Raw genomic sequence first — 97510 nt, 5'->3', positions numbered from 1 at the left:
TCATTTACTTGTCGCCTAGCTACACCTCGAACTATTTAGAGTAAGAATCTCGTCATATTTCAAGTTGTAGTGTTGTTGACTGCTTTCACTCGCACTAGTCACATACTTTTGCATGCGCCTAGCGACTCGTTCACTTGTCGCCTAGCTACACCTCGAACTATTTAGAATAAATTCAGAGTGCATACTCTGCTTTTAAATGATGCTTATAGCATAAATAATCAATCGCTATCGATAAAGTCAAACAGAACAATCTATTTGATAGATTATAGCTATTAACTTAATACAACAAAGTAGGATTATTTATGACTCCTTGTATAACCATTCATTCTAATCAACTTTGAAAATGAATACTATGCTTGTTAACAAATCGTTACGAATAATATGATAAATTGACTTAGCATCTCTTTGATATATCAAATGTAATCCTACAATGTGACAAAAAGATGAAATTCAATATAGCGGTTAAATGTATCAGTTATCCAGTTGATGATGCTGTGCTCTTTCTAGCAATTGTGGATAAAATTGCCAGAAAATCTCACTTAATTCATCATAATGGGTTTCAAGTGCAATATAAGAACCGGCTAGTGCACTTAACCGTGGTCTTCTTCTTGCCATTCCTTTCAATGTTTGAGCAATGTACGTTTTATCAGCGTAACGAATTAACCAAGATTGTGACCACAAATATTCGTTGAGTTCTTGAAATTTTTCAGGTGTTTGCCATAAATCTGGCTCAATAATGTTTCGTGTTTTAGTGACAAAATCAGTTAAAGACATGTCTGGTTCGAATTGAGACCAATTTAAGGAGAGAAAATGATCCCAAAAGACATCTAAGGTTATAGGAGCGACTCGACGATATTCAGCAGGAAATAACAGACGTGCTTGTTTAACTAACGGGTGAGTGTCAGTGAGCATATCGATGCGTCTATGCATACGAATGCCCTCAATAACAGCTTGGCTGTAATCAGAGCTAGGCGTGCCTTTGACGTAATCTGCCATCATATTACCTAATAGAGAGCTTTTTGCTCTAAAGGCCAGATGTAGGTGAGCGAGATAATTCATTGCATCATCATAGCGCTTTTTGAATAAAAAAGGGCTTCTTTGTTGCACTGATAAGCAGGCAGCACTAGACTAGTCCGCCTGTTTTTTATGAAAGTAGTCGTTTAATTATGCGTGTATCAGACTTTACATTTGAATTGCCAGAAGCCTTGATTGCTCACTACCCACAACCTCAACGCAGTGGTTGTCGTTTGCTCTCTTTAGACGGTGAGACTGGTGCTTTATCACACGGTATTTTTACCGATGTGTTAGATAAAATAAATGCCGGTGATCTGCTGGTTTTTAACAATACTCGCGTGATCCCTGCGCGTATTTATGGACGTAAAGCGTCTGGCGGTAAAATCGAAGTGCTAGTTGAGCGTATGCTCGATGAGCATCGTGTACTTGCCCATGTTAGAGCCTCTAAATCGCCGAAAGAAGGCGCTGCTCTTGTGTTAGGCGAGGATGAAAGTGTACAAGCAACTATGGTTGCGCGTCATGATACGCTTTTTGAAATTCGCTTTGATGATGAAAGAGATATTCTCACCATCCTAAATAGCATTGGGCATATGCCTTTACCTCCTTATATTGATCGTCCTGATGAAGAATCAGATAAAGAGCTTTATCAAACAGTTTATAACGAGCGTCCGGGTGCCGTTGCGGCTCCTACTGCGGGGTTACACTTTGATGAACCATTACTTCAAGCCTTAAAAGAAAAAGGGGTTGAGATGGCATTTGTGACACTGCATGTTGGCGCGGGAACTTTCCAACCTGTACGTGTTGATAATATTGAAGAACACACAATGCATTCTGAATACGCAGAAGTGCCACAAGACGTGGTTGATGCTGTATTAGCGTGTAAAGCACGCGGTAATCGCGTAATTGCTGTAGGTACAACTTCTGTTCGCTCATTAGAAAGTGCAGCAAAAGCAACAAACGATGCGTTAATTGCTCCTTTCTTTGATGATACTCAAATCTTTATTTATCCAGGTTACCAATACCAAGTTATTGATGCGTTGATAACTAATTTCCATTTACCAGAATCAACATTAATCATGCTGGTTTCTGCTTTTGCTGGGTATAAAAATACCATGAATGCTTATAAAGAAGCTGTTGAGCAAGAGTATCGTTTTTTCAGCTATGGTGATGCGATGTTTATTACGCATAATCCTTTAGCTATCAATGAAAAAGTCGGACAAGAATAAAGATTTATTATTCTTTTTAACGATTTTCTTCATTTTATGAAGTGTTATTTCAATTTTATGGCTTAATCCCTTCGACTAAGCATGGGTTTTTGTTGAAGTAACATATACAGCCGTCTAACAAATGATTAGAATGTGCTGTTTTTTATTACGCATTGGACTGTTTTTCTGATGCTTGGAGGATGAGTGAAATACGAACTAGATAAAACCGACGGTAATGCTCGTCGTGGTCGCCTTATTTTTGAACGTGGTATTGTTGAAACACCTGCATTTATGCCCGTGGGTACTTACGGTACTGTAAAAGGAATGACGCCTGAAGAAGTAAAAGCGACAGGCGCACAAATTCTTTTAGGTAATACCTTCCACTTATGGTTACGCCCAGGCCAAGAAATCATGAAATTACATGGTGATTTACATGATTTTATGCAATGGCAAGGCCCTATCTTAACGGATTCAGGTGGTTTCCAAGTCTTTAGTTTAGGCGCAATGCGTAAAATTAAAGAAGAAGGTGTTCACTTTCGTAACCCAATTAACGGCGAAAAGATTTTCTTAAGCCCAGAAAAATCAATGGAAATCCAATACGATTTGGGTTCTGACATTGTGATGATTTTTGATGAATGTACGCCTTACCCTTCAGATTGGGATTATGCAAAAAATTCAATGGAAATGTCATTACGTTGGGCCAAACGTAGTCGTGAACGCTTTGATGAACTCAATAACAAAAATTCATTATTCGGTATTATTCAAGGCGGTATTTACGAAGATTTACGTGATATCTCCGTAAAAGGGCTAGTCGAGATTGGATTTGACGGTTACGCTGTCGGCGGCCTTGCAGTCGGTGAACCTAAAGAAGATATGCATCGTATTTTAGAGCATGTTTGCCCTCAAATTCCTGCGAATAAACCGCGTTATTTAATGGGTGTTGGTAAACCAGAAGATTTAGTTGAAGGTGTGCGTCGCGGTATTGATATGTTTGACTGCGTTATGCCTACACGAAATGCACGAAATGGTCATCTGTTTGTCACTGATGGTGTGATTAAAATTCGTAATGCAAAACATCGTTCAGATACATCAACATTAGATGAACATTGTGACTGCTATACCTGTAAAAATTATAGTCGTGCCTATTTGCATCATCTTGATCGTTGTAACGAAATTTTAGGTGCAAGGCTGAACACTATCCACAATTTGCGTTATTATCAGCGTTTGATGGCTGAAATTCGTCAGTCTATTGAAGACTCGCGTTTTGAAGAGTTTGTACACGAATTCTACGAACGTATTGGAAAACCCGTACCACCGCTAAACGGCAGTGCGAGTAAATGTGATTAATGTATACGAGAAAGCCCAATTCTGTGTATGATATTGGGCTTATAACTTGAATATCGTCGATATCGACAACAATGAGGAAAAGTGAATGAGTTTTTTCATTTCTGATGCTGTTGCTTCTGCTGGACAAGCAGCACCTGAAGCTAGCTTTATGTCTATTTTACCGATGTTAGTGATCTTTATTCTGATTTTCTATTTTATGATCCTACGTCCACAGCAAAAACGTACTAAAGAACATCGTAAACTGATGGATTCTATCGGTAAAGGTGATGAAGTTTTAACAACGGGTGGTTTAATCGGTCGTGTTGTTAAGGTTTCAGATAACGGCTATATCGTTGTTGCTCTGAATGAAACAACTGAAGTAACTATCAAACGTGACTTTGTTGCCGCTGTATTACCTAAAGGCACAATGAAAGCTATTTAATTACATTTCCCCAAAGGGAAAAGGGAACTGCCGTGCTAAACCGTTATCCTTTGTGGAAGTACCTGATGTTGATAGCCGCTATCCTCATCGGTCTGCTTTACGCACTTCCTAACCTATATGGTGAGGATCCGGCTGTTCAAATCACTGGCGCGCGGGGAACCGCCGCCAATGAGCAAACACTGGATCAAGTTCGATCTTTATTAGATAAAGAAAACATTGAAGCGAAATCTATTGCACTTGAAAATGGTGCAATCTTGGCTCGTTTCGGTAACCCTGACATTCAATTACGCGCTCGTGAAGTGTTGTTGCCTGCATTAGGCGACCAGTTCATTGTTGCGCTTAACCTTGCACCGGCAACACCAAAGTGGCTAGAAGCCATTGGCGGTGAACCGATGAAACTAGGGTTAGACTTACGTGGTGGTGTTCACTTCCTAATGGAAGTTGATATGGAAACTGCGCTAGGTAAACTTCAAGAACAAAATGTTGAAAGTCTGCGTACATTATTACGTGACGAAGGCATTCCGTATTCTTCTATCCGTAAAACGGATAACTATGGTGTTGAAATCCGTTTTCGTAACTCGGATGATCGCTCAAAAGCTTCAGATTACCTGACTCGCCGTAACCAAGATCTCATTTTTAGAGACGGTGCTAATAACTCATTAAGAGCTATTTTTACTGATGAACGTTTACGTGATGCGCGTACTTATGCGGTACAGCAAAACATTACAATCTTACGTAATCGTGTTAACCAGTTAGGGGTTGCTGAGCCATTAGTTCAACGCCAAGGCGCTGACCGAATTGTTGTTGAATTACCGGGTATCCAAGATACCGCACGTGCTAAAGAAATTTTAGGTGCAACAGCAACATTAGAATTCCGTTTAGTGAATACCAGCGTTGATCCTTCTGCTTTAGAAACTGGCCGTATTCCAGGTGATTCAGAAGTGAAATACACCCGTGATGGCATGCCAACCATTCTTTATAAACGCGTTATTCTAACGGGTGACCACATTACTGACTCAACCTCTCAGGCTGATGAATATGGTCAACCTCAAGTGAATATTTCACTTGATAGCGCCGGTGGTTCTATCATGTCTAACTTTACGAAAGATAATGTCGGTAAGCCGATGGCTACTCTTTTCGTAGAGTATAAAGACAGCGGTAAACGTGATGAGAACGATCGCGCAGTATTGGTGAAAAGCGAAGAAGTTATCAACGTTGCGAACATTCAAAGTCGTTTAGGGAATAGCTTCCGTATTACAGGTATTTCGAATGCGAATGAAGCACGTCAGTTATCACTGTTATTACGTGCTGGTGCGTTGATTGCACCTATTCAAATCGTTGAAGAAAGAACAATTGGGCCAACTTTGGGTCTGCAAAATATTACCCAAGGTTTAGAGGCGTGTTTATGGGGTCTAATTGCATCTGTTGCCTTTATGATAATTTATTATCGTAAATTTGGTGTGATTGCGAGTACGGCATTAATGGCAAACTTGGTGTTAATCGTTGGGGTAATGTCACTATTACCGGGCGCAACACTCACCATGCCAGGTATTGCGGGTATCGTATTAACACTTGCTGTCGCCGTCGATGCCAACGTACTGATAAACGAACGTATCAAAGAAGAGTTACGTAATGGTCGATCAGTACAACAAGCAATCCATGAAGGTTATAAAGGCGCCTTCTCCAGTATTATTGATGCGAACTTAACCACACTGATCACAGCGGTGATCCTTTATGCAGTCGGTACCGGCTCAATTAAAGGCTTTGCTATCACCACCGCTATCGGGGTTGCAACCTCCATGTTTACCGCTATCGTCGGTACTCGTGCGATTGTAAACCTGCTGTATGGTGGTAAACGCGTTAAGAAACTGTCTATTTAAGGAGCACGTTGTGGCACAGGATTATACTGTTGAACAATTAAACCATGGTCGTAGAGTCATTGACTTTATGCGTTGGGACAACGTCGCCTTTAGTATTTCGTTTCTGCTTTTGGTAGCGTCAATTGCTATCATTTCCGTGAAAGGATTTAACTGGGGATTGGATTTTACAGGGGGAACGGTAATTGAGATCAATCTCAGTCAACCAGCTGACCTTGATAAAATGCGTGATAGCCTAGATGCAGCAGGCTTCAAAGATCCTCTGTTACAAAACTTTGGTAGCAGTCGCGATATTATGGTGCGTATGCCTCCTGTTGAAGGACAGGCAGGCCAAGAATTAGGTAAGAAAGTTATTGATGTTATCAATGCTAAAGTTGATAACGACGCAGAGGTAAAACGTATTGAATTTGTTGGGCCAAGTGTGGGTAGTGAATTGGCTCAAACAGGTGCAATGGCGTTATTATCAGCACTTATCTGTATTCTTATCTATGTTGGATTCCGTTTTGAATGGCGTTTGGCGTTAGGTGCGGTTATTGCACTTGCGCATGACGTGGTTATTACGCTGGGTGTGCTTTCACTGTTCCACATAGAGGTTGATTTAACCATTGTGGCATCATTGATGTCTGTTATCGGTTACTCACTGAACGATAGTATCGTTGTATCAGACCGTATTCGTGAGAATTTCCGTAAAATTCGTCGAGGGACTTCATATGAAATTATGAACGTTTCTCTGACACAGACATTAAGCCGTACCATTATGACATCAGCAACGACATTATTGGTTGTATTAATGCTGTATATCTTTGGTGGTTCAATGCTTCAAGGCTTCTCTTTAGTTATGTTAATCGGTGTTTCTATCGGTACTATTTCTTCTATTTATGTGGCTTCTGCATTAGCACTGAAAATGGGAATGAAACGTGAACACTTGATTGTACAAAAAGTGGAAAAAGAGGGTGCAGATCAGACAACACTCTTACCATAGTAGAGCGTTTTTCTGATAAAACATCGCAAACACCCTGCCAGTGTATACTGACAGGGTGTTTTTTGTTCACTGAACAGGTACACTGTTTATGAGTATTATCAAAAGTAGGAATAACTATGCATTGCCCATTTTGTGGAGCCGTAGATACCAAGGTAATTGATTCCAGACTTGTTGGTGATGGTTCACAAGTGCGCCGTCGTCGCCAATGTCTTGTTTGTCATGAACGTTTTACTACCTTTGAAGTAGCAGAGTTAGTGATGCCTCGTGTTGTGAAAAGTGACGAAATACGAGAGCCTTTTGATGAAGAAAAACTTCGTCGAGGCATGCTTAAAGCATTAGAAAAGCGTCCTGTTAGTTCGGATGATGTCGAAGCTGCGATTAGCCATATCAAATCACAATTAAGAGCAACTGGTGAAAGAGAAATACCTTCAAAAGAAATTGGCAATTTTGTAATGGAACAACTAAAGAAACTCGATAAAGTGGCTTATATTCGCTTTGCTTCTGTTTATCGTAGTTTTGAGGATATCCGTGATTTTGGTGAAGAAATCGCAAAATTACAGGATTAATACATTAATACCGTATTTTATTTAATGATTTGAAAAATAACGATAAATAATAAAATTAAACGTAATAATTATGACAAATAACAACAGCGACAACCAATACGAAAATGAAAGCCTGAACGATGAAGACTACATGCGTCGAGCTATTGAGCTTGCCGCACTAGGTCGCTTTACAACATCTCCTAATCCGAATGTAGGCTGTGTGATTGTTAAAGAAGGCGACATTGTTGGTGAAGGTTATCATCATCATGCTGGTGGCCCACATGCAGAAGTTAATGCGTTGAAAATGGCAGGTGATAAAGCAAAAGGGGCGACAGCTTATGTTACGCTTGAGCCTTGTAGCCATTTCGGTAAAACACCACCTTGCGCTGATGCTTTGATTAATGCAGGGGTAAAACGTGTTGTTGCTGCTATGCAAGATCCTAATCCTCAAGTCGCCGGACGAGGATTACACAAATTATTATCTGCGGGCATCGATGTTTCACATGGTGTATTAATGCAAGAAGCCGAGAAACTCAACGTTGGCTTTTTTAAACGTATGAGAACTGGCTTTCCATACATCCAACTAAAATTAGCAGCTTCTTTAGATGGTAAAACAGCATTAGCATCAGGCGAAAGCCAATGGATAACCTCTAAAGCATCCCGTCGAGACGTACAAAATTTCAGAGCCCAAGCAAGTGCTATTTTAACTACTAGTGAGACAGTATTAGCAGATGATCCCTCCATGAATGTGCGTTGGGATGAGCTTTCAGAAGAAATTAAAGCTATTTATCCTAAAGAAACACTACGCCAACCTATTCGTATTATCACTGATAGCCAAAATCGGGTTACTGAAAATCATAAAATCACACAAATTGAAGGCGAATGCTGGTTAGCACGCACGAAATCACAGTCAAGTGATTGGCAAGGTAATATTTCAGAAATCCTATTACCAACGAATGGTAAAAACAGTGGCGTAGATTTAGTGTTGCTAATGATGCAATTAGGGCGACGTAATATTAACAGTGTATGGGTTGAAAGTGGGGCACGTTTTGCAGGAGCCTTATTGGAAGCCGGACTTGTTGATGAACTTATTATTTATATCGCACCTAAAATTTTAGGGAATGATGCTCGAGGTTTATTTGCACTGTCTCCCCTTTCATCATTATCCGAAGCACCTGAATTTACAGTAGATTCTCTTCAACAGATTGGTTCTGATATCAGAGTTTGTTTAAAACCTCGTTATTAATAGACGCAAATAAGTGTGTCTACGGCGCTATTTGTAGTAAAATAGCGCCGTGTGTGTTATTTCCTGTCGTTACGACATCGTTATCAGCCAACTAAATGCCTTGATTTATCAAGGGTTTTTGGCTCCTTTGCTGTGTGATAATAAAACAGAGCGCAGTAAGGGAAAGAATATGATAAAATCCGCGCCCCGCGGATAGGAGAAAAAGGTAACCTATGAACGTAATCAAAGGTGTTGTCGCGGCGCCAAACGCACGCGTAGCAATTGCAATTGCCCGTTTTAATAATTTCATCAACGACAGCTTATTAGAAGGTGCTGTTGATGCATTAGAACGTATTGGACAAGTTTCCTCTGAAAATATTACCGTCGTTTGGGTTCCTGGTGCTTACGAGCTACCGTTAACAGTTAAAGCTTTAGCTGAAAGCGACAAATATGATGCAGTTATCGCGTTAGGTACTGTTATCCGTGGTGGAACCGCACATTTTGAATACGTTGCTGGCGAATGTAGCTCTGGTTTATCTCAAGTTGCAATGCAAAGTGAGATCCCTGTGACCTTTGGTGTTTTAACCACTGAAAATATTGAGCAGGCTATTGAACGCGCTGGAACCAAAGCGGGCAACAAAGGTGCTGAAGCTGCAATGACAGCACTTGAAATGATCAATGTACTTAAAGCCATAAAAGGCTAATCATCTGTTTTAACTAAAGGGGAATTTTGTGAAACCTGCTGCTCGTCGTCGTGCTCGTGAGTGTGCTGTTCAGGCTATCTACTCATGGCAATTATCCGGAAATGACATCGCGGATGTGGAATTGGAGTTTTTATCCGAGCAGGATACCCAAGGTGTAGATATTGCTTATTTTCGTGAGCTTTTAGTGGGTGTTGCCATTAATGCAGCACGTTTAGATAAGGCAATGGAGCCTTATTTATCCCGCCAACTTGAAGAGCTTGGTCAAGTTGAAAAAGCAATTTTACGTTTAGCAATGTTTGAACTAAGCTTCCGCGAAGATGTTCCTTACAAAGTTGCGATTAACGAAGCGATTGAACTTGCTAAGGTATTTGGTGCTGACGATAGCCATAAATTTGTTAATGGCGTGCTTGATAAAGCGGCACCAACAGTACGACGTAAAAAATAACGTTTTTCACGTTTCCTCTATGGTAAATAATTCAAGGCCGGTATTTCCGGCCTTTTGTTTAATAAAACGAGTTTAGTCGGCACAGCTAAATAGGAAATTGATAATGCCTTGTGGTGAATTCTCCCTTATCAAACAATATTTCACTTCACAGCCTGTAAAACGCAAAGATGTTAGTACAGGAATTGGGGATGACTGCGCAATATTGACAGTACCTGAAAAGCAGCAAGTTGCGATTAGTACCGATACTTTAGTTAGTGGCATTCATTTCCTTCCTTCTATCTCACCTGAAGATTTAGCCTATAAAGCGCTGGCTGTAAATATTAGTGATTTAGCTGCCGTGGGGGCTGATCCTTCATGGGCATCACTTGCTTTAACACTTCCTGAGACAAATTGTGATTGGCTTGAAGCTTTTAGCCGTTCTTTCTTTGCTTTAGCCGATTATTACGCCATTCAGTTAATTGGTGGTGATACAACGCGTGGCCCTTTAAGTTTAACAATCACAATCCAAGGACTGGTTCCTCAAGGAACGGCATTATTGCGTTCTGGTGCTAAAATTGGTGACTGGATTTATGTTACTGGCTTTTTAGGCGATAGTGCAGCGGGACTTGCTGTACTACAAAATAGATTACAGCCAACGAGAAAAGAGCACAGTGATTATTTTGTCGCTAGACATTTGCGCCCTCAACCACGTTTATTACAAGGTCAGGCATTACGTCATTTAGCAACTTCAGCAATTGATATTTCTGATGGACTTATTTCAGACTTGAATCATATTCTCACCGCAAGTGGTTGTGGTGCGCGCTTAAATTTAGATGCTCTACCGTACTCTGATGCAATGAAAGAAGCCGTCAGTCCAGAGCAGGCCGAAATTTGGGCGTTAAGTGGTGGTGAAGATTATGAATTATGTTTTACTGTACCTGAAATTAATCGAGGCGCACTTGAAATCGCGTTAGCACATACTGGTGCTGATTTTCATTGCATAGGGCAAATTATGCCGATTGCTGAAGGTATTCGTTATTTACGTGATGGTAAAGATGTCCACCCTAATCTGAAAGGGTTTGATCATTTTAGTGAGAGTAATGAATAATCTTACCTAAACAAAAAGGCGCTAATTAAGCGCCTTTTAAAATATCTGAATAACAATATTATCAATAATTTTAGTTTTTCTTCACAAATTCAGACTTCAATTTCATTGGCCCAAAACCATCAATTTTACAATCAATATTATGGTCGCCTTCTACTAAACGGATACCTTTTACTTTAGTACCGATTTTTAGCATGGTTGAGCTACCTTTGACTTTCAGATCTTTAATCACGGTCACTGAATCGCCATCAGCTAATAAATTTCCGTTAGCATCTTTAACTACTAACTCATCGTTATCAACGACAGGTTCAGCATCGTTCCATTCGTGTGCACATTCAGGGCAAACATACATTGCACCATCTTCATAGGTGTATTCTGAATTGCACTTAGGACAAGAAGGTAATGACATAATAATACTCTCAAATTTTATCAAAATGGGAAGTGATTAATCGTCAAAATGAGGATAACACTTGCCCCATAAATTAAAGGACACATTATCGTTTAAGCATGAAAATTTTAAAGTAATGCCCTAAATGATCCGGCATCAGATAATGCGAAAGGGCGATAGTATAATAGATTTGATGAAAATTTGCATCTTTCACAGGTTATGGCTTGAAAGTCAGAAAAAGTAGAACAAATATAGAGAGTTAAATGGAAAATAAAGATAAATAAAGGTGGTTTTAAATATCTCCTAATTTAATGATATTAAAGTTATAATTTTATAAATATAACTAAAAATAAATGCCCCCATCTTAAAAGAGAGCATCATCAATAATAGTGTTAATCTTCTTATTATTGTTTTACAAAATGACTCACTGAGCTACGCTCTATAAGTTTGGGTGTAAGCACCAGAACATTGTCATCAGCATCGATATTTTCCATACGATGTAATAATTGGCTGACAGCAAGTTTACCCAATTCATCTTTAGGTTGGTGAATGGTAGAAAGAGGAGGGATCATATAAGAGGCCAGGTCGATATCGTCATAACCCATGACTGAAATATCATCAGGTACACGCAAACCTTTTTGATAAATAGCTTGATAAGCACCAACAGCCATTGCGTCATTACAGGTGAAAACTGCTTGTGGTAAGACAGAATGTGAGAGTAATTCTTGCATTGCGCTAAACCCACCCGCAAATTCAAAATCACTGGTTAACACAAACTCCTCTCGAATAGTGAGTCCTGCTTTTTGCATCGCATTGTAATAGCCTTGCAAACGATGTTTAGCTGGGAGTTTATCTTGTGGGCCTGCAATACAGGCAATTTCAGTAAAGCCTTTTTCAATCAGATAATTGGTGGCGATTTCTCCCCCAAGCAGGGAGTTATCTTGAATAATATCTCCACCGTATTCGAATGGAGACCAATCCATCATGACCATAGGTAAACGAGGATAACGATTGAGTACTTCATGAGAGGGCGCTCTGGCTTCTGTTGACATCAATAATAAACCATCAACACGTTTTTGTAGCAACGTTTCAAGGCTACTATCCATGCGCTCGTAATCCCCTTCGGTATTACATAAAATTAGGCTATAGCCTTTTTCGTAGCAACTGCGTTCAACACCACGCACAACTTCTGCATAGAAAGGGTTGCTACTAGCTGTCACTAACATACCAATAGTGTGAGTACAGTTCATTTTTAAACTGCGTGCTAAAGCTGAAGGCGCGTAATTTAAGGTTTCGATAGCATCGTTAACCTTTTTACGAATGCCTTCACTGACATAACGATTGTTATTGATAACGTGAGAGACTGTTGATGTTGAAACGCCCGCTAAACGGGCGACATCTTTCATTGTTGCCAAAGTACTATGCTCGCTCTGCTAAAAATGATTCGATTTCATGACGCCAAGGAACTGAAGATTGCGCACCATGACGTGTAACTGCAATGGCAGCTGCTGCGTGGGCAAAACGAATAGCCTCAACAGAAGGTTTGCCTTCTAATATTGCTGTGACAAATGCACCGTTAAATGTATCACCTGCGGCAATGGTATCAACAGCTTCGACACGAAATCCAGGAATTATCATGCCTTTTCCTTGTTCACTAAACCAGACGCCACGGCTACCCAATGTAATCAGTACTTGTTTGATACCTTTGTGATGTAAAATATCGGCGGCTTTAGCCGCACCTGCTTCATCATGCACAGAAATACCTGTTAATATTTCGGCTTCTGTCTCATTTGGGGTGATAACATCAATAAAACTCAGAAATTCATCAGATAAAGGTTGAGCTGGAGCAGGGTTTAAAATAACTTTTGTATGATGTGATTTTGCCAGTTTAGCTGCTTCAAATACGGTATCTAACGGTGATTCTAACTGCATTAATAAGGCATCGGCGTGTTCAATAACATGATGATATTGCTCAAGATGTCTAGGGGTTAGTGCGCCATTAGCACCTGCAATGATGCTAATTACATTTTCGCCTTGCTCATTAACAAGGATCATTGCAACACCAGTTGGTGTTTGCGGAATAATACTAATTGCATCGATATGGATATTATCTGTTTTAAGTTGTGAAATTATCTCACTACCAATCGCATCATCACCAACACAAGCAATAAAGGTAATATCAGCACCACTACGACCACAAGCAACCGCTTGATTTGCACCTTTACCACCAAAGGCTATTTTGTATTGATGACCAATAATGGTTTCACCGGGTTTTGGAAATTGTGAAATATTCATAATGTGGTCAACATTAATGCTACCTAGAACAGCAAGGCGAGGTGTTGTCATAGCCTTTTATCCTTGTGAAAACATGTTTTAATGATCAAAGCCACCACGGAGCAATATCACTCCGTGGCATTTGTTGTTATTTTTTAATAACTAACTCAAGTTCGACTGGAATTGTTGCATCCACTTTTTCGCCTTTGAGAATTTTATCAGCGGTTTGAATGCCGATGATACCAATTTGATCCGGGCGTTGAGCGATGGTTGCACCTAACATGCCACGGTTTACCGCTTTGATACCATCGTCAGTGCCATCGAAACCAATCACTAATACATCGGTACGACCCGCAGTTTGCAATGCACGTAATGCACCTAATGCCATTTCATCATTTTGTGCGAAAACAGCTTGCACCGCAGGGTAAGCAGTTAATAGGTTTTGCATCACGTTAAGACCTTTAGTACGGTCGAAATCAGCGGGTTGGCTTGCAAGTACATTTAATTTATGGGCATCAACAGCTTGTTTAAATCCTTCACCACGTTCACGAGATGCAGAAGTTCCGGTGATCCCTTCTAGTTGAATGACTTTGGCATCATTAGCTACTTTTTCGGCAATATAATCACCCGCCATTTTGCCACCAAGGCGATTATCAGAAGCAACATGGCTGACAACATCACCTTTGTTTGCAACACGGTCTAACGTGATAACTGGGATCTTAGCTTTATTCGCTAAAATAACTGCATTACCTACAGCATCTGAGTCTGTTGGGTTAATGAGCATTAAGCGTGTGCCTTTTACGGTTAAATCTTGCACGTTAGCAAGCTCTTTAGCTGGGTTATCCATCGAGTCAAGTACAACTAAATCGTAACCTAAACGATTTGCTTCTTTCTGTGCACTGTCTTTCATGGTAACAAAGAATGGATTATTGAGTGTAGAGATAACAAGGGCGATAGATTCTTTTGCAAACGCGTTAGCACTGAGCGTGGCACTTAACGCAACAACAGAAAGAAGTGTCGCCATTTTTTTGAGTTTCATAATATAAGTTCCTGTCGGGGTTCGGATTAAGAGAATAGAGAATTATTTTTTGTTATCTACCAAAACAGCAAGTAAGATGACCACCGCTTTTACTATCATTTGATAGTTTGATGATATTCCTAATAAATTTAGTGCGTTATTTAAGAAGCCTAGAATAAGTGCACCAATTAATGTACCGATAATTCGTCCTTTACCACCTGCAAGGCTGGTACCACCCAGAACAACCGCAGCAATGGCATCTAACTCATAACCATTACCTGCCATCGGTTGTGCTGATGAAAGGCGAGCAACTTCAATTACGCTAGCAAGGGCAGCTAATAAACCACAAAGTGCATAAACAATAATTTTTATTTTATCGACGCTAATACCGGATAGACGTGTTGCCGACTCATTTCCCCCAAGCGCATAAATATAACGACCTAAACGGGTATGATGTAATAAATACCATGCACTCAAAAAGACAATCATCATGAGCCAGATTGGAGTTGGAATACCAAATGGACGACCAATACCAAACCAGCTAAAGAGATCAGCATTATCGCTAAATCCAGTATTAATTGGACTGCCGTCGGTATAAACACGGGTAACACCGCGCAGTAATAACATCATGACTAACGTAGCAATAAAGGCTTGAACTTTACCTTTTGCTACGATAATGCCTGTTACACCACCAATAGCTGCACCAAGTGCTAATGCACCGACAACCGCAACAAGGGCATTAACATCAGCGCCAACCATAGATGCTGCGACAGCGCCAGTTAACGCAAGTAATGAACCCACGGATAAGTCGATACCAGAGGTTAAAATAACAAGGGTCATGCCAACCGCCATTATGGCGTTAACGGATGTTTGTTGGAGAATGTTGAAGATATTATTTAAGGTAAAGAAATTAGGGCTGAGTGTGGAAACGACAACAATCAGAAGTAGTAATGCTATCAGTGATTTTTGCTCTAATAGCCATGCTTTTGAGAACCAACGTTTTGACGCTGGAATTGAATTTGTGCTCATATCAAACTCCTACCTTAGCGTCATATTGTTTACCAACAGCGGCCGCCATTAGCATTTCTTGTGTGACATTGTGAGCTGAAAACTCACCGCTAATACGCCCTTCATGCATCACCAAAATACGGTCACTCATTCCCATTACCTCAGGCATTTCAGAAGAAATTAAGATGATGCTTAATCCTTCTTGTTTAAATTTATTAATTAGTTGATAAATTTCTTTTTTAGCACCAACGTCTACACCACGAGTGGGTTCATCAAGAATAAGCACTTTGGGGCGAGTCATCAGGCCTCTTGCGATAGCCACTTTTTGTTGATTTCCCCCGGATAAAAAACCAATTGTTTGATCCATTGAGGGGGTTTTTATATTGAACAATTTAATAAAATCACCGACAGTAAGTTGCTCTTCTTTATGATTGAGCACTCCCATGCCACGACTAAAATAACGAAGTGCGGTCAGTGACATATTTTCTTTTACTGACATACCTAGCACTAAGCCATCTCGTTTTCTGTCTTCAGAGATATAAACAATGCCTTGTTCCAATCCTTCAACCGGCTTTTTGATTTGGCAGAGTTTCCCATCGAGCTCTACGGTGCCATTGGTTTTGGGTAATGCGCCGTAGATAATTTTCATTAATTCTGTACGACCAGCCCCCATTAAACCTGAGATACCGAGAATTTCACTTTCATGTAATGAGAAACTGACATCGTGAACATCTTCACCACTAAGGTTAATGACATTGAGTTTGGTTTTGCCTTGGGGAATGTTGATACGAGGATATTGGTCTTCTAACTTACGGCCAACCATCATTTCAATAAGCGTATCTTCTTGTAATGCGCTAACGGGTTTTTCACCAATAAACTGACCATCTCGCAGTACAGTGACATCATCACAAATCTCAAAGATCTCTTTTAAACGATGTGAGATATAAACAATGCCACAACCTTGGTCTCTTAGTTCACGAATAACACTAAACAGGGATTCAGTTTCTGTATCGGTTAATGCATCTGTAGGTTCGTCCATAATAATGACTTTAGAACCAAAACTGAGAACTTTGGCGATTTCTACCATTTGCTGATCACCAATCGATAATTCAGCTACTAAACGGTGACTGCTATAAGCGAGGTTTAATCGAGCTAATAACTTATCAGCCTCAGCATACATTTTCTTCCAGTCGATAGCCCCAAAAGCACGTGTGAACTCACGGCCTAAGAAGATATTTTCTGCAATGGTTAATTCTGGGATAAGGTTAAGCTCTTGGTGAATAATGCCTATTCCTGCTTCTTGTGATGATTTAGGACCATTGAAGGAGCAATGCTCACCTTGATAAATAACTTCGCCTGCATCTTTTTTATAAATACCAGTAAGCACTTTCATCAGTGTTGATTTACCCGCACCATTTTCACCCACCAAGGCCATCACTCGACCGGGATAAATTCGCAAAGTAGCACCTGATAGTGCTTTTACACCAGGGAATGACTTATCAATATCTTTAAGCTCAAGTAAAGGTTTCATATTGTCCTCAGAAAGTCACACCAGAAAACAACACAATATTGGCATAAGGTGTACATTCACCTGTTCTAATAACAGCTTTATTTTCAGTAAGTTGTCTTTTGAATGTTTCATGTGAAACATACGTTATTTGAATGGGTTTCTTCTGTTCTTGCTCTAATAAATTAAGATAAGAGACTATCTCTTTAAAAAGGATGGGGTTAATGGTCTTAATTTCTTCCGCCAGCATGACTGCTTCAACTTGCATCTCATGAGTGATTGTTTGCAATACTGACATAAAGTCAGGAATACCCTGTGTTAGAGCAAGATCAATACGTTCAACAGAAGAGGGAATGGGTAATCCGGCATCTGCAATGGTGATTTTGTCAGTGTGTCCTAAACGTGAAATTACGCTAGAAATAGGACTATTTAGTAATACGCCTTTTTTCATATTTCCTCCTCAGCGAAACGTTTCGCTGTTTATATAGTAGAAAAGAAAAAGGGGAAAACAAGTCTGATTTATTCAGATTGTGAGCGCGATCGAAACGTTTCGTTGGGAAACAAAAAGAAAGAAAAATCTAACTAACTGAATAAATTAGCGCTGAATGGATTCAATAGGAAAATGCTTTATTTGCAATGATTTTCATAAAATATGAGTTATAGGTTACATCTTATATAGAGGAGTTTGAGTAATAATAGTACTAGATTTAATTTTTTATTAAGCTTTTCTTATGTAAATAGGCTGTATGGGATAGATAGAGCAAATTGTAATTCAAAAATGAACAGAAGAATTAGTAATCAAAGAGTTAATAGTCGTTTTGGTAAGTTATGGGCATAGAAAAATGCCCGTTTAATACGGGCATTTTAGACGTTATTTAGCTTGATAATCCGTAATAGATTTTTCAATACCAACAGCATCAAGTCCTAAGTCCGCTCGGATCTCTTCTTGTCCACCTTGTGGTACAAACAAATCAGGAATACCGAGGTTTAAGACAGGCACTAAGCAACGCTCTTGCATGAGTAATTCATTAACTCCACTGCCAGCACCACCCATAATGGCATTCTCTTCTAGTGTCACCAACATATCATGTTGCTCAGCAAGAGAAAGGATAAGTGATTTATCAAGAGGTTTGATAAATCGCATATCAGCCACAGTGGCATCCAACTTTTCAGCGACTTCTAATGCTTCAGGTAGTAATGTACCAAAGTTTAGGATCGCAATACCTTTGCCTTGGCGACGAATAATACCTTTACCCATAGGGAGTGGGTTAAGTGGTTGCAATTGCGCACCAATACTGGAGCCTCTTGGATAACGTACGGCAACAGGACCATCTTGATAGTGATAACCGGTATGAAGCATTTGACGACATTCGTTTTCGTCGCTTGGTGCCATAATAACCATATTAGGAATACAACGTAAGAATGAGAGATCAAAAGCACCTTGGTGAGTTTGACCATCTGCTCCTACAATACCACCACGATCAATGGCAAATAAAACAGGCAGTTTCTGAATCGCAATATCGTGGATCACTTGGTCGTAAGCACGTTGTAAGAACGTCGAGTAAATAGCAACAATCGGCTTATAACCACCAATTGCTAAACCTGCTGCAAAAGTAACGGCATGTTGTTCCGCGATCGCCACATCAAAGTATTGTGATGGGTACTCTTTTGAGAAACGCACCATACCAGAACCTTCACGCATTGCAGGGGTAATTGCCATCAGTTTTGGATCGGTTGAGGCTTCTTCACATAACCAGTCACCAAAAATTTTGGAAAACGTAGGTCGTGCATTAGGGCTTTTAGGTAATGTCCCTGTTTGTGGATCAAATTTTGGTACAGCGTGCCAGCTAATAGGATCTCGCTCAGCAGGAGCATAGCCACGACCTTTTTTGGTCATAATATGCAGAAGTTGAGGGCCTTTTAGATCACGCATATTAGCGAGGGTTTGTACTAATGCAATAACATCATGACCATCAACAGGACCAATATAGTTAAATCCTAACTCTTCAAACATGGTGCCAGGAACGACCATGCCTTTGATATGTTCTTCTGTCTTTTTCAGTAATTCTTTAATTGGTGGAATACCAGAAAAGACCTTTTTCCCACCTTCACGCAAGGTGGTGTACAGTTTGCCAGATAACAATTGTGCAAGGTGATTATTCAGCGCACCAACGTTTTCTGAAATCGACATCTCGTTATCATTAAGAACAACGAGCATATCAGGTTCAATATCACCCGCGTGGTTCATCGCTTCAAAAGCCATGCCCGCAGTAATTGCTCCATCACCAATGACACAAACTGTTTTTCTATTCAGTTTTTCTTGTTCGGCGGCAACAGCCATACCTAAACCTGCACTGATAGAGGTTGAAGAGTGACCGACACAAAGTTTGTCGTATTCGCTCTCTTCTCGCCAAGGGAAGGGATGTAGTCCATTTTTTTGGCGAATTGTATCAATACGGTCACGGCGACCAGTTAAGATTTTATGGGGATATGCCTGATGACCTACATCCCAAATGAGGTTATCAAAAGGGGTTTTATAGACATAATGAAGAGCAACCGTTAACTCAATAGCACCTAAACCTGAGGCGAAGTGACCACTTGAGCGGCTGACACTGTTAAGAAGAAATAGCCTTAGCTCATCACAGAGTTTAGGTAAACTCTCTTTTGGTAATAGGCGTAAATCTTCTGGTGTTTCAACCAACGCCAATGTGGGATATTTTTCGATATCAATGCTCATGTGATGCCTATTAATTAATCACTTGTAATAGGGAAAGAACAGGTAAGCTGCTCTCTTTATTTTTTATTAGTTTTTCCGTTCGACGATAAAACTCGCTAATTGTTTAAGCGTGGTTGTATCGTACTCGTATTGCTCAAGAAACGCTAAGGCATCCAGTGCTTCGTTATACAATTCCTGTGCTTTCTTTTGAGCTCGTTCTAAACCAAGGAGGGCTGGGTACGTACTTTTTCCTGACTCTTGGTCGCTACCTTGTCGTTTTCCAGTTTCTTCTGTACTTCCGATGACATCTAAAATGTCATCTTGCACTTGGAATGCAAGGCCGATGGAGTGAGCATATTTATCTAATGCAGGTAATACATCATGGCCTTTAGAACCTGCACTATATGCACCTAAACGTACAGCCGCACGAATTAATGCACCTGTTTTGTGTAAATGGATTTTTTCAAGAGATGCAAGATCAATTGATTTATCTTCGGCCTCAAGATCAAGTGCTTGACCACCACACATACCTGCAAGACCACTCGCTGTGGCTAATTCAGCAATCATTGCAACGCGATCAGCCATTGAGACATCGGGCATTGGGTTTTTTGCTAAGATCTCAAAAGCCAGAGTTTGTAGTGCATCACCCGCTAAAATAGCGTTAGCTTCACCGAATTCGATATGACATGTTGGTTTACCTCGACGCAGATCATCATCATCCATCGCAGGTAAATCGTCATGAATAAGGGAATAAGCGTGAATACATTCCACAGCAGCTGCCGGAGCATCAAGGTTTAGCGCAGGAACTTTAAACATCTCGCCAACAGCATAAACAAGGAAAGGACGTAAGCGCTTCCCACCTAAAAGAGCGCCATAATGCATGGCTTTACCTAGAGGCATGTCAGTAAATGGTAAAGCTAAGAGCGCTTGATTTAGCGCATCATCGACACGCTGGTGGGCGGAATCTAATTTATGACGGAACGCATCCGTACTTGAAGTTGCGTTACTCAATTATTCTGCCTCTTGGATAAAATCATCAGGAGTTGCATTGTCGTCTTCTTTTAGAAGAATACGAACACGCTGTTCAGCGTCTTGTAATGTTTTTTGTCCAACACGGGCTAGTCGAACGCCATGTTCAAACTCATTAAGCGCTTCTTCTAAAGGGAGTTCACCGGATTCTAAGCGGTTTACGATTTGCTCAAGTTCTTGCATGGATGCTTCAAAACTTGGTGCTTTTGCGATGTCTTCGTTAATTGATGTCGTTTTCTTAGCCATAATATTTTTGATAATAAAGCATGTTAGCGCTGAATAATAGCGATCATCTTACTACAAGTAAGATGAAAATTTCTTATTCAGTCGATGATTTTTGCGGGTGAGCCCTAAATATTGGTGATATACTTTGTGACTTTTATAAACTCCAGTCAATTTACATCACTGTAGTTTATGTTTCTACTTAATAACCTATGACCATTGACTATGAAGTTTATTATTAAATTATTCCCCGAAATTACGATCAAAAGCCAATCTGTTCGTATACGTTTTATCAAAATCCTCACTAGCAATATCCGTAATGTATTAAATACAATCGGCGATGAAATCACAGTTGTCCGTAATTGGGATAACATTGTGGTTGTGAGTAAAGATGAAAGTAAAAGTGAAGCAGTATGTGATGCATTAACACGTATTCCTGGTATTCATCACTTTTTACAAGTCGAAGAACATCCTTATACCGATTTACATAATATTTTTGAGCAAACTTTTGCAGCATTTAAGCATTTAGTTGAAAACAAAACATTCTGTGTTCGTGCAAAACGTCGTGGTAAACACAGTTTTACTTCTAATGAAGTTGAGCGTTATGTGGGTGGTGGTTTTAACCAACACGTTGAAAGCGCAAAAGTGAAGTTAACTCGTCCTGATGTCACCATTAATTTAGAAATTGAAGACGATAAACTTATTTTAGTTAATGCACGCTATGAAGGTATTGGTGGTTTTCCAATTGGTACGCAAGAAGATGTCTTATCGCTGATTTCTGGTGGCTATGACTCAGGTGTATCAAGCTATATGCTAATGCGTCGTGGTAGCCGAGTTCACTATTGTTTCTTTAACTTAGGTGGCTCTGCACACGAAATTGGCGTTAAACAAGTTGCGCATTATTTATGGAATCGCTTTGGTCGTTCTCATAAAGTGCATTTCGTTGCGGTTGACTTTGAGCCTGTTGTCGCAGAAATCTTAGAAAAGGTCGATGATGGGCAAATGGGCGTTGTGCTAAAACGTATGATGGTGCGAGCAGCATCAAGAGTGGCAGAGCGTTATGGTGTTCAAGCAATTGTAACGGGTGAAGCCTTAGGCCAAGTTTCTAGTCAAACTTTAACTAATTTGCGTTTAATTGATAATGCGACAGATACGTTAATCTTACGTCCTCTTATCACTCATGATAAAGAAAACATTATCAATATTGCACGTCAAATTGGCACAGAAGATTTTGCTCGCACAATGCCAGAATTCTGTGGGGTAATTTCAAAAAGCCCAACAGTGAAAGCTGTTAAAGCGAAAATTGAAGCAGAAGAAGAGAAGTTTGATTTTTCTATTCTTGATAGCGTTGTTGAAAATGCTAAGAATATGGATATTCGTCGTATTGCCGAAGAAACTGTACAACAAGTCATAGAAGTTGAAATGGTCTCCGAATTCGCTGCAAATGACGTTATTCTTGATATTCGCTCCCCCGAAGAGCAAGAAACATCACCATTAAAAATGGATGGCATTGATGTTAAAGAGTTACCATTCTATAAACTCAGTACGCAGTTTGGTGATTTAGATAAAGCAAAAACCTATTTATTGTATTGTGATCGCGGAATGATGAGTCGCTTACAAGCACTTTATTTACGTGAGCAAGGTTTTGAAAACGTTAAAGTGTATCGTAAAAAATAATACGCTAACGATTTGATCTTGCGAATAAAAAAAGCCACTGAAAAGTGGCTTTTTTTTAATTATACAACTTTTATGTTGGGGAATGTCGCTGCCATTCTCCAGATGATTACTTCGCTCTTATTGCTTGGCCATCATCATGGTGATTGTGCGAGCCCATATTTTTTACAAAATGCTTATCCCCAAAGCCTGTAAATTCATCTTGGTAATTATAAATACCAGGTGGCAATACGAGTTGCTTGGCGACATCAGCTGCAGCTTCTTTACCTTTTAAGCGTTCGATAATTTTTAGTGCAAAATCGATAGAGGTTGCAGGCGCTTGGCTAGTAATTAAATTAACTCTTTCATCATAATAGACACGATAATCCACCCACTTTTTGGGTGATATTTTATCTTTTAATGCAGGGAAGCCCGTCATATTCCCAATAGGGAAAATATTATGAGTTTCAAGAATTATTGCAGGGGCAGCACAAATCGCGGCCACAAGTTTATTTTCACTGTGCATGCGACGTACTTTTTCGACCACTAGAGGACTATCTCTTAATGTTTCAGTACCTTGTAATCCACCGGGGAGAATAATAACGTCATAGTGATGATCAACAACACGAACTAGAGGCGCATCAGCGACCAGTTTAATACCTCGAGAACAAGTGATAACAAGATCATCAACATCATCTTCTGCGCTAGCAAGTACAACATGAATACCGGCTCTGACTAATAAGTCTGCCGTGGTCACGATTTCGGTTTCTTCACTTCCATTAGCTAGGCAGATGATCGCTGATATGGTCATAATTGCCTTCCTGTTGTTTAATAAATTGAAAAAGATGGTTATTTTCCGGTAAGACAAGGCCTTGCGCTGACGCCCGACGTAATAAATAACCGGTAATATAGTCAATCTCTGTATGGCGTTGATATTTCACATCTTGATACATAGATGAATAATTATTTGCTGTTTGTTCTATGGTATCAATAATGTAGCCATGCAGATGTGTTTTAGAAGTAGGGATAACACCTTCGCGCTCCATCACTTGATAAACTTCATCACAAATTTTGTGAATATGCTCAGGGTAGCGCAATAAATCTCCATTACGGCACTGATAATAAACAGTTAATGGATTAATCACGCAATTAACCGCAAGTTTGAGCCAACTGATGGTGTGGATATCATTGTGCCAAGCGACATCAGGTAATGCATGATGCAGTATTTCTGCTAAATGACTGTATTGTTGGGCTGCACTATTTAATGGGCCAATGTGTGTTATACCTGTAGCTGTGTGGATAACATGCTGGCCTTGTTGATAAGCTCCATGAGTAATAATGCCTTGCAAAATTGGTCTAGTGGTAGAGTGTTGTGTTGCTGTTAATTCATCAGCAGTTCCCATGCCATTATGAATTAATAAGATAGGACATTGTGCAGATAAATAAGGTAGAAGCGCATTTACAGCATCTGAGACTTGCCACGATTTTAAGCAAACAATAAGTAATTCACTTTGTTTTAACCATTCAAGCTGATTCGCGATAATGCGCTGATAAAAAGGCTCACCATTAATATTATCGACGCTCACATCTAAAAAAGGTTGTGGCACTCTTAGCCAGCCTTGTACTTCGTGAGTTTGAAGTGTTAATGCGGCGATCCAAAGTTTACCTATTGAACCACATCCTAAAACGGTAATTTTCATTGTGCCTCTTCTTTTGAAAATCGTAATAGAGTAAGGCGGTGGCCTGCTGTCACTAGACTATCTTTCTGAAATTATAACATTGATTGTGCTTCTCTGTTTAAAGTATGTTTGCTCTTTACTATCAGTATGAAATTGAGTGATAAAGTCGTTATTGAATGTGCAATACTTTTTTGCAATCTTAAAAGAAGCTATTATTTGGGTTGTATTTATTTATTGAGGAAGAAAGAATGCCATCTTTTGATATCGTATCTGAAGTTGACTTACATGAAGTGCGTAATGCGGTAGAAAACGCACAACGTGAACTGACTACTCGTTGGGATTTTCGTAATGTCGAAGCCAGTTTTGAATTAAACGAAAAAGCAGAGTCAGTGAAAACAACCAGCGTATCTGAATTTCAGGTTCAGCAATTATTAGATATTCTGCGTGAGAAAATGGCAAAAAGAGGGATCGATGGTGCAGTATTAAATATCCCTGAAGAAATGACTCACAGCGGAAAAATGTACAGTGTAGAAGCAACCTTAAAACAAGGTATTGATACTGCATTAGCGAAGAAAATTGTTAAGCTGATCAAAGACAGTAAATTAAAAGTACAAGCTCAAATCCAAGGCGAACAAGTTCGAGTAACCGGTAAATCTCGTGATGATTTACAAGCTGTAATGAAATTAGTTCGAGAAGGTGAGCTAGGACAGCCATTCCAATTTAATAATTTCCGTGACTAATAATTTATTCATTAAGTTATAAAAAATGCGCTGAATAAACAGCGCATTTTTGTTTTCATTCGACAAACTGATTGTGGGTTAAACCGAAGGGATTAAAGACTCTAATGTTGCTCTCGGTGTTTGTTTAGTGTCCACTTTTATATAGGCGCTTTGCTCATCAGCAATAATCACAACTTCATTAACACCTGGTTGTTGTTTAAATATTTGTTGTAGTTTTTGTTGCTGACCTAAAGATAGATTAGACGGTAATTCAACCCGTAAACTACTAACATAAGCGGGTTGACGTAAGGTTAAACTAATCAAAAACCAAATAATGCCAATCACTAAACAACCTAGAAATACGATTTGTGCATCATAATGCTGATAAAGCCATCCACCTAAAATACCGCCCAATGCCACTCCTAAAAATTGGCTGGTGGAATAAATTCCCATAGCTGTACCTTTATAACCTGCTGGCGCTTCTTTACTGATTAATGAAGGAAGAAGGGCTTCCATAATATTAAAGCCAATAAAGAAGACCTGAATACCCGCAATAATTAACCACAAGCTAGAGCCTGAAATAATAAGAATTGCCTGAGCCATAATCAGTAAGAAAATACAGAATAAGAACACTTGTTTCATTTTTCGTTTCTTTTCTGCATAGATAATAAAAGGTAATACTGTAATAAAGGCGATAAGCATAGTGACAAGATAAACAATCCAATGTTTCTCTTTTGCTAAGCCAGCTTCACTCATGACAAGAGGAAGCGCAACAAAGGCTGCCATTAATAAAGTATGTAGAGAAAAAATACCGGTATTAAGCTTAAGAAGTTGTGCATCAAATAAGACTTTTTTGACACTGCCACGGACAAAACCAGATTCTCGATTAAGAATATGATGTTCACTGTTCGGTACAGTAAAAAGCGTAATAATAATGCCACTAAAGGCGAGTAGGGCAATGCCCCAAAAAAGACCTTGTAAGCCGAAAATATGCGCTAAAATAGGGCCTAAAACTAAGGCTAAAGCGAACGTTATCCCAAAGCTAATACCAATAAAGGCCATTGCTTTTGTTCTATTTTGTTCCCGCGTTAAATCAGACAATAAAGCCATTACCGCTGCTGAGATAGCTCCAGCCCCTTGCAATGCTCGCCCAATAATAATGCCGTAAATATTGTCACTAAGTGCGGCAATCAAACTACCAATAATAAAAATAATTAAGCCGAAAACAATTATCGGTTTTCGGCCGAATTTATCAGAGAAAATACCAAAAGGGATTTGGAATACCGCTTGTGTTAATCCATAAATACCGATGGCTAATCCGATGAGTGATTCTGTTGCGTGTTGTAGTTGAAGCCCATAGGTGGTTAAAACTGGGAGTACCATAAACATGCCAAGCATGCGAAGAGAAAAAACAGTGCCTAGTCCCCATGTTGCTTTGCGCTCTAATGGGGTCATTTTATTATCATTCATGGATTACCTCGTATTACTGATACCCCATTGTAATGACATTTTATAACGAGGTTAATCAATAAATGGGATGCAAAAAAGTCAAAACTGTACTGATATCTTCTTTAGTCGCAAAACAGGATAAAAAAAGACCAGTCAGAAGGCTGACTGGTCTTTTGGTTACTTTAGTAAATACATTATCTTAAATAAGCAAAGACAGTTTCTGTTGAGCTTGTTGGATCAACCGACATCATTACACTTAATGAAGTGATTGCCACAATAGAAAAAATAAATAATTTTCGTGCCCACACTTTATCATTGGTTGCTTTATAACCGGATAAAGCCATGCCCAACCACCAAATACTGACGGCAGAAGCAACTATTAGATATTTATAGCCCGCATATCCAACTAATGTCAGCATTAAGGTTGCAATCATAAATGCCAGAATATAAAGAATGATATGGCGTTTAGCGACTGAGATCCCTTTAATAACGGGTAATACCGGAATATTAGCTGCTTGGTAGTCTTTAAAACGGAAAATAGCAATGGCATAAGAGTGAGGCATCTGCCACAAACTAAAGATAAGTAATAGGATTGCCGCGCCCGCATCAAATTCACCGCTAACGGCACAATAACCGATAACAGGGGGAGCAGAGCCAGATAAACTTCCAATCAGTGTGCCATAAACAGATTTACGCTTCATATAGAGGCTATAAACCCCAACATAAATAATAAAACCAAATACAGCGATAAACATTGCAAGCGGGTTGGCTGCTACATAGAGCAGCACAACACCTGCAATACCTAATACTGAGGCATAAATTAGGCTAATTCGAGGGTCAATTAATCCTTTAACTAATGGGCGGTTCTTCGTTCTTTCCATGATACGGTCAATATCACGGTCAATATAGTTGTTAAAAACACAACCAGAAGCAACGACCAGAGACACCCCAAGTAGAGTCGCGACAAATAGGGGATAGTCAATCTCACCTTTGGAGGCGAGAAGAAAACCACCTATTACAGAAATTAAATTTCCGAAAATAATTCCTGGTTTGGTGACTTGTAGGTATTGCTTAATCATAGCGACAACTCTTAATCCATCATCATATTGATGTTCAGGTTGTACATAATCCACAACGAGCCTACGACAACAATGCCGATAATAAGCAGTGTGAACAGGAATGCAACGACGTTCCAGCGCTCTTCTGATGACGTATTCATATGTAAGAAGAAGACTAAATGAACAACAATCTGCACAACAGCCATACCGACAACGGTCCATAGAATAGTTGCTGGTGTCGCGGTTCCTTCCATCACCATCCAAAATGGAATAACGGTGAGGATAACAGACAGAATAAAGCCAATCAGGTAAGACTTCATACTGCCGTGGCTTGCGCCTGAAGGAGAAGTATTTGGATGACTCATTACATCGCTCCCATCAGATAAACTACGGTGAACACACAAATCCAGACAACGTCAAGGAAGTGCCAGAACAGACTTAAACAGCTTAAGCGAGTACGGTTAACTTCTGTTAAGCCACGGCGTGATACTTGGATCATTAGGATCACAATCCAAATTAAACCCGCTGTTACGTGAAGACCATGCGTTGAAACTAATGCAAAGAATGCAGATAAGAATGCACTGCGATCTGGGCCGTAACCTTCTGCGATTAGCTCATGGAATTCGTAAACTTCCATGATGACGAAACCTAAGCCGAATAAGAAAGTAACAAATAACCACAGATTAACTTGGCTAACGCTACCTTTATTCATGCTCAGCATAGCGAAACCAAAAGTGATACTACTAAATAGCAGTAAGAAGGTTTCAACTAAAACAAAAGGTAAGCTAAAAATTTCTTTACCTGAAGGACCATCAGCAATCCCGTTAACAAGCACCGCATAAGTGGCGAATAAGCTGGCAAACAGGATAAGGTCGCTCATTAGGTAGATCCAGAAGCCGAAAACTTTCGTCGCTCCTGCATCGTGATGCCCATGATGCTCATGGGCGTTTGTGTTATTTACAGTTTGAGTAGACATTATTTCACACCTGCTTTTTTCAGTTCTTCATAATGCTTATTCTCGATAGCTTCAATTTCAGGCACTTGGACATAGTAATCCACATCTGTATCAAAGCTTTTTACGATCCAAGTGACAATCATGCCAGCGAAACCAACGATAGCTAACCACCAGATATGCCAGATCATGGCAAAACCAAGGACTAAACTGAATGCTGAAATAATTACACCTGCACCAGTATTTTTAGGCATGTGGATTGGTTCGTATTTGGTTGGGCGTTGATAAGCGGTACCTTTTTCTTTCTGATCCCACCACTCATCACGAGTTTGAACATTAGGCTCAACAGCGAAGTTGTAGAAAGGTGCAGGTGAAGAAATTGACCACTCGAGAGTACGTCCACCCCATGGATCGCCCGTTAAATCACGGTTTTGATCACGGTCACGAATACTCACGTAAATTTGGATGACTTGGCAAGCAATACCGATAGCAATTAGTGCAGCACCCCCTGCGGCAACTAACAGCATTGGGTTAAACTCTGGATTGATATTTTGGCTTAAACGACGAGTCATACCCATAAAGCCAAGAATATACAGTGGCATAAAGGCCATAAAGAAGCCGATAAACCAGAACCAGAATGCACGAATACCCCATTTTTCATTCAGTGTGAAACCGAATGCTTTAGGGAACCAGTAAGTCATACCTGCGAAACAGCCAAATACCACACCACCGATAATAACGTTATGGAAGTGAGCAATTAAGAATAAGCTGTTATGTAAAACAAAGTTAGCACCCGGAACCGCTAGCAGAACTCCGGTCATTCCTCCTACAGAGAAGGTAATTAGAAAACCGATAGTCCATAGCATTGGGCTTTTGTACTCGATACGGCCTTGATACATCGTAAACAGCCAGTTAAAGATCTTAACCCCTGTTGGTATGGCGATGATCATGGTGGCGATACCAAAGAAGGCGTTTACGTTAGCCCCTGAACCCATAGTAAAGAAGTGGTGTAACCAAACGATAAATGACAATACGGTAATAACAACTGTTGCACCGACTAATGAGGTGTAACCAAATAACCGTTTTTTAGAGAATGTTGCCGTGACTTCAGAAAACACACCAAATACAGGCAGAACAAGAATATAAACTTCTGGATGACCCCAAGCCCATACGAGGTTGATGTACATCATCATGTTACCGCCCATATCATTGGTAAAGAAATGCGTACCAAGATAGCGGTCTAATGTTAACAATGTAATCGTAACGGTTAAAATTGGGAATGCAGCGATAATCAGGACGTTAGTACATAAAGCCGCCCAAGAGAATACTGGCATTTTCATCATGCTCATGCCTGGCGCACGCATACGCAGGATAGTCGCGAAGAAGTTAACCCCTGTTAGAAGTGTACCAATACCAGATATCTGTAAACTCCATATCCAGTAATCGACCCCGACTCCAGGGTTATACTCTAAGCCTGAAAGTGGCGGATATGCTAACCAACCTGTTTGTGCGAATTCACCAATACCTAAAGAAAGGTTGATAAGTACCACACCAACGACAAAGAACCAGAAGCTCAGTGAGTTTAGGAAAGGGAAGGCCACATCACGAGCGCCAATTTGTAAAGGCACAACGAGGTTCATCAGACCCACAACGAAAGGGGTTGCCATGAAGAAAATCATGATAACGCCGTGTGCGGTAAAAATCTGATCATAGTGATGAGGAGGTAAAAAGCCCGCTTCACCAGCTGAAGCTAGTGCTTGTTGGCTTCTCATCATAATGGCATCGGCAAAGCCACGGAACATCATGACCATTGCAACGATGATATACATAATACCAATTTTTTTATGGTCAACACTGGTTAACCATTCGCTCCATAACCACTTCCATTTACGAAAATAAGTTAGTGCGCCAACAACAGCAAGTCCGCCCAGAACGATACCGAGTAAAGTTACTACGATAATAGGTTCATGCAACGGGACTGCATCAAGAGTTAATTTTCCGAACATGCCTTTATTCCTCTGCTCCTGCATGCGCCGCATGGCTCATGTTCATATTCATTGTTGCATCAGCATGTGCTGTCTGATTGCTACTTGTGTGAGCGCCATGACCTGTATGACCAAATTTAGAAATAGTCTCTTGGAATAACATTGGCTTCACGCTTGAATAATAGGTCACTGGATTTTTCTGGCTTGGTTTAGCAAGTTCATTAAATGCAGCAGTAGTATTTAACGTATCTGATGATTGTTTTACTTTCTCAACCCATGCATCAAAACCAGCACGATCAGGCGTTGCTATTGCGGTAAATTTCATATCTGAGAAACCATGCCCACTATAACTTGCTGACATACCTGGATATTCACCTGGTTCATTAGCGATTAGGTGAAGTTTGGTCTGCATTCCTGCCATCGCATAGATTTGACCACCCAAGCGAGGAATAAAGAATGAGTTCATGACTGAGTCAGAAGTGATTTTGAAATTAACAGGTACATTAGCAGGGAAAGCCAATTCATTGACTGTCGCAATACCTTGTTCTGGATAGATAAATAACCATTTCCAATCCATTGAAACAACTTCAATGGTGACCGGTTTTTCTGAGGACTCTAGGGGTTTGTAAGGATCAAGCTCATGGGTTGTTTTCCATGTGATGCTTGCCAAAATCACAATAATGATAATTGGCACGGTCCAAACAACGAGTTCAATTTTATTTGAGTGAGCCCAGTTTGGGCGGTAGGTGGCTTTTGTATTGGATTCGCGGTAGCGATAAGCGAAAACAATCACCATCAGTATCACCGGTATCACAACAATTAACATTAAACCAAGTGCAATAAGGATTAATGTTTTTTGCTCAGCGCCGATAGCGCCTTTGGGATCCATTAACGCCATGTCACAGCCACTTAATAAGAATGCGGCTGCTAATAGCGAGAGTGTCCCAATACTTTTTATGTATTTCATAAGTCTCATCCAACGACCTAAATGACAAAGGTTCTATTGTTGTTTCATCAGTATCAGTAAGGACATTTTACGGTAAGGTTGCCACAGTGTAAACAATTGTAATGGTAAGTGGGTGATTGGTTGTTCTTTTGTGTTAATGTGATCACAAGTAATTAAACTATTAAATAATTGTTAATTTAATTATTTGATATTAACGATAATTTCATAAAGTATCATATTTCTAAAATAAATACATATTTTTACAAATAAAAATGCAATAAAAAATGTAAGAAAACGTATTTTGATTAAAAAAGTGACAGCAAGCAGGTCTGAGGAGAGTTTATGAGCTAAATCCTTTTTATTATGATGTTTAATGTCTTAATTTGCCGGTTATGTGATTTTTAATATTGATAATAGATCATTTGTTGAATATTTATATTCAATGAGGATTTTATTCATTAAATAAGAAAAAAGGATTACAGCGGATAAAAATAGATCCGCTGTAATAAAAATTAACAATTTGCTATCAGAAGTTATATTTCAAGCTATATACAATGCCGTCTTGAAGAAAACTCTCTCCTAGCTTTTTATAAGCATAGCGATATTGAATTCCTGTAGTAATAGATGTTGTCGGATGCCACCAAATGGCTAAAGCGCCATTAATGCCATTTTTACCTCCATTGCCATAACGTTTATGTCGTTGAAATTCCATCTCATGCCAGTTTGTTAGGCTAAATTTTTGATTTTTTATATTAAAATCATATCCAGCAACCCAACCAGCCACATAACCGTTGTTACCTGAATATTTAGATTGATCGACATAATGAAGGGCAATAAAAGGTTTAAACCATAAATTAGCAATTTGAGTGTTATAGCCAAACCCGTAAAGTGTATTTACTTCATGAAAGTTACCACCATATTTTTTACCGGGGAGTGACCATGTACCATAAACATGTCCATATAAATTAAAGTTACTTTTGCCTAAATAAATACGAGCAGTACTTTTAATGGTATAGCGCTGATTATCTCCCGGATGAGTTTCTCTTTTATTAAAGGGATTCTCTAAATCGAAAAAGCCATAAAACTCCCCCCATGAAAAATTAGCAGCACCTTCAAGTTCTAAATAGGCAAAATCATCTTTATGGGAAGTTTTGCCTGTTTTGTGTGTTGTATGTGTTGTCCAATCTAAGTAGTTAATACTTGTGCTTGCAAATCCTCCTAAATAACTTGCCTGAGAAGATAAAGAGAATGTTGTTGCGATGACAAACAAAAATGGTTTTTTGATCATAAATTATCTCGATGTTTCATGGTCGATTATGGTTGCGGTGAATGTTCAGTTTTTCTTTTTTATTGGAATAATAAACTATAAAAATCCATTTTGTAGGAATTTGAGCTCCAAATAAGATCTATTTCTAGAATTTTGATATTAGTTTAAAAAATAGGAAGTTTTGTATTTTTTTATTTATTTTTTCGAGTTATTAGTAAAAATAAAAAAGGAATCTTTGATAAGAAGAGGAAATTTAAGGAGATAATGATAAAAAATAACACTTAGATGAAAAAGTAATATGAACAGTGCAAAAATACCTCACGACACAAGAATGAAGGGATAGTATCATTAGCTTATATTTGTTTTTACTTTACTTGGAATTTTCATTGTGACCTCATTTGCTGAACTTAACGCCCTTCCTGCAGAACAACTCGCTAACCTTAATGAAATGGGTTATTTAACTATGACTCCAGTTCAAAAAGCCGCTTTACCTGCTATTCTTGCAGGAAAAGACGTCCGTGCTCAGGCAAAAACAGGTAGTGGTAAAACGGCTGCTTTTGGTTTAGGTGTATTACAACATATTGATGCAAAACAATTTAATACCCAGTCATTAATATTATGCCCAACGAGAGAGCTTGCCGATCAAGTTGCAAATGAATTACGTCGCCTTGCTCGTTATTTACCTAATATTAAAGTATTAACGCTATGTGGCGGAGTCCCCTTTAGTATTCAACGTGATTCATTAATTCACGCTGCACATATTATTGTGGCGACACCGGGCAGATTACTTGATCACCTGAAAAAAGAGACTGTCAATTTAGATGATGTAAAAACGTTAGTGCTCGATGAAGCTGATAGAATGCTGGATATGGGATTTTTTGATGATATCAATGATATTATTTCTCGTATGCCAACGGCTCGCCAAACCCTGCTTTTTTCTGCAACATGGCCAAATGAAATCGCTACAATCAGCCGTAAAATACAGCAAAATCCTATCACTATCGAAATAAATTCAGTTGATGAGCTCCCTGCTGTTGAACAGCAATTTTATGAAATATCTCGTCATGGCAAAATAGGATTGCTGCAAAAACTGTTAAGCCGTGAACAACCAGCTTCTTGCGTGGTTTTCTGCAACACAAAAAGAGATTGCCAAGATGTGTATGAGACACTGACAGAAAGTAATCAAAGTGTGCTTGCTTTACATGGCGATATGGAACAAAGGGAACGTGACCAAACTTTAATTCGTTTTTCTAATGGGAGTTGTCGTGTGTTAGTTGCAACGGATGTTGCAGCTCGCGGGCTTGATATTAAAGCGTTAGAAATGGTGATCAATTACGAATTATCATGGGATCCTGAAGTGCATGTTCACCGTATTGGGCGTACAGCAAGGGCGGGTGAGAGTGGATTAGCTATCAGTTTTTGTGCACCTGAAGAAATTCAACGTGCTAATGCCCTAGAAGAAATGCTTCATATGAAGATAAATTGGTTACCTGTTCCTACAGGTCTACAAATTACGCCGCTTGAAGCAACGATGGCAACATTATGTATTGATGGTGGTAAAAAAGCCAAGATGCGTCCAGGTGATATTTTAGGCGCATTAACGGGAGATATGGGTTTTAATGGTGCTGATATTGGTAAAATTATGATTAATCAGACTCATGCTTACGTTGCGGTAAAACAATCAATTGCTAAGCAAGCTTGGAAACAGCTACAACAAGGTAAAATTAAAGGTAAATCGGTCAAAGTCAGATTGTTTAGATAATTTAAATAATCAGTAACTGTTTTTACTAATACCAAAATTAATATAAATATGAAAAAGGGCAGCTTAAGCTGCCCTTTTTCATTAATGGCCCCAAATATAACAAAACTAATGTGTTGTTATTCTGAGTGCTAAATAATCTAATATTGTGCCTACAACGAGGCTTATTGCACCAATAACAACACCATATAAAAACAGTGATGAAGCCCAATGGCCTAATAATTCATTATTTATTGATTGAATAAAATCAATAGATTGGGATATTTCCAAACCTGATAATGAATTTGTAATAACCAGAATTAAGCTACAAATAAAGAAGAAAACGGCTAGTATTAAACCATAGAGAGCAAAACGGTATTGTTTTATAAATTGTGTTCTTCTAAGAAATTCGCCTGTTTTTTGTGTGTAAATAAGCGTATTTTTTGAAATCATCAGCAAAATAAGGCCAGGAACTGAAGCCACGATAGAGAAAAGATAAAACGCCTCCCAGCCATGGCTTTCGACATACCAACCCGCAACAGGGCCTACATAAACACGACCAATGGCGGATAGGGCTGAAAGAAGTGCGAATTGTGTTGCTGAAAAAGAAAGATGACAAAGAGTCATTAAAAGTGCAACGAATGCTGCTGTACCCATTCCTCCACAGATATTCTCAAAAGCAACTACGGCACCCATGCTATAAATGTTTTGTTCTGAGATAGCGAGATACCAATAGCCAATATTTGAGCCACCTTGCATTATTCCAAAAATCATCAGTGCTTTAAATAAGCTCCAACGACGCATTAATAAGCCACCTAATAAGGCACCGATAATCGTGGCAGCAAGCCCTAATGTTTTGTTGACTAAACCAACTTCCCCAGCATCAAAGCCAGCGCCACGAATAAGAAATGTGGTACTTAAACTCAGAGCAAAAGCATCGCCCATTTTATATAGGACAATGAGGAGTAAAATAAGCCAAGCATTATTACGAGAGAAGAATTCAGCTAAGGGTTCAATTACGGCTTCATAGAGTGTCCGAGGGGGTTTTACCGCGGTTTCTGGCTCTTGGGCGAGTAGTGTGGCAATTATACCAATTCCCATTAAAGCAGCCATTAACCAATACATATTCTGCCAGCCAATATATTTATCAGCAAGCCAAAGTGCCATCCCACCAGAAACAAGCATTGCAATGCGATAGCCTAATACAGAAACTGCCGCCCCAGTACCACGTTCATCAGCCTTTAAAATATCTGTTTTATAAGCATCGAAGACAATATCTTGTGAAGCTGAACAAAAAGCGACAATAACGGCTAAAGAAGCAAGCCACCATAGATGATCATTAGGGTTTAAAAACCCCATACCTGCAATACCTATTACCAACCCTATTTGGGTAAGTAACATCCACCCTCGACGACGCCCAAGAAAAGAAGGCGTATAGCGATCCATAAAGGGTGACCAGAGGAATTTAAATACATAAGCTTGCCCCACCAATGAGAAGAAACCAATGGTTTTTAAATCAATGTTTTCTACTGTCATCCATGCTTGTAATGTACCAGCGGTTAATGCAAGTGGTAATCCAGAAGTAAAGCCAAGTAACAGTAAAATAAATGATTTGTACCAAGTGGTTTGTTTGAAGGCAGGCTGAACCATGCAAGAATTCCTTTCGACGACCTGTTTAAGATAACAGGTCGTTTATTCTAATAAATTAACGGGCGTTAGATTTGATAAATTGACTGACTGAAGCGTCTTTTGCCATATCGCTAACGAGCTCACTTAAGACATTATTAATTGCAGCCGCAATTTTCTCATTAGTGGCACCAAATGGTCCCTGAACATTGTAGCTAGTGCGGAATGTTTTGGTATTTGAACTGCCATTTGGCAAGGTGACAATAACTGAGATATCTGCTTTCGCACTGATATTATGGCGAACACTTCCTTCACCTACATCTGCGTTGAGTTTATTGATAACAATGATCACATCAGCGCTAGCAGGAGAACCTACCATAAAACCACGGGCTGTCATTTGTTTTTGCAATACTTCTTGCATTAAAAATGCAATATCACGAGTTGGAACAAGTACTTCTAGTTTTCCATTACGGTTAATTTCCGCTAGGTTTTTAGATGTACGTTTGTCTTGGCTTGAAATATTCAGTGAAATTGGGCGCATGGTTGGATCGGCCGCAGGAACTGACATTACAGGCTCAATAGAGAGTTTGTTACTAGGAGTTGCACAACCTGAAAGTAGTGTTAATGCAAAAACAGCACAGAGTAAATTTTTAATCATGAGGTAATCTCGGTTAAATATGTCTGTTGTGTTAACAAGTAGAATAGGTTTCAAACTTTAGCCTATCATACCACTGCTAATAGGTTGCTAATATCCTTTTAACGAACGAAATTATCTGATTTTATCAATTGATTTTATTTCAAATTAACCTCATTTTTGCTCATAAATTTAACAATATTCGGTCAATGGTTTTACTCAAGATGAAAAATAAGCGATTATCATCAGCAAAATAAAAAAGAATGAGTTCATCATTTTGTATTGATAAAGGCTTAATCAATATAATCTGGTCGACTTATTTTTTGTTCGCCATGATATAAAGGCAGAGTATTAGGGGCAGAAATGATCCGTGATGATATTGAGAATAAGCTGATTTCACGCTTTTCACCGCATTTTTTACAAGTAATAAACGAAAGCCACCGCCATAATGTGCCTGAAGGCTCTGAAAGTCACTTTAAAGTCATTATTGTTAGTGATGAATTTAATGACAAGCGCAGTGTTTCACGCCATCGTGATGTGTATCAAACCTTAGCTCATGAAATGGAAAATGGTGTTCATGCTCTCGCATTGCATACTTTTACGTTGAGTGAATGGAATGAACAACAGGATAAAGCATTACGCTCTCCTGGATGTCGTGGTGGTAGCCAAGAAGATTAACAATGTTATCGTTAATCGTGAATAAATAGATCTAAGATGCGTATTTTTTGTTCTTTATAGAGGGAAAAAGGGGCGACTTACTCGATTTTATGAAAAAATTGAGGAATAAAACGGCTCTTTCTCGACTCAACCCCTCTAGATCGTTATAATGTCGCGTCTAATTTTCAGTAAGGTTTCGGGATGCTTCTGATATCAGGGATCCTCGTTTTTTTAAATGTGGCGGCCCCGGTTCTGAAAGGAAAATAAATCTAAATATGTCAATGTCATATTAGTTTCCTTTAAAGTAGACCGAGCACTAAAACTTATTTTGAGGTAACAAGATGCAAGTTTCTGTTGAAACGACTCAAGGCCTAGGGCGTCGTGTCACAATCACCGTACCAGCCGCTGATATCCAAACTGCTGTAGACAGTGAACTGAAAAAAGCTGCTAAGACTGTTCGCATTGATGGTTTCCGTAAAGGTCACGTTCCAATGTCTATGGTTAAACAGCGTTACGGTATGTCTGTACTGAATGATGTTCTTGGTGATTTAATGTCGCGTAATTTCATTAACGCTATCATCGAAAACAAAGTAAACCCAGTTGGCGCGCCTGACTACAAACCAGAGCAATACAAAGAAGGTGAAGACTTTGTTTACTCTGTAGAATTCGAAGTTTTCCCAGAAATCGAACTGAAAGGTCTGGAAAGCATTGAAGTTGTAAAACCAGTTGTCACTGTTAAAGACGAAGACGTTGATAACATGTTAGAAACACTGCGTAAGCAACAAGCAGAGTGGAAAGACAAAGACGGCGAAGTTGCAGCAGAAGATCGCGTAACTGTTGATTTCAACGGTTCTATTGACGGTGAAGAATTCGAAGGCGGAAAAGCTGAAGATTTCGTACTGGCAATGGGTCAAGGTCGTATGATCCCAGGTTTTGAAGAAGGCGTTATCGGTCATAAAGCTGGTGAAGAATTCACAATTGATGTGACTTTCCCAGAAGATTACCACGCTGAAAACCTGAAAGGTAAAAAAGCACAATTCGCTATCAACCTGAAAAAAGTTGAAGAGCGTGAACTGCCAGAATTAACTGAAGAGTTCATCAAGCGTTTTGGTATTGCTGATGGTTCTGTTGATGGTTTGCGTGCAGAAGTACGTAAAAACATGGAACGTGAACTGAAAAATGCAATCCGTACTCGTGTTAAAACACAAGTTATTGATGGCTTAGTTAAAGCAAACGAAGTTGACGTACCTGCAGCTGCTGTAGACAGCGAAATTGAAGTTCTGCAACGTCAAGCAGCTCAACGCTTTGGTGGCGACGAGAAACAAGCTCTGCAATTACCACGTGAATTGTTCGAAGAACAAGCTAAACGTCGCGTAATCGTTGGATTATTGTTAGGTGAAGTGATCAATAGTAATGAACTGAAAGCAGAAGACGAGCGTGTTAATACACTGATCGACGAAATGGCTTCAGCTTACGAAGATCCATCAGAAGTTGTTGAGTTCTACAACAAGAACGAACAGCTTATGAATAACATCCGTAATCTTGCATTAGAAGAGCAAGCGGTAGAAAAAATCTTAGCAAATGCTAAAGTAACTGAAAAAGAGACTAACTTCACTGAACTGATGAATGAAGTTCAAATGGGGTAATTCTTAACCGCGATATCGGTTTTAAGCAAAAACCCGTGGTTTTTACCACGGGTTTTTTTCAGTTTGTATATATTTATCAAAATTAGCCTTGAAATCTGAGCGATTATCTCCAGATAATTCTATATTCTCTTTATCACTCCTCGCGAGGCGCCTTGAATGTCTTGTGAGAGATTAGATCATTAGAAATGGTCATGATCAATTATCTCAAGTAAAATTGTTGTCATTGGCACCAATAAGAATGCAATAGGAGACAGACATGTCATTTAACGACACACAGGAACAATTCGCACCTAATATGGCTCTGGTGCCGATGGTTATAGAGCAAACTTCGCGAGGAGAGCGTTCTTACGACATTTATTCACGTTTATTAAAAGAACGTATCATTTTCCTGACTGGCCAAGTTGAAGATCACATGGCTAATCTGATCGTCGCTCAAATGCTATTTTTAGAAGCAGAAAACCCAGAAAAAGACATCAATCTATATATCAATTCACCAGGTGGTGTAATTACTGCGGGTATGTCCATTTATGACACCATGCAGTATATCAAAGCTGATGTCAGCACGATTTGTATGGGACAAGCGTGTTCAATGGGCGCTTTCTTATTATCAGCGGGTGCAAAGGGTAAACGTATTTGCTTGCCTAACTCTCGTGTGATGATCCACCAACCATTAGGCGGTTACCAAGGTCAGGCGACAGATATTCAAATTCATGCACAAGAAATTTTGAAAGTAAAATCGCGTATGAATGAATTAATGGCTCAGCATACGGGTAAATCTATTGAAGAAATAGAAAGAGACACTGAGCGTGATCGTTTCTTATCCGCTAACGAAGCGTTAGAATACGGATTAGTGGATAAAGTCTATACACAACGTAGTTAATTACAGCGCGTTGTAATAGCAACTGAATTAACATGTTTCCTTTGTTATAGAATTAGGCAAAGGAAACTGCCATTAATATCTCTATGTAAAAAGTCTTTCTTCTTCTTATCAATCAATAAGAAGAATAACTAAGTGAGGTTGACTGATGACAGATAAGCGCAAAGATAGCTCAGGGAAGCTTCTGTATTGCTCTTTCTGCGGTAAAAGCCAGCATGAAGTGAAGAAATTGATCGCTGGCCCGTCGGTTTATATCTGTGATGAATGTGTTGATCTTTGTGTCGATATCATTCGTGAAGAAATAAAAGAACTGGCGCCTCATCATGAACGCAGTGAATTGCCAACGCCACATGAAATTCGTAAGCACCTTGATGACTATGTTATCGGTCAAGAATTGGCTAAAAAAGTTCTGGCTGTTGCCGTTTATAATCACTATAAACGCCTGCGTAATGGCGATAAAGCCAATGGTGTTGAGCTAGGAAAAAGTAATATTTTGCTGATTGGGCCTACAGGTAGTGGTAAAACGCTATTAGCAGAAACATTAGCACGCTACCTTGATGTTCCTTTTACTATGGCAGATGCCACAACGCTGACAGAAGCGGGTTATGTGGGTGAAGATGTTGAAAACATTATTCAAAAACTGCTACAAAAATGTGATTACGATGTGCAAAAAGCACAACGTGGTATTGTTTATATTGATGAAATTGACAAGATCACTCGTAAATCTGAAAACCCATCAATTACACGCGATGTGTCTGGTGAAGGTGTACAGCAAGCATTATTGAAACTAGTTGAAGGAACGGTGGCTTCGGTTCCTCCCCAAGGTGGACGTAAGCACCCACAACAAGAATTTTTACAGGTTGATACCTCTAAAATCCTCTTTATTTGTGGTGGTGCATTTGCTGGCCTTGATAAAGTTGTTGCACAACGTTTAAATACACACTCTGGTATTGGTTTTGGTGCAGAAGTCAAAAGCCAAAAAGAAAAAGCCAGTGAAGGTGAATTATTAGCTCAAGTTGAACCAGAAGATCTGATTAAATTTGGACTTATTCCCGAATTTATTGGACGTTTACCTGTTGTTGCGACATTAGGTGAGTTAAACGAGGATGCATTGATCCAAATCTTACAAGAACCTAAAAATGCATTGACAAAACAATATCAGGCATTATTTAAGTTAGAGGGTGTGGATTTAGAATTCCGTAAAGAAGCGCTGACTGCAATCGCAAAAAAAGCCATGGTACGTAAAACAGGTGCTCGTGGTTTACGCTCAATTGTTGAAGCTGCATTACTTGATACGATGTATGACCTTCCTTCATTTGAAAATGCAGAGAAAGTTGTTATTGATGAAGGTGTCATCAATGGAAAATCTGAGCCGTTGATTATTTATAGCCAACCAGAAAACCAAGCATCAGGTGAATAATGCATCGTAATTTGGCAATGTCTCTTATCTGACATTATCTGTAATTTTCTCTTAAATAGACGAGAAATTTAAGATAAAGCGCGCCAACGCAATAAAAATGAGGGAATTTTCCCTCATTTTGTTTTTTTAATGGGTAAGGCTATTGAATGTCAGAAAAGTGCCCTTATATATTTTGACAATCCGTGGAATTAATTTTATTTGGTGACATGCGAATAAAATTACCTGTAAAAGCGTTAAGCTAAAAACGAAGAGAGAGCTCTATGAATCCTGAGCGTCCAGAACGTATTGAAATACCTGTATTGCCATTACGTGATGTCGTTGTATATCCGCATATGGTGATCCCGTTGTTCGTTGGTCGTGAAAAATCTATTCATTGCTTAGAAGCCGCGATGAACGACAACAAACAAATTATGCTGGTTGCGCAGAAAGATGCATCTACTGACGAACCAGGTGTTAATGATCTTTTTTCTGTCGGTACCGTTGCCTCTGTTTTACAGATGCTAAAATTGCCTGATGGAACAGTAAAAGTCCTTGTTGAAGGTATTCGTCGTGCCAAAATTACGATGTTATCTGACAATGGTGAGTACTTTCAGGCGAAAGCAGAATACCTTGAAACGCCAGCTGTTGATGAGCGTGAACAAGAAGTCTTAAATCGTACAACGATTAATCAGTTTGAAGGTTATATCAAACTGAATAAAAAAATTCCGCCAGAAGTATTGGCCTCATTACATGCTATCGAAGAATCAGCAAAATTAGCAGATACCATTGCTTCTCATATGCCGCTGAAACTGAAAGATAAGCAAGCTGTACTTGAAATGTCTGATGTGACTGAACGCCTAGAGTACTTAATGGCGATGATGGAATCAGAAATCGATCTGCTACAAGTCGAAAAACGCATTCGTAACCGTGTTAAAAAGCAGATGGAAAAAAGTCAGCGAGAGTATTATCTCAATGAACAAATGAAAGCGATTCAAAAAGAGTTAGGTGAGATGGATGATGCACCTGATGAAATGGAATCGCTGAAACGTAAAATCGATGCTGCAAAAATGCCAAAAGAGGCAAAAGAAAAGACAGAAGCAGAACTTCAGAAATTAAAAATGATGTCGCCAATGTCAGCAGAAGCTACGGTTGTACGTAGTTATATCGATTGGATGGTTCAAGTTCCTTGGAATAGTCGTAGCAAAGTTAAAAAAGACTTAGTGAAAGCGCAAGAAGTGCTTGATACTGACCATTATGGTTTAGAACGAGTTAAAGAGCGTATCCTTGAATATCTCGCGGTACAGTCTCGAGTTAGCAAAATTAAAGGGCCAATTCTGTGCTTGGTAGGGCCTCCAGGTGTGGGTAAAACCTCTCTGGGTCAATCTATTGCTAAAGCAACAGGTCGTAAATATGTTCGTATGGCGTTAGGTGGTGTACGTGATGAAGCCGAAATCCGTGGTCACCGTCGTACATATATTGGTTCTATGCCAGGTAAATTAATTCAGAAAATGGCAAAAGTTGGTGTGAAAAACCCACTTTTCCTATTAGATGAAATTGATAAGATGTCATCAGACATGCGAGGTGATCCAGCATCTGCACTGCTAGAGGTGTTAGATCCAGAACAAAATATCGCATTTAACGACCATTATTTGGAAGTTGATTACGATCTGTCTGATGTTATGTTTGTGGCGACATCTAACTCCATGAATATACCGGCACCGCTGTTAGATCGTATGGAAGTTATTCGTTTATCGGGTTATACCGAAGATGAAAAGCTGAACATCGCTAAACAGCACTTGTTACCAAAACAGATTGAACGTAATGCATTAAAACCAAGTGAGCTGACAATCCATGACAGCGCCATTATGGGTATTATTCGTTATTACACTCGTGAAGCAGGTGTACGTAGTTTAGAACGCGAAATTTCTAAATTATGCCGTAAAGCAGTGAAACAACTGCTGATGGATAGCACAATCAAACATATTGAGATTAACGAAGATAATCTCAAAGACTATTTAGGTGTTCGTAAAGTGGACTACGGTCGTGCTGATACTGAAAACCGAGTAGGTATGGTAACAGGACTTGCATGGACAGAAGTTGGTGGTGATCTACTAACAATTGAAACAGCGAGTGTCCCAGGTAAAGGTAAGCTAACATTCACCGGTTCTTTAGGTGAAGTTATGCAAGAATCTATCCAAGCAGCAATGACGGTTGTTCGTGCTCGTGCGGATAAGCTGGGTATCAATAGCGATTTCTATGAAAAACGTGACATGCACGTACACGTTCCTGAAGGTGCGACACCAAAAGATGGTCCAAGTGCGGGTATTGCAATGTGTACCGCATTGGTATCAAGCTTAACAGGTAACCCTGTTCGTTCTGATGTTGCTATGACGGGTGAAATTACGTTACGCGGACAAGTATTGCCAATTGGTGGACTGAAAGAAAAGTTACTTGCTGCACATCGTGGTGGAATTAAGACTGTTCTTATCCCAGATGAAAATAAACGTGATTTAGAAGAAATTCCTGAAAATATTGTTGCTGACCTGGATATTCACCCGGTGAAAACAATTGAGGAAGTTTTATCGTTAGCCCTACAAAACTCGCCGTTTGGCATGGAAATTGTGACAGATAAATCGCACTAAAAAGTGATGCTAGTCATAAATTATAGCTAAAAAAAAGGCTGGATAAGTAATAAAAGCTTGCCAGCCTTTTTTTGTGTCGCTAATTTAATGGGGATTTTAATTAATAATGCTGTTTTATCGGTCTTGCTATATCTAAAAAGGCTTGATATAACGACGTTTGCAAAATTTGCCATTAATGGTGAAAAATAACGCATAAAATTATGGGGATGAAAGCGTGAATAAAACTCAACTGATCGACAAAATTGCTGCAAATGCAGATATCTCAAAAGCGGCAGCAGGTCGTGTTGTAGATGCTCTGGTTGCTTCTATCACTGAATCTTTACAAAAAGGTGATGATGTAGCATTAGTAGGTTTCGGTACTTTTACTGTACGTGACCGTGCAGCTCGTACTGGCCGTAACCCACAAACTGGTAAAGAAATTCAAATTGAAGCTGCAAAAGTTCCTGCATTCCGTGCAGGTAAAGGCTTAAAAGACGCAGTTAATCAATAATAGTTGAACGAAATTTCTGCCAAAGAGTTATTAACTTAACGTTATGGATAAACAGAAAACGACTCAATTAAAAAATGAAGCGCATCTTTTTGAGATGCGCTTTTCTTTTTTTAGATGTTAAATCACGATTAAACCTTGAATTCTCTGGCGATAAGACGTGAAACTAAAGTAGTCATTTGATAGAATGTCGCGTTGTTCTATAACTGAAATAGACAACAATGAAGGATTCAGTGGTGAGTTAAATCAATGAATCAAATAATGCTGTTTAGTTTTCTTAGTGATAGAAAGTGCGTGTTTAAGACTGCACATTGAATACGGGACTGGCTGTTTTTAATGATTGTCGCGTGTCGCGATATTTTGATATTAAGCCAGCATGGGCATATTATCTTTTCGCTGTGCTCAAAATAGTCATGTAACACTCATAAAAATAATTTTTATTTCACCAAACGGAGCCTCGTCTCGTTATGATGGACAACATTCGTTCAACTGCTAATAACCCATTTATCAAGATATTATTAGCTGTGATCATCCTTTCTTTCGTCCTAACTGGTGTGGGCGGATATCTCTTTAGTTCTGGCGTTAATGATGCTGCGGAAGTTAACGGATATAAAATTAGCCGTTCTCAATTAGAGCAAGCTTACCAGCAACGTCGCGCTCAGTTACAACAAGATATGGGTGAAAACTTTGCTGCTCTTGCTTCTTCAGAAGAAGGTCAGAAACTGATCCGCCAACAATCACTTGATTTACTTATTAATCAAGCTTTACTTGATCAATTTGCACAAAATCTTGGTATTTCAGCGGGCGATCAACAAATTAGAGAAGCAATTTTTGCGCTTCCTTACTTTCAAACTAATGGCAAATTTGACAATAAAAAATACGTCGATTTATTGAAAGGTAATAATATTGATGCTGATGCATTTGCAGAAGGTATTCGCCAAAATCTTATCAATCAGCAATTAAGATTCTCTATCCAAGGCACTGATTTTGCCTTAGAAAGCGAAGTTAAAGAATTTGCAGGACTGATGTTGCAAAGCCGTAACGTACGCTTAGCGTCACTAGATATTCAGCCATTCCTTGAAAAAGAAACGGCGTCAGACGATGAAGTGAAGGCGTTCTATGAACAAAATAACCAAATGTTTATCGCGCCAGAGCAATTTAAAGTCAGTTATATTCAATTAAATGCTCAAAAAGATCTTAATAGCATTAATATTACCGATGATGAAGCAAAAGCGTATTACGACAGCAACATCGATGAATTTACAGCCGCGGGACAGAAACAATACAGCATCTTAGTGTTAGCTGATGAAGCTGCCGCGAAAGCAGCGGCAGAAGAACTGAAAAAAGGTGCAGACTTCGTTACGTTAGTCAAAGAAAAATCAGTTGATACTTTCTCTGCGAAACAAAATGGTTCTTTAGGTTGGATAACCATAGGGCAAGAATTACCAGAACTGGCTAATGCGAGTTTGACAGAAAAAGGCCAACTTTCTGCACCTGTTAAAATCAGCAATGGTTACGCAATTTTCCGCCTTGATGATATTAAACAATCTGTTGTAAAACCGTTTGACGAAGTGAAAACAGATTTACTGGCAAAAATGCGCGAAAACAAAGCTATCGATGATTTCTTCGCATTGCAACAACGCGTGAGTCAGGCAGCCTCTAATGATAACGACACATTAGCACCCGCGGCTAAAGCGGGTAATGTGACAGTTGTTGATACAGATTGGTTTGATGAAAATACCGTACCAGCACCATTAAACAATGAAAAACTGACCCAATTAATTTTTGGTGGCTCATTAGTTGATGAAAATGGCCCTACGGGCATGAATTCAGATATGGTGACGTTAGGCAATGACAGTGCATTTGTCGTGCGTGTAGAGGGTTATAAGCCTTCTGCAAGCCTACCGTTAGATAAAGTTCGTGATCAAGTTGTTATGCTCGTTAAACAGCAAAAAGCATCGCAAGCAATGAATACACAAGCGCAGAAAATTTTAGCTGCATTAAAAGAAGGCAAAGGTGATGAAGCACTAAAAGCGGCTAACCTTTCTTTTGGTAATGTGGAAAGCATTGTTCATTCATCTGCGACAGATGCAGTTCAAACCGCTATTTTTGCTATGCCTAAGCCTGCTGACGGCAAAAAAGAATATGGTATGACTAATGTGCCAGGCACTAAGGTTGTCTTTATTCAATTAGATAGCGTGACAGATGGCAAACCAACATCAGAGCAATTAGAGTTTATGGCTAACCTCTATCGTGCGCAGATGGGCGAAGAAGCCTTACAACTGATTTTACGTGATTTAAAAGACAACGCTAAAATTGAGATTTTCGACAAAGATTATCAATAAGTTATCTTTAAATCTTAATAAAAACCCAGCTTAGGCTGGGTTTTTTTATGGGTATCAAATATTGATATTGAGAGTTTATATCTATTTTTTCTTAAAAAAGAATATTTGAGAGTAATCCCGATAATTTTTTTGTAACTCGGCCTTTGTTCATTTTGTTTTTCCTATTCTCTCGACATTTTATTTTTATGTAATTGCAGGTTTATTAATATCTTGTCATTATTTTTTTGCATTCAGAAAACACTGTTTGCTATTGAATTTAAAGTTATTTTATAAAAGGAAATTATGATTATGACGATGGATAAAAAAGTGTTATCAGGATTTATGGCTTCAATCTGCCTTGCTTTAGGACTAGGACTTTCACCGCTTTCTTATGCAGAAGAAACACCTGTTTCAACCCCCTCGATTTCTATTGAAACGAGCACATCTGTTGATAAAGATGCAAAAGAAGTAAAAGCAAATGTAGGAGATAAGGTTGATTTAAATACAGCAACGGTTGATGAGTTAATGGGACTTAAAGGTATTGGTAAAGCAAAAGCTCAAGCTATTATTGATTACCGTGAACAATTGGGTCGATTTACCTCTATTGAACAGCTTGAAAAAGTATTTGGTATAGGGATGAAATTAGTCGAACAAAATCGTGATTTTATCGTCATAAACTAATGAGCTAACTTGCATTTTATATTGCATGTAGTTCGTTTACTGAAAAGACAAATATTGTTTTAATAACGTGTGTTTCTCTTTGTAATTAAGAGAAACACATTTCCATTGAATTGATTCGTTAAATGGAGTGAGCGATAAAAAAGCTAAATTGAGATATTACTAAATTTATTTTTTGACTATATTTATTGTATCGCAAAAAAACGTTATCAAGATTTTTAATATAATAATCAAGAGGTAATGGATTTGTATGAGTACATTAATTAAAGTTTATGGTTTTCATTTAGATGTTTTTGAACATGTGAATAATGCACGTTACCTTGAGTTTTTAGAACAAGCCCGATGGGATTGGATTGAACAACATTTAGATTTTGCTTGGTTTAAGCGTAATGGTTTGGCGTTAGTAGTCGCTAATATCAATATTAATTATCGCTTACCAGCAAGTCTTGGTGATGAGTTAATTATTGACTGTGAAGTTGCTGAAGTTGGGATTAAAAGTGGTGTATTGTCTCAAAAGATAGTCAGAAAAAAAGATGGTGCGCTTATTTCTGATGCATTAATCACGTTTGTTCTTGTAGACATTAATACCAAAAAAGCACTGACCTTAACGGATCAGTTAAGAGAAAAACTAGAGTATGTACGTCAAGCATCATAATCTAGAGTGATTTCACATTATAAATAAGAGTAATTTGACCAAGATGAGTTAACTCAACGTAATTTAAGGTAGTGATAATGCATGAGTGGTTATCACTGCCTAAGCGAACAAGTTGCAGTGATAACGATCAAGTGGGCGATATTACAGTAACTATTTTAATCCTACTTTCTGTTTCATTGCCTGCATGATTTGCTTTTTATCAGCTAAATAAGTGTTTAATCCGCGTTGTCTTAAATGGCAAGCGGCACATTCACCACAGCCATCACCTTGAACACCGTTATAGCAGGTTAAGGTTTCATGGCGAACAAAATTTAATTTTTGGTAATAATCTGCTAATGCCCAAGTTTCAGCTTTATCTAGCCACATTAATGGAGTGATGAATTTAATATCACGCGCAATACCTAAATTGACTGCATGATTTAGTGCTTTGACAAATTCATCACGACAATCAGGATAGCCAGAAAAATCAGTCTCACAAACTCCTGTAATGACACTTTCAGCCCCAATTTGGTAAGCATAAATAGCGGCTAAAGTGAGGAAAAGAATATTTCTACCCGGTACAAAGGTACTTGGAATATCACTTTCTTCACTTTCTTTGAAATCAGGAACAGGTATATTGTCGCGAGTTAAGCTACTGATAGCGAGTTCATTGAGTAAATTTACATCCAAAACCTTATGCGCAGTTGCTCCTAGTAATTGACTTACTTTTTGTGCTACCTCAATTTCTTCTTTATGACGTTGCCCATAATTAAATGTGATGCAATGTACTTCATCGTACTTTTCTTTTGCTTGAATAAGGCATGTTGTCGAATCTTGCCCACCACTAAAGACAACGACCGTTTTTTTCATCGGAATACTCCTGAAAATCGAATTTACATAAGGATTAGTACGCATAAAAGTACATATATTATGACAATTTATTACCGATTTATCATTAGATGATTACTCTTATACTAAGGGGCAGGTTATCATTATTTTTTGTAGGGGCATATTTTGAAGGAGTATCTATGTTAGATAAGATTGACCGTAAATTATTAGCGCTATTACAGGAAGATTCAAGCCTCTCACTGAATACTTTGGCTGAGGCTGTTAACCTAACCTCAACACCTTGCTGGAAACGATTGAAACGACTTGAGGATGACGGTTATATTCGTAAACGAGTTGCCTTACTTGATAGCGAAAAAATTGGGCTAGGTCTAACAGTTATTGTTATGATTAGAACACAGCAACATAATAGCGAATGGTACGAACAGTTTGTTTCATTTGTTAAGCAAATGCCAGAAGTACTGACATTCTATCGAATGGCGGGTGAGTGTGATTATCTAATGCATGTTGAAGTGGTAGACATGAAAAGTTACGACTTGTTTTATAAGCGTATGGTTAATGGTGTACCAGGTCTTATTGACGTGACTTCTAACTTCGCAATGGAAAAAATTAAATACACAACGGCAATGCCGATACCTGAATAAGGTTCATCTTTACCAACTGGCACTTTTATTTTTTGTATAACCTTAGGATTTAAGGCGTGGCTCTATTTTCACAGCTCAGTTGGTATTTTCTCAGTGAATGGCGTCGTTATGTCGGTGCCATTTTCTTATTGATGGTTATCGCAGTATTACAGGTGATCCCTCCTAAAATTGTAGGGATCATTGTGGATGGTGTTGATAATCATAGTCTGTCGTTTAGCCAAGTAATGAATTGGGTTGGTGTGATGGTGTTAATTGCCCTCGCAGTTTATCTTTTACGTTATTTTTGGCGACTTTGGTTATTTGGTGCTTCTTATCAATTAGCCGTAAAACTGCGAATGCAGATTTATCAACAGCTTAATCAGCAATCCTCTTCTTTCTATCATCGTTATCGTACTGGCGATTTGATCGCTCGTACCACGAATGACGTTGATAAAGTCGTTTTTGCGGCTGGAGAAGGCGTTCTAACTTTAGTTGATTCAATGGTGATGGGACTTGCTGTCCTTGTGATGATGAGTATCCAGTTAAGCTGGGAACTAACACTAATTTCATTATTACCTATGCCACTAATGGCCATTTTGATTAAAAGTTATGGTGATAAGTTACATAGCCGTTTTAAAACCGCGCAGGCACTTTTTTCGTCACTGAATAACCAAGCACAAGAAAGTCTGAGCAGTATTCGCATGATCAAATCATTCGGGCTTGAACAACAGCATGCTTCTCGTTTCGATGATGTTGCAAAAGAAACTGGGCGTCAAAATATGCGTGTTGCAAGAATTGATGCTTTGTTTGATCCCACCATTTTTATGGCGATCGGTTTTGCTAATTTGCTCGCAGTTGCTGGTGGGAGCTATCTGGTACTCAATGACAAAATGACATTAGGTGAATTAACTAGTTTTGTTATGTATTTAGGTCAAATGATTTGGCCTATGTTAGCGCTGGCATGGATGTTTAATATTGTTGAACGTGGCAGTGCTGCCTACAGCCGAATTAATAGCTTATTGAATGAAAAACTCGATATGATTGATGGTGATTTATCACCGAAACAAGGTCGAGGGATATTATCTGTTGATATCGATCGCTTTCAGTATCCTGAACAAACAACAGATGTGCTTAAAAATATTCATTTCACCTTATCTCCCGGCGATATGTTGGGAATTTGCGGAATGACTGGTAGTGGGAAAAGTACACTACTCACCGTTATCCAACGACTTTACGATGTAACTGAAGGTGAAATTTGTTTTCAATCCATACCTATTTACCAATTAAAACTCGATGAGTGGCGAGCGCGTTTAGCTGTAGTTAATCAAACACCTTTTTTATTTTCAGATACCATTGCAGGAAACATCGCATTAGGACGTCCTAATGCAACTAAAGATGAAATTGAAGTGGTAGCTAAACTGGCAAATATTCATGATGATATTCTGCGTTTACCTGAAGGGTATCAAACGCAGGTAGGTGAAAAAGGTGTGATGCTATCTGGCGGGCAAAAACAGCGTATTTCTATTGCGCGAGCGCTACTCTTAGATGCGGAAATTTTGTTATTAGATGACGCATTATCTGCCGTTGATGGACAAACTGAATATCAAATTTTACAAAATTTGTCGCAATGGCGAAAAGATAGAACGTTGATTATCAGTGCACATCGTTTATCTGCTTTGGTTGGTGCTACTAATATCCTAGTGTTAAAACAAGGCGAAATTGTAGAACAAGGTACGCATCAACAATTAATTTCAATACCTGGTTGGTATCAAGATATGTACCATTATCAGCAATTAGAGGCCGCGCTGGATGACGATCAGTAAAAATAAATCCGTTAAAGCGCTATTCCCTGCATTAAAGCGTCTTTTAACTTATGGTAAAACCTATCGCAAACCTATGACATGGGGCGTCATTATGCTGTGGGTAGCCGCAGTTGCAGAGGTGGGAGGCCCATTAATTGTGGGGTATTTCATTGATAAAAAAGTGGCTACGAATAATGTTGAATTAACATCTTCATTAGGTTTGGCATTGGCATTTATTCTTTTACAAATAATTGCAGCGACACTTCATTATTATCAGGCAATTGTGTTTAACCATGCGGCTGTTGGGGTTGTACAACAATTACGCACAGATGTGATGAGCGCTGCACTAAAACAACCATTAAGTGCTTTTGATAATCAACCTGTAGGTCAATTAATTTCTCGTGTAACGAATGATACCGAAACAATTAAAGATTTGTTTGTTAACGTCTTACCGACATTGTTTCGTGCCATTGCGTTAGTGGTTGTTATGTTAATTGCCATGTTCTTATTAGAGTGGCAAATGGCATTGGTAGCGATGACTATCTTCCCCGCTGTTATTGGTGTGATGATGCTATATCAGCGACTCAGTACACCGATAGTCCGCAATGTACGCCATTTTCTTGCCAATATTAATGATGGTTTCCATGAAGTTATCAATGGAATGTCAGTGATCCAGCAATTTAGGCAACAAGCTCGATTTGGTCAAAGAATGTCAGATGATAGCTGGCAGCATTATCAGGCCCGTATGAAAGCATTAAAACTTGATGGACTGTTATTGCGTCCTTTGCTAAGCATGCTCTCTGCGTTGGTTTTGTGTGGCTTATTGATGCTATTTGGCTATCAAGGCAGTGCAGTTATCGGCGTTGGGGTGATTTATGCGTTTATTAGTTATTTGGGGCGATTAAATGAACCGTTAATCACATTGACATCGCAGCAGTCCATTTTGCAACAAGCGGTTGTTTCAGGTGAACGTGTTTTTGAATTGATGGATGCACCTTCACAACATTACGGCTCATCATCACATATCATTACTCAAGGTAATATTGATGTTAATTCCTTATGGTTTGCCTATCGTGATGAACAATGGGTATTAAAGGATATCAACTTAGCTATTCCTGCTCGTCATTTTGTGGCATTTGTTGGACATACAGGGAGCGGTAAAAGTACGTTAGCAAGTCTGTTGATGGGAAATTACCCTTGGCAAAAAGGGAATATTTATTTAGATGGGCAACCTTTAGAGGATTACTCTCATTATGCGTTGCGCAGTGGTATTGCTATGGTGCAGCAAGATCCAGTTTTATTATCAGGTTCGTTGTATGACAACATTGCATTAGGGCGAGAATGTGATGAATCACATTTATGGCAGGTGTTAGAAACAGTACAACTTGATCAATGGGCTAAAGCATTACCAGAAGGATTACAAACAGAACTTGGCGAACAAGGTAGTCGCTTATCTGCAGGGCAAAAACAGTTACTTGCATTAGCACGTGTATTATTAATACCACCTTGTATTCTTATTCTTGATGAAGCAACAGCGAATATTGATTCAGGAACAGAGCAAGCCATACAAAAGGCATTAAAAGTAGTAAGAGAAAAAACAACCCTGATTGTTATTGCTCATCGACTTTCAACTATTATTGAAGCCAATGAAATTGTGGTGCTTCATCGTGGTGCAATTGTTGAACAGGGTGATCACATGGAATTACTCTCACAAAAAGGACGATACTATAATATGTTTCAATTACAGCAGGTTAGGGAATCTTTACAAGAACAAAATCCTGTCGAAGTAGAATAATTGACTTAAAATTAATATCTGATTTTTTTAAAGGGCACATAAAACAATGTGTCCTTTTTTATTTTCCATTATTTCGCTTTTATCAAAATAGCAGGCTTCTGTTTGCACCAATTCGGTGAGTTTATTAGTTCTATTTTTTAATAATTTAAATTTTTCTTTAAATATCATTATATTAAAAATTGGCATGTCCTTTGCTTTATAAACGTTGTTCTTTCTTACATAGACGAGGTTTATATGAAATATATCATCGCCATAATTAAGCCATTTAAATTAGAAGAGGTCAGAGAGTTACTTTCTGAGTTGGGTATAAAAGGGATGACAATCAGTGAAGTAAAGGGATATGGGCGACAGAAAGGGCATGCTGAGCTTTATCGAGGGGCCGAATATGAAGTCAATTTTCTTCCTAAAGTGAAAATAGAACTCGCCATCAGCGATGAGCAACTTGAGCCTGTTATGCAAACAATTATGCAAGCGACAGATACGGGTAAAGTGGGAGATGGCAAAATTTTTGTTTTAGAACTATTACAAGCTGTTCGTATTCGTACGGGTGAGTTTGGTGATGAGGCTCTTTAAAGGAGAATTTCGATGAAAAGCTTACTTTCTTTATTATTAATGTTAGTGCTTACAAACTTTTCTTCATCAGCATTTGCCTCTGAAGTCTCGGTTATCGATAAAGCTGATAATGGTTTTATGTTGATTTGCACTGCACTGGTCTTTTTTATGACTATCCCTGGTATTGCCTTGTTTTATGGAGGATTGCTGAGAAGTAAAAACGTGCTCTCGTTGATAACACAAGTGATGATGATCTTTAGTGTCGTGGTCATTCTTTGGATAACTTTTGGCTACAGCTTAGCTTTTACTGCGGGTAATAAAGTGTGGGGTGGGTGGTCACTTACTTTTTTAAGTAATATTTCTTTGGCGTCTGTTTCAGGTTCAATTAATCAATATGTACACATTGCCTTTCAAGGTTCTTTTGCTGTGATAACGATTGCTTTGATTGTTGGTGCATTGGGTGAGCGAGTCCGTTTTTCTGCGTTGATTATTTTTACGATTATTTGGTTTACGTTTTCTTATATTCCGATCGCTCACATGGTATGGGGAGAAGGTGGCTGGTTAATTGATGATGGCGCACTTGATTTTGCCGGCGGAACCGTAGTTCATATCAATGCAGCTGTTGCTGCCCTTGTTGGTGCTTACTTACTCGGTAAACGACGTGATTACCAACATACAGCCCTTAAACCTCATAATCTACCGATGGTATTTATTGGAACGGCTGTGCTTTATATTGGTTGGTTTGGTTTCAATGCAGGCTCTGCGGGAAGTGCAAATGCAATTGCAGCCTTAGCATTTTTGAATACAGTGATTGCAACTGCGGGGGCGGTACTTTCTTGGACTTTATCTGAATGGCTAGTCAGAGGAAAGCCATCAATGTTAGGCAGTTGCTCGGGTTGTATTGCTGGACTGGTGGCAATTACGCCAGCAGCGGGTACAGTCGGTGTTATGGGCGCATTATTTATTGGTGTGACAGGTGGAATTATCGGGCTTTGGGGCGTTGTTATTTTAAAACGGTGGCTAAAAGCCGATGATGTTTGTGATGTTTTTGGCATTCATGGAACTTGTGGCATTGTGGGGTGTTTATTAACGGGGGTATTTACGGCTTCATTTTTAGGGGGAGTGGGTTATAGCGATGGCATGACATTAAGCAAGCAAGTTTTAATACAGTTAATGAGTGTTGTTATTACAGTGATTTGGTCAGGTGTTGTCGCTTATCTTAGCTTTAAAATCGCAGATAAGCTGGTGGGGTTACGGGTTTCTGAAGAAGAAGAGCATGATGGATTAGATTTAACTTCTCATGGTGAACGTGCTTATCAGCAGTAATTGTCTATTCCCCCTCTTTTGAGGGGGGAATATGTTTATTTAATTTTAGGGCGTTTTTGACGAATAACTCCCTCTTGAACGGATGAAGCAACTAATTGGCCATTCGTGTTAAAGAATTTACCTCTAACAAATCCTCTTCCTCCTGATGCCGAAGGGCTTTCAATCACATACAGTAACCAGTCATCAATACGGAATGGACGATGAAACCACATTGAATGGTCTATTGTTGCTACTTGAAGATTTGGGTCCATAAATCCTAAACCATAAGGTTGGAGTGCAGTGGGTAAGAAGTCAAAATCAGAAACATAGCCCAACATATATTGATGTAAAAAAGGATCTGATGGCATTTCACCACGACTACGGTACCAAACATAGCGTTCAGGGGGTGCCTTAGAATAGCCAAAAGGGCTAAAATATTGTACTGGACGAGCTTCAAAAGGAGTTTCTCTTAATGCTAAAGATTTAATCGGCTCTGGTAATTTAGGTGCCAATTTTTTCAAAATATCATCTTGTGAGATAAGCTCATTAGGAAAAGGAACATCAGGCATTGTATCTTGATGCTCAAAACCTTCCTCAAACTCTTGAAAAGAAACCGTCATATAGAAAATAGGTTTACCCTGTTGGATAGCACTGACTCTGCGTGTGCTAAATGAACCTCCATCACGAATAAATTCTACATCATAAATAATGGGTTTATGGCTATCACCGGGACGTAAAAAATAGCTGTGAAAGGAATTAATATAGCGATTATCTGCAATAGTTTGTTTTGCTGCATACAGTGCCTGTCCTACAACTTGACCACCAAAAACTTGAGGTAATCCTAAATCTTCGCTTTGCCCTCTAAATAGACCTTCTTCTATTTTTTCAAGTGCCATTAAATTGATGAGATCTTTCAATGCCTGACTCATAGTGTACCTGTACCATTAGATCGGGTTATTTTTTATAAAGTGATTATATACAATCCTAAAAATATAAAAAAATAATCTCCTTTTTATCTTCAATAGCAACCTAATGATAAATGAACATAGGCAATGAGATTATTGTTTATTAGCTTATTGAATACGATCTTATGGGTTTATGAAAGACAAAAAGAGCGCTAAAGGTAGATGAATAAGAGATATGCCTTAATTTGGGTAATTAATCATCACTTAGGCTCACTGTCCTTGCTATTTTTGTGAGTTTAAAACATAATGCGTGACGTCTTAGCAATAAGACAATCTATGGGGTCTTGTTGGTTCTCCCGCAACGCTAACTTGTTAACTCGGTCAGGTCCGGAAGGAAGCAGCCATGGCAGGTGTCGCGTGTGCCGGGATGTCGCTGGCAAGGCCCCACCCAATTTCTAGCCTTCGTAATTTATCTCTTCCTAATTTTCCACTAATACGCTTTTTGTGTGTTATTTCCCCATTTTTGAATATCAACATTACGTATGTAGAAAATAATAAATTCAATGTATATGGCCGTATTTTTAGAAAACGAATGATGATATTTATAATATGGAAGGGGAATTTTGGGTAAAATAATGCAGTCATGCCGTAATAAGTTAACGGCATGATGGTGTGTAATCATACTACTGATAAGAAAACGTGAATAAAAACGATATCTAAATTAAGAACTAATAACCCTACTACTATAAAAAATAAAAATAGCAAAAATAAAATTAAGGTAATTAAATAGAACTAAATTATCTTACAAATTTCCAAACAGATGCTGGAATTTTGTCATAGAGTTTATTCATTGTGAGCTCAGCTAAACGATGATCAGCCGCTGAATAAAATAGCTCCAGCTCATCATCAGAGAGTTCGTATTTATTTTTTTCAATTACTCGCTCTAATGTTTCGATTGAGGTGCATTTTCTTAAACGCATTAGATAGTCTGTCTTAGTCATGTTGTCTTTTCTCTATTATTTAGAATAAAACTAAAGATAATTAAATTTACTTAATATAACTTTTGGGGTTGTTGGCTATAAGGGTTAAAAGCGAATGATTTAACTCTTTCCAATTATTGATGTCTGAGTAAGAAATTGATGTATTACCAAATAAACGATATGTTTCTTCAAGGTACTCTTCTATAAGAGTGTTAATTATTTGTTTATCTGGGTGTTTAATCTTAAATTTCCAACTAAAGTCCATAATGTGTTCAATTAAGACATTAAGGTCAACGCTTTTTGTGCTACTCAGATCATTGTGCCAAACGGTGTTGCCTTTATCTAATGAGCCTAAAGCTTGCTGTAATAGCTCTTCACATAAAAACGACAATTCAGCTAAATCTACTTTTTCTGGTGAATATTCGTCCATAACTTATCGTGGCTGAATTAATAGAAAATATTCATTAATAATGGTAAATACGTAGAGTTAGACTTATTAATGAGACACTTCACATAATTCATTAATGGATTAATAAAAAAACACAAAATCGAGATTGGGCATTTATATTTACCCGTATGCTAAAAGAGTTTAATAATTATATATATTATTTCTAACAAAGTAATAGCATACCAAAAGATGATATCAAATACTCATTGCATACAAGGAAGTTTAAAAAACACACAATAAAATGTTTCTTTGCTTAATATAGCACTATTATCGCATAAGTCACTATCTGAACAACAGAATTTTGTCTATTTTCGTAAAAATTAATATATTCCAATCAAGATGGTAATTTTTTAACATTATGATTATCTTTGTTTTTATTGTGTTTTACATGTTTAAGCGTGTAAATGAGGTCTATTTAGCGTTGTTATTTATAAATAACAGTCTGTTTGATTTTGACAAAAAGTCATATATAAGAAAAAAAATAAAATGAGTTTATTGATTAAAGAGATATTTTTTTAAAATAATATACTGAGATAAGTTTTCATTTTAAATGATATATCAATAGATAAAGAAAAAGGTCGCTTACGCGACCTTTTTGGTATTCACTGATAAATTAGTGTGAATTACTTGGATGCTCTAAATCTTCGTTTTTCTTCGCAAATCGTCTACGGATCACGACGAAGAAAATAGGAACAAAGTAGATAGCAAGAGAGGTTGCGGCAATCATACCACCAAATACACCTGTACCTACTGAGTTCTGTGCACCAGAACCTGCACCATTACTTAATACCAGAGGAATAACCCCTAACATAAAGGCCAAAGAGGTCATTAGAATTGGACGTAGACGCATTCTAACAGAGTCTAACGTTGCTTCTATGAGTCCTTTGCCTTCTTTTTCCATCAAGTCTTTGGCGAATTCAACAATCAAGATTGCGTTTTTCGCCGATAACCCAATGGTTGTTAAGAGCCCAACCTTAAAGTAAACGTCGTTCTCAAGGCCTCGGAATGTGGTAAACAATAGCGCACCAATAACACCCAGAGGAACCACGAGCATAACGGAGAACGGTACTGACCAGCTTTCATAAAGAGCCGCAAGGCAGAGGAATACAACTATCAAGGAAATGGTATACAGCGCAGGCGCTTGGTTACCAGATAAACGTTCTTGATATGACATTCCTGTCCATTCATAACCAATACCACTTGGTAATTTACTTGCGAGATCTTCCATCATTAGCATTGCATCACCACTACTTTGACCCGGTGTTGCACTACCTTGAATTTGGACAGCAGGTAAACCGTTATAACGCTCTAAACGTGGAGAGCCATATAACCAAGGATCTTTACTTGTATCAATGAATGATGAGAATGGAACCATCTGACCGACATTGTTACGAACATAAAGATTACCAATATCTTGTGGCAACATGCGGAATTGTGATTCAGCTTGAACATAAACTTTCTTAACACGACCACGGTCGATAAAGTCGTTTACGTAGCTACCACCAAACATGGTACCTAATGTTGAATAGATATCGCTGATTGCAACACCTTGAGCCTGCGCTTTTTCTAGGTCAATATATAGACGATACTGTGATGTATCTTCCTGACCATTAGGGCGCACACCCGTTAACATTTGAGGTTGTTGTGCAGCAAGTCCAAGAAGTTGATTTCGGGCTTCCATCAGTTTTTCATGACCGAGGTTAGCTTTATCGACTAACTCGAATTCGAAACCACCCGCAGAACCTAATTCAACAATCGCTGGAATGTTAAAGGAGTAAACAAAGGCTTCTTTAATTTGGGATAATGCCATATTGGCACGACCTACAATTGCCGGAACTTTGTCTTCATCTGCTTTACGTTCATCCCAATCATTCAATACAACGAAGACCAGACCCATATTTTGGCCTTGACCACCGAAGCCGAAGCCACTTACGGTAAAGACGGATTTAACGAGTTCTTTTTCATCGGTATTGAAGTAGTCGTTTACTCTTTCTAATACGTCTTGAGTCTGTTCTTGTGTGGAGCCCGCAGGTAACTGAACCATTGTCAGTAATACCCCTTGGTCTTCCTCTGGTAAGAACGATGCAGGTAAGCGAATAAACATTAATGCCATGCCTGCGACTAATAAAACGTAAATTAATAAGTAACGGCCAGTACCGCGAAGAGTACGGGATACACTGTCAGTATAGTGATGGCTGCTTTTTTCAAAGGTGCGGTTAAACCAACCAAAGAAGCCGGTTTGCACACCATGACTGCCTTTTGGTATTGGTTTTAACATTGTGGCACAAAGTGCCGGTGTTAAAATCAATGCAACGAAAACAGACAGAACCATTGCTGATACGATGGTGATAGAGAACTGGCGATAAATCGCACCTGTTGAACCACCAAAGAATGCCATTGGAATAAATACCGCAGAAAGCACGAGGGCGATACCCACCAGTGCACTTTGGATTTGTCCCATCGACTTACGTGTAGCTTCTTTCGGAGATAGACCTTCTTCTTGCATAACACGTTCGACGTTTTCAACCACAACGATGGCGTCATCCACCAGAAGCCCGATGGCAAGCACCATCGCGAACATCGTCAAGGTATTTATCGAATAACCGAACGCCGAGAGTATGGCGAAGGTACCTAACAATACAACAGGTACTGCAATGGTTGGAATTAACGTAGCTCGGAAGTTCTGTAAGAACAGATACATAACTACGAATACCAGCATAATTGCTTCAATAAGCGTTTTTACCACTTCGAAAATAGAGATCTTAACGAACGGCGTTGTATCATAAGGATAAACGACCTCTAATCCCGCTGGGAAGAACGGTTCCATTTCAGCTAATGCAGCACGCACAGCGGTTGCTGTATCTAATGCGTTAGCGCCCGTTGCTAGCTTAATACCGATACCAGAAGCGGGTAATCCATTAAAACGAGCAACAGTACTGTAGTTTTCAGCACCCATCTCAACTACACCGAGATCTTTTAGCTTAACCTGTGAACCGTCTGTATTGACTTTCATCAGGATATCGCCGAATTGTTCTGCGTTATTAAGTCGAGTTTGAGCAATGATAGAGACGTTTAAACGCTGACCAGGTACAGGAGGCGTTCCCCCTAATTGACCTGCTGCCACTTGGTTATTTTGTGCTTTAATCGCATTAGTAACATCAAGTGTTGTCATGTTGTATTTCACCAGTTTATCTGGGTCTAACCAGATACGCATTGCGTATTGAGTACCAAATAACTGGGTTTCACCCACACCGGTTACACGGCTTAACGGGTCTTTAATCGTTGCACCCACATAGTCTGCGATATCATCTTGTGTCATTGAACCGTCATTTGAGATGAAACCGGCGACCATCAAGAATGAACTTGAGGATTTATCAACACTAATCCCTTGCTGTTGCACTTCCTGAGGTAATAGCGGCATTGCCAATTGCAGTTTATTTTGCACTTGGACTTGCGCGATATCAGGATCAGTACCTGCTTCAAAGGTCAGAGTGATATTCATCATACCTGCAGAGTCACTGGTTGCAGACATATACACCATGTTATCGATACCATTCATATTTTGTTCGATAACTTGGGTAACTGTATTCTGCACCGTAGTGGCGTCAGCACCTGGATAAACCGCAGAGATAGAAATCGCTGGCGGTGCAATCGTTGGATACTGGGCAACAGGCAGTTTGATGAGTGCCAGAAGACCTGCGAGCATGGTAATTATCGCAATTACCCACGCAAATATCGGTCTATCTATAAAAAACTTAGGCATGGATCACCGACTCCTTATTGAGGATTCTTAGCTGGCTCAGTTTGTTCAGGTGATGGCTTCGCATCTAAATTCTCTTCTTGAGGTGTTACGGTCATTTTTGGTTTTGCTTTTTGCAATCCAGAAACGATAACGCGCTCACCTACCTGAACACCACTAGTTACTAGCCATTTATTACCAACAGCTTGTGATACTTGAATAGTACGAACTTCAACAACGTTGTCTTTATTAACAACCATTGCTGTTGCATCACCACGCGCAGTACGAATAACAGCTTGTTGTGGGATTAAAATAGCATCTTGACGAATACCATTTTCTAATTTAGTACGAACAAACATACCTGGTAATAGTTCCCCTTTCGGGTTAGGTACGATAGCTCGCATAGTAATAGAACCTGTTGTTTCATCAACAGTGACATCAGAAAACTCTAAATGCCCTTTCTGTGCATAAGATTGCCCATTGGTCAGTGTTAAATGCACAACCGGTTTACCTTGCTCTTGGCGAATAGCACCACTATCAATTTCATTTTTTAATTTCAGATAATCTTCACTCGATTGTGTCACATCGACATAAATCGGATCGATTTGCTGAACAGTTGTCAGTGCAACTTGTTGACCCATTGAAACCAATGCGCCTTCAGTGACAGTTGATTTACCTGAACGGCCTGAAATTGGAGATGTTACTTTTGTGTATTCAAGATTGATTTTTGCACTTGTCACAGCAGCTTCTGCAGCTCTAACAGCAGCAACGGCTTGTGCGTATTGAGATGTTGCGGCATCAAAATCTTGTTTACTGACATAGTTTGTACCTAGCAGAGGCTTATAACGCTCCACAGTGAGACGCGCTATTTCAGCATTTGCTTTCGCTTTCGCAAGTTCAGCTTGTGCACTATTTAAAGTTGCTTCAAAAAGAGCTGGGTCGATTTGGTACAGTGATGTACCTGCTTCTACATAGCTTCCTTCTGTGTAATTGCGCTTTAAAATAATACCGCCAACTTGAGGGCGAACTTCAGCAATACGGAAAGCTGATGTACGACCTGGTAAATCAGTGGTGATTGTCAGAGCTTGCGCTCCTAAAGTCACAACACCTACAGCCGGAGCAGGAGGAGGCCCCCCAGCAGACTGTTTAGCTTTGTCGTCACATCCAGCAAGAACCAAGCTGCCTGATAGCACTAACAGAGCCAGAGGCAAAACCCCTCTGTTTTTTCGCATAAGAAAACCTCTATTCAAACGTTGTTTCCCGGGATAAAAATAATTAAGTTGATGATTGATTGCGATGTATAGTACAAACATACATGAATGTATGTAAATTAACTTCAGTCAAAATCGAGGATTAATGGCACGAAAAACTAAACGGCAGGCACAAGAGACAAGACAGCAGATTATTGATGCTGCACTTAGGCTGTTTACTGTGCAAGGCGTTTCTGCCACATCACTTTCAGATATTGCAGCCGCTGCAGGAGTTACCCGTGGTGCAATATATTGGCACTTTAAAAATAAAGTGGATTTATTTACTGAAGCGTGCGAACTCACCGACTTAAAAATAGAATCTTTAGAAATAGAGTATCAAACAAAATACCCAGATGATCCACTATTTGTATTAAGAGAATTGCTTATTTACATATTGACATCGATTGTCGAAGATCCTAAACATAATGCACTTTTAGAAATATATTTCCATAAATGCGAATTTGTCGGTGAAATGACACCAATTGTTGAAATTCGCAGAGAATTGTGTGCAGCTGATTACTCTAGAATAGAGCAATCTTTATCTCGTTGTGTTGAAAAAAAACAACTTCCTGCCAACCTTAATTTAAGATGAGCCGCCATTATGTTAAGAGCTATGATGACTGGTCTTGCTGAAAATTGGTTATTTTCACCAGAAAGTTTTTCTATCAAAGATGAAAGTCAATATTTGGTTGATAGCTTTATTGATATGATAAAGCACAGTGCAAATATGAGAATATCTGCGTCCTCTTAATTTATAATTAAACAAAAGGAAGACATTTATGAGTAAGGTCTTAGTTATTGCTAATGGTGCAGCTTATGGTAATGAGTCATTATTTAACGCGTTGCGTTTATCTATTACATTAAAAGAACAACACCCAGAAACTCAATTAAATATCTTTTTAATGTCAGATGCTGTTACAGGGGCTTTAGCTCGCCAACAGCCTAAAGAAGGTTATAACTTACAACAAATGCTGGAAATTTTAACGGCACAAAATGTTCCGGTTAAATTATGCAAAACATGTACAGATACTCGTGGTATCAGTGATTTACCATTAGTTGATGGTGCAGAGTTAGGTACATTAGTTGATTTGGCACAATGGACGCTCGATGCGGATAAAATTCTAACATTCTGATTGTCACTTCATTTTCTCAGGCGAGAAACAACCCAAGCAACTTGTTCTGTTTACACTGCCAATTGAATGTAATTGGATTATACTAATAAACAGTTTTTCAATATTAATTGAACAAGTTGCTTAACCATGCGGATACAAACTTTTTTTTCTCAATTCAATAATCGAATGACGACGATTGTCGCCGCCACTGCTATTATTTTTATTCTTTGGTGCCTCTCCATTACCTCAGTTTTAGCTGCGGTTCCCAGTAATTTACCTACTCAAGAAAATATTCAAAACCAGCTTAATTTATTAAATAAACGTAGTGAGTTAAGCGCAGAAGATAAATTAACAATTGCGGATTTAGAACAATCTCTTTTATTACTCGATAATATTCAACAGCTAGAAAAAAAATCAGTAAATTACGATAAAACGGTAGATCAACTACCTGAAAAGCTGCGTAGTACGCAATATCAACTTAATCAATTAAAGCAAAAAGTCGCCAATAAAGAAGTGGGTGACTACCAAAAATCATTGGAAGCATTGCCATTATCAACATTAGAATCACAATTAGAAAGTGTTTTACAATCCTTACAAAAATCCCAAGATGATTTAGCTAATTACAGTAATGAACTTATCGTATTACAGACACAACCTGAAAGAGCCCAATCTATTTTATTTAATAATTCAGATAGATTGCAACAAATAAGGACATTGCTGAATAAAAGTAGTGCAGATAAAGCACAAATGCGGCCTTCTGCTGTGCAGTTATTACAATTAGAGCAATATTATCTTCAGCAACAAAATAATTTTCAAAAGCGTACATTACAGTCAAATGTGCAATTACAAAGCTTGTTACAACTCCAACGTGACTATAGCTCTGCGTATATAGACCTTTCACAGGAACGTGCACAACTGCTTCAAGATGCTATCAGTGATAAACGTCTAGACAGTTCAGAAGAAACAGCTAAAGAAGCACAAAGCACAGAACTAGATAATCAAGCCATTAATACTGATCCATTCTATTTAGCGCAAACAGAAATCAATAAGCATCTTAGTGATAAACTGATCGTTACAACACAAAATAATAACGAACTAAATCGCCATAGCTTAATGGTGAAAAATCGCTTAGATAGAGCCATCCAATCTGAACGAAACCTAAAAGAACAAATTGATGTATTAAAAGGAAGTTTATTACTTTCCAGAATTTTATTTGAAGAGCAAGTTGATTTACCAGATGGTATTTTTATTAATAATTTGCCTGATAAAATTGCTGATTTGCGGTTAGAGCAATTTGAAATTAATAAACAACGTGATCAGATAATACAACCCAATATCTATATTGATCGGTTGATGCAGGAATACCAAATCACGCATCCTGAAGTCACCGATCCTAATGCACTAAAAGAGTTACATAGTGCATTAGAATTACTTGTTGATGCGCGTCGGGAGTTGCTTGATAAACTTAATAATCAATTAGGTAATCAAATTTCAGGCTCGATTAACCTGCAAATGGATCAGCAACAATTACGCAGTGTCGTAAGCTCTTTAGAAAGTACATTAGCACAACAAATTTTCTGGGTGAGTAGTAATAAACCTATCAATCTCAATTGGTTTTCAACGTTTCCTTCACAAGCGGTGGCAGAATTCCAAAGTTTTAAATTGAATTGGTCAAATGAAAATCTGTTGATCGGGGCTAAGAAATCACTCCCTGTCCTTATTGCCCTGATCCTGTTTGGTTTAATACTAATTTGGCAACGTAAAAAACTTGATACTCAGTTTGAAAAACTTAATGGGGACATTAATAAGCTCAATAAAGATTCTCAGCTACATACACCACTGGCGTTAGGTATTGTTTTCTTAAAAACATTACCTCTTTCTTGTTTTGTTTTAGCGATTGGCTATTGGCTAATAAATAGTTTTAACGTGCAACAAGAGTTTATCTGGTCTTTTGCTTGGCAATTTGCGGTATTTTGGCTGATGTTTGAATGGTCTTATCGTTTAATGTCTGATAATGGCGTTGCTGTAAAACATTTTAAAATCCCTGTAGAGCGAGTTCAGCAAAATCGTAAACGTTTATTGCGTCTTTCTCTTCCTATGTTGCCGATTATTTTACTTTCTGCTTACGGTATTAATAACCCATTATCACTGGTGGGCGATGTTATTGGGCAGTTGGTTGCGATTATTTCACTGTTTTGTATTAGTTTATGTGCATTGCCGTTTTGTCGCGAAATGTGGCAAGAAAAGGGTAATCATGTTGTTAGAACGGTTGTGATCACCCTATTAACGTTCTCGCCTTTAATTTTAATGGGATTAGTGATTTTTGGTTATTACTATACGGCGTTGCGTTTAGCAAATCGCTGGATTGATAGCTTATATCTGCTTATGTTGTGGTTTATTGCTTATCATGCCAGTTTACGGGGATTAACCGTGGCGGCTCGAAGACTTGCTTACCGTCGAGCTCTTGAGCGTAGACAAGCGATGTTAAAAGAAAAAAAAGAGGGCGAAGATAATAGTCTGGAGCCTATCCAAGAGCCTCCAATGGATATGGATCAAATCAATCAGCAATCATTAAGACTGACAACAATGATTTTGTTTATCATTTTTGCGTCTAGTTTCTACGGGATTTGGTCCGATTTTATTACTGTATTTACCTATTTAGATGGTATTTCACTCTGGAGTTATACATTACCCACAGAGTTAGGGAATGTTGTTAAAGCCGTCACAGTGGCAGATCTTTTATTGTCTGTTTCTATCATGGCAATCTCTTGGTTTATGACGCGAAATTTACCGGGTTTATTAGAGGTATTAATTTTATCGCGTATCAAACTGCAACAAGGCGCTTCTTACGCTATTACGACTATTTTAACCTACGTTATTATTGCAATAGGTACTATTGTCTCTCTGGGTATATTAGGTGTGGCATGGGAAAAGCTACAATGGTTAGCGGCGGCTTTAACGGTAGGATTAGGGTTTGGTTTACAAGAAATATTCGCAAACTTTGTGTCTGGTTTAATTATTTTGTTCGAAAGGCCTGTCAGAATTGGTGATACGGTTACTATTGGTAGTTATTCCGGTACTGTTAGCCGAATTCGAATTAGAGCAACAACAGTGACAGATTTTGATCGCAAAGAAGTGATTATTCCTAATAAAGCCTTTGTAACAGAACGACTTATTAACTGGACATTATCCGATACTGTCACACGCATTATTATTCAGGTAGGGGTGGCATATGGATCTGATCTTGATAAGGTCAAAGCTATCTTAATGAAAGCAGCGAAAGAGAATACCAGAGTGATGACTGAACCTGAGCCCGTCGTGTTATTTACCGAGTTTGGCGCCAGTACGTTAAACCACGATTTACGTTTTTATGTCAGAACATTAGGTGATAGAAGCATTGCAATTGATGAAGTAAACCGTGCAATTGATAAGCTTTGTAATGAAAACGATATTAATATTGCGTTTAACCAACTTGATGTTTATTTGCATAATAAACAAGGTGATGAAGTACAAGAGGTAAAACGACCCCTTGATGGTTCGACACCTGAAGCCAATACCCCTTTTGCTTAATTAAGGGGCGTGTTTGTTGATTGTGTCGCCAATTTGTTTTCATAATCTTGGCGAACAATCTCAAGGGCTTCTAGTGCTGTTTTAGGATCAATATGGTGACTTTCAAGTAAGTAGATAAGATCAACGGCCAACTGAACAGATTTTGGTGCTTCTTTTAAACTCATAATTATCGCCTTTAAAATTTATCTTCTTGGTTTTCAATGCTTTTTTCAATAGAGAAAAGGGCGTTTTTACAACGTGCTAGGCGATTCTCAAGTGCGGCAATCTCTTTTTGCAATTCTTGTTGTTGCATAAAACTCTGTGCTTGCGTTAATGAAAGCTCTCTATCTTGGATCATGGCGTGTAATCTGCGCTCATAATCCTGATGTTGGGCAAGTTTTTGGTATAAATCGACACTTTTTTTTCGTTGAGTAAGCTGGTTCTCTTGCTTTCTTAGTGTTTGTGTCGATAATTCACGAGTTAATGCTTCTATTTGTTGTAGGATTTGTGTGGCCAGAAATTTAACCTGCTGGCTTCGTTGTGCCTCAACACAAGCGATTAACTGGGTAAAATTATCGCGGATCTGTTGCATATAGCCGCCAAGTGAATCACTCCGGCGGTGGAACAGTGCTGTGTCGAAGCAAGGTGCTGCAATTTTTTTGTTTGCAATAGGTGCCAGTGTTTCGGCAAGATTGTCTATCTGTTTTTTAAACAAGCTTAAAGGATCGGGTTTATTCATCTGGTTCTTGTTCCTGGTTTGATAAAAACATGAATTGACTTAAAGCAACAAAAAAAGAGTTGTTAACTGGCTTTCTGTTGCATTTTAACGGCATATTGCATAGATTCTATCGTTTCGTTTTTTATTATGGCACTGATTATGACTGCTAACGCGCAACAACTGCAATTTATTAAAGACAGTATTGAAACCATTCCTGATTATCCAAAAGAAGGGATATTATTCCGTGATATCACTACATTACTGGATAATCCTGCTGCATATCAGGCAACCATTGATTTATTGGTAGAACACTATCAAGGTCAGGGTATCACTAAAGTCGTGGGTACCGAAGCTCGCGGTTTCCTATTTGGTGCTCCGGTTGCTTTACGCCTCGGCGTTGGTTTCGTTCCTGTTCGTAAAAAAGGTAAATTGCCTCGCGAAACGCTCAGTGAAACTTATGATTTGGAATACGGCACAGATACTTTAGAGATCCACAAAGATAGCATTACGGATAAAGACAAAGTATTAATGGTTGATGATTTACTGGCAACAGGTGGCACCATTGAAGCAACTGCACGTCTTATCCGTCGCTTAGGTGGAACCGTGACAGAAGCTGCATTTATTATCTGCTTACCTGATTTAGGCGGTATTGAACGCTTAGAAAAACAAGGTGTTCACAGCTTTACTCTGGTTGATTTTCCAGGACATTAATTTCTTCACTGTTTAAAATGGGGTGATATACGCCATTATTTTAAACATGAGTAATAGTGCGGGTGCTTTTGTTTTATTTATGATGTGATATATAAATATCTACGGCCCGCACAATTGATTTTCCTCTCTAATACATGTCAAATATTTGACGGTTCTTTCATCAATATCTCATTTGTTTCTGACAAATCTCGCTCAATGGGGCGTCCCTGTGTTAGCATAGAGATAAATCTCGTTCAAATTTAGCGGAATCAATGAGCTATCAGGTACTTGCCCGTAAGTGGCGCCCACAAACTTTTAACGATGTTGTCGGTCAACGTCATGTGTTGACGGCTTTAGCTAATGGTCTTGATCATCAGCGACTTCATCATGCCTATCTTTTTTCTGGCACTCGAGGTGTCGGAAAAACCACTATTGCCCGATTATTTGCCAAAGGGCTCAATTGTGAAACAGGTATTACGAGTAAACCTTGTGGTCAATGTGCAAATTGCCTTGAAATAGAACAAGGGCGTTTTGTCGATTTAATCGAAATCGATGCTGCATCACGTACCAAGGTAGAAGATACCCGTGAATTGCTTGATAATGTGCAATATGCGCCAGCACGTGGACGTTTTAAAGTCTACTTGATTGACGAAGTTCACATGCTTTCTCGCCACAGTTTTAATGCGCTATTAAAAACATTAGAAGAACCACCAGAGCACGTTAAGTTTCTACTGGCGACAACCGATCCACAAAAATTACCAGTCACGATTTTATCGCGTTGCTTGCAATTTCATTTGCGCGCATTAGACATTGACCAAATTGCGACGCAACTCGAAAAAGTGCTTACTGCCGAACACATCGAAAATGATGTAAGAGCACGCCAGCTTATTGCTCGTGCCGCCGATGGTAGTATGCGAGACGCTTTAAGCTTAACAGATCAAGCTATAGCAAGTGGTGAAGGCGTTGTCACAGCAGATGTTGTAAGCCAAATGCTTGGCACTATTGATGATGCACAACCTTTAGCATTGATTGAAGCACTGGTAAAAGCAGATGGTCAACAAGTGATGTCGTTGGTCAATGAAGTGGCTTCAAGAGGAACTGATTGGGAAAGCTTCTTGGTTGAAACACTTTCATTATTGCATCAAATTGCCATGCTGCAATTATTGCCTAGTGAGGATAATCCCCAAGAACAATTTACCCAAGAGCGTTTACGCCTATTGGCTAAATCTGTTTCACCACAAGATTTACAACTCTATTATCAAACCTTATTAGTTGGACGAAAAGAACTGGCTTATGCGCCAGATAGACGCATGGGCGTTGAAATGACGCTATTAAGGGCGTTAGCTTTTCATCCCAAAACAGTGATTGATGAGGTTTCTTCTGCGCCATTAGCGCAAACTTTGCCTTCTACGTCATCGACAACGAATCGAATGCCAGTGAGTCATGCGCAACAAGTGCCACAAACTCATTCGTCACAAAATACACGTTCTTCTTCGCCCATGGATAATGCCTCGTTAGGTAATAGTCCAGCGGCACAACTTTTAAGAGCACGGCAGGCAATAAAGGGGACAGAACAACAAACCCCGCCAAAAAAGTCTGAACCGGCGACGCCAAATCAGGCTAAGCCGGCTGCTAGTGCATTAGAACGGCTAGCAGCCGTGAGTGAAAGACGCCAACAAGTTGCTAAGCGTCAATCTAATCCTAATGCACCTGAAAAAAAGAAAAAAGAAGCGTATCAATGGCGTCCACAAAATCCTGAGTTGATGTCAACGCAAGAGACAGTGTCTTCGCCTAAAGAAATTAAAGAAGTTCTCGAATACGAAAAAACGCCAGAATTAGCAGCCAAAATTGCGAAAGAATCACAAGAAAGAGATGCGTGGGCTGCTGAAATTGAAAAAATGCCATTACCTAAGTTGGTGCAACAACTGGCATTGAATGCGTATAAAGAGACAGTAAGTGAAGAAAATGTGATTTTGCATTTACGAACTAGACAGAAACATTTAAATTCAGCAAATGCATTACGCACACTCACAAATGCATTAAGTGAATTGCATGGAAAAGCAATTTCACTCACAATTATAGAAGATGATAATCCAGCGGTAAAAACGCCGTTGGAGTGGCGACAAGCCATTTATGATGAAAAATTGGCGTTATCGCGTCAATCGATTATTACGGATAAAACAATTCAAACATTACAGCAATATTTTGATGCTGAATTGGATGAAGAGAGTATCCGACCTGTTTAATCGCAACATATTGTATGACTTCATACTGTGTGGCTTTTACAAAGAGAGACAATTATGTTCGGAAAAGGTGGTTTGGGCAATCTGATGAAGCAAGCCCAACAAATGCAAGACAAAATGCAACAAATGCAAGAAGAGATCGCAAACTTAGAAGTGACCGGTGAATCTGGCGCTGGCTTAGTCAAGATCACTATCAATGGTGCTCATAATTGCCGTCGTGTTGAAATCGATCCTAGTCTGTTAGAAGATGACAAAGAGATGTTAGAAGATCTGATTGCTGCCGCCTTTAATGATGCTGCGCGTCGTATTGATGAAACGCAAAAAGAGAAAATGGCCTCTGTCTCTAATGGTATGCAATTACCACCAGGCTTTAAGATGCCATTCTAATGCAAACTAGCCCACTTCTTGAATCATTAATGGAAGCGTTGCGTTGTTTACCCGGCGTCGGGCCTAAATCAGCGCAACGAATGGCTTTCCAACTGCTTCAGCGTGATAGAAGCGGTGGTATGCGGCTTGCACAAGCGTTAACACGTGCAATGTCTGAAATCGGTCATTGCTGTGATTGCCGAACTTTTACTGAAGAAGAGCGTTGTACTATTTGTGCCAATGCTCGTCGCCAGCAAAATGGGCAAATTTGTGTTGTGGAAAGTCCTGCGGATATTCATGCTATCGAGCAGACAGGGCAGTTTGCGGGTCGATACTTTGTTTTAATGGGACATTTATCCCCTTTAGATGGTATCGGACCGATGGATATAGGTTTAGATAGGCTTGAAGAGCGTTTGAGTCAGGAAACAATTTCAGAAGTTATCTTGGCTACAAACCCGACTGTGGAAGGTGAAGCAACAGCCAACTATATTGCTGAGATCTGTGCTCAGTATGATATTACAGCAAGTCGGATTGCTCACGGGGTTCCTGTGGGAGGCGAGCTTGAAATGGTTGATGGTACAACACTTTCACACTCTATTGCTGGACGCCAAAAGATCCACTATTAACATCATAAATCAATTATTAAAAAAGCACCTTTTACTTGATGTAATAAGGTGCTTTTTTTCATTTAACACCATGGAAAGCTTCGCAATTTTTATTAAAAGTAAGGTAATTACCCTTTAAAATTTCTTTTTCTAAGAAATATCTTTATCTTCAATTTATTCCTTTTTTCTTTCTGATGAATTTAGCACCTTTATGTTACATTAATCATTATCATGAAAAATAATGACTGAATGATGGAGCATCTTATGATCCCTGACGTAGCCTTAGTTGATAACAGTGAACAACGTACCCCTCTGATCTTAGTATTAGATAGCTCCGGTAGTATGTATGGTCAGCCTATTCAACAATTAAATGAAGGCCTTAAGCTACTAGAACAAGAACTAAAAAATGATGTTATTGCAGCAAAACGCGTGCGTATTTTAGTGATTGAGTATGGTGGATATGATCAATGTACTGTGCATGGTGATTGGAAAGATGCTATGGATTTTACCGCCCCCATTTTAGAAGCAAATGGCACAACCCCGATGGGGCAAGCTGTTACGCTGGCGCTTGAAGAAATAGAAGCTGAAAAACAGCGCTTTAAACAAGCAGGTGTTGCTTATACACGTCCTTGGTTATTTTTAATGTCTGATGGTGTACCAACCGATCAATGGGAACAAGCAGCGCAGCTTTGTCGCGAAGCAGAAGAAAACCAAAAAACAGCTGTATTTCCGATTATGGTTGATGGTGCATCAGCAGAAGTGATGGGAAGTTTTAGTTGTAATGGTGTTAATGGCGTGAAAATGCTTAAAGGGTTGCAATTTAAAGAATTATTCTTGTGGTTAAGTGCCAGTATGCAAGTGGTTTCTCAATCAACGCCGGGTGGCACTGCACAATTACCGTCAACAGATCCTTGGGCGAGTGTACCTGTTTGATGAACGATTGGTTAGCTTATGGGGCATCGGTGACAGGAATTGCCCATCAAGAACGTCAAATTCCCTGTCAAGATGCTTATTTTATTCGTCGTAAAGGTGAGTATCTTATCGCTGCTGTTTGTGATGGTGCTGGCTCCTCTCGTTATAGTGAGCAAGGTGCTCAGCTCGTTGCTCGGTTATTTACGTTACGTATCACAGAGTGGCCAAACATTAATTTATTAACCGAAAAACAGATAACACAAGGCGTAAAACAACTTATTGAAGATATTCGCCTCCAACTGGCTGAATATGCAGAAATAAAACAATGTGCGCTTAATGAATATGCATCAACACTGGTAGCATGTTGGGTTGGTGATGATAGTGGCTATTTATTCCATTTGGGTGATGGTATTGCAGTAGTGGAATATTGCGATGGTACAAGTTATGTATCACGACCTGAAAATGGAGAATATGCTAATCAAACGTGGTTTGTGACGTCAGAAAATTGGGAAGCGCATTTACGCGTTATTCCTCTTGATAAACCAGTAAAACAAGTTATTTTGATGTCTGATGGTGTACAGCCTTTTGCCATGAATAAAGCGTGTGATGCCCTTTATGAACCGTTTATCACGCCAGTGATCCGTTATTTAAAAACAGTATCTGAAGATAGCGGAAGTGAAGCGCTCGCGGGAACATTAGCCGACCCTCGGACACATTCAATTACGGGGGATGATAAAACTTTAGTGATTTGTATCAGGGATGAAGAGTTGTGGTAAAAGCGAGAAAAAAAGGGATGGCGATATCTGGGACGACACAACTACAAGATGAAAATGGCAAGATTTATCAGATTGGCGATTTGATAAAAAGTGGGGGGGCAGGGAGTGTTAGTCACATTAACAATGCACCTTTCCAAGTATCAAAAGTTTATCATGATAAAATTGATAAAGCCTATTATCTGAAAAAAATTACCGCAATGCAGAAACTAGAGCCCACATTAAAGGCCGTTTCTGTTAATGATATCCCAATAATTCAACTCGCCTGGCCTCAAGCACGTTTATACAATAGTCAAAAGCAATTTGTTGGCTTCGTGATGCCTGAACTTGATGTGAAAAACACCATTGAGTTGGAATATATTCTTCAAGAGCGTCAAGCTAAAGCCCATCATTTACCCACAGGAATGGGCGCTAAAGTTATCCTTGCTTATAATCTTTGTTCATTGATTGATGCATTGCATCAACAAGGGCATCGTATTATTGATATGAAGCCATTAAACCTGCGGTTTTATAAATCAAGTTTGTATATGTCTCTTCTTGATTGTGATGGTTTTAGTATTCAAGGGGAAAACATACGCTATCCCGCAGGACAATTTACTGTCGAATATTTAGCACCAGAATTTCAAGCAAAACAAGCTATCCCACAAGACCAAGAAGAGCGACAAGATCTATTTGCCTTAGCCGTTATTATTTTTCAACTGCTTAATTTTGGTATCCATCCTTTTAGTGGCCGCCCTAAAAACGATACAGTTCCTACGGATATTCCTAGACGTATTGCTGGTCGTTTTTATGGTTATGGTGTGAAGGCTCATAATTTAATTACCCCAAATGTTGCTAGTGGCCATAAACAATTACCTGATAAACTGAGAACATTATTTGATAAAGCTTTTTCAGGAAATCCTACATTAAGACCCAGTGCGAAAACATGGGCTACGGCGCTTTATGAATACGCACAACCTGAAAAGCAGCAAATATTGGTATGTCAGAAGGATAAAAAACACCAATATTTTGCGGGTAAAGCCTGTGCTGCATGTGCGAGACAAACCCAGCTACAGCAAGTAGCTATAACTCAAAAACAAAGTCAAACACAACGAGAGCAAATACGCCAAAATAGCGTCAAAAATGCTAATGTTAGACACAGCCCCATACATACGGCTCCAGCTAAACCAATACAGCCACCTGCTATTTTTATCGCGTTAAAACAAGCAATAAGTAAAGTTCCTGCTGTTATTTTTCACACCGCTATTGCCATCATAGCGCCGATTATTTTCGGATTATTTTTGATGTATTTTATTCCGCAAGGAATAAGTGGCGATTTAGGTTTTACTTGGATCACTGACTTAATAAAAGCGAATTATATTGAGCAGCTACTAATAACAATGTTAAGTGTGATTTTTTTAATGATGATAGCCATTATTATACTCATCATTTTTATTCTCCCTTCATTACGTATTTTGAAAAGAAAACCTTAATGAGAGAGAATTTATATGAATAAAACAATTAAACCGATCCTCATTATTGTTGGGATTACCACACTTTTATTTCCTTTTTGGTTACCTGCATTATTAGTTTCAATCATTAGCACTATCGATAGCGTTAGTATCAAGATCCTTCCCTCATCAGTTCGTTTCGATGAGCGTAATTTCTTGCTGGGATTATGGTTAGGTTCTGTCATTATGACGATTGTCATGTTATTGCAATCGTGGCGCGCTAAAAATATCTTCTATTTTTTGGGGAGCGTTGTTGTTGTTCTAACGACATTTAGTCTTTCATTTTCAATCATTCCTCATAGTGAATTAGAAGATCGCCGTCGCTTTGTTTTACAAAATATAGAACAGTCGCAGTGGAGTGATTTTCGTTATAGCGTGATTAATGCTGAAGATAACATCATTAAAACGATTGTTGTTAATCAGCCTAAAACGCTGGGGTATCTCAAAGAGCTTGAAAAAAAACGTATCGAATTACCGGGGCTTGTTTATTTAACGGATGATGTAACTTCCGCAATGCAAGCTAAAGAGGCGTATCTGACTCATGCAAAAGGAACACCAGAACAAAAAGAAGCAATTAAAACGCTCTCTTTTTATGGTGATTGGTTGCTGAATCAACCTGAAATTATTATTGCCCAAGCATTATCATCGCTTCTTACAAATAGTAATGAAAAATTAGTACAATCAGGTATTAACGCTATTACTACCGCACCATTAGTACCGGAAGCATGGCAAACGTTAGCATTAACCTATATTGCTCATACGCCACCCAATATGCAGATAGAAAAAGCAATGGCTGCGTTAATGGTTGCTGATACGCTAAAATATGACAAATTGGGGCATCATAATCCTTCATTACAACCGCTTATTGAAAAAGCGATTTCTGAATTGACAGAAAATCAGCGTCAGATTTATCAAATCCTTCAAGCACGGGTGATAGAAGACCGCCTATATCGACAAAAGAATGCAATTCCTGACGAGGTGGCCAAATTGGCAGAAAAAGTACTGCCTGTCACTAATGCAATAGCGGATAACAATGAAACTTATGTCGAATGGAAATCAATGATGAATGATAGGGAATATCCAGGGATTGTTCTTGTTGATTCACCAAATAAAATACAGAATTGGACGGAAATGCATTACCCGTCTGTTGGACAATATATTCCTATTGCAGAAACCATTTTATCCGTTGATGTTGATCCGCAAGGACGCGTTTTAGGTCTTTGGGTACAAAAAAGTAGTGGGTACAATGTGTTTGATAAGAAAGCATTAAGTGATGCTCGTGGCTGGCGTTTTATGCCAACAAAAGAGGGATATCATCAACGTGTTACCGTTCGTTTTCAAAGCACACGTCTTGGTTGGAATGACTACACCATTAAACAACAACCTACATTAATCACATTGGCAAAAGCTTATGCAAGGCAAAATATTAAAGGTATTTCGAGTGCTGAAAATGCGTTCGTAGCTTTACAAAAGCAAGCACCAGAAAAAGAGTCGAGTAAATCGTCATCGCATTCTACTTATGATCCCTATTCTTCTATTTATTCAAAACGTGCACAACAGCAAGAAGAACGGGCAGTATTACAAAATATTTTAAAAGAGATCCAGACATTACCGAATGGAAAAAATAACCACGAAAGTTGGGATAATAGTCTACGTTTCTTAAACGAAAAATTGGCACTTCATCAAGATAATGAAGATGTTGTAAGAATGGTAGCCCGCTTTGAATTGCAATATTACAATGTGGGAACAAATAATTTATCTCAATCTCCTGATATTTACCCACAAAATAAAGAGTATTGGCAAAACTTGTTATCACAAGCACGTCGCCATTTTGGGCAAGCTATTGCACTAAATCCAAATCGTGAAGATGTTTGGTTAGGTTGGGGGATAACGTGGCTAGATGAAGATCCTGAAATTGCAGCGGGCGCATTTGCGAAAGCAGCACAGCAAAAGTCACAAGAAAGCATTAGTTCTGTCATGCAAATGCTGGAAATGAGGATGGTGATAAATACTCTTGAAGGTGCTCGTTTAGAACGTTACCAAACTTTGAGAGCAAGAATGGATATGCGCTATTTACCTGAAGGTGTTGAAGTTAAGCCTTCAGATGATTATCTCAGTGATGACTTAACGCAGATTCAATTGGCTCAACGTGCGATACCGGCATCAGATCCGAATAGCAAAGTGGTTCGCTTACCTTTAAATACAGACAAAACTGAGCAATCAAACCGTACCTTTAGTGTCGATTTTGCATCAGCAAATATCAAAGGTAGTACTCAGCTATTACCGAAAGTAAATGCTCCAATTACTGCACCTAAAATGGGCGATATGATCCTACAGCTTGATGTTGATCCTCAAGGTGTTCCTACTGTGGTTATGCTAAAAACCAATAGCGGTGATATGAGTATTGATAATGCAGTAATTGATGTTGCTTATCAGTGGCGATTTAATGGCTCACCTTCTCGAACAGGTAATGTATTTTTGATATCCGTTCAATTTAGTCAATAATCTTATTTTGTTTAAAAAATGTTATAAAAAAACGTCTTTTTTGTTGATGTTGAGGCGTTTTTTTATCTTTCTTTATTCTCTAACTTATTGAAAGACATAAAATTGTTATCTTGATCACAAAAAAAACGTCTTTTGAAAACAGCAAAACCACTTAACTGAGAAAACAGACCGCTTAATTTGGTATACAACCGCTAAGCGATTTAGTCACACCATTATCGAGTCAAAATTCTTATTATGTAGCTGCGGGCAGTTATCTTTCAGATTCGCTCAAATCATTCTTTGCTGTCCCGCATTACTCTTTGGCTGTTCGGTCTTGCCTGAAAAAAAGGTGTCTCATGAACAAAAATGCATTTTTAAAGCACGTACCTTGGGTGATCCTCGGGATTATCGGTGCTTTTTGTCTTTCAGTGGTTGCACTTCGCCGTGGTGAACATGTTAGTGCGCTATGGATAGTTGTTGCTTCTGTTGCCGTCTACTTAGTTGCTTATCGTTATTACAGTTTGTATATCGCTCAAAAAGTGATGAAGCTTGACCCAACGAGAGCGACACCTTCTGTTATTAACAATGATGGTTTGAACTATGTTCCGACCAACCGTTATGTCTTATTTGGTCACCACTTTGCGGCTATCGCTGGTGCAGGTCCTTTAGTTGGTCCTGTTCTTGCTGCTCAAATGGGGTACTTACCCGGTACACTTTGGCTATTAGCTGGGGTAGTGTTAGCGGGTGCAGTACAAGACTTTATGGTGTTGTTTATTTCCACACGCCGTAATGGTAACTCACTTGGTGAGATGATAAAGAAAGAGATGGGGCCAATTCCGGGTACTATCGCTTTATTCGGCTGTTTCCTTATCATGATCATCATCCTTGCTGTGCTTGCACTTATTGTTGTTAAAGCATTAGCTGAAAGCCCATGGGGTGTGTTCACTGTTTGTTCAACAGTACCAATTGCCCTATTTATGGGTATTTACATGCGCTATATTCGCCCAGGCCGTGTGGGTGAAGTGTCAGTTATTGGTATTGTTTTACTGATTGCAGCGATTTGGTTTGGTGGTGTTATTGCTCACGACCCATTCTGGGGCCCAGCGTTAACCTTTAAAGACACAACAATTACTTTCGGTCTTATTGGTTATGCTTTTGTGTCTGCATTATTACCAGTATGGTTAATTCTTGCACCACGTGACTATTTAGCAACTTTCCTGAAAATTGGTGTTATCGTTGGTTTAGCTGTGGGTATTGTGATTTTAAACCCTGAACTGAAAATGCCAGCAGTTACTCAATACATCGATGGTACTGGACCATTATGGAAAGGGGCTTTATTCCCATTCTTATTTATCACTATCGCTTGTGGTGCCGTTTCTGGTTTCCATGCTCTAATTGCTTCAGGTACAACACCTAAGCTTATTGCAAATGAAATGGATGCTCGTTTTATTGGTTATGGTGCAATGTTAATGGAATCATTCGTTGCGATCATGGCATTAGTCGCTGCATCTATCATTGAACCAGGTCTGTATTTTGCAATGAATACCCCACCATCAGGTTTAGGTATTACGATGCCGAATCTACATGAATTAGGTGGTGAAAATACAGCTGTTATCATGGGGCAGTTAAAAGAAGTTACCGTACATGCAGCTGCAACAGTCAGTTCATGGGGCTTTGTTATCTCTCCAGAAGAAATCTTACAAACAGCGAAAGATATTGGTGAACCTTCTGTATTAAACCGTGCTGGTGGTGCGCCTACCTTAGCGGTTGGTATCGCGATGGTATTCCATAAAATCATTCCTGCTGCGGATATGGGATTCTGGTATCACTTTGGGATCTTGTTTGAAGCGCTCTTTATTTTAACCGCGTTAGACGCAGGTACACGTTCTGGTCGCTTCATGCTTCAAGACTTATTAGGTAACTTTATTCCTTACTTGAAGAAAACAAATTCGTTCATTCCAGGTGTTATTGGTACAGCGGGTTGTGTAGGCTTATGGGGATATCTGTTATACCAAGGTGTTGTTGACCCATTAGGCGGCGTTAAGAGCTTATGGCCATTATTTGGTATCTCAAACCAAATGTTAGCCGCTGTTGCACTAGTATTAGGTACGGTTATCTTAATTAAGATGAAACGCACTAAATATATTTGGGTAACTGTGGTTCCTGCGGTATGGCTATTAATTTGTACAACATGGGCATTAGGTCTGAAACTTCTCAGCGATGACCCACAAATGGAAGGTTTCTTCTACTTAGCAAATGAATACAAAGCGAAGATCTTAGCGGGTGGTGCTGACTTAACTGCAGCAGAGATTACTAATATGAATCATATTGTAATCAACAACTACACCAATGCGGGCTTAAGTATTCTGTTCTTAGTGGTTGTTTATAGCATCATTTTCTACGGTTTCCGTACAGCAATGAAAGCGCGTAAAAACCCAGAAGAAACAGCACAAGAAACCCCGTATGTGCCTATGCCAAAAGACGTTAAAGTGTCCTCTGGTCACTAATCTTAGGTAAATAGTTTAGCCCCGTACTGGTTTAGCTAGTACGGGGTTTAGGAGAAACTTATGTTTGGCAATTTAGGACAAGCTGGAAAATATCTAGGGCAAGCTGCCCGTATGCTGATAGGTATTCCTGATTATGATAACTACGTACAGCATATGAAAGATAACCATCCTGATAAGCCAGTTATGACCTATAACGAGTTTTTCCGTGAACGTCAGGAAGCCCGTTATGGTGGTGGTGATGGTAAAGGCGGTTTTCGCTGTTGCTAATAATCTGTAAAGGAGACACATAATGGAACCTATTGCAGTGACGATATTGACTGGTTTTTTAGGATCAGGAAAAACAACGCTTTTGCGTCATATGCTTAATGAAGAGCATGGTTATAAAATCGCAGTTATTGAAAATGAATTTGGTGAAGTGCCTATTGATGACGAAATTATTGGTGATAGAGCCACTCAAATTAAAACACTTACCAATGGTTGTATTTGTTGTAGTAAATCGAATGAATTAGAAGACACATTATTAGACTTATGTGACAGCCTTGATCGTGGTGAAATTGAGTTTGATAGGCTAGTTATTGAATGTACAGGTATGGCTGATCCCGGTCCTATTAGCCAAACATTTTTTTCTCATGAGGTGATCTGTCAACGCTATTTGTTAGATGGGATTATTACTCTTGTTGATAATATTCATGCTCAACAACAACTGGATCAATTTACTATTGCACAATCTCAAATTGGTTATGCTGATCGCATCTTATTAACAAAAACTGATGTTGCACCAGCATCACCCGAATTAATGGCTCGATTAAGACGCATTAATGCAAGAGCGCCCGTTAATACCGTTATTCATGGACAAATTGATTTAGGTTTATTGTTTAATGTAAAAGGTTTTATGTTGAATGATAACCTTGAAGTAAAACAGCCTCTTTTCCGCTTTCAAGCAGAAAAACAAGATGATATCCATTCTATTGTACTGAAATTTGATTATCCCGTTGAGCTACAAAAAGTTTCTGATGTAATGGAAAAATTATTATTAAGCTTTGCTGATAATCTTTTACGTTATAAGGGGATATTAAATATTAAAGATCAACCTAATCGCTTGTTATTCCAAGGTGTGCAACGCCTTTATAGTGCTGATTGGGATAGAGCATGGCATGAAGGTGAAGTTCGCGAAAGCACATTGGTCTTTATTGGTATTCAATTACCTGAAGATGAGATAAGAGCTAGTTTTGATGCATTAATGCTAAGTACGCAAGAGAATGCACATTAACCCAATACCCTGTAGTGAGTGTTAGAAAGCAAGTAGTAGAAGTAACCGTAGTATAGCCGTAAATAGCAGTAACGAATATTGATAAGCTCCTGACTTGAGGAGGATCCTGTTCCTAGGATCTTATGTTTCACCCCATAATAATCACTATTATGGGGTGCTTTTTTAATTACTGAAATTAGCCATTAGCAACGGCTTTATATTCCATAATCTCAATAATTTGAATATCGGTATGTTGCATTGCTCGACTTGCTAATGCACATAAGTTTTCAATTGTTGAGTCAACATCATGTGCCACAATACCGTCATTACCTGTCACAAATGTATTATCAAGAGCCATTAATACAGCTTTATAAGCGGCACTTGCACCAGTTGAAACTTTCATCGCACAGCTATTTGAAGCACCATCACAAATCACACCGCTGATATCACCAATCATGCTGTTAATCGCCATTGCCATGGATTCATAGCATTCATCCATTAGCCATGCAATTGCGCCAGCAGCGCCCATTGATGCTGTTGTTGCTGCACATAATGCAGACAGAGCAGGGAATTTATGGTGAATATAAATAGCCAGTAAATGGGAAAGCATTAATGCTCTAGCCATTTTCTCTTCGTCAACTTGTAAGTATTCAGCGACAACGACCACAGGCATGGTGGCAGCAATGCCCTGATTACCTGAGCCAGAATTGCTCATTGCAGGTAATATAGCGCCCCCCATACGTGCATCAGATGCAGCAGATGTACGGATCATTATCTCTGATAATAGATCTTTTGCTAATAGGCCTCGTTGCTGCTGGCGTTGTAAAGTTTGCCCAATATGTAAACCATAAGTATTGTTCAAACCTTCTTTTGATAGCGCATCATTTAAGTGTGCTGATTCAAGGATAAAAGAAATTTCTTCTACTGGAGTTTGGGTAACAAACTGGTAAATTTCTTGGGTATTAGTTTGGGTTAACGTTTCTTTTATTTCACAAGGTGATGCTGACTGTTCTGCGCCATCGCAAGTGTTATCAAGAATAATATCACCATTATGAATGATTTTAACGATATTGGTGTGATTACTGGCAATAATTACTGTTGCGCTATTTTCAGCATCTTCAACAGTCACTTCACTATAAAGAACTTCTTGGCATGCTTTTTTAATTGAAACATTCACAATGCCAGCAGCTAATAGTGCTTTACTTTGTTCAACGTTATCTGGTGTTGCATTCTTTAATACTTCAAGACCTGCATTACAATCCCCCCCAACGGCACCTAAGCTAGCAGCAATAGATAGCCCCACCATTCCGGTTCCTGGTACGGTAACGCCCATACCATTTTTCATTAAGTTCGGGGAAACTTCAGCACTAATGCGGGTAATAGGGTGTTGTAAGTAACTTGCTGCTGTTGCAGCCGCTAATGCAAGCGAAATAGGTTCAGTACAACCTAAAGCGGGTTTAACTTGTTGCTTAACTGCCGCTATCAATATTTTCCAACGAGAAGATAGTTGTTCTTTCATTGCATGCATCCAATAAACAGTATGAGAATTCAAAGGGTTATTCTATTTTTAATACCACAATCATACTGAATTTATTGGAGAAAGTTTTTTCTGAATTTACTAACATTGTACAAATTTTGAGAAAATATTACCCTTTATAGCTTCTGTGTTGGTAATTTTTTCCACATAAAATAAAAGCAAACGTTCTGACTCTTTAATGTAATTTATGAGTGCTAAAGAAGGTATATTTTGTATCTAGTGTATAAATTAAGGAGGATAAAAATGAAGTTAAATAAGATAATTTAAAAAATTGACGATAAGATTAAATAAAAAGGCAATAGAACGAATACACAATTCTATTGCTAGTATAATCATCATACTTAATGTGGGCTAACTCAGAATCGTTAAAATAAAAATAATGAATATTTTCAATATCACATTTTTATTTTAACAAAGCAGATAATAGGCTCATTAAATTTTAGTGTATAAGAATAATGATTTATTATTTTGTTAATATTTTCATGATGATAGCTTCGATGTTTTTTTAAATAAATAATTAAGTCTATATTTAGAAAAACAGTTAACTAGTTTTTATTTATAAAAATAACAATAAAATATCTTTGTCTATTTTTAATATGTTTATTATTTGAAAACAACCTGAAGCAACAAATATTGCTTCAGGTATATTTATTAATAATAGAAGATAGCAATAATAGCACTATGAAATACAAAGCCGACCATAAGTGGGATCGCTGTTCTTTTTACAACATCAAATGGTTGCAATTTAGCACCACTAGATACTGCAATAATAACTCCAGCTACAGGAGACATACCTCGTCCCATATGTGACGCTTGTTGCATTGGTAAAATCATCGCAATTGGGTTGACACCCATGCTATGTGCAATTTGTGGAATAAGTTCAACAAATGCAAGGAAGGGAGCATTACCTGAACCCATAATAATTGCAGCCGCTAATGTCACGATAGCGAAGACCAATGCCATAGCAAATGGTGGCAAGCCTACAGACTCCGCCATCACAATCAGGCTATCTATTGCACCACTGACTTTAATACCATGAGCAAAGACACCCGCTGCGACTAATAACCCCACAACGTTACTAAATGCAGAACCCATACCCTTTAAGAAATGCTGGAAGCCCGCACACACTGATTTAAAATCACGTAAGCGTAATGTTTCAATTAGCATACAAATTGCCATTGAAATCAATACAATAGTGACTACATCAAGATGAATGCCTGCAACAAATAGGCTTGATGAACTTACTGCCATAATGATCGGTAACATTGGCAGTAATGCATAAAAGCCAGGTACGTTTTTATCACTCTTTGTTTCTTCAGACATTTTGCCTAATTGAGGCACAAATCCAGATTTACGGTCGCAATGGCGCTGCCAGAAGATATGTGTAATACCAACAGCTAATACGGTTGCAATCGCCGCAGGCCCTTGGTAATAAAGTACATATTCTACGACCCCTAAATCAACCGCTTTTGCACCACGAATGGCATCAATAGCCGTTGGGGTGTAAGCCACCCCTAATGAAGTTGCAATTACACCCGCGGCAGATGCTGGGGATAAGCCAAGTCCTATCATAATCGGAAACATCGTACCCATTAACAGAACGGCCAATCCAGTTGCTGAAGGAATAGCAAGTTGCAAAATACTCGCGAGTAAAAAAGAGAAAAATAGCAACACATAAGGTGAACGCATATTTCTCAACGGGCGAGTTGCAACCCGTACAACGGCCTCATTAGCGCCAATATGATCCATATAATGTGCGAACCCCATCAGTGCCATGATCATTAAACCAAGATCAGCAGCACGACTACTAAAGAGATCACGCATTACTTCGAAAGGATCTAACCAGCCAATGCCTGTTGTTTTGACATTTTTAGGAAGAATATCTCCCCAACCAAACATCATGGTTAGCACCATTAAGGCTAGACCGGCGACTAACAAAACAGGTTCTGCTTTATATCCTTTCAAAATCATCCTAGCGACAATAACAACGACGACTAAGACCGCAAGAATTTGGATCATTCTTTAGCTCCAGGTGCAAAACGCTCTGCTGTGATTTTCACGACGGACTTTAAGACATCACTGGCAGCATAAAGGGATTTAACAGGCAGATATTCATAAATAGAATGAAAATTATGAGCACCAGTAAAGATGTTTGGGCAAGGTAAGCCATTTTGAGAAAGGGCTGCACCATCATAACCACCACGCATTGGGATCGGGCGAGGAGTAATTCCATTTGCTTCATAAGCGGCAACTGCAATATCGATAGGGTAGCGATTATCACCTTGTAGGCTATTAAAGACGTTGGCATAACGGTCAGCGAGTTTACAAGTTACAGAGCCTTCACCCCATAAACCTTCACAATAATCTGAAAGTTGTTTTAAAAATGCCATACGGTGAGCGTAACCTTTTTCGGTGAAATCACGCACATCCATTTTTAATACAGTACGAGCGCTATTACCTGCTAATTGTTTTACCCAATAATAACCTTCACGGCCTTCGGTATATTCAGGCGCCTCGCCACCCGGTAACATAGCAACAAATTTATGTGTCATTAATAGTGAGTTCTTTAATTTACCTTTCGCAGACATTGGATGGGCTGAAGCACCAGTAAAGGTAATTTCAACATCTCCTGCATTCCAGTTTTCATACACTAACTCACCAATACCACAGCAATCTAATGTATAGGCAAAATCAGCACCAAATTCTTTAGTATCAAAGGCTTTTGCACCACGTAAACCTTGCTCTTCATCTGGCACAAAACCAATTTTAACCGTACCGTGTTTAACTTCGGGATGTTGTTTAAAGTATTGCAACATATCCATAATTGAGGCGATAGCGGCTTTATCGTCAGCACCTAATAAACTGGTGCCATCTGTCACGATAATATCGTCACCAATATAGTTTTCTAGTTCTGGGAATTCACTTTGGCGTAGATAAATATCAAGCTCTTTGTTTAAGCAGAGGTCACCACCTTTATAAGGTAGGATTTGCGCTTTGGTGTCATTAGTTTGTTCTGCACTGGTATCTAAATGACCAAAGAAAGCAACAGTAGGTACTTCATAATCAAGGTTGGAAGGTAGTGTTGCGGTAACAATGGCAGTATCGCGAATTTTGATATCTTCAACGCCTAAAGCCTTGAGTTCTTCAACCAATTGTAATGCTAGGACTCGCTGACCTTCTGAAGAAGGCATAATACCAGCTGCGCCATTTTCCCTATTTGTGGTGGTGTTAACTTTTGTATAAGAAATAAACCGTTCGACGAGATTCATGACAAGACTCCATTGTGTTTGATTTTTTGTATTCTTTCTATTAAAGCTTAGTTGTCTCATTTATTGGAAAGGGCAACACCTACTTGTTGTATCATAAAAAAACCAGCAGGGAATTAGAGGAAAATAATTATTTTTATAAGAAAAGTTTAATGTTAATTAATATTTAATTTTTGGTTTTTTCTTTATTAAAAAAAATCGTGTTTTGTATAGGTGAGGTTATTTTTATTTACTTTATGACCTCTATCTTTGTGAAGTTAATCGTTAAACTTCATTTAATTCATTATTATTTCTTTATCATAATTAATATGTTTTTTGAAAGATATTAAGTTTTTTTCTTAAAAAAATGCTATTTATTTAAAAAAATAGAAAAGAGAAGTGATAGATGAGGGAAACACTGAGAGTAAAATATTATTTATATATAAATAATATGAGTATTGTGATAATGAATGGTATCAATGAAATTGGTAGAAAATCACCCTCTATTGCTAATAAAATAGTCTCCATAGGCGGGGAAATAAAACTCTCTATTTCTAAATTATCTATCAAGGTGAGGAATGCAATAAATGAATTCATTCATCCTGGTCGCTATGAGAATAAAATTATATTTAATGCAAATAGCTCGTTTTTAAAATCTAAAGATTTAATCATCAGTAATAAAGGAATAAATAATGAAACGATAGAGTTTAACCGTATAGATAATGAGAAAAACACTTTAAAAGAAAGACTGCAAATTCTAAAATATATTGAACTTCCTAATGGAGATTTGGTTCCGATTGATAAAGCTATTAATGATCTTTATTTATGTAAACAAGATAGTCTATTAAAGAGTAAATTATCATTAATTAATTATATTACAGAGATACAATTTAAATCATCAATAAAAACTAAAATGGCATTATCAAATCAATCAAATGATAATTTAAATATATCTAATTTAAAAGGTGGAAGTGAATATGAATATGTAAAATTCGATGGTTATGTAAATAAAAAAACAGCTATTACTGATCCGCAATATGATCAGGTTAATGATGGCGATTTGATAAAAACTGATTTTAAAAATATTGATAAAAATACGAGCAATAAAATTAATTCTAACATTAATAAAAATCAAGTTTCTGTTGAAAAAGAAAATTTTAAATCTCATTTAATTGAAATTACAAAAGATATTTCATTACTAGATAGGTTATCAGATGATAATGATAGATATGGATATGTATTTCTCGATAAAGTTGTTAATTATTTGGAAACTTATAATGAAAATAAGGGATCGGGAGAAAAAGATCCTATTAATAAAGAAACTTATTTTAAAAAACTGGCTAATTCAGACTATTTTTTTAAATTAAATAAAAGAATTAATAATATTATTTATTTGCAGTTTTTAAAAAAAGAACAAAGCAGCGATGAAAATGGTGTTATAGAAAACATCACCGCTACAGTTAACAATACTTTAAATGAAGATGAAAAGTTACAAGAGGCCGAAGAACAGAAAAAAGTTTTTGCTGTGCATGATAAATTAGATGAAAATAATATGTCAATAATAGAAAAACAGCATAAAGATAAACTTAATTCGATTAATAATGATAATTCATTTGATGAGTTTTTAGCTGAAATAGATGAGCAACTTAGTATAGCTAACGAAAATAAAAAACTTACGCCACAAGAGCTATTGGCAATGGTGAAAAAAGAATAGTGTTATTTTATCCTCCTATTAATTTTAACTAATTTTAGATATATTTATTATATATGATTTAAAAATAGAAGGTTTTTTATAAATGACAGATAAATGATAGAAGGATAGAACGTAATCCATAGAATAGTATAAATATTAATTAATAGGATGATAATGATGTATCTTGAAAAGATGAACATAATGCCACAAGGAATGTCTTCAATTTTAGCAAATCATATATCAGATACTGATCTCTCTATTCATAGAGACTCAGTGTTATCAATGAAAAATTCATCGCATGGATTTATTGGTGTTAAGTGTTTAGAAAGTAAAACAATGGAGACGCTAGACGAACCAATTTATATCGACATGAGTAAAGATATCTCTTGCGTTTCTAATTCTTACGAAATGTTTTATGATAAAATCGCTGATGGCTATTTTTCTAATAAAAGTTTATTTATTAAAAGTGAAAAAGAAAATCCATTTTTTGATTTAGATAATAAAGAACAAGAATCAATATTTAATCATTTAAAAAATAAAGGGTTTGATACTGATAAATTAATAAATAAAGAATTGCTAGAAAATGTTATTGATAGTTCTATTAATGAGCCGATTGAAGGCAATACTTATGAATCAATTTATGAGCCAATTTATGAAACAATGAATCAAGATTGTTTGTTAAAAGAAAAACTAGAGCTTGTTGATGATTTATCTAAGATTATTTATAAGAATAATAAAGTGAAGGGTAAGTTTAAAGATAACTTAATTAAGATTATTAGCAATGTTCCATTGGGTGAATTATTTTCTTCATGTGAAAAATATGAAGAGCAGTATGAGATACAAGATTATTTTTTAATTAATAGATTTATTTATCGATTTATAGAAGATTTTAATAAATCAAATAATCATAAAATTAAAGTAAATGAAGATTTAAAAAGACGTTTAAATGCTTTTATTCTTCTTGAGAGCTTAAAGTTGAAAAGTGACAATATTATCTAATAGGGTTTCCCCGATATTTTATCGGGGAAAAAAGAGAGTATTAGTACTAAATATCCAAGCGTTTAGTTTGCCACTTACGTGAACGCCAACGCCATGCGTTAGTTAAACCACGTAACCACTCATCACAAAGAAAGCCAATCCAGATACCAATCAATCCCATTTCCATCTTAATACCAAGGAAATAGCCAACCGGAATTGCCACTCCCCACATAAAACAAATTGCTGTCATCAGAGGAAATTTAGCATCGCCGGCCGCACGTAAGGCATTCACCATCACGATATTAAAAGTACGACCTGGTTCTAAAAAGACCGACAAAATAAACAGAGGAATTAATTGGTCAATAATGCGTTGATCTTCTGTAATGGAATACAAAATAGGATCACGCATAAACCAATAAATAATCACTACCCCAATCGTGAATATCACACCAGTTTTTAAACTTTTCCAGCCACGATTAAAGGCATCATCAAAGCGTTTAGCGCCAACTAAATGCCCCACAAGAATTTCATTACCAATACTAATAGCAATACCAAAGAGCATTAAAAATAATGACAATTGGAAATAGAGCGTTTGTGCTGCAAGAGGAACTTCGCCCATTAAACCAATAAAGGCGGATGCAGTCATGTAATGTAAGATCCAAACTAGATTTTCACCAGCAGCCGGTAATCCAATATGTAGGATTTTCCCCAGCATATTTTTGGACCAGATAAAGAGTTGTCTTGCTTGAAATTTAATGCGTAAGCCGTAGAACAATAATCCACATAATAAAATGACGGCAATAATACGACCAACAACAGTAGACCAAGCAACACCGACTAATCCGTATTGTGGTAAACCAAAGAAGCCATAAAGTACAATCATATTACCAATGACGGTAACAATGTTAGCAATCAATGTGACATACATGGCGGCTTTTGATTTGCCATAAACTCTTAAACATGCAGCCAGAATAATTGAAATTGCCTCAGGAATAAGACAAATGCCAATAATATGCAAGTAATTGTAGCCATCTTGAACCAAGTGAGATGGCGTATTCATTAAATTAAGAATGTTGTAGCCAAAAAAGAGAATAATTACAGCGCTACTTATCCCCAGTAATGAGTTAAATGCAATAGAGATATGGATTGCCTGACTGGCTTTTTCTTTTTTACCCGCACCTAAATATTGGGCAATAACGACGCTACATCCCACACTAATAAAACTAAAAATGGTGATGAAAAGATCAAAAACCTGGTTGCCGACGCCCATAGCGGCTAAGTAAGCGGTAGAAACGTGGCTTACCATGTAAGTATTAATTAATAGTGTGGCTAGATGTAGGAAAATATCTATAAATATTGGCCAACTAAGAGAGAAAAGCGAGCGATCCGCTACATCAGACTGATGCATTGAAAACCTTCTTAAAAACAGAGTGAAATCGATTTATTAATATAAACGTGTCGGAAGAAGGGGGATTCTACAAGGTTTATTTATAAGGGAATAGCGCAAATAATGTTTATCTGGCAAAAAAGATATTTATATGGTTTATTCATTGATAACTAATCACTATTATCATTAAGAGATGATTAACGTTAAAGTCAGGGGAATTAATGAATACTAAAATAAAAGTGGCGATTGTAGGCTACGGTAATATTGGTCGATTTGCATTAGAAGCTGTCCAAGCTGCACAAGATTTTGAATTAATGGGAGTTGTTCGCCGCGATATAAACAACATCCCAGAAGAGCTGCAAAATATTACCGTAACTAACGATATTAAAACATTAGGTAATGTTGATGTTGCTCTCTTATGTTCACCAACCCGTGCAATTAAAGAATTAGCTAAATCTATTTTAGGCTTAGGTATTAATACAGTAGATAGTTTTGATGTTCACAGCGAAATTGTGTCATTAAAAACAGAATTAGATGAAGTAGCTAAAAAACATGACCGTGTTGCTGTTATTTCAGCGGGTTGGGATCCGGGTTCTGATTCTATTGTTCGTACATTAATGTTAGCCATGGCACCCAAAGGTATTACTTATACTAACTTTGGACCAGGTATGAGTATGGGGCACAGTGTTGCGGCTAAAAGCATTGAAGGTGTTAAAGATGCACTTTCAATGACTATTCCGCTAGGTACGGGCGTTCATCGCCGTATGGTTTATGTCGAATTAGAAGCGGGTGTAGATTTTAATCAAGTAGAGCAAGCGATTAAAGCTGATAGCTATTTCTCTTCTGATGAAACCCATGTGAAGCAAGTCGATTGTGTCGATAACTTAAAAGATGTTGGGCATGGTGTTCATATGACTCATAAAGGTGTTTCGGGTAAAACACATAACCAATTATTTGAATATTCAATGCGTATTAACAACCCTGCATTGACGTCTCAATTTATGGTTTCAGCGGCAAGAGCGAGTATGAAGCAACGTGCGGGTGCTTATACCGTTATTGAAATTCCACCAGTGGATTTCTTAGAGGGTGATTTAAATACATTAATTGCAAAATTAGTTTAATTTGAATTAGGATTTTTTGCATAAAATATTGCCCACATAATGTGGGCAATATGGATTAACGCTTAGGCAAACTTGATGATTTTGAATTAGCGTTTAATACTTTTAAATTCTTTTGTTGTTGCGGTTAATGCCACTTCTGTTGGTAAACGTTCCATTGAACTTGCACCATAGAACCCATGACAATCAGGGCAATTATCTAAGATATATTGTGCATCTTCAGGGGTTGCAATCGGGCCACCATGACAAAGCACAATAACATCAGCACGTACTGCTTTTGCTGCTTTTGCCCAGTCATTAATTAAAGGGACACAGTCCGCTAATGTTAATGCAGTTTCTGCACCAATGTTACCGCCAGTCGTTAATCCCATATGTGGCACAATAATATCGGCACCAGCCTCAGTCATTGCAATAGCATCTTCACGACTAAAGACATAAGGCGTGGTTAGTAGATCTTTTTCGTGAGCTTGGCGGATCATATCTACTTCAAGCCCATAACCCATACCTGTTTCTTCTAAATTGGCACGGAAATTACCATCAATTAAGCCAACCGTTGGGAAATTTTGTACGCCCGCAAAACCTGTAGCTTTGACATCATCTAAAAACTTATCAAAGTTACAGAATGGATCTGTGCCATTTACTCCTGCAAGTACAGGCGTATGTTTAACAACAGGTAATACTTCTTTTGCCATATCCATAACGATTTCATTAGCGTTGCCATAAGCTAATAAACCCGCTAAAGATCCTCGACCGGCCATACGGTAACGACCTGAGTTATAAATAACGATAAGGTCGATACCACCTGCTTCTTCACATTTAGCTGACAGGCCAGTACCTGCACCACCACCAATAATTGGTTCATGGCGTGCAATCATTTCGTTGAATTTTTTTAGTAACGTTTCACGTGAATGAGTCATTCTTCTTTCTCCGTGGTTAACAAATAAGTTCCTGGTGTAAATCATAAATTTGCTGAGTAAACTCAGCTGAGTTTATGTGATAAGGACTGATGACTAATTGACGAGTCTCTGTCTCTTTAAATGTTGTTATAAATGCATCAAAAAACGCTTGGTTTGCTTTTGGATCCCAAAAAGGGCCCCCTTCAATATCCAGAGCAGAAAAACCGCCCTGTGGTAATACAAACCGTAATGGACCTTCACACTGATTTATTTTTTCAGCGATCCAAACACCCAATTGACGGTTTTCCTCTGGTGTTGTGCGCATTAAGGTGACTTGTGCATTATGATGATAAAATTGACGCCCTTTATATTTCTCAGGAACACTAGAAGGGCGACCAAAGTTGACCATATCTAATGCGCCACAAGAACCGATATAAGGGGTTTTAGTACGGGCGATTGCACCAAAACGGTCTTCATCACAAGCAAGTACACCATCAAACAAGTAATCACACACTTCAGTTGTTGTAAGATCTAACACACTATGAAGCAGGTGACTGTCTACCAGTTTTTCCATGGCTTTGCCGCCACTTCCTGTTGCATGAAAAACAAGGCAGTCATAATTATTTTCAAGTTTCTGAGTGAGTTGTTGTACACAAGGAGTGGTTACACCAAACATTGTTAGTGCTACCGCAGGCTTATCAACAACATGCTCTTCTTGGTAAAAATAAACAGCGCCAGCGATTTGATTCGCTGCATTTCTTAAAACTTTACGAGAAATACGATTTAGGCCTGATACATCTGTAACGGAGTACATCATTGAGATATCACTTGCACCGATATAGCCTGAAATATCGCCAGACGCCATCGTCGATACCATCAATTTAGGAACACCAATTGGCAGAGATTGCATTGCTGGTGTAATCAGAGCCGTCCCCCCTGAGCCGCCTAGTCCAAGAATGGCTAAGACATCATCACAGTGAGTTAAATAGTGTTCAAAAGCGACCGACATCGCTTCTATTGCTTTCCCTCTATCACCACAGAACACAGCCTCTTGGCCATCTGGATGAAAGCGTGCAACTTCGGTTGCTGTGACATCCGCTTCTCGTGCGAGTGCCGTGGGTTTTGTTGTCAAGTCAACGGTCTTAACAGGAAGGCCTGCTTTTTTAATTAAATCACTGACATAAAAAATCTCAGCACTTTTAGTATCAAGCGTTGTGGCAATATAAATAGAACCAGCATACTGTTTCATAAGCCTTCCCATACCTTTTATAATTATCGACGGATAGATTATAATCATAATGAGACTTGAGTTTCATTTATCATAGCACTGTTTTGAGACTGCTGTCTCATTATTTTTATTTTTTGCACATTAAAGGTCGATAAGGTGTAATTAATCACCTAAAGTAAACGTTAAGTGTTGTGAGTATTTCGCTTAAGATAAGCCCAGACATAAAAGTGTAGGAATAACGAAGGATTTTCTATGAGTTATAGTGATGAAACGGATGCCATGTCCGGTACACGAAAAAGAACCTATCAATTATTGGTAACAACTGCATTGGGGCTTTTTGAGCAAGGAATGTTACCGACAGTGTCAGAGTTAGCTGCACATGCCGGTGTTTCGAGGGCAACCGCATATCGTTATTTTCCCACACAAAGTGATTTAATTAGTGCCACAGTTGATGCAAGTTTAGCGCCGATCATTGCATGGACACCAACTCCCGAAGATAATACGCAACAACGCATTACTGAGTTGCTCAATCTTGCCTATCCACAAATGTTTAAACATGAAGGCGCACTGCGTGGTGCTTTGCAAGTTTCATTACAGCAATGGGCAAAAGAGAGACAATCGAGTGAATATGCAGAAAAACGATTTATTCGTGGTCACCGTAAAGAGATTTTACTCAAAGTTATTGAACCTTTAAAAGCACACTATCCTCAAGAAATGTGGGATAAGGTGATTAAATCGTTCTCTTTAATTTATGGGTCAGAAGTCTTTTTGGTAATGAAAGATATCTGGAAAATGGATGATCAACAGGTCATTGATATGACTCAATGGATGGCAAAAGCTATTCTAAATCAGGCAAAATCTGATTATCCTGCAGATAACGATTAATTATTTGAATAAATCGGTTAAAATTGTATAAATCATTTACGTTTTAGCTATTGCAGGGATCGTTATGTCACACAAAACAGAAGACCAAGAGTGGCTGGTAGAACAACTACAATTTATTGCACAAGGCATTGGTAAAACATTATCGCCTTTTTGTGAGGTTGTACTTCATGATCTAACTGATAGTGAAAATACCATTATGGTCATTGAAAATAATCTATCAGGTAGAAAAGTTGGGGATAGAGCAACAGAATTGGGAATGGCACGTATTGAATCGTCTGACTTCCCACAAATTGTAGCTAATTACCCAAATCAATTCCCTGATGGTAGAACCGCAAAAAGTACGTCTATTGGCATTAAAGATAAACAAGGGAATTATGTTGCGGCATTATGCTTAAATATTGATATTTCAATGATCAAAGGATTGCAAATGGTACTAAACCAATTTGCAACCCTTGAAGAAGGTAATGACATTATTGAAACCTTTAGCTCAGTGACAGAAGATTCGCTGAAAAAACGTATTGATGAATTTTCAGCAACTTATTCTGTTACACCAAGAGCATTAAAACCGCATCAGCGACGTGAATTGCTATTGTGTTTACAGGATGAAGGTTATCTTTCACTGCGTAAGTCAATGGAAATTACAGCGCAGTATTTAGGCGTTTCAAGGGCAACGGTGTATAACGATTTAAAAGAATAAAACAAGAGACATTTTTTAAAAGACACCCCAAAAAAAAGATATCACTTAGTTGATATCTTTTTTTTGGGGTGTCTTATTTTATAAATAATATATCGTGTTTTTATTGAAAGTTATTAATTGATTACTATTGTGCGATTTTTACAAACTTAAAAAAAATTAAGGGATAAACTATTTGTAATAATGTTTATTAAGGGTGATAAAATGAAAATTGGTATCTCACTATCTACAAGTTTTCATCATGTGGATAATAAAATAACTCAGGGTTTTAAATGTATAGATTCATTACTTTCTATTTCTAACGATAACATAAACTTTAGTAAAATAAATGATAATAGACCACTAGAAAATAATATGTCAGAGTATATAAAATATTGTAGAAATAATTTGGATAAAATCCCTGAAGATAGTTATCCGGTTATTTCTTCGGGAGATATAGATAATAAATTTAGCGAAATACTTTCTAATATTCAACAAAGTATTGAAACATTAAATGAAAAAAATAATTTAAATGGAACAGAAATTAATAACTTAGAAAAACAAAATAACATAAATAAACTATCTGATTTTGTCACAAAGTCAGGGAGAGAGAAATTAAATGTTAATGAAGATATTAAATTAAAAAAAGAGAAAAAAAGAAGCATTAAAAACTTATTTAAAATTTTAATTTCTCCTTTTAAGTTTATCAATAGAAATCTACTACCTTTAAGAATAAATACTGTAAATCTAAATGTTAATCAAGCATTAAGTGAGTTTAAACTTGATTCAATATCAGGGAATAACAAACCTGTTGATAATTTCATTAAACGATTAAATGAATTAAATAACACATTTATCAAAAATACAAATGAAGTAATAAATAGAAAAAATAATAATAAAAATATAGATAATATAATAAAATATCAAACATTAGAAAGAGCATTAGAATGTAAACTTATTAATGATATTAAAATACTAAAAAGTGAGTTTATTGCTGACTTAGCTAAAAGTAAATTTGAAGAAAGCTATGCTGGTTTACCCTCTGAAATTAATAGTAAATTGAATTTAATTCTTAAGGAAGAATCTGATGATATAAACAAGAATATAGGCATGGTTTTTTCTAGGGATACAGTTAATGAACTAAAAAATTTATTAAGAGATAGAATAAATACATTAAATGAAAATATTGATACAGATAGTATTATTGTAAAAATATTTGATTCATTAATGAGTGAGAAAAGTAGGGCTGATATTATTTCTAAATCTAATGGCGATTTTAAATACGACAAAAATATTATCTCTTTAACATTAACAAAAGAGCTATTTAATCAATTGTCACAAAATAAAGATTTTATTGGTGAGGGAAATACTATTTCTAAAATAGATAATTTGATAAGGGTGGTAAATAAAGATATCTCTAAAAATATAGGTGTTGCAACAAAGAAAATTATAAAATCATTGGATAAAAGTTTTTATGAAAATATAAAGAGTAATGAAAGAGGTAATGAATTACTTATTCGAATTTTTAAAAATACAAGCAATAACATTAATTATAAATGGGCTCAAGATGCAATAGTTTTATTAATTAGTTATCAGACATTTGAAAACCAAGAAAGTAAAATAAGCTCTTATACAAACAATGGCGTAAGAGATTTAGGGGGAGCGGGAGTTGTGAGTACTAAAAATACAGAAATAGAAAATTATTTAAAGGGTATTTTTAGTCGAATAGGTTTGGATACGAATAACTTGGATGGTTCTAAAGATGAAGTGTTGAGAAAATATTTTTCAAATTACTTTGAACATATATAATTTTTTTATTAAATGTTTTTTATTTATATGCGTAATAATAAAGTTATATTGATTTACATATGGATGGATAACCTATGATTGTTAAAACAAATTTATTTGAACCAAAATTATTATTTTTAAATAAACCGCATTACTTTCCAAAAAAGGAAAGTTATATTTTCACAAAAAAAATAAGTGAAATAAAAAATACGCCTGTCATACCTTCTTTTGGTAAGAAAATTATTCAGTCATTGGCTTCTTTATTCCATAAACTAGAGATTTATTTTATTATAAGAGATATAAAAAACAATAAACAATCTAGCATTGTAGATATAAGTAAACATAGTCACATTTTTAATAGAATAGATAATGAAATAAATAAAAAAGAGTGTGAAATAAAGAATTTACCAGATAAGGAAAATGAAATAAGAAATAAGAATTTAAACACTATAAGTAACATAATTTCTCATGCAAATGATAAATTTGATTTCTATAGTTACTGTGATTATTTGACTGAAGTAAAAAGAGCTAAAGATTTTTTTTCAGCACAAGATGATATAGGAAAAGAAGGCTCTGACAATAAGTTAATTGTAGAATGTTTAAATGAAATTATTAAAAATAGAATTAATGCTATAAATAATGATAGTATAAAGAATATATTTAAATTAATAAATTCTAAGTTTGATTTTGAAAACATTCATTTAAATAAAAAATATGATTTTATATATAATTTTTCAACAGAAAAAGAAAGAGATAATTTTATAAAATCAATGAATATTTTACTTATTGCTATCGAAGAGGTTCAAGTTATTAATAAATTTGATAATAATATAAAAAATAAAATAGAAAGTAAATTATCTACTATTATGATGATAGTTCTTAATAAAAAAATGGGTAGTGAATGTTCCTTTAATGATTTAATGCAAGAATGGATAGGAAAATATATTAGTGATAACCATAATGCGATAAAAAGAAATATGACTGTAGATACAGCTACACAAGTAGATACAGCTACACAAGTAGATACAGCTACACAAGTAGATACAGCTACACAAGTAGATACAGCTACACAAGTAGA

General features: G+C 38.0%; 83 protein-coding genes, 1 other RNA gene and 1 pseudogene. 49 read left to right on the top strand and 36 right to left on the bottom strand.

Features of this window, described 5'->3' with window-relative positions; all coding sequences use genetic code 11:
• Window positions 1–471 precede the first annotated feature (471 nt).
• Complete coding sequence (locus ABN256_RS05305; protein WP_072069478.1) at window positions 472–1059, bottom strand: acyl carrier protein phosphodiesterase; 588 nt, start codon at window positions 1057–1059, stop codon at window positions 472–474.
• A gap of 107 nt (window positions 1060–1166) precedes the next feature.
• Between ABN256_RS05305 and queA the strand changes: the two genes are divergently transcribed.
• From queA to thiL, 10 genes are all read left to right on the top strand, one after another.
• Window positions 1167–2240, top strand: a complete 1074-nt coding sequence (gene queA, locus ABN256_RS05300) for a tRNA preQ1(34) S-adenosylmethionine ribosyltransferase-isomerase QueA (RefSeq protein ID WP_197269545.1) — start codon at window positions 1167–1169, stop codon at window positions 2238–2240.
• Window positions 2241–2423: 183 nt separating this feature from the next.
• Window positions 2424–3566: a tRNA guanosine(34) transglycosylase Tgt gene (gene tgt, locus ABN256_RS05295; protein WP_349439245.1), complete on the top strand. Its 1143-nt coding sequence runs from the start codon at window positions 2424–2426 to the stop codon at window positions 3564–3566.
• Window positions 3567–3651: 85 nt separating this feature from the next.
• Entirely contained in the window at window positions 3652–3987 is a 336-nt protein-coding gene (gene yajC, locus ABN256_RS05290) for a preprotein translocase subunit YajC (protein WP_006535133.1), read from the top strand.
• Window positions 3988–4019: 32 nt separating this feature from the next.
• Window positions 4020–5867 carry a protein translocase subunit SecD gene (gene secD, locus ABN256_RS05285; RefSeq protein WP_115350476.1) on the top strand — a complete coding sequence of 616 codons (1848 nt, stop codon included), beginning with the start codon at window positions 4020–4022 and terminating at the stop codon, window positions 5865–5867.
• Between the two features lie 10 nt (window positions 5868–5877).
• Window positions 5878–6846, top strand: coding sequence for a protein translocase subunit SecF (gene secF, locus ABN256_RS05280; RefSeq protein WP_196553535.1), 969 nt, complete (start codon window positions 5878–5880; stop codon window positions 6844–6846).
• 116 nt (window positions 6847–6962) lie between these two features.
• Complete coding sequence (nrdR, locus tag ABN256_RS05275; protein WP_006535128.1) at window positions 6963–7412, top strand: transcriptional regulator NrdR; 450 nt, start codon at window positions 6963–6965, stop codon at window positions 7410–7412.
• A gap of 70 nt (window positions 7413–7482) precedes the next feature.
• A complete protein-coding gene (gene ribD / locus ABN256_RS05270) occupies window positions 7483–8637 on the top strand; it encodes a bifunctional diaminohydroxyphosphoribosylaminopyrimidine deaminase/5-amino-6-(5-phosphoribosylamino)uracil reductase RibD (protein WP_196553536.1) in 1155 nt (384 codons plus the stop codon).
• A 212-nt stretch (window positions 8638–8849) separates the two neighbouring features.
• On the top strand, window positions 8850–9320 hold the full coding sequence (gene ribH / locus ABN256_RS05265) for a 6,7-dimethyl-8-ribityllumazine synthase (protein WP_036932916.1): 471 nt from the start codon (window positions 8850–8852) through the stop codon (window positions 9318–9320).
• Window positions 9321–9348: 28 nt separating this feature from the next.
• Window positions 9349–9765 (top strand): transcription antitermination factor NusB, encoded by a 417-nt coding sequence (gene nusB / locus ABN256_RS05260; protein WP_072069408.1) that lies wholly within the window; start codon window positions 9349–9351, stop codon window positions 9763–9765.
• Window positions 9766–9868: 103 nt separating this feature from the next.
• Window positions 9869–10852 (top strand): thiamine-phosphate kinase, encoded by a 984-nt coding sequence (gene thiL, locus ABN256_RS05255; protein WP_340895167.1) that lies wholly within the window; start codon window positions 9869–9871, stop codon window positions 10850–10852.
• 70 nt (window positions 10853–10922) lie between these two features.
• On the opposite strand, the gene ABN256_RS05250 is transcribed toward thiL, so the two are convergent.
• The 10 genes from ABN256_RS05250 to xseB form a co-directional block, all read right to left on the bottom strand.
• On the bottom strand, window positions 10923–11258 hold the full coding sequence (locus ABN256_RS05250) for a zinc ribbon domain-containing protein YjdM (protein WP_196553538.1): 336 nt from the start codon (window positions 11256–11258) through the stop codon (window positions 10923–10925).
• Window positions 11259–11641: 383 nt separating this feature from the next.
• A complete protein-coding gene (gene rbsR / locus ABN256_RS05245; RefSeq protein WP_425355531.1) occupies window positions 11642–12652 on the bottom strand; it encodes a ribose operon transcriptional repressor RbsR in 1011 nt (336 codons plus the stop codon).
• Window positions 12653–12656: 4 nt separating this feature from the next.
• A complete protein-coding gene (gene rbsK, locus ABN256_RS05240; protein WP_072069402.1) occupies window positions 12657–13583 on the bottom strand; it encodes a ribokinase in 927 nt (308 codons plus the stop codon).
• A 76-nt stretch (window positions 13584–13659) separates the two neighbouring features.
• A complete protein-coding gene (gene rbsB, locus ABN256_RS05235; protein ID WP_196553540.1) occupies window positions 13660–14550 on the bottom strand; it encodes a ribose ABC transporter substrate-binding protein RbsB in 891 nt (296 codons plus the stop codon).
• Window positions 14551–14592: 42 nt separating this feature from the next.
• The gene (rbsC, locus tag ABN256_RS05230; protein ID WP_036932908.1) at window positions 14593–15558 is read right to left on the bottom strand and encodes a ribose ABC transporter permease; all 966 of its coding nucleotides are present in this window, start codon (window positions 15556–15558) and stop codon (window positions 14593–14595) included.
• Window position 15559: 1 nt separating this feature from the next.
• A complete protein-coding gene (gene rbsA, locus ABN256_RS05225; protein ID WP_197269541.1) occupies window positions 15560–17068 on the bottom strand; it encodes a ribose ABC transporter ATP-binding protein RbsA in 1509 nt (502 codons plus the stop codon).
• A 7-nt stretch (window positions 17069–17075) separates the two neighbouring features.
• Window positions 17076–17495: a D-ribose pyranase gene (gene rbsD / locus ABN256_RS05220; protein ID WP_072069399.1), complete on the bottom strand. Its 420-nt coding sequence runs from the start codon at window positions 17493–17495 to the stop codon at window positions 17076–17078.
• Window positions 17496–17915: 420 nt separating this feature from the next.
• Window positions 17916–19781 (bottom strand): 1-deoxy-D-xylulose-5-phosphate synthase, encoded by a 1866-nt coding sequence (gene dxs, locus ABN256_RS05215; protein ID WP_197269540.1) that lies wholly within the window; start codon window positions 19779–19781, stop codon window positions 17916–17918.
• A gap of 66 nt (window positions 19782–19847) precedes the next feature.
• A complete protein-coding gene (ispA, locus tag ABN256_RS05210) occupies window positions 19848–20771 on the bottom strand; it encodes a (2E,6E)-farnesyl diphosphate synthase (RefSeq protein WP_196553542.1) in 924 nt (307 codons plus the stop codon).
• Complete coding sequence (gene xseB, locus ABN256_RS05205; RefSeq protein WP_196553543.1) at window positions 20772–21035, bottom strand: exodeoxyribonuclease VII small subunit; 264 nt, start codon at window positions 21033–21035, stop codon at window positions 20772–20774.
• A gap of 201 nt (window positions 21036–21236) precedes the next feature.
• On the opposite strand from xseB, the gene thiI reads away from it, so the two are divergent.
• Window positions 21237–22688, top strand: coding sequence for a tRNA uracil 4-sulfurtransferase ThiI (gene thiI / locus ABN256_RS05200; RefSeq protein ID WP_196553544.1), 1452 nt, complete (start codon window positions 21237–21239; stop codon window positions 22686–22688).
• A gap of 106 nt (window positions 22689–22794) precedes the next feature.
• Here thiI and yajL read toward each other — a convergent pair whose 3' ends face one another.
• Together yajL and panE are read right to left on the bottom strand one after the other, a co-directional pair.
• Window positions 22795–23475, bottom strand: a complete 681-nt coding sequence (gene yajL, locus ABN256_RS05195; RefSeq protein WP_231619328.1) for a protein deglycase YajL — start codon at window positions 23473–23475, stop codon at window positions 22795–22797.
• The gene (gene panE / locus ABN256_RS05190) at window positions 23444–24364 is read right to left on the bottom strand and encodes a 2-dehydropantoate 2-reductase (protein WP_196553545.1); all 921 of its coding nucleotides are present in this window, start codon (window positions 24362–24364) and stop codon (window positions 23444–23446) included. The genes yajL and panE overlap by 32 nt, the downstream gene beginning before the upstream one ends.
• Window positions 24365–24591: 227 nt before the next feature.
• On the opposite strand from panE, the gene ABN256_RS05185 reads away from it, so the two are divergent.
• Window positions 24592–25083 carry a YajQ family cyclic di-GMP-binding protein gene (locus ABN256_RS05185; protein WP_072063676.1) on the top strand — a complete coding sequence of 164 codons (492 nt, stop codon included), beginning with the start codon at window positions 24592–24594 and terminating at the stop codon, window positions 25081–25083.
• Between the two features lie 78 nt (window positions 25084–25161).
• Here the strand turns inward: ABN256_RS05185 and ABN256_RS05180 are convergent, their stop codons facing one another.
• The 7 genes from ABN256_RS05180 to ABN256_RS05150 all read right to left on the bottom strand — a co-directional run bounded on the left by ABN256_RS05180 (window position 25162) and on the right by ABN256_RS05150 (window position 32740).
• On the bottom strand, window positions 25162–26532 hold the full coding sequence (locus tag ABN256_RS05180; protein ID WP_197269538.1) for an MFS transporter: 1371 nt from the start codon (window positions 26530–26532) through the stop codon (window positions 25162–25164).
• Window positions 26533–26705: 173 nt separating this feature from the next.
• On the bottom strand, window positions 26706–27590 hold the full coding sequence (gene cyoE, locus ABN256_RS05175; protein WP_072069392.1) for a heme o synthase: 885 nt from the start codon (window positions 27588–27590) through the stop codon (window positions 26706–26708).
• A gap of 11 nt (window positions 27591–27601) precedes the next feature.
• The gene (locus ABN256_RS05170) at window positions 27602–27934 is read right to left on the bottom strand and encodes a cytochrome o ubiquinol oxidase subunit IV (protein WP_072069391.1); all 333 of its coding nucleotides are present in this window, start codon (window positions 27932–27934) and stop codon (window positions 27602–27604) included.
• The gene (locus tag ABN256_RS05165; RefSeq protein ID WP_072069390.1) at window positions 27934–28545 is read right to left on the bottom strand and encodes a cytochrome o ubiquinol oxidase subunit III; all 612 of its coding nucleotides are present in this window, start codon (window positions 28543–28545) and stop codon (window positions 27934–27936) included. Before ABN256_RS05165 ends, ABN256_RS05170 begins: the two co-directional genes overlap by 1 nt.
• Complete coding sequence (cyoB, locus tag ABN256_RS05160; RefSeq protein ID WP_115350464.1) at window positions 28545–30527, bottom strand: cytochrome o ubiquinol oxidase subunit I; 1983 nt, start codon at window positions 30525–30527, stop codon at window positions 28545–28547. Before cyoB ends, ABN256_RS05165 begins: the two co-directional genes overlap by 1 nt.
• Before the next feature lie 4 nt (window positions 30528–30531).
• The gene (cyoA, locus tag ABN256_RS05155; RefSeq protein WP_115350463.1) at window positions 30532–31482 is read right to left on the bottom strand and encodes a cytochrome o ubiquinol oxidase subunit II; all 951 of its coding nucleotides are present in this window, start codon (window positions 31480–31482) and stop codon (window positions 30532–30534) included.
• A 496-nt stretch (window positions 31483–31978) separates the two neighbouring features.
• Window positions 31979–32740 carry a nucleoside-specific channel-forming Tsx family protein gene (locus tag ABN256_RS05150; protein WP_072069387.1) on the bottom strand — a complete coding sequence of 254 codons (762 nt, stop codon included), beginning with the start codon at window positions 32738–32740 and terminating at the stop codon, window positions 31979–31981.
• Between the two features lie 367 nt (window positions 32741–33107).
• On the opposite strand from ABN256_RS05150, the gene dbpA reads away from it, so the two are divergent.
• Window positions 33108–34481 carry an ATP-dependent RNA helicase DbpA gene (dbpA, locus tag ABN256_RS05145; RefSeq protein WP_196553547.1) on the top strand — a complete coding sequence of 458 codons (1374 nt, stop codon included), beginning with the start codon at window positions 33108–33110 and terminating at the stop codon, window positions 34479–34481.
• Between the two features lie 105 nt (window positions 34482–34586).
• On the opposite strand, the gene ampG is transcribed toward dbpA, so the two are convergent.
• Together ampG and ABN256_RS05135 are read right to left on the bottom strand one after the other, a co-directional pair.
• Complete coding sequence (ampG, locus tag ABN256_RS05140) at window positions 34587–36107, bottom strand: muropeptide MFS transporter AmpG (RefSeq protein ID WP_196553548.1); 1521 nt, start codon at window positions 36105–36107, stop codon at window positions 34587–34589.
• Window positions 36108–36162: 55 nt separating this feature from the next.
• Window positions 36163–36741 carry a YajG family lipoprotein gene (locus ABN256_RS05135; RefSeq protein WP_072069385.1) on the bottom strand — a complete coding sequence of 193 codons (579 nt, stop codon included), beginning with the start codon at window positions 36739–36741 and terminating at the stop codon, window positions 36163–36165.
• Window positions 36742–37080: 339 nt separating this feature from the next.
• On the opposite strand from ABN256_RS05135, the gene bolA reads away from it, so the two are divergent.
• The 9 genes from bolA (at window position 37081) to ABN256_RS05090 (ending at window position 48082) form a co-directional block, all read left to right on the top strand.
• Window positions 37081–37395, top strand: coding sequence for a transcriptional regulator BolA (gene bolA / locus ABN256_RS05130; RefSeq protein ID WP_072069384.1), 315 nt, complete (start codon window positions 37081–37083; stop codon window positions 37393–37395).
• A gap of 320 nt (window positions 37396–37715) precedes the next feature.
• Entirely contained in the window at window positions 37716–39020 is a 1305-nt protein-coding gene (gene tig / locus ABN256_RS05125) for a trigger factor (protein WP_072069383.1), read from the top strand.
• Between the two features lie 256 nt (window positions 39021–39276).
• Entirely contained in the window at window positions 39277–39900 is a 624-nt protein-coding gene (gene clpP / locus ABN256_RS05120; protein ID WP_004245088.1) for an ATP-dependent Clp endopeptidase proteolytic subunit ClpP, read from the top strand.
• Window positions 39901–40045: 145 nt separating this feature from the next.
• A complete protein-coding gene (clpX, locus tag ABN256_RS05115) occupies window positions 40046–41317 on the top strand; it encodes an ATP-dependent protease ATP-binding subunit ClpX (protein WP_036932880.1) in 1272 nt (423 codons plus the stop codon).
• Window positions 41318–41577: 260 nt separating this feature from the next.
• Window positions 41578–43938, top strand: coding sequence for an endopeptidase La (lon, locus tag ABN256_RS05110; RefSeq protein ID WP_072069382.1), 2361 nt, complete (start codon window positions 41578–41580; stop codon window positions 43936–43938).
• Window positions 43939–44152: 214 nt separating this feature from the next.
• Entirely contained in the window at window positions 44153–44428 is a 276-nt protein-coding gene (gene hupB / locus ABN256_RS05105; RefSeq protein WP_036911695.1) for a nucleoid-associated protein HU-beta, read from the top strand.
• 464 nt (window positions 44429–44892) lie between these two features.
• Window positions 44893–46770 carry a peptidylprolyl isomerase gene (gene ppiD, locus ABN256_RS05100; RefSeq protein WP_349439244.1) on the top strand — a complete coding sequence of 626 codons (1878 nt, stop codon included), beginning with the start codon at window positions 44893–44895 and terminating at the stop codon, window positions 46768–46770.
• A 294-nt stretch (window positions 46771–47064) separates the two neighbouring features.
• Window positions 47065–47430 carry a ComEA family DNA-binding protein gene (locus ABN256_RS05095; protein ID WP_371032672.1) on the top strand — a complete coding sequence of 122 codons (366 nt, stop codon included), beginning with the start codon at window positions 47065–47067 and terminating at the stop codon, window positions 47428–47430.
• 247 nt (window positions 47431–47677) lie between these two features.
• Window positions 47678–48082, top strand: coding sequence for an acyl-CoA thioesterase (locus ABN256_RS05090; protein WP_072069380.1), 405 nt, complete (start codon window positions 47678–47680; stop codon window positions 48080–48082).
• Between the two features lie 150 nt (window positions 48083–48232).
• On the opposite strand, the gene queC is transcribed toward ABN256_RS05090, so the two are convergent.
• Window positions 48233–48931 carry a 7-cyano-7-deazaguanine synthase QueC gene (gene queC / locus ABN256_RS05085; protein ID WP_196553551.1) on the bottom strand — a complete coding sequence of 233 codons (699 nt, stop codon included), beginning with the start codon at window positions 48929–48931 and terminating at the stop codon, window positions 48233–48235.
• A 158-nt stretch (window positions 48932–49089) separates the two neighbouring features.
• Between queC and ABN256_RS05080 the strand changes: the two genes are divergently transcribed.
• The 5 genes from ABN256_RS05080 to amtB all read left to right on the top strand — a co-directional run bounded on the left by ABN256_RS05080 (window position 49090) and on the right by amtB (window position 55005).
• Window positions 49090–49551, top strand: a complete 462-nt coding sequence (locus tag ABN256_RS05080; protein ID WP_072069378.1) for an Lrp/AsnC family transcriptional regulator — start codon at window positions 49090–49092, stop codon at window positions 49549–49551.
• 56 nt (window positions 49552–49607) lie between these two features.
• A complete protein-coding gene (locus tag ABN256_RS05075; protein WP_349439242.1) occupies window positions 49608–51353 on the top strand; it encodes a SmdA family multidrug ABC transporter permease/ATP-binding protein in 1746 nt (581 codons plus the stop codon).
• Window positions 51340–53127 (top strand): SmdB family multidrug efflux ABC transporter permease/ATP-binding protein, encoded by a 1788-nt coding sequence (locus ABN256_RS05070; protein ID WP_196553553.1) that lies wholly within the window; start codon window positions 51340–51342, stop codon window positions 53125–53127. The genes ABN256_RS05075 and ABN256_RS05070 overlap by 14 nt, the downstream gene beginning before the upstream one ends.
• Window positions 53128–53361: 234 nt before the next feature.
• A complete protein-coding gene (locus ABN256_RS05065; protein WP_072069375.1) occupies window positions 53362–53700 on the top strand; it encodes a P-II family nitrogen regulator in 339 nt (112 codons plus the stop codon).
• Window positions 53701–53712: 12 nt separating this feature from the next.
• Window positions 53713–55005 (top strand): ammonium transporter AmtB, encoded by a 1293-nt coding sequence (gene amtB / locus ABN256_RS05060; RefSeq protein ID WP_340895200.1) that lies wholly within the window; start codon window positions 53713–53715, stop codon window positions 55003–55005.
• 35 nt (window positions 55006–55040) lie between these two features.
• Here the strand turns inward: amtB and tesB are convergent, their stop codons facing one another.
• Complete coding sequence (gene tesB, locus ABN256_RS05055; protein ID WP_196553555.1) at window positions 55041–55913, bottom strand: acyl-CoA thioesterase II; 873 nt, start codon at window positions 55911–55913, stop codon at window positions 55041–55043.
• Between the two features lie 321 nt (window positions 55914–56234).
• On the opposite strand from tesB, the gene ffs reads away from it, so the two are divergent.
• Window positions 56235–56331: signal recognition particle sRNA small type (ffs, locus tag ABN256_RS05050), an RNA gene on the top strand.
• 355 nt (window positions 56332–56686) lie between these two features.
• Here the strand turns inward: ffs and hha are convergent.
• From hha to ABN256_RS05030, 4 genes are all read right to left on the bottom strand, one after another.
• Window positions 56687–56890, bottom strand: coding sequence for a hemolysin expression-modulating protein Hha (hha, locus tag ABN256_RS05045; protein WP_006535062.1), 204 nt, complete (start codon window positions 56888–56890; stop codon window positions 56687–56689).
• 46 nt (window positions 56891–56936) lie between these two features.
• Window positions 56937–57299 (bottom strand): Hha toxicity modulator TomB, encoded by a 363-nt coding sequence (gene tomB / locus ABN256_RS05040; RefSeq protein WP_196553556.1) that lies wholly within the window; start codon window positions 57297–57299, stop codon window positions 56937–56939.
• A 631-nt stretch (window positions 57300–57930) separates the two neighbouring features.
• Window positions 57931–61080, bottom strand: coding sequence for an efflux RND transporter permease subunit (locus tag ABN256_RS05035; protein ID WP_197269535.1), 3150 nt, complete (start codon window positions 61078–61080; stop codon window positions 57931–57933).
• Window positions 61081–61094: 14 nt separating this feature from the next.
• Complete coding sequence (locus ABN256_RS05030) at window positions 61095–62288, bottom strand: efflux RND transporter periplasmic adaptor subunit (RefSeq protein WP_115350452.1); 1194 nt, start codon at window positions 62286–62288, stop codon at window positions 61095–61097.
• A gap of 124 nt (window positions 62289–62412) precedes the next feature.
• Between ABN256_RS05030 and acrR the strand changes: the two are divergent.
• From acrR to mscK, 3 genes and pseudogenes are all read left to right on the top strand, one after another.
• A pseudogene (gene acrR, locus ABN256_RS05025) lies at window positions 62413–63057 on the top strand (multidrug efflux transporter transcriptional repressor AcrR).
• A gap of 28 nt (window positions 63058–63085) precedes the next feature.
• Window positions 63086–63439, top strand: a complete 354-nt coding sequence (locus tag ABN256_RS05020) for a DsrE/DsrF/TusD sulfur relay family protein (RefSeq protein ID WP_072069368.1) — start codon at window positions 63086–63088, stop codon at window positions 63437–63439.
• 165 nt (window positions 63440–63604) lie between these two features.
• On the top strand, window positions 63605–66988 hold the full coding sequence (gene mscK / locus ABN256_RS05015) for a mechanosensitive channel MscK (RefSeq protein WP_419775807.1): 3384 nt from the start codon (window positions 63605–63607) through the stop codon (window positions 66986–66988).
• Here the strand turns inward: mscK and rsmS are convergent.
• Window positions 66985–67152 carry a pleiotropic regulatory protein RsmS gene (gene rsmS / locus ABN256_RS05010; protein ID WP_072069366.1) on the bottom strand — a complete coding sequence of 56 codons (168 nt, stop codon included), beginning with the start codon at window positions 67150–67152 and terminating at the stop codon, window positions 66985–66987. The two genes, mscK and rsmS, sit on opposite strands and share 4 nt — an antisense overlap.
• 11 nt (window positions 67153–67163) lie before the next feature.
• Complete coding sequence (priC, locus tag ABN256_RS05005; protein ID WP_197269534.1) at window positions 67164–67706, bottom strand: primosomal replication protein PriC; 543 nt, start codon at window positions 67704–67706, stop codon at window positions 67164–67166.
• A gap of 138 nt (window positions 67707–67844) precedes the next feature.
• Between priC and apt the strand changes: the two genes are divergently transcribed.
• The 11 genes from apt to yjiA all read left to right on the top strand — a co-directional run bounded on the left by apt (window position 67845) and on the right by yjiA (window position 81025).
• Complete coding sequence (gene apt, locus ABN256_RS05000) at window positions 67845–68396, top strand: adenine phosphoribosyltransferase (protein WP_036932856.1); 552 nt, start codon at window positions 67845–67847, stop codon at window positions 68394–68396.
• 251 nt (window positions 68397–68647) lie between these two features.
• Entirely contained in the window at window positions 68648–70621 is a 1974-nt protein-coding gene (gene dnaX / locus ABN256_RS04995) for a DNA polymerase III subunit gamma/tau (protein WP_340895214.1), read from the top strand.
• A gap of 54 nt (window positions 70622–70675) precedes the next feature.
• Entirely contained in the window at window positions 70676–71005 is a 330-nt protein-coding gene (locus ABN256_RS04990) for a YbaB/EbfC family nucleoid-associated protein (protein WP_036932854.1), read from the top strand.
• On the top strand, window positions 71005–71610 hold the full coding sequence (recR, locus tag ABN256_RS04985; protein WP_072069364.1) for a recombination mediator RecR: 606 nt from the start codon (window positions 71005–71007) through the stop codon (window positions 71608–71610). Before ABN256_RS04990 ends, recR begins: the two co-directional genes overlap by 1 nt.
• 243 nt (window positions 71611–71853) lie before the next feature.
• Window positions 71854–72522 (top strand): vWA domain-containing protein, encoded by a 669-nt coding sequence (locus ABN256_RS04980; protein WP_349439241.1) that lies wholly within the window; start codon window positions 71854–71856, stop codon window positions 72520–72522.
• Window positions 72522–73277: a protein phosphatase 2C domain-containing protein gene (locus tag ABN256_RS04975; RefSeq protein WP_196553562.1), complete on the top strand. Its 756-nt coding sequence runs from the start codon at window positions 72522–72524 to the stop codon at window positions 73275–73277. The genes ABN256_RS04980 and ABN256_RS04975 overlap by 1 nt, the downstream gene beginning before the upstream one ends.
• A gap of 17 nt (window positions 73278–73294) precedes the next feature.
• The gene (locus ABN256_RS04970) at window positions 73295–74746 is read left to right on the top strand and encodes a protein kinase domain-containing protein (protein ID WP_197269529.1); all 1452 of its coding nucleotides are present in this window, start codon (window positions 73295–73297) and stop codon (window positions 74744–74746) included.
• Between the two features lie 15 nt (window positions 74747–74761).
• On the top strand, window positions 74762–77269 hold the full coding sequence (locus ABN256_RS04965) for a TonB family protein (RefSeq protein WP_349439240.1): 2508 nt from the start codon (window positions 74762–74764) through the stop codon (window positions 77267–77269).
• A 335-nt stretch (window positions 77270–77604) separates the two neighbouring features.
• Entirely contained in the window at window positions 77605–79755 is a 2151-nt protein-coding gene (locus ABN256_RS04960; protein ID WP_109407961.1) for a carbon starvation CstA family protein, read from the top strand.
• 60 nt (window positions 79756–79815) lie between these two features.
• Window positions 79816–80022, top strand: a complete 207-nt coding sequence (locus ABN256_RS04955; RefSeq protein WP_004245057.1) for a YbdD/YjiX family protein — start codon at window positions 79816–79818, stop codon at window positions 80020–80022.
• 22 nt (window positions 80023–80044) lie between these two features.
• Window positions 80045–81025, top strand: coding sequence for a GTPase (gene yjiA / locus ABN256_RS04950; RefSeq protein WP_196553565.1), 981 nt, complete (start codon window positions 80045–80047; stop codon window positions 81023–81025).
• A 175-nt stretch (window positions 81026–81200) separates the two neighbouring features.
• Here yjiA and ABN256_RS04945 read toward each other — a convergent pair whose 3' ends face one another.
• From ABN256_RS04945 to pepT, 3 genes are all read right to left on the bottom strand, one after another.
• Window positions 81201–82523, bottom strand: a complete 1323-nt coding sequence (locus ABN256_RS04945) for an L-cysteine desulfidase family protein (protein ID WP_349439238.1) — start codon at window positions 82521–82523, stop codon at window positions 81201–81203.
• A gap of 669 nt (window positions 82524–83192) precedes the next feature.
• Window positions 83193–84560: a C4-dicarboxylate transporter DcuC gene (dcuC, locus tag ABN256_RS04940; RefSeq protein WP_349439237.1), complete on the bottom strand. Its 1368-nt coding sequence runs from the start codon at window positions 84558–84560 to the stop codon at window positions 83193–83195.
• Window positions 84557–85810, bottom strand: coding sequence for a peptidase T (gene pepT / locus ABN256_RS04935; protein WP_349439236.1), 1254 nt, complete (start codon window positions 85808–85810; stop codon window positions 84557–84559). The genes dcuC and pepT overlap by 4 nt, the downstream gene beginning before the upstream one ends.
• A 442-nt stretch (window positions 85811–86252) precedes the next feature.
• Here pepT and ABN256_RS04930 point away from each other — a divergent pair, with 442 nt between their 5' ends.
• Both ABN256_RS04930 and ABN256_RS04925 read left to right on the top strand, forming a co-directional pair.
• Window positions 86253–87500 (top strand): hypothetical protein, encoded by a 1248-nt coding sequence (locus tag ABN256_RS04930; protein ID WP_197269525.1) that lies wholly within the window; start codon window positions 86253–86255, stop codon window positions 87498–87500.
• A 180-nt stretch (window positions 87501–87680) separates the two neighbouring features.
• Window positions 87681–88478, top strand: a complete 798-nt coding sequence (locus tag ABN256_RS04925; protein WP_197269524.1) for a hypothetical protein — start codon at window positions 87681–87683, stop codon at window positions 88476–88478.
• A gap of 46 nt (window positions 88479–88524) precedes the next feature.
• Here ABN256_RS04925 and ABN256_RS04920 read toward each other — a convergent pair whose 3' ends face one another.
• The gene (locus tag ABN256_RS04920) at window positions 88525–89865 is read right to left on the bottom strand and encodes an MATE family efflux transporter (RefSeq protein WP_072069352.1); all 1341 of its coding nucleotides are present in this window, start codon (window positions 89863–89865) and stop codon (window positions 88525–88527) included.
• 200 nt (window positions 89866–90065) lie between these two features.
• On the opposite strand from ABN256_RS04920, the gene ABN256_RS04915 reads away from it, so the two are divergent.
• A complete protein-coding gene (locus ABN256_RS04915; RefSeq protein WP_196553570.1) occupies window positions 90066–90965 on the top strand; it encodes a diaminopimelate dehydrogenase in 900 nt (299 codons plus the stop codon).
• An 86-nt stretch (window positions 90966–91051) separates the two neighbouring features.
• Here the strand turns inward: ABN256_RS04915 and ABN256_RS04910 are convergent, their stop codons facing one another.
• Both ABN256_RS04910 and ABN256_RS04905 read right to left on the bottom strand, forming a co-directional pair.
• Window positions 91052–91879, bottom strand: coding sequence for a phosphoenolpyruvate hydrolase family protein (locus ABN256_RS04910; protein ID WP_072069350.1), 828 nt, complete (start codon window positions 91877–91879; stop codon window positions 91052–91054).
• A gap of 16 nt (window positions 91880–91895) precedes the next feature.
• The gene (locus ABN256_RS04905) at window positions 91896–93107 is read right to left on the bottom strand and encodes a Tm-1-like ATP-binding domain-containing protein (protein WP_197269523.1); all 1212 of its coding nucleotides are present in this window, start codon (window positions 93105–93107) and stop codon (window positions 91896–91898) included.
• Window positions 93108–93338: 231 nt separating this feature from the next.
• On the opposite strand from ABN256_RS04905, the gene ABN256_RS04900 reads away from it, so the two are divergent.
• The 4 genes from ABN256_RS04900 to ABN256_RS04885 all read left to right on the top strand — a co-directional run.
• The gene (locus tag ABN256_RS04900) at window positions 93339–93971 is read left to right on the top strand and encodes a TetR/AcrR family transcriptional regulator (RefSeq protein WP_072069348.1); all 633 of its coding nucleotides are present in this window, start codon (window positions 93339–93341) and stop codon (window positions 93969–93971) included.
• A gap of 64 nt (window positions 93972–94035) precedes the next feature.
• Window positions 94036–94668, top strand: a complete 633-nt coding sequence (locus ABN256_RS04895) for a helix-turn-helix transcriptional regulator (RefSeq protein ID WP_196553572.1) — start codon at window positions 94036–94038, stop codon at window positions 94666–94668.
• 201 nt (window positions 94669–94869) lie between these two features.
• On the top strand, window positions 94870–96453 hold the full coding sequence (locus ABN256_RS04890; protein WP_196553573.1) for a hypothetical protein: 1584 nt from the start codon (window positions 94870–94872) through the stop codon (window positions 96451–96453).
• 74 nt (window positions 96454–96527) lie between these two features.
• Window positions 96528–97510, top strand: a 983-nt coding sequence (locus ABN256_RS04885; protein WP_349439235.1) for a hypothetical protein, incomplete at its 3' end; no start/stop codon positions are given.

This window comes from Proteus sp. fly-1008 (assembly GCF_040140305.1).
Taxonomy (GTDB): Bacteria; Pseudomonadota; Gammaproteobacteria; order Enterobacterales; family Enterobacteriaceae; genus Proteus; species Proteus vulgaris_B.
This window is presented reverse-complemented; position numbering and strand designations above follow the sequence as displayed.

Excerpts from the sequence above, each read along its gene's own strand:
- ABN256_RS05305 (WP_072069478.1), bottom strand. The coding sequence starts at position 1,059 with ATGAATTATCTCGCTCACCTACATCTGGCCTTTAGAGCAAAAAGCTCT.
- queA (WP_197269545.1), top strand. The coding sequence starts at position 1,167 with ATGCGTGTATCAGACTTTACATTTGAATTGCCAGAAGCCTTGATTGCT.
- yajC (WP_006535133.1), top strand. The coding sequence starts at position 3,652 with ATGAGTTTTTTCATTTCTGATGCTGTTGCTTCTGCTGGACAAGCAGCA.
- nrdR (WP_006535128.1), top strand. The coding sequence starts at position 6,963 with ATGCATTGCCCATTTTGTGGAGCCGTAGATACCAAGGTAATTGATTCC.
- ribD (WP_196553536.1), top strand. The coding sequence starts at position 7,483 with ATGACAAATAACAACAGCGACAACCAATACGAAAATGAAAGCCTGAAC.
- ribH (WP_036932916.1), top strand. The coding sequence starts at position 8,850 with ATGAACGTAATCAAAGGTGTTGTCGCGGCGCCAAACGCACGCGTAGCA.
- thiL (WP_340895167.1), top strand. The coding sequence starts at position 9,869 with ATGCCTTGTGGTGAATTCTCCCTTATCAAACAATATTTCACTTCACAG.
- ABN256_RS05250 (WP_196553538.1), bottom strand. The coding sequence starts at position 11,258 with ATGTCATTACCTTCTTGTCCTAAGTGCAATTCAGAATACACCTATGAA.
- rbsK (WP_072069402.1), bottom strand. The coding sequence starts at position 13,583 with ATGACAACACCTCGCCTTGCTGTTCTAGGTAGCATTAATGTTGACCAC.
- rbsB (WP_196553540.1), bottom strand. The coding sequence starts at position 14,550 with ATGAAACTCAAAAAAATGGCGACACTTCTTTCTGTTGTTGCGTTAAGT.
- rbsC (WP_036932908.1), bottom strand. The coding sequence starts at position 15,558 with ATGAGCACAAATTCAATTCCAGCGTCAAAACGTTGGTTCTCAAAAGCA.
- rbsA (WP_197269541.1), bottom strand. The coding sequence starts at position 17,068 with ATGAAACCTTTACTTGAGCTTAAAGATATTGATAAGTCATTCCCTGGT.
- rbsD (WP_072069399.1), bottom strand. The coding sequence starts at position 17,495 with ATGAAAAAAGGCGTATTACTAAATAGTCCTATTTCTAGCGTAATTTCA.
- dxs (WP_197269540.1), bottom strand. The coding sequence starts at position 19,781 with ATGAGCATTGATATCGAAAAATATCCCACATTGGCGTTGGTTGAAACA.
- xseB (WP_196553543.1), bottom strand. The coding sequence starts at position 21,035 with ATGGCTAAGAAAACGACATCAATTAACGAAGACATCGCAAAAGCACCA.
- thiI (WP_196553544.1), top strand. The coding sequence starts at position 21,237 with ATGAAGTTTATTATTAAATTATTCCCCGAAATTACGATCAAAAGCCAA.
- yajL (WP_231619328.1), bottom strand. The coding sequence starts at position 23,475 with ATGACCATATCAGCGATCATCTGCCTAGCTAATGGAAGTGAAGAAACC.
- panE (WP_196553545.1), bottom strand. The coding sequence starts at position 24,364 with ATGAAAATTACCGTTTTAGGATGTGGTTCAATAGGTAAACTTTGGATC.
- ABN256_RS05185 (WP_072063676.1), top strand. The coding sequence starts at position 24,592 with ATGCCATCTTTTGATATCGTATCTGAAGTTGACTTACATGAAGTGCGT.
- ABN256_RS05180 (WP_197269538.1), bottom strand. The coding sequence starts at position 26,532 with ATGAATGATAATAAAATGACCCCATTAGAGCGCAAAGCAACATGGGGA.
- cyoE (WP_072069392.1), bottom strand. The coding sequence starts at position 27,590 with ATGATTAAGCAATACCTACAAGTCACCAAACCAGGAATTATTTTCGGA.
- ABN256_RS05170 (WP_072069391.1), bottom strand. The coding sequence starts at position 27,934 with ATGAGTCATCCAAATACTTCTCCTTCAGGCGCAAGCCACGGCAGTATG.
- ABN256_RS05165 (WP_072069390.1), bottom strand. The coding sequence starts at position 28,545 with ATGTCTACTCAAACTGTAAATAACACAAACGCCCATGAGCATCATGGG.
- cyoB (WP_115350464.1), bottom strand. The coding sequence starts at position 30,527 with ATGTTCGGAAAATTAACTCTTGATGCAGTCCCGTTGCATGAACCTATT.
- cyoA (WP_115350463.1), bottom strand. The coding sequence starts at position 31,482 with ATGAGACTTATGAAATACATAAAAAGTATTGGGACACTCTCGCTATTA.
- ABN256_RS05150 (WP_072069387.1), bottom strand. The coding sequence starts at position 32,740 with ATGATCAAAAAACCATTTTTGTTTGTCATCGCAACAACATTCTCTTTA.
- ampG (WP_196553548.1), bottom strand. The coding sequence starts at position 36,107 with ATGGTTCAGCCTGCCTTCAAACAAACCACTTGGTACAAATCATTTATT.
- ABN256_RS05135 (WP_072069385.1), bottom strand. The coding sequence starts at position 36,741 with ATGATTAAAAATTTACTCTGTGCTGTTTTTGCATTAACACTACTTTCA.
- bolA (WP_072069384.1), top strand. The coding sequence starts at position 37,081 with ATGATCCGTGATGATATTGAGAATAAGCTGATTTCACGCTTTTCACCG.
- tig (WP_072069383.1), top strand. The coding sequence starts at position 37,716 with ATGCAAGTTTCTGTTGAAACGACTCAAGGCCTAGGGCGTCGTGTCACA.
- clpP (WP_004245088.1), top strand. The coding sequence starts at position 39,277 with ATGTCATTTAACGACACACAGGAACAATTCGCACCTAATATGGCTCTG.
- clpX (WP_036932880.1), top strand. The coding sequence starts at position 40,046 with ATGACAGATAAGCGCAAAGATAGCTCAGGGAAGCTTCTGTATTGCTCT.
- lon (WP_072069382.1), top strand. The coding sequence starts at position 41,578 with ATGAATCCTGAGCGTCCAGAACGTATTGAAATACCTGTATTGCCATTA.
- ppiD (WP_349439244.1), top strand. The coding sequence starts at position 44,893 with ATGATGGACAACATTCGTTCAACTGCTAATAACCCATTTATCAAGATA.
- ABN256_RS05095 (WP_371032672.1), top strand. The coding sequence starts at position 47,065 with ATGGATAAAAAAGTGTTATCAGGATTTATGGCTTCAATCTGCCTTGCT.
- ABN256_RS05090 (WP_072069380.1), top strand. The coding sequence starts at position 47,678 with ATGAGTACATTAATTAAAGTTTATGGTTTTCATTTAGATGTTTTTGAA.
- queC (WP_196553551.1), bottom strand. The coding sequence starts at position 48,931 with ATGAAAAAAACGGTCGTTGTCTTTAGTGGTGGGCAAGATTCGACAACA.
- ABN256_RS05080 (WP_072069378.1), top strand. The coding sequence starts at position 49,090 with ATGTTAGATAAGATTGACCGTAAATTATTAGCGCTATTACAGGAAGAT.
- ABN256_RS05070 (WP_196553553.1), top strand. The coding sequence starts at position 51,340 with ATGACGATCAGTAAAAATAAATCCGTTAAAGCGCTATTCCCTGCATTA.
- ABN256_RS05065 (WP_072069375.1), top strand. The coding sequence starts at position 53,362 with ATGAAATATATCATCGCCATAATTAAGCCATTTAAATTAGAAGAGGTC.
- amtB (WP_340895200.1), top strand. The coding sequence starts at position 53,713 with ATGAAAAGCTTACTTTCTTTATTATTAATGTTAGTGCTTACAAACTTT.
- tesB (WP_196553555.1), bottom strand. The coding sequence starts at position 55,913 with ATGAGTCAGGCATTGAAAGATCTCATCAATTTAATGGCACTTGAAAAA.
- hha (WP_006535062.1), bottom strand. The coding sequence starts at position 56,890 with ATGACTAAGACAGACTATCTAATGCGTTTAAGAAAATGCACCTCAATC.
- tomB (WP_196553556.1), bottom strand. The coding sequence starts at position 57,299 with ATGGACGAATATTCACCAGAAAAAGTAGATTTAGCTGAATTGTCGTTT.
- ABN256_RS05035 (WP_197269535.1), bottom strand. The coding sequence starts at position 61,080 with ATGCCTAAGTTTTTTATAGATAGACCGATATTTGCGTGGGTAATTGCG.
- ABN256_RS05030 (WP_115350452.1), bottom strand. The coding sequence starts at position 62,288 with ATGCGAAAAAACAGAGGGGTTTTGCCTCTGGCTCTGTTAGTGCTATCA.
- ABN256_RS05020 (WP_072069368.1), top strand. The coding sequence starts at position 63,086 with ATGAGTAAGGTCTTAGTTATTGCTAATGGTGCAGCTTATGGTAATGAG.
- mscK (WP_419775807.1), top strand. The coding sequence starts at position 63,605 with ATGACGACGATTGTCGCCGCCACTGCTATTATTTTTATTCTTTGGTGC.
- rsmS (WP_072069366.1), bottom strand. The coding sequence starts at position 67,152 with ATGAGTTTAAAAGAAGCACCAAAATCTGTTCAGTTGGCCGTTGATCTT.
- priC (WP_197269534.1), bottom strand. The coding sequence starts at position 67,706 with ATGAATAAACCCGATCCTTTAAGCTTGTTTAAAAAACAGATAGACAAT.
- apt (WP_036932856.1), top strand. The coding sequence starts at position 67,845 with ATGACTGCTAACGCGCAACAACTGCAATTTATTAAAGACAGTATTGAA.
- dnaX (WP_340895214.1), top strand. The coding sequence starts at position 68,648 with ATGAGCTATCAGGTACTTGCCCGTAAGTGGCGCCCACAAACTTTTAAC.
- ABN256_RS04990 (WP_036932854.1), top strand. The coding sequence starts at position 70,676 with ATGTTCGGAAAAGGTGGTTTGGGCAATCTGATGAAGCAAGCCCAACAA.
- recR (WP_072069364.1), top strand. The coding sequence starts at position 71,005 with ATGCAAACTAGCCCACTTCTTGAATCATTAATGGAAGCGTTGCGTTGT.
- ABN256_RS04980 (WP_349439241.1), top strand. The coding sequence starts at position 71,854 with ATGATCCCTGACGTAGCCTTAGTTGATAACAGTGAACAACGTACCCCT.
- ABN256_RS04975 (WP_196553562.1), top strand. The coding sequence starts at position 72,522 with ATGAACGATTGGTTAGCTTATGGGGCATCGGTGACAGGAATTGCCCAT.
- ABN256_RS04970 (WP_197269529.1), top strand. The coding sequence starts at position 73,295 with ATGGCGATATCTGGGACGACACAACTACAAGATGAAAATGGCAAGATT.
- ABN256_RS04965 (WP_349439240.1), top strand. The coding sequence starts at position 74,762 with ATGAATAAAACAATTAAACCGATCCTCATTATTGTTGGGATTACCACA.
- ABN256_RS04960 (WP_109407961.1), top strand. The coding sequence starts at position 77,605 with ATGAACAAAAATGCATTTTTAAAGCACGTACCTTGGGTGATCCTCGGG.
- ABN256_RS04955 (WP_004245057.1), top strand. The coding sequence starts at position 79,816 with ATGTTTGGCAATTTAGGACAAGCTGGAAAATATCTAGGGCAAGCTGCC.
- yjiA (WP_196553565.1), top strand. The coding sequence starts at position 80,045 with ATGGAACCTATTGCAGTGACGATATTGACTGGTTTTTTAGGATCAGGA.
- ABN256_RS04945 (WP_349439238.1), bottom strand. The coding sequence starts at position 82,523 with ATGAAAGAACAACTATCTTCTCGTTGGAAAATATTGATAGCGGCAGTT.
- dcuC (WP_349439237.1), bottom strand. The coding sequence starts at position 84,560 with ATGATCCAAATTCTTGCGGTCTTAGTCGTCGTTGTTATTGTCGCTAGG.
- pepT (WP_349439236.1), bottom strand. The coding sequence starts at position 85,810 with ATGAATCTCGTCGAACGGTTTATTTCTTATACAAAAGTTAACACCACC.
- ABN256_RS04930 (WP_197269525.1), top strand. The coding sequence starts at position 86,253 with ATGAATGGTATCAATGAAATTGGTAGAAAATCACCCTCTATTGCTAAT.
- ABN256_RS04925 (WP_197269524.1), top strand. The coding sequence starts at position 87,681 with ATGCCACAAGGAATGTCTTCAATTTTAGCAAATCATATATCAGATACT.
- ABN256_RS04920 (WP_072069352.1), bottom strand. The coding sequence starts at position 89,865 with ATGCATCAGTCTGATGTAGCGGATCGCTCGCTTTTCTCTCTTAGTTGG.
- ABN256_RS04915 (WP_196553570.1), top strand. The coding sequence starts at position 90,066 with ATGAATACTAAAATAAAAGTGGCGATTGTAGGCTACGGTAATATTGGT.
- ABN256_RS04910 (WP_072069350.1), bottom strand. The coding sequence starts at position 91,879 with ATGACTCATTCACGTGAAACGTTACTAAAAAAATTCAACGAAATGATT.
- ABN256_RS04905 (WP_197269523.1), bottom strand. The coding sequence starts at position 93,107 with ATGAAACAGTATGCTGGTTCTATTTATATTGCCACAACGCTTGATACT.
- ABN256_RS04900 (WP_072069348.1), top strand. The coding sequence starts at position 93,339 with ATGAGTTATAGTGATGAAACGGATGCCATGTCCGGTACACGAAAAAGA.
- ABN256_RS04895 (WP_196553572.1), top strand. The coding sequence starts at position 94,036 with ATGTCACACAAAACAGAAGACCAAGAGTGGCTGGTAGAACAACTACAA.
- ABN256_RS04890 (WP_196553573.1), top strand. The coding sequence starts at position 94,870 with ATGAAAATTGGTATCTCACTATCTACAAGTTTTCATCATGTGGATAAT.